Source organism: Ideonella paludis, assembly GCF_018069865.1.
Lineage (GTDB): Bacteria > Pseudomonadota > Gammaproteobacteria > Burkholderiales > Burkholderiaceae_C > Ideonella > Ideonella paludis.
In genome coordinates this window covers 564879-678427 of sequence record NZ_JAGQDG010000001.1, presented here as the reverse complement: position 1 = coordinate 678427, position 113549 = coordinate 564879, and the positions used below count along the sequence as shown (strand labels likewise).

Annotated in this window: 100 protein-coding genes and 1 riboswitch (2 of these 101 cut by a window edge); of the genes, 44 read left to right on the top strand and 56 right to left on the bottom strand. The window is 64.7% G+C overall.

What is annotated here, in order from left to right:
• Together KAK11_RS03040 and KAK11_RS03035 are read left to right on the top strand one after the other, a co-directional pair.
• A protein-coding gene (locus KAK11_RS03040; RefSeq protein WP_210805998.1) for a tripartite tricarboxylate transporter substrate binding protein crosses the window boundary here: on the top strand, nt 1-155 show its end. The gene continues 829 nt to the left of window position 1, outside the view; the window shows 155 of its 984 coding nt (coding positions 830-984); the start codon falls outside the window, past its left edge; it ends in the stop codon at nt 153-155.
• A gap of 15 nt (nt 156-170) precedes the next feature.
• Nucleotides 171-1358: a M20 aminoacylase family protein gene (locus KAK11_RS03035; RefSeq protein WP_210805996.1), complete on the top strand. Its 1188-nt coding sequence runs from the start codon at nt 171-173 to the stop codon at nt 1356-1358.
• Here KAK11_RS03035 and pobA read toward each other — a convergent pair.
• Nucleotides 1355-2527 carry a 4-hydroxybenzoate 3-monooxygenase gene (gene pobA, locus KAK11_RS03030; protein ID WP_210805994.1) on the bottom strand — a complete coding sequence of 391 codons (1173 nt, stop codon included), beginning with the start codon at nt 2525-2527 and terminating at the stop codon, nt 1355-1357. The genes KAK11_RS03035 and pobA overlap by 4 nt on opposite strands.
• Nucleotides 2528-2656: 129 nt before the next feature.
• On the opposite strand from pobA, the gene KAK11_RS03025 reads away from it, so the two are divergent.
• On the top strand, nt 2657-3517 hold the full coding sequence (locus tag KAK11_RS03025) for a helix-turn-helix domain-containing protein (protein WP_246498248.1): 861 nt from the start codon (nt 2657-2659) through the stop codon (nt 3515-3517).
• Between the two features lie 5 nt (nt 3518-3522).
• On the opposite strand, the gene KAK11_RS03020 is transcribed toward KAK11_RS03025, so the two are convergent.
• Nucleotides 3523-4320 (bottom strand): hypothetical protein, encoded by a 798-nt coding sequence (locus tag KAK11_RS03020; RefSeq protein ID WP_210805989.1) that lies wholly within the window; start codon nt 4318-4320, stop codon nt 3523-3525.
• 40 nt (nt 4321-4360) lie between these two features.
• Here KAK11_RS03020 and KAK11_RS03015 point away from each other — a divergent pair, with 40 nt between their 5' ends.
• On the top strand, nt 4361-5059 hold the full coding sequence (locus KAK11_RS03015; RefSeq protein WP_310737732.1) for an SOS response-associated peptidase: 699 nt from the start codon (nt 4361-4363) through the stop codon (nt 5057-5059).
• Between the two features lie 103 nt (nt 5060-5162).
• Here the strand turns inward: KAK11_RS03015 and KAK11_RS03010 are convergent, their stop codons facing one another.
• Genes KAK11_RS03010 through KAK11_RS02975 form a run of 8 tightly spaced genes read right to left on the bottom strand, consistent with a single transcriptional unit; the run spans nt 5163 to nt 12374 of the window.
• Entirely contained in the window at nt 5163-5630 is a 468-nt protein-coding gene (locus KAK11_RS03010) for a nuclear transport factor 2 family protein (RefSeq protein ID WP_210805987.1), read from the bottom strand.
• A 13-nt stretch (nt 5631-5643) separates the two neighbouring features.
• Nucleotides 5644-6429 (bottom strand): SDR family NAD(P)-dependent oxidoreductase, encoded by a 786-nt coding sequence (locus tag KAK11_RS03005; RefSeq protein ID WP_210805985.1) that lies wholly within the window; start codon nt 6427-6429, stop codon nt 5644-5646.
• Nucleotides 6430-6472: 43 nt separating this feature from the next.
• Nucleotides 6473-7033, bottom strand: a complete 561-nt coding sequence (locus tag KAK11_RS03000) for a DUF3833 domain-containing protein (protein ID WP_375140661.1) — start codon at nt 7031-7033, stop codon at nt 6473-6475.
• 5 nt (nt 7034-7038) lie between these two features.
• Entirely contained in the window at nt 7039-8361 is a 1323-nt protein-coding gene (locus KAK11_RS02995; RefSeq protein WP_210805981.1) for an MFS transporter, read from the bottom strand.
• Entirely contained in the window at nt 8358-8954 is a 597-nt protein-coding gene (locus tag KAK11_RS02990; protein WP_246498246.1) for a chalcone isomerase family protein, read from the bottom strand. The genes KAK11_RS02995 and KAK11_RS02990 overlap by 4 nt, the downstream gene beginning before the upstream one ends.
• The gene (locus KAK11_RS02985; protein WP_210805979.1) at nt 8954-10195 is read right to left on the bottom strand and encodes an SAM-dependent methyltransferase; all 1242 of its coding nucleotides are present in this window, start codon (nt 10193-10195) and stop codon (nt 8954-8956) included. Before KAK11_RS02985 ends, KAK11_RS02990 begins: the two co-directional genes overlap by 1 nt.
• Nucleotides 10192-11031: a DUF1365 domain-containing protein gene (locus tag KAK11_RS02980; RefSeq protein ID WP_210806646.1), complete on the bottom strand. Its 840-nt coding sequence runs from the start codon at nt 11029-11031 to the stop codon at nt 10192-10194. Before KAK11_RS02980 ends, KAK11_RS02985 begins: the two co-directional genes overlap by 4 nt.
• A gap of 5 nt (nt 11032-11036) precedes the next feature.
• Nucleotides 11037-12374, bottom strand: a complete 1338-nt coding sequence (locus KAK11_RS02975) for an NAD(P)/FAD-dependent oxidoreductase (protein ID WP_210805977.1) — start codon at nt 12372-12374, stop codon at nt 11037-11039.
• A gap of 430 nt (nt 12375-12804) precedes the next feature.
• On the opposite strand from KAK11_RS02975, the gene KAK11_RS02970 reads away from it, so the two are divergent.
• The gene (locus tag KAK11_RS02970; protein ID WP_210805975.1) at nt 12805-14004 is read left to right on the top strand and encodes a DUF418 domain-containing protein; all 1200 of its coding nucleotides are present in this window, start codon (nt 12805-12807) and stop codon (nt 14002-14004) included.
• Here the strand turns inward: KAK11_RS02970 and KAK11_RS02965 are convergent.
• Entirely contained in the window at nt 13976-14653 is a 678-nt protein-coding gene (locus KAK11_RS02965) for a glutathione S-transferase family protein (RefSeq protein WP_210805973.1), read from the bottom strand. The genes KAK11_RS02970 and KAK11_RS02965 overlap by 29 nt on opposite strands.
• Before the next feature lie 164 nt (nt 14654-14817).
• On the opposite strand from KAK11_RS02965, the gene KAK11_RS02960 reads away from it, so the two are divergent.
• On the top strand, nt 14818-15237 hold the full coding sequence (locus KAK11_RS02960) for an MAPEG family protein (protein WP_210805971.1): 420 nt from the start codon (nt 14818-14820) through the stop codon (nt 15235-15237).
• A gap of 36 nt (nt 15238-15273) precedes the next feature.
• Here the strand turns inward: KAK11_RS02960 and KAK11_RS02955 are convergent, their stop codons facing one another.
• The 5 genes from KAK11_RS02955 to rrtA form a co-directional block, all read right to left on the bottom strand.
• Nucleotides 15274-15852, bottom strand: coding sequence for a cysteine hydrolase family protein (locus tag KAK11_RS02955; RefSeq protein WP_210805969.1), 579 nt, complete (start codon nt 15850-15852; stop codon nt 15274-15276).
• Nucleotides 15853-15944: 92 nt separating this feature from the next.
• On the bottom strand, nt 15945-16325 hold the full coding sequence (locus KAK11_RS02950) for a nuclear transport factor 2 family protein (protein WP_210805967.1): 381 nt from the start codon (nt 16323-16325) through the stop codon (nt 15945-15947).
• A 31-nt stretch (nt 16326-16356) separates the two neighbouring features.
• Nucleotides 16357-16731, bottom strand: a complete 375-nt coding sequence (locus KAK11_RS02945) for a hypothetical protein (RefSeq protein WP_210805965.1) — start codon at nt 16729-16731, stop codon at nt 16357-16359.
• A 7-nt stretch (nt 16732-16738) separates the two neighbouring features.
• Nucleotides 16739-17656: a DMT family transporter gene (locus tag KAK11_RS02940; RefSeq protein WP_210805963.1), complete on the bottom strand. Its 918-nt coding sequence runs from the start codon at nt 17654-17656 to the stop codon at nt 16739-16741.
• Complete coding sequence (gene rrtA / locus KAK11_RS02935; RefSeq protein ID WP_210805961.1) at nt 17631-18248, bottom strand: rhombosortase; 618 nt, start codon at nt 18246-18248, stop codon at nt 17631-17633. The genes KAK11_RS02940 and rrtA overlap by 26 nt, the downstream gene beginning before the upstream one ends.
• Before the next feature lie 117 nt (nt 18249-18365).
• On the opposite strand from rrtA, the gene KAK11_RS02930 reads away from it, so the two are divergent.
• Nucleotides 18366-18902: a hypothetical protein gene (locus KAK11_RS02930; protein WP_210805959.1), complete on the top strand. Its 537-nt coding sequence runs from the start codon at nt 18366-18368 to the stop codon at nt 18900-18902.
• Nucleotides 18903-18951: 49 nt separating this feature from the next.
• On the opposite strand, the gene glnE is transcribed toward KAK11_RS02930, so the two are convergent.
• Nucleotides 18952-21684 carry a bifunctional [glutamate--ammonia ligase]-adenylyl-L-tyrosine phosphorylase/[glutamate--ammonia-ligase] adenylyltransferase gene (gene glnE / locus KAK11_RS02925; protein ID WP_210805957.1) on the bottom strand — a complete coding sequence of 911 codons (2733 nt, stop codon included), beginning with the start codon at nt 21682-21684 and terminating at the stop codon, nt 18952-18954.
• A 161-nt stretch (nt 21685-21845) separates the two neighbouring features.
• Here glnE and KAK11_RS02920 point away from each other — a divergent pair, with 161 nt between their 5' ends.
• On the top strand, nt 21846-25967 hold the full coding sequence (locus KAK11_RS02920; protein WP_445666942.1) for a YhdP family protein: 4122 nt from the start codon (nt 21846-21848) through the stop codon (nt 25965-25967).
• Between the two features lie 18 nt (nt 25968-25985).
• A complete protein-coding gene (locus KAK11_RS02915; protein ID WP_210805953.1) occupies nt 25986-26786 on the top strand; it encodes a carbon-nitrogen hydrolase family protein in 801 nt (266 codons plus the stop codon).
• Nucleotides 26787-29117: 2331 nt separating this feature from the next.
• Here KAK11_RS02915 and KAK11_RS02910 read toward each other — a convergent pair.
• The 15 genes from KAK11_RS02910 to KAK11_RS02840 form a co-directional block, all read right to left on the bottom strand.
• Nucleotides 29118-30659 carry a carotenoid oxygenase family protein gene (locus tag KAK11_RS02910; RefSeq protein WP_210805951.1) on the bottom strand — a complete coding sequence of 514 codons (1542 nt, stop codon included), beginning with the start codon at nt 30657-30659 and terminating at the stop codon, nt 29118-29120.
• Between the two features lie 15 nt (nt 30660-30674).
• On the bottom strand, nt 30675-31118 hold the full coding sequence (locus KAK11_RS02905) for a DUF2141 domain-containing protein (protein ID WP_210805949.1): 444 nt from the start codon (nt 31116-31118) through the stop codon (nt 30675-30677).
• A 125-nt stretch (nt 31119-31243) separates the two neighbouring features.
• On the bottom strand, nt 31244-31699 hold the full coding sequence (locus tag KAK11_RS02900; protein ID WP_210805947.1) for a GFA family protein: 456 nt from the start codon (nt 31697-31699) through the stop codon (nt 31244-31246).
• Nucleotides 31696-32028 (bottom strand): DMT family transporter, encoded by a 333-nt coding sequence (locus KAK11_RS02895; protein ID WP_210806644.1) that lies wholly within the window; start codon nt 32026-32028, stop codon nt 31696-31698. Before KAK11_RS02895 ends, KAK11_RS02900 begins: the two co-directional genes overlap by 4 nt.
• Nucleotides 32029-32107: 79 nt before the next feature.
• Nucleotides 32108-32455: a low molecular weight protein tyrosine phosphatase family protein gene (locus KAK11_RS02890; RefSeq protein ID WP_210805945.1), complete on the bottom strand. Its 348-nt coding sequence runs from the start codon at nt 32453-32455 to the stop codon at nt 32108-32110.
• A 10-nt stretch (nt 32456-32465) separates the two neighbouring features.
• Nucleotides 32466-33824 (bottom strand): glycerate kinase type-2 family protein, encoded by a 1359-nt coding sequence (locus KAK11_RS02885; protein ID WP_210805943.1) that lies wholly within the window; start codon nt 33822-33824, stop codon nt 32466-32468.
• A gap of 84 nt (nt 33825-33908) precedes the next feature.
• Complete coding sequence (locus KAK11_RS02880; RefSeq protein ID WP_210805941.1) at nt 33909-34859, bottom strand: D-2-hydroxyacid dehydrogenase; 951 nt, start codon at nt 34857-34859, stop codon at nt 33909-33911.
• Between the two features lie 10 nt (nt 34860-34869).
• Complete coding sequence (locus KAK11_RS02875) at nt 34870-35844, bottom strand: Bug family tripartite tricarboxylate transporter substrate binding protein (protein ID WP_210805939.1); 975 nt, start codon at nt 35842-35844, stop codon at nt 34870-34872.
• Between the two features lie 43 nt (nt 35845-35887).
• Nucleotides 35888-36280: a VOC family protein gene (locus tag KAK11_RS02870; protein WP_210805937.1), complete on the bottom strand. Its 393-nt coding sequence runs from the start codon at nt 36278-36280 to the stop codon at nt 35888-35890.
• Nucleotides 36277-37215: a hydroxymethylglutaryl-CoA lyase gene (locus KAK11_RS02865; protein ID WP_210805935.1), complete on the bottom strand. Its 939-nt coding sequence runs from the start codon at nt 37213-37215 to the stop codon at nt 36277-36279. Before KAK11_RS02865 ends, KAK11_RS02870 begins: the two co-directional genes overlap by 4 nt.
• A 10-nt stretch (nt 37216-37225) precedes the next feature.
• Entirely contained in the window at nt 37226-38467 is a 1242-nt protein-coding gene (locus KAK11_RS02860) for a CaiB/BaiF CoA transferase family protein (RefSeq protein WP_210805933.1), read from the bottom strand.
• Nucleotides 38468-38500: 33 nt separating this feature from the next.
• A complete protein-coding gene (locus KAK11_RS02855) occupies nt 38501-39439 on the bottom strand; it encodes a LysR family transcriptional regulator (RefSeq protein WP_210805931.1) in 939 nt (312 codons plus the stop codon).
• Nucleotides 39440-39486: 47 nt separating this feature from the next.
• Nucleotides 39487-40947 (bottom strand): alpha/beta hydrolase family protein, encoded by a 1461-nt coding sequence (locus KAK11_RS02850; RefSeq protein WP_210805929.1) that lies wholly within the window; start codon nt 40945-40947, stop codon nt 39487-39489.
• 106 nt (nt 40948-41053) lie between these two features.
• Nucleotides 41054-42004 (bottom strand): class A beta-lactamase, encoded by a 951-nt coding sequence (bla, locus tag KAK11_RS02845; protein ID WP_210805927.1) that lies wholly within the window; start codon nt 42002-42004, stop codon nt 41054-41056.
• Nucleotides 42001-42675, bottom strand: coding sequence for a glutathione S-transferase N-terminal domain-containing protein (locus tag KAK11_RS02840; protein ID WP_210805925.1), 675 nt, complete (start codon nt 42673-42675; stop codon nt 42001-42003). The genes bla and KAK11_RS02840 overlap by 4 nt, the downstream gene beginning before the upstream one ends.
• Nucleotides 42676-42717: 42 nt before the next feature.
• Between KAK11_RS02840 and KAK11_RS02835 the strand changes: the two genes are divergently transcribed.
• The 4 genes from KAK11_RS02835 (at nt 42718) to KAK11_RS02820 (ending at nt 49972) form a co-directional block, all read left to right on the top strand.
• Nucleotides 42718-43035 carry a DUF2322 family protein gene (locus tag KAK11_RS02835; protein WP_210805923.1) on the top strand — a complete coding sequence of 106 codons (318 nt, stop codon included), beginning with the start codon at nt 42718-42720 and terminating at the stop codon, nt 43033-43035.
• A gap of 80 nt (nt 43036-43115) precedes the next feature.
• A complete protein-coding gene (locus KAK11_RS02830) occupies nt 43116-44174 on the top strand; it encodes a PLP-dependent cysteine synthase family protein (protein ID WP_210805921.1) in 1059 nt (352 codons plus the stop codon).
• 93 nt (nt 44175-44267) lie between these two features.
• The gene (locus tag KAK11_RS02825; protein ID WP_210805919.1) at nt 44268-46229 is read left to right on the top strand and encodes a reprolysin-like metallopeptidase; all 1962 of its coding nucleotides are present in this window, start codon (nt 44268-44270) and stop codon (nt 46227-46229) included.
• Nucleotides 46230-46411: 182 nt separating this feature from the next.
• Nucleotides 46412-49972 carry an alpha-1,6-glucosidase domain-containing protein gene (locus KAK11_RS02820; RefSeq protein ID WP_246498244.1) on the top strand — a complete coding sequence of 1187 codons (3561 nt, stop codon included), beginning with the start codon at nt 46412-46414 and terminating at the stop codon, nt 49970-49972.
• A 31-nt stretch (nt 49973-50003) separates the two neighbouring features.
• Here the strand turns inward: KAK11_RS02820 and KAK11_RS02815 are convergent, their stop codons facing one another.
• Nucleotides 50004-50459, bottom strand: coding sequence for a hypothetical protein (locus KAK11_RS02815; RefSeq protein ID WP_210805917.1), 456 nt, complete (start codon nt 50457-50459; stop codon nt 50004-50006).
• A 165-nt stretch (nt 50460-50624) separates the two neighbouring features.
• On the opposite strand from KAK11_RS02815, the gene KAK11_RS02810 reads away from it, so the two are divergent.
• Nucleotides 50625-51341 (top strand): haloacid dehalogenase type II, encoded by a 717-nt coding sequence (locus KAK11_RS02810; protein ID WP_210805915.1) that lies wholly within the window; start codon nt 50625-50627, stop codon nt 51339-51341.
• Nucleotides 51342-51372: 31 nt separating this feature from the next.
• Here KAK11_RS02810 and KAK11_RS02805 read toward each other — a convergent pair whose 3' ends face one another.
• Nucleotides 51373-51771 (bottom strand): VOC family protein, encoded by a 399-nt coding sequence (locus tag KAK11_RS02805; protein ID WP_210805913.1) that lies wholly within the window; start codon nt 51769-51771, stop codon nt 51373-51375.
• Between the two features lie 110 nt (nt 51772-51881).
• Nucleotides 51882-52039, top strand: a riboswitch (FMN riboswitch).
• 83 nt (nt 52040-52122) lie between these two features.
• On the opposite strand from KAK11_RS02805, the gene KAK11_RS02800 reads away from it, so the two are divergent.
• Complete coding sequence (locus KAK11_RS02800) at nt 52123-52626, top strand: 6,7-dimethyl-8-ribityllumazine synthase (protein ID WP_210805911.1); 504 nt, start codon at nt 52123-52125, stop codon at nt 52624-52626.
• A 20-nt stretch (nt 52627-52646) separates the two neighbouring features.
• On the opposite strand, the gene KAK11_RS02795 is transcribed toward KAK11_RS02800, so the two are convergent.
• Together KAK11_RS02795 and gntR are read right to left on the bottom strand one after the other, a co-directional pair.
• Complete coding sequence (locus KAK11_RS02795) at nt 52647-54227, bottom strand: methyl-accepting chemotaxis protein (RefSeq protein ID WP_246498235.1); 1581 nt, start codon at nt 54225-54227, stop codon at nt 52647-52649.
• 119 nt (nt 54228-54346) lie between these two features.
• Nucleotides 54347-55426, bottom strand: a complete 1080-nt coding sequence (gntR, locus tag KAK11_RS02790) for an HTH-type transcriptional regulator GntR (protein WP_210805909.1) — start codon at nt 55424-55426, stop codon at nt 54347-54349.
• Nucleotides 55427-55618: 192 nt separating this feature from the next.
• Between gntR and KAK11_RS02785 the strand changes: the two genes are divergently transcribed.
• From KAK11_RS02785 to KAK11_RS02770, 4 genes are read left to right on the top strand one after another with little or no spacing between them, the layout of a single operon-like run.
• The gene (locus tag KAK11_RS02785) at nt 55619-56104 is read left to right on the top strand and encodes a gluconokinase (protein ID WP_210806638.1); all 486 of its coding nucleotides are present in this window, start codon (nt 55619-55621) and stop codon (nt 56102-56104) included.
• Nucleotides 56097-56600, top strand: coding sequence for a TRAP transporter small permease subunit (locus KAK11_RS02780; RefSeq protein WP_210805907.1), 504 nt, complete (start codon nt 56097-56099; stop codon nt 56598-56600). Before KAK11_RS02785 ends, KAK11_RS02780 begins: the two co-directional genes overlap by 8 nt.
• Complete coding sequence (locus KAK11_RS02775; RefSeq protein ID WP_210805905.1) at nt 56600-57916, top strand: TRAP transporter large permease; 1317 nt, start codon at nt 56600-56602, stop codon at nt 57914-57916. The genes KAK11_RS02780 and KAK11_RS02775 overlap by 1 nt, the downstream gene beginning before the upstream one ends.
• A gap of 48 nt (nt 57917-57964) precedes the next feature.
• Nucleotides 57965-58984, top strand: a complete 1020-nt coding sequence (locus KAK11_RS02770; RefSeq protein ID WP_210805903.1) for a TRAP transporter substrate-binding protein — start codon at nt 57965-57967, stop codon at nt 58982-58984.
• A gap of 116 nt (nt 58985-59100) precedes the next feature.
• Here KAK11_RS02770 and KAK11_RS02765 read toward each other — a convergent pair whose 3' ends face one another.
• From KAK11_RS02765 to KAK11_RS02750, 4 genes are all read right to left on the bottom strand, one after another.
• A complete protein-coding gene (locus KAK11_RS02765) occupies nt 59101-59421 on the bottom strand; it encodes a hypothetical protein (protein WP_210805901.1) in 321 nt (106 codons plus the stop codon).
• A 67-nt stretch (nt 59422-59488) separates the two neighbouring features.
• Nucleotides 59489-59881 (bottom strand): hypothetical protein, encoded by a 393-nt coding sequence (locus KAK11_RS02760; protein ID WP_210805899.1) that lies wholly within the window; start codon nt 59879-59881, stop codon nt 59489-59491.
• Between the two features lie 508 nt (nt 59882-60389).
• A complete protein-coding gene (locus KAK11_RS02755; RefSeq protein WP_210805897.1) occupies nt 60390-62267 on the bottom strand; it encodes a M66 family metalloprotease in 1878 nt (625 codons plus the stop codon).
• A 137-nt stretch (nt 62268-62404) separates the two neighbouring features.
• A complete protein-coding gene (locus KAK11_RS02750) occupies nt 62405-63283 on the bottom strand; it encodes a LysR family transcriptional regulator (protein ID WP_210805895.1) in 879 nt (292 codons plus the stop codon).
• A gap of 105 nt (nt 63284-63388) precedes the next feature.
• Here KAK11_RS02750 and KAK11_RS02745 point away from each other — a divergent pair, with 105 nt between their 5' ends.
• From KAK11_RS02745 to KAK11_RS02690, 12 genes are all read left to right on the top strand, one after another.
• Nucleotides 63389-64084 (top strand): Bax inhibitor-1/YccA family protein, encoded by a 696-nt coding sequence (locus KAK11_RS02745; protein ID WP_210805893.1) that lies wholly within the window; start codon nt 63389-63391, stop codon nt 64082-64084.
• Nucleotides 64085-64086: 2 nt separating this feature from the next.
• Nucleotides 64087-64245, top strand: a complete 159-nt coding sequence (locus tag KAK11_RS02740; RefSeq protein ID WP_210805891.1) for a hypothetical protein — start codon at nt 64087-64089, stop codon at nt 64243-64245.
• A gap of 88 nt (nt 64246-64333) precedes the next feature.
• On the top strand, nt 64334-65293 hold the full coding sequence (locus KAK11_RS02735; RefSeq protein ID WP_210805889.1) for a sodium-dependent bicarbonate transport family permease: 960 nt from the start codon (nt 64334-64336) through the stop codon (nt 65291-65293).
• 150 nt (nt 65294-65443) lie between these two features.
• Nucleotides 65444-65953, top strand: a complete 510-nt coding sequence (locus KAK11_RS02730) for a TRAP transporter small permease subunit (protein WP_210805887.1) — start codon at nt 65444-65446, stop codon at nt 65951-65953.
• A gap of 9 nt (nt 65954-65962) precedes the next feature.
• The gene (locus KAK11_RS02725; RefSeq protein WP_210805885.1) at nt 65963-67273 is read left to right on the top strand and encodes a TRAP transporter large permease; all 1311 of its coding nucleotides are present in this window, start codon (nt 65963-65965) and stop codon (nt 67271-67273) included.
• Between the two features lie 139 nt (nt 67274-67412).
• Nucleotides 67413-67700, top strand: a complete 288-nt coding sequence (bufA2, locus tag KAK11_RS02720) for a BufA2 family periplasmic bufferin-type metallophore (protein WP_210805883.1) — start codon at nt 67413-67415, stop codon at nt 67698-67700.
• 67 nt (nt 67701-67767) lie between these two features.
• The gene (gene bufB, locus KAK11_RS22135) at nt 67768-69483 is read left to right on the top strand and encodes an MNIO family bufferin maturase (protein ID WP_210805881.1); all 1716 of its coding nucleotides are present in this window, start codon (nt 67768-67770) and stop codon (nt 69481-69483) included.
• Between the two features lie 83 nt (nt 69484-69566).
• On the top strand, nt 69567-71231 hold the full coding sequence (locus KAK11_RS02710; protein WP_210805879.1) for a T6SS phospholipase effector Tle1-like catalytic domain-containing protein: 1665 nt from the start codon (nt 69567-69569) through the stop codon (nt 71229-71231).
• Nucleotides 71232-71280: 49 nt separating this feature from the next.
• Complete coding sequence (locus KAK11_RS02705) at nt 71281-72081, top strand: formate/nitrite transporter family protein (RefSeq protein ID WP_210805877.1); 801 nt, start codon at nt 71281-71283, stop codon at nt 72079-72081.
• Between the two features lie 76 nt (nt 72082-72157).
• Entirely contained in the window at nt 72158-72937 is a 780-nt protein-coding gene (locus KAK11_RS02700; RefSeq protein WP_210805875.1) for a M15 family metallopeptidase, read from the top strand.
• A 27-nt stretch (nt 72938-72964) separates the two neighbouring features.
• Nucleotides 72965-73807, top strand: coding sequence for a PA4780 family RIO1-like protein kinase (locus KAK11_RS02695; RefSeq protein ID WP_210806636.1), 843 nt, complete (start codon nt 72965-72967; stop codon nt 73805-73807).
• 38 nt (nt 73808-73845) lie between these two features.
• Entirely contained in the window at nt 73846-74454 is a 609-nt protein-coding gene (locus KAK11_RS02690; RefSeq protein WP_210805873.1) for a DUF938 domain-containing protein, read from the top strand.
• Nucleotides 74455-74481: 27 nt separating this feature from the next.
• Here the strand turns inward: KAK11_RS02690 and KAK11_RS02685 are convergent, their stop codons facing one another.
• The 5 genes from KAK11_RS02685 to KAK11_RS02665 form a co-directional block, all read right to left on the bottom strand.
• A complete protein-coding gene (locus tag KAK11_RS02685) occupies nt 74482-76578 on the bottom strand; it encodes a S9 family peptidase (protein WP_210805871.1) in 2097 nt (698 codons plus the stop codon).
• 73 nt (nt 76579-76651) lie between these two features.
• Entirely contained in the window at nt 76652-78550 is a 1899-nt protein-coding gene (locus tag KAK11_RS02680; protein WP_210805869.1) for a M3 family oligoendopeptidase, read from the bottom strand.
• Between the two features lie 109 nt (nt 78551-78659).
• Nucleotides 78660-79160, bottom strand: a complete 501-nt coding sequence (locus tag KAK11_RS02675; protein WP_210805867.1) for a DUF2059 domain-containing protein — start codon at nt 79158-79160, stop codon at nt 78660-78662.
• A gap of 19 nt (nt 79161-79179) precedes the next feature.
• Nucleotides 79180-79815 carry a 7-carboxy-7-deazaguanine synthase gene (gene queE / locus KAK11_RS02670; protein ID WP_210805865.1) on the bottom strand — a complete coding sequence of 212 codons (636 nt, stop codon included), beginning with the start codon at nt 79813-79815 and terminating at the stop codon, nt 79180-79182.
• A 33-nt stretch (nt 79816-79848) separates the two neighbouring features.
• Nucleotides 79849-80967 (bottom strand): 6-pyruvoyl trahydropterin synthase family protein, encoded by a 1119-nt coding sequence (locus tag KAK11_RS02665; protein WP_210805862.1) that lies wholly within the window; start codon nt 80965-80967, stop codon nt 79849-79851.
• 195 nt (nt 80968-81162) lie between these two features.
• On the opposite strand from KAK11_RS02665, the gene KAK11_RS02660 reads away from it, so the two are divergent.
• Nucleotides 81163-83376, top strand: a complete 2214-nt coding sequence (locus tag KAK11_RS02660; protein WP_210805860.1) for a hypothetical protein — start codon at nt 81163-81165, stop codon at nt 83374-83376.
• A gap of 212 nt (nt 83377-83588) precedes the next feature.
• Here the strand turns inward: KAK11_RS02660 and KAK11_RS02655 are convergent, their stop codons facing one another.
• Nucleotides 83589-84071, bottom strand: a complete 483-nt coding sequence (locus KAK11_RS02655; RefSeq protein ID WP_210805858.1) for a GNAT family N-acetyltransferase — start codon at nt 84069-84071, stop codon at nt 83589-83591.
• Nucleotides 84072-84185: 114 nt separating this feature from the next.
• Nucleotides 84186-84956, bottom strand: coding sequence for a helix-turn-helix transcriptional regulator (locus tag KAK11_RS02650; protein ID WP_210805856.1), 771 nt, complete (start codon nt 84954-84956; stop codon nt 84186-84188).
• A 31-nt stretch (nt 84957-84987) separates the two neighbouring features.
• Between KAK11_RS02650 and KAK11_RS02645 the strand changes: the two genes are divergently transcribed.
• Nucleotides 84988-85404, top strand: coding sequence for a phosphopantetheine adenylyltransferase (locus KAK11_RS02645; protein ID WP_210805854.1), 417 nt, complete (start codon nt 84988-84990; stop codon nt 85402-85404).
• A gap of 12 nt (nt 85405-85416) precedes the next feature.
• Here the strand turns inward: KAK11_RS02645 and KAK11_RS02640 are convergent, their stop codons facing one another.
• From KAK11_RS02640 to KAK11_RS02620, 5 genes are all read right to left on the bottom strand, one after another.
• On the bottom strand, nt 85417-86538 hold the full coding sequence (locus KAK11_RS02640; protein ID WP_210805852.1) for an IgaA/UmoB family intracellular growth attenuator: 1122 nt from the start codon (nt 86536-86538) through the stop codon (nt 85417-85419).
• A 120-nt stretch (nt 86539-86658) separates the two neighbouring features.
• Nucleotides 86659-87612, bottom strand: a complete 954-nt coding sequence (locus KAK11_RS02635) for a hypothetical protein (protein WP_210805850.1) — start codon at nt 87610-87612, stop codon at nt 86659-86661.
• Nucleotides 87613-87761: 149 nt separating this feature from the next.
• Complete coding sequence (locus KAK11_RS02630; protein ID WP_210805848.1) at nt 87762-88694, bottom strand: transglutaminase family protein; 933 nt, start codon at nt 88692-88694, stop codon at nt 87762-87764.
• Complete coding sequence (locus KAK11_RS02625) at nt 88691-91327, bottom strand: circularly permuted type 2 ATP-grasp protein (RefSeq protein ID WP_210805846.1); 2637 nt, start codon at nt 91325-91327, stop codon at nt 88691-88693. Before KAK11_RS02625 ends, KAK11_RS02630 begins: the two co-directional genes overlap by 4 nt.
• Before the next feature lie 51 nt (nt 91328-91378).
• Nucleotides 91379-94852: a transglutaminase family protein gene (locus tag KAK11_RS02620; RefSeq protein ID WP_210805844.1), complete on the bottom strand. Its 3474-nt coding sequence runs from the start codon at nt 94850-94852 to the stop codon at nt 91379-91381.
• A gap of 294 nt (nt 94853-95146) precedes the next feature.
• Between KAK11_RS02620 and KAK11_RS02615 the strand changes: the two genes are divergently transcribed.
• From KAK11_RS02615 to KAK11_RS02590, 6 genes are all read left to right on the top strand, one after another.
• Nucleotides 95147-96709 carry a class I SAM-dependent DNA methyltransferase gene (locus KAK11_RS02615; protein WP_210805842.1) on the top strand — a complete coding sequence of 521 codons (1563 nt, stop codon included), beginning with the start codon at nt 95147-95149 and terminating at the stop codon, nt 96707-96709.
• Nucleotides 96699-97991 (top strand): restriction endonuclease subunit S, encoded by a 1293-nt coding sequence (locus KAK11_RS02610; protein ID WP_246498234.1) that lies wholly within the window; start codon nt 96699-96701, stop codon nt 97989-97991. Before KAK11_RS02615 ends, KAK11_RS02610 begins: the two co-directional genes overlap by 11 nt.
• Nucleotides 97984-99015 (top strand): DUF4917 family protein, encoded by a 1032-nt coding sequence (locus KAK11_RS02605; RefSeq protein WP_210805840.1) that lies wholly within the window; start codon nt 97984-97986, stop codon nt 99013-99015. The genes KAK11_RS02610 and KAK11_RS02605 overlap by 8 nt, the downstream gene beginning before the upstream one ends.
• A 74-nt stretch (nt 99016-99089) precedes the next feature.
• Complete coding sequence (locus KAK11_RS02600; protein WP_210805838.1) at nt 99090-99233, top strand: hypothetical protein; 144 nt, start codon at nt 99090-99092, stop codon at nt 99231-99233.
• Nucleotides 99233-100720 (top strand): DUF8451 domain-containing protein, encoded by a 1488-nt coding sequence (locus tag KAK11_RS02595; RefSeq protein WP_210805836.1) that lies wholly within the window; start codon nt 99233-99235, stop codon nt 100718-100720. Before KAK11_RS02600 ends, KAK11_RS02595 begins: the two co-directional genes overlap by 1 nt.
• Nucleotides 100717-103953 carry a type I restriction endonuclease subunit R gene (locus tag KAK11_RS02590; RefSeq protein WP_210805834.1) on the top strand — a complete coding sequence of 1079 codons (3237 nt, stop codon included), beginning with the start codon at nt 100717-100719 and terminating at the stop codon, nt 103951-103953. The genes KAK11_RS02595 and KAK11_RS02590 overlap by 4 nt, the downstream gene beginning before the upstream one ends.
• Nucleotides 103954-103974: 21 nt before the next feature.
• On the opposite strand, the gene KAK11_RS02585 is transcribed toward KAK11_RS02590, so the two are convergent.
• From KAK11_RS02585 to dnaA, 4 genes are all read right to left on the bottom strand, one after another.
• Nucleotides 103975-104289, bottom strand: a complete 315-nt coding sequence (locus KAK11_RS02585; protein WP_210805832.1) for a nucleotidyltransferase family protein — start codon at nt 104287-104289, stop codon at nt 103975-103977.
• Between the two features lie 32 nt (nt 104290-104321).
• Nucleotides 104322-106922 carry a DNA topoisomerase (ATP-hydrolyzing) subunit B gene (gene gyrB, locus KAK11_RS02580; RefSeq protein ID WP_210805830.1) on the bottom strand — a complete coding sequence of 867 codons (2601 nt, stop codon included), beginning with the start codon at nt 106920-106922 and terminating at the stop codon, nt 104322-104324.
• Between the two features lie 108 nt (nt 106923-107030).
• Nucleotides 107031-108149, bottom strand: a complete 1119-nt coding sequence (gene dnaN, locus KAK11_RS02575; RefSeq protein ID WP_210805828.1) for a DNA polymerase III subunit beta — start codon at nt 108147-108149, stop codon at nt 107031-107033.
• Nucleotides 108150-108257: 108 nt separating this feature from the next.
• Nucleotides 108258-109739 carry a chromosomal replication initiator protein DnaA gene (gene dnaA / locus KAK11_RS02570; protein ID WP_210805826.1) on the bottom strand — a complete coding sequence of 494 codons (1482 nt, stop codon included), beginning with the start codon at nt 109737-109739 and terminating at the stop codon, nt 108258-108260.
• Nucleotides 109740-110118: 379 nt separating this feature from the next.
• Here dnaA and rpmH point away from each other — a divergent pair, with 379 nt between their 5' ends.
• The 5 genes from rpmH to KAK11_RS02545 form a co-directional block, all read left to right on the top strand.
• On the top strand, nt 110119-110256 hold the full coding sequence (rpmH, locus tag KAK11_RS02565; protein ID WP_210805824.1) for a 50S ribosomal protein L34: 138 nt from the start codon (nt 110119-110121) through the stop codon (nt 110254-110256).
• Nucleotides 110257-110425: 169 nt separating this feature from the next.
• Complete coding sequence (locus tag KAK11_RS02560) at nt 110426-110824, top strand: ribonuclease P protein component (RefSeq protein WP_375140660.1); 399 nt, start codon at nt 110426-110428, stop codon at nt 110822-110824.
• A gap of 25 nt (nt 110825-110849) precedes the next feature.
• Entirely contained in the window at nt 110850-111173 is a 324-nt protein-coding gene (yidD, locus tag KAK11_RS02555) for a membrane protein insertion efficiency factor YidD (RefSeq protein WP_210806633.1), read from the top strand.
• Nucleotides 111170-112837 (top strand): membrane protein insertase YidC, encoded by a 1668-nt coding sequence (yidC, locus tag KAK11_RS02550; RefSeq protein ID WP_210805819.1) that lies wholly within the window; start codon nt 111170-111172, stop codon nt 112835-112837. The genes yidD and yidC overlap by 4 nt, the downstream gene beginning before the upstream one ends.
• 381 nt (nt 112838-113218) lie before the next feature.
• Nucleotides 113219-113549, top strand: partial view of a DUF945 family protein gene (locus KAK11_RS02545; RefSeq protein WP_210805817.1) — the start only. 1685 nt of this gene lie beyond the right edge of the window; the window shows 331 of its 2016 coding nt (coding positions 1-331); the start codon lies at nt 113219-113221; the stop codon falls past the right edge of the window.

The window sequence follows — 113549 nt, the reverse complement described above, 5'->3', positions numbered from 1 at the left end:
AAACCCTGCAAGACCCCACGGTGCGCAGCCAGTTGGCAGCCCAAACACAACTGCCCTCGGCGGCCATGAGCCTGGCCGAGTCCACCAAGTTTTTTGAGGCCGAGACCGTGCGTTATCGCGCCATCGCCAAGCAGATCAACCTTCAAGCCCAGTGAACGCGAGGCCCTGCGGTGAACTATCTGCGTGATGCCCTCTCGGCCCGGGTGGGGGCCTTCATCCAACTTCGGCGCGACATCCACCAGCACCCCGAACTGGCCTTTGAAGAACACCGCACGGCCGCGCTGGTGGCCGACAAGCTCAGCAGCTGGGGCTACACCGTGGAGTGCGGTGTGGGTGGCACGGGCGTGGTGGGCACCTTGGTGCGCGGGCAAGGGCCGCGGCGTCTGGGCCTGCGCGCGGACATGGACGCCCTGCCCATCCAAGAGGCCAGCGGTGTGGCGTGGGCCAGCCAGCACCCTGGCTTGATGCACGCCTGCGGCCATGACGGCCACACCGCCATGCTGTTGGCGGCCGCCCAGGCCTTGGCCACCGATGCCGACTTTGACGGCACGCTGCACCTGATCTTCCAGCCGGCCGAAGAAGGCGGCGGCGGCGCGCTGCGCATGATGGCCGACGGCTTGTTTGATCGTTATCCCTGCGACGCCATTTTTGCCATGCACAACATGCCCGGCGTTCCCCAGGGCCATATGGTGCTGCGCGAAGGCGCTGCGATGGCTTCGTCTGACTACGCCACCATCACCTTGACTGGCATCGGCGGCCATGGCGCCCTGCCCCAGCACACCGCGGACCCGCTGGTGGCTGCAGCCAGTTTGGTGATGGCGCTGCAAACCGTGGTCTCCCGAAATGTGGACCCGCTGCAAGCCGCGGTGGTGACGGTGGGCGCACTGAACGCAGGCAAAGCCAACAACGTCATCCCCGCCACGGCCACCCTGGAGCTGAGCGTGCGCGCCCTGGACCGCGATGTGCGCGCCTTGCTGGAGCGCCGCATCAAAGCCCTGGCCGCATCACAAGCCCACAGCTTTGGTGTGCACGCCGAAGTGGCCTGGCGCAGTGGATACGCGGTCTTGGTCAACGACGCCGCGCAAACCGCCTTTGCGCGTGAAGTGGCGTTGGAGTTGTTGGGGCCTGACAAGGTCACCCTCCAAGGCCCCCCGCTGACCGGCAGCGAAGACTTTGCCTTCATGTTGGAGCAGGTACCCGGCAGCTATGTGCTGATTGGCAACGGCGACGCCCGAGACCAGCGTTTGGGTGGCGGCGGCTGCATGGTCCACCACCCCGGCTACGACTTCAACGACGACAACATTGCCGTGGGCCGCGCTTTTTGGGTCAGGCTGGCGCAGCGCTTCTTGGCAGGCTAAAACGGCAACCCCACATAGTTCTCCGCCAGCGTGCCCAACGCCCGCTCGGACGAGAACAGATAGGCCAGTTCGGTGGCTTGCAGCTTTTGGTCGTAGCCGCCGTTGTCGGGGAAGGTGTGCAGCATGGTGGTCATCCACCACGAGAAGCGCTGGGCCTTCCAGACGCGGGCCAGGGCTTTGTCGGAGTAGCGGTCCAGGCCGCTGTCGTCCCCTTGCTGGTAGTGCGCCACCAGGGCGTGATAGAGGTAATAGATGTCCGAGGCCGCGCTGTTCAGGCCGCGCGCACCCGTGGGTGGCACGATGTGGGCGGCGTCGCCGGCCAGGAACAGATTGCCGTAACGCATGGGTTCAGCGACGAAGGAGCGCAGCGGGGCAATGGACTTTTCAATCGACGGGCCGGTGATCAAGCGCTCGGCCACCTCCGTGGGCAGGCGGCGTTTGAGCTCCGCCCAGAAGGCCTCGTCGGACCAGTCCTCGACCTTGTCGCTCAAGGGCACTTGCAGGTAGTAGCGGCTCAAGACCTGAGAGCGCAGCGAGCACAGCGCAAAGCCGCGCTCGTGCTTGGCATAGATCAGCTCGGGTGACACCGGCTTGGTGCGCGAGAGCACGCCCAGCCAGCCGAAGGGATAGACCTTCTCATACTCTCGCAGCACCCCCTTGGGAATGGACTTGCGGCTGACGCCATGAAAGCCGTCGGCGCCAATCACGTAGTCGCAATCGATGCGGATGATGTCGTCACCTTGGCGGTAGGTCACATAGGGTTGTGCGCTTGTCAGGTCGTGCGGCTGTACGTCTTCGGCGTTGTGGATGACCACGCCCTTCATGCGGTCGCGCGCTTCGTACAGATCCCGCGTCAACTCGGTTTGGCCATAGACCACCACCGAGCTGCCGCCGCTGTGTTGGTGCAGGTCCAACCGGTCCATGCGGCCGTCATGGGCGATGAAAAATCCGTCGTGGATTTCGCCCTCGCGGTCCATGCGCTCGCCGCATTGGGCCTCGCGCATCAGCTTGGCAAAGCCATGCTCCAACACGCCAGCGCGGATGCGGCTGAGCACATACTCGCGGCTCTGGCGCTCCAGCACGATGGTGTCAATGCCCTTGAGGTGCAGCAGCTGAGAGAGCATCAAGCCTGAGGGGCCGCCGCCAATGATGCAAACGCTGGTCTTCATGGTGTCTCGCTCCGGTGGAGTGTTCGGTCTGGGGACGCTCGACGTGGCGCCCCTCTGAGCTGCGCATCGTAAGGAGCGGTGGGCCTGGCCGGAATGGCTGAATCCGGCTCAAACCGGTACGATTCGAACATGAGCCGCCTGACCGATGCGGTGCGCCACTACGGCCTGTATGGCGAGGTGGATGCCGCCCCCGACGTGATGCACTGCGAGACCATTGCCGAGCGCTCGGTGCTGCACGCCTGGGAGCTGGCGCCGCACCGCCACGCCCGCTTGCACCAAGTGCTCTTGCTCAGCCAAGGCGGTGGCATGGCCCGGCTGGACGATGCGGAGCAGGCGCTGGCCCCAGGCACGGTGGTCAACGTGCCGGTGGGCGTGGTGCACGCCTTCACCTTTGAGCCCGGCTCGGACGGCTGGGTGGTGACCTTGGCCGACACCACGGTGGACGAGCTGCTCAAGGGCGAGCCCGAGGTGCGCCGCGCCCTGGCTACCCCGTGGGCCGGCGTGGCCGACACGCCCTTGCGGCTCACTTTTGAACAACTGGCGGCGGAGTTCAGCAGCACCCACGCGGCGCGTGCCCTGGTGCTGCGGGGCCAGTGCGCCACGCTCTTGGGCCAAGCTTCACGGGCCGTGGCCGCAACAGCTGGCCACAGTACAAACCCGAGCGAATCGAACCTGCTGCAGCGCTTTGAGGCGCTGCTGGAAGCCCACTTCAAAGAACACTGGCGGGTCAACGACTATGCCCACGCCCTGGCCGTCAGCCCCACCCACCTCAGCCGCGTGGTGCGCGCCGCCACGGGTGCGCCAGCCTCCCACTTGATCGACGCGCGCATCGTGCGTGAGGCTCGCCGCCAACTGGCTTTTACCCACCTGCAGGTCGCGTCCATTGCCTACACCCTGGGCTATCAAGACCCTTCGCTGTTCAGCCGCGTCTTTGCCCGCGTCACTGGCCGCTCACCGCGCGAGTATCGGCGGCAGGTGGCGGGGCAGTGAAGGGCTTATGGGATCAAGCGCGCGTCATTCGGGCAATGTTGGCGCGCCGAGATCTGGCTCAGCGTGTCGGCCGCTGCAGAACGCAACAGCGCCTGATCCTCGGCGGAGACGCCGAAGTTCAAGTTGGGCAGCGCTCGCGGTGATCCACCCGTGATGCCTGCATACAGCATCAAGGCGCTCAAATAGGCTCCGGCCGTGTTGGCGTGGTTGCCATCAGCGTCATGCAAGCGCAGTTGCGGGTGGCGCTGCAATGCCAGGTCCCAGGCCTGGCCGATGGGCGGCACGCACGCGGGCTGCCTTTGGGCAATGCCCACATGGAGGGCGTAAATGCGCTGTGCTTCGTCCACGCCTAAACGGGGCCACTCCGGAAACATCACGGGCAATGCGGACTGGGCTCGGCTGGCTTGCACCAGGCGCTCGGCACCATCGGTGGGGTAGTCCACCAAGCCTGAGCTGCTGTACTTTTGCGCCTGTAGCACCACGGCAGTCCAGCGTTGGCTTTGCAACAGCGTCAAGCTGGGCGCATCGACGGCGCGTTCATCCAGGAACATCCATCCCGGCGCCACGACGATGGCCACCTTCTTGCCCGGTAAGCCGGCCTGCAGCAGCGCAGAGAGCTGCTCTGGCAGCGCGCCCAGGCTGGTGTGGCTGTTGCCCATCATCAAGACACTGACGTCCGCCGTGGCGGCATCACCCGTCGAGCCACTGGTGGCGCTTTGGCCGCCACCACAGGCCGCAAGCCCTGCAGCCAGGCCCAGCACCAGGCCTGCCAAACAGCGGCGAAGAGAACCAAGCAGCAGCATGGTGGAGTCCTTGTAGTCGAGGTGGCGAAGGACTTGGATAATGCATGAACTTTGGAATCTGTCCATGTGCAACCGCTATGTCTCCCCCGCCGCTGCCGAGATTGAACGCACCTGGCACCTGAAGTCCGGCGGTCAGCCTTGGGCGGGTGGAGAGGTCTATCCGCGCTCGCTGGGGCCGTTTGTGCGGCAGACCGCCGACGGCCAAGATGCCGAGCTGGTGGTCGGGCAATGGGGCCTGATCCCTTGGTTTGCCAAAACGGCCAAGCTGGCTTACTCCACCAATAACGCCCGGTTTGAGGAGCTGGCTCAGAAGGCCAGCTACAAACAGCCTTGGGCGCGCGGGCAGCGATGCATCATCCCGGCCTGGAGCTTTGACGAACCCTGCTGGGAGACGGGGCGCAATGTCTGGTGGCGCTTTGCGCGGGCCGATGGGCAGCCTTGGGGCTTGGCGGGCTTGTGGTCGCGTTGGACGGACCCGCAGAGCGGCGAGCTGATCGACAGCTACACCCTGCTCACCCTCAATGCCGATGCCCACCCCTTGATGAGCCGCATGCACAAGCCCGACCCCAAGCTGCCTGCGGACCAGCAAGACAAGCGCTCGGTGGTGGTGCTGGAGCCCGAGACCTGGGCGCCTTGGCTGCAAGCCACAGTGCCAGTGGCCAGCAGCCTGGTGGGCTTGGCGCCTGTGGAGGTGTTTGAAGCACGGCCGCTGGCCAGCGGGCCGAGCTTATTCGATTGAACTTCCGTCACGCGTGACACCGTTCGGGCAGAGCTTGTCGAAGCCCTGTCCTTCGCCAAGCTCAGGACGAACGGATTCACAAAAGTCTCGCAGTCCGGAGGGCTCAATGCGCGCCTGCTTGCCGCTTGAGCCAGCGCATCAGCGGGCCTACCACCGGCAGCTTTTCATAGAGCTCTTCGGCAGCGTCCCAGTAGTCGCGGTGTAGGCTGATGCGGCCATCAGTGCCAAAGCGCAGGTGGCTGGCACCGTGGATCAACCACAGCTTGCCGTCGCGGCCGAAGTGGAAGTCCCAGGTGAGCATGCATTGATCGCCCTCGGCCATCACGTCCAGCATCACGAAGCGCGGTGCTTGCAGCACCTCGAACATATGACCAAAGATGTGGCGGATGGCGGGGATGCCTTGCACCTCGTTGAACGGGTCTTTGAAGCGGGCTTGTTCCTCGTAGATGCGGTCCAGCGTGGCCAGGTCGCTGGGCTGCAGGTTTTCATAGAACTGCAGCACGCGCTCGACCCGAGGGTCGGCGTGCGGCCGGGTGCTCAGCACCGTGCGGGGGCTTGAGGAAGTGGGCATAGGTGCGATGGCTTCAGTGCCCGGTCGCGCGGCGGACCAGGCTTTCATAGAGGGCTTGGGGGACCATGCGCAGGGCCTTGAGCAGCAGGGTGAAGCGGCGCGGAAAGTGCACCTCAAAGTCGCCCCGAGCCCAGCCTTTGAGCATCTCGCTGGCGGCTTCTTCGGGGGTGATCAGGGCCGGCATGCGAAAGCCGTTTTGCGCGGTCAGCGGCGTGTCCACAAAGCCGGGGTTGATGACAGAAATGCCCAAACCCAAGGGGCTCAACTCCAGGTGTAGAGATTCGGCCATGTGGATCAAGGCGGCTTTGGTCGGACCGTAGGCCAAGGCATTGGGCAAGGCGCGGTAGCCCGCCACGCTGGCCACCAGGCTGAGGTGGCCGCCGCGGCCTTGGGCGGCCTGGGCTAGCAGCGTGGGGAGCACGGCGCCCAAGACATGCCAAGCCCCGCCCACGTTCACGGCTTCGTGGCGCAGGGCCACGTCCAGGTTCAACTGCCGCGCCGACATGGGGGTGTAGGTGCCGGCGCAAAACAGCACCAGGTCCAGCCCGCCATGGTCGTGCACCACGCGCTCAGCCGCGGCTTGGGTCGCGGCGCGGTCGGTCACATCCAACACCAAGCCGTGGCTGCCCGGGTGGGCGGCTTCAAAGGCTTGCAGCGCGGCCGCTTGGCGGGCCGAAACGATCACCGTGGCCCCTTGCGCATGCAGGCTGCTGGCCACCGCCCGGCCAATGCCGGTGGAGGCGCCCACCAGCCAGACCACGCGGCCTCGCCAATCGGACATTTTGGGGTTCATGGGCATGATGCGCGCCAGGTGAAGATCGGTGATGGGCAGCGGGTGCTGATCAGGGCTTGGTGAAGCTGAGGGTGACTTCCCCCAGCGTGATGCCGAACTTGCTCATGCGGGCTCGGTTGAGCATGACTTTCTGGTCCACGAGGAACATCCAGTCATCAAATTGAACCTCCCAGACCTTGCCGTCCACCGGCAGGGCCAGGGTGTAGCGCCAGTTCAGCGCATTGCCGGCGGCTTGGCCTTGGGCCACGCCCACCACATCGTCGGCGCGGCCTTCCCAGCGGCCCCCGCCCAGGTCGGTCAGGCGCCAAACGCGGCGTTGGGTTTGGCCATCGCTGTAGACGAAGTCTTCTTCCAGCACGCCTTGCGGGCCATTCCAGGTGCCTTTGAGCGCCACGGTGAAGCGCTTGACGACTTGGCCCGAGCGGTCGGTGAAGATGCCGTGGGCCGTGAGCGGGCCATCGAAGTAGCGCCGCAGGTCCAGGGTGGGGGTTTGGCTGGCGTAGTCTGCCGGTGTGGGTGAGGCGCAGCCGGCCAGCAGCAGCGGCAGGCTCAGCAGCCCCAGGCTGAGGCGGCGGCGGCGGGTGGAGGAGGAGAGCGATGGTGTCGTCATGATCGTCATTCCTTGCGGATCCAAAGCAGGTAGAGCAGGCCCGCAGCGCAGGCCTTGAGCAGGCAGGGCAACAGCCCATACATCAAGGCCAGCGCGGTGGCGCCCTGGGCGCTGACCACACCGGGTTGATAGCCCCACCACTGCAGCAGCGGCAAGGCCAGGCCGGCGGCCAGCGCAAGGTTGAGCTTGGTGACCAGGTTCCACCAGCCAAAGCGCAAGCCGGCGTCTTCGGCCTCGGTGGTGGCGTCGCCCTTCAGGCGGGCCAGCAGCGCGGGGGCGGCGGTGATGTCGGCTCCCAGGGCCAGGCCGCTGGCCACGCAGATCGCCCCAAACCAGGCCACATCGCCGGGGCCCAAGACCGAGGCGCCGATGAAGGCGACGATGGCCAAGCCCATGCCCAGCAGCCAGCCCTGGGCCAAGCCCATGCGGCTGACCAGCTTGACCCACACGGGCAAGGACAGCGCCGCCGCACAGAAGTACAGCGCCAGGCTCATGGCTTGAGCCTCGGGCGCTTGCAGCCTGTCCCGCAAATAGAACAGCAGCAAGGTGGCAGGAATCGCGCTGGCCACGCCATTGACCAGATAGATGCCCAGCAGGCGCCGAAAGCGCCCATCACGCCAGGGCGCCCACAGCGCGCGTGCTTGCTTCAGCAGGGGCACGGTTTGCGGGCGCGGCGCCCACCACAGGCCAGCCAGGGCCAACAGCAGCAGCACCGCCACCACCGGCCCCAAAGCGCTCACGCCCCACACGCTGGGCAAGACGCTGGCCACCACGACACCCACCAGTGCGGCACCTTCGCGCCACGCCACCACCCGCGCCTGCGCCGGCTCAGAGGCCCCGAGGCCCGTGCCCCAGGCCTGGTGCAGCACGGTCAAAAAGCTATAGGCCAGATAAGCCACCAAGAGCAAGCCCGCGGCCCAGGCCAGCAGGCCGGTCGCATCGCCCTGGGCGCTGGCGGCCAGCAGCGCTGCGGGCGGGCTGAACAAGCCCCACAGACTGAAGGCCAGCAGGGCCGCAGCCAGCAGCAACACCAGGCTCAAGCGCAGCGGCTGCGCTTGGCGCAGCAGCTGGTCAGCCCAACGGCCCAGCCAGGGGTCGGAGATGGCGTCGGTGGCGCGCACGGCCAGCAGCAGCGCGCCCACGGTGGCCAAGGGCACACCCAACTCGCGCGCATAGTGCTCGGGCAGGTGGACGGTCAGAGGCAGGGCCACAAAGGCCAAGGGCAGGCCCAGTGCGCCGTAGGCCAAGCCCTGCACGCCGTGCAATGGGCGTGCCGCGTCAGCGGTTTGGAGGCCGCCTTTCAGCGCGGCCGCACTGGGGTTGCTCATGGCGCACCCAGCAGTTGCTCGCGCATCTGGGGCTCGGAGCTGTGCGGAGCCAGCCAGATGCCGAAAAAAGCCTGGGCGAAACGGGCATCGCGCACCTCACCCAACGGCCGCCCGTTGTGCAAAAACGCAGCCGCTTGGCCCGGTTGAAAAACACCAGTGATGCGGTCGCCCCCTTTGACATTGGGGAAGAGGCGCTTCATCTCGGCCAGCCAGCGTGCCGACGTGGCCTCGTCGATGGGGCCGCCACGCTGCATCTCCGTCAGCGAGCGCTCGGCGATCTTCAAGCCGTCCAGGTTGCGGGCGTAGGCGATCTCCAAGGCCAGCGGCTGCTGGGCCCAGGCGCCGCCGCGCAAGGGCTCTTGCAACCACAGCCGGATGTCATAAATGTGCAGGCCAATAAAGCGCAGCCGCGCCTGCCCTTGCAGGTGCGGTGTGGGCCAGAGCTGGCGCACCTCGGCGGGGGCCGCAGGTGCCTTGTCCTGTGCCCGCGCGCTGAGGGGCGACAGCAGCAGGCCCCCCAGCATCACACTCAACATCAGGCCCAGCATCAGGCCGGCGCTGACCCATCGGCGATGGCGCAGGGCGGAGGACATCAGGCGGCCTCGCGGCTCAAGGTGAACTGCATCACGCTGGTGGAGCCGGCATCAAAGGCGGCTTCGCAATAGGCCAGATAGAACTCCCACAGGCGCTGGAAGCGGGCGTCGTAGCCCATTTGCAGCAGCGGTGCTTCTTGGGCCAAAAAGTCATGCCGCCAGCGGCGCAGGGTCTCGGCATAGTCGGGGCCGAAGGACAGCTCGTTGACCACCTTCAGGCCGGCCTTTTGGGCCGCTTCACGGAAGGCCTTGGGGCAAGGCAGCAGGCCGCCGGGGAAGATGTATTGCTGGATGAAGTCGGTGCCGCGCACATAGCGCTCGAACAGGTCGTCGCGGATGGTGATGGTCTGGATGCAGGCCTTGCCGCCGACCTTGAGCTTGCTGCGCACGGTCTCGAAGAACTGCGGCCAGTACTCGCGACCCACGGCTTCAAACATCTCGATGGAGACCACCGCGTCGAAGTCTTTTTCAGTGATGTCGCGGTAGTCTTGCAGGCGCAAATCGGCGCGCTCGCCGTGGCCGGTGGCGGCCAAGCGGGCTTGGGCAAAGGCCAGTTGTTCGGTGGACAGCGTCACGCCCGTCAACTTGACACCCGCGCTTTGGGTGGCCAGCTCGGCCACGGCACCCCAGCCGCAGCCGATCTCCAGCACCTGCTGGCCAGGCTGCAGGCGGCATTCGTCCAAGGCGCGTTGCATCTTGGCGCGTTGGGCGTCGGCCAGTGGCCGGGTGTGGTCGCCCTGGAACCAGGCTGACGAGTAGTTCATGGTCTCGTCCAGCCACAGGCGATAAAACGGGTTGCCCAGGTCGTAATGGGCGTGGATGTTGCGGCGGCTGCCGGCCTTGGAGTTGCGGCGCAGCAGGTGGCGCACCCGATGCAAGAGCGAGCCCCACCAACTGCCGTAGAGCGCCTCTTCCAGGGCCTCGCGGTTGGCCAAGAACAGGCGCAGCAGGGCGGCCAGGTCGGGCGTGCTCCATTGGCCTTCGATATAGGCCTCGCCAAAGCCCACATCGCCGGACTTCATCACGGCGCTGCACACGCTCCAGTCGGCCAGGCGCAGGGCGGCGCGGGGCTGGTCTTCGGCGCCGCTGCCAAAGTGCCATTGCTCGCCGTCCGGGCCTTGCAGGTCCAGCGTGCCGATGGAGAGGCGCTGCAGCAGGCGCAAGACCTGCTTGGCAGCGGGCGGAATGCGGGTGGGCACGGCGCCACCGGAAAGGGCGCTGGAGTGGGTGGCAGTGTTCATGGCGATGTCACTGAAGGGTGTGTGGGGGAGAGGCCCGCAGGCTGCATGTGCGTGACGGCAACCGTGGGCGGTGCGGGCTTGGTGAAGAAGGGCACGCGCTTGAGCCACAGGCGCAAGGCTTGCCAATGGATGCGGGCGGTGATGCCCAGGCTGAGCATGGGCATGGCCCAGACGGCTTGGCGCAGGGCGGCCGCCGTCAGGGGCTGAAGCTGGCCACTCATGCTGGTGACCACCAGCGGGCCTTGGGCGTCGTCGTGGGTGATGCGAACCACGCAGCGGGCCTCGGGCCGGTGGCTTGGGCGCACATCCGTGCGCATGAAGGCAAAGCGATAGCCGCCCTCGACCTGGCAAAACGGCGAGACATGAAAGACCTTGCGGGCCGTCATCTCTCGGCCAAAGCCCAGGTTGTCGCCATGCAGCAGATAGCTGTGACGCTCACCAAAGGTGTTATGCACCTCGGCGACGATGGCACGCAGATCACCGCCGGCAGCGTGGCAGTACCAAAAGCTCACCGGCTTGAAGGCATAGCCCAGCACGCGCGGAAAGCACTGCAGCCAGACTTCGCCGTCAGCATCGTGAACCCCTTCGCGCGCCAACAATTGCTCCAACCACGCCAGGCTGTCGGGGCCGCCGTCGCCATGGTCGGCATCATGAAAGCTGACCCAGGCGGCCCGGTTGCGCGCCAGTGCGGTGAGCGCTGAACCCTGCGCACGCCAGGCGCGCATGGGCAGCATCAGAAAGAAGGTGGGGTAACGAAAGGCATGCCGCACCGGCCGCAGGCGGGTGTGCAACACCTCGCCCCAGCCCAACAGGGCTTTCACCGGCTTGGCGCTCATCGTGCTCATGCGCTGGCCCTGGGGGCGGCTTGCTCAGACCATTGCTTGAGCAAGCCCTCGGCCACCAACTGGGCTGCACGCAAACCGTCTTCATGGAAGCCGTAGCGCGTCCAAGCGCCGCTGAACCAGACATGGGACTGGCCTTGCAGGCGGGGCACTTGGGCCTGGGCGGCAATGGCAGCCAGGTCGAACACGGGATGGGCCACGTCGAACTCGGCCAGCACGGTCTCGCGGGCGGGCTCGCGCACCGGGTTCAAGCTGACCACCACGGGCTGCTGCCAGGGCAGGGGCTGTAGCTTGTTGATCAGGTAGTGCAGGCAGACTTGGCGGCCTTCTTGGTCCGGCGTCTGGCCGCGCTCGTAGTTCCAGGCGGCCCAGGCGAGCTGGCGCTGTGGCAGCAGTCGGGTGTCGGTGTGCAGCACGGCGCGGTTGGGCTGGGTCCGCAAGGCTCCGAGCACCTCGCGCTCGCGGGCGGTGGCGTCGGTCAACAAGGCCAGGGCTTGGGGCGCATGGCAGGCCAGCACCACGTCGTCAAACACCTCGGTGCCGCGTGCACTGCTCACCGCCACGCCGGCTTGGCCTTGGCCTGGCGGCAAGCGGCGCACGGCATGCACGGGGCAGTTCAAGCGGGCATCGGGCACGGCCGCAATGATGCGGCGCACATACTCCCGCGAGCCCCCGGCCACGGTGAACCACTGCGGCCGGTTCTGCACCTGCAGCAGGCCGTGGTTGTGGCAGAAGCGGATCAAGGTCCCCACCGGGAAGCGCAGCATTTGCTCCGTTGGGCAGGACCAGATGCAGGCAATCATGGGCAGCAGATAGCCCTGCTGAAAGGCTTGGCCAAAGCGGTGGCGCTGCAAAAAGGCCTCGATGGGCTCGGCCATGGCTTCATCCTGGCCCGCCTCGGCCAGGGCCGTGGTGAGCTTGTTGAAGCGCAGGATGTCGCGCAGCATGTGCCAAAAACGCGGCTTGAACAAATTGCTGCGTTGCGCAAACACGCTGTTCAAGTTTGAGCCACTCCACTCCAGGCCACCGGCCGGCGCCTGCACCGAGAAGGACATGTCCGACGCAGCCGTCGGCACGCCCAGGTCGGCGAAGAGTTGGATCAGGCGGGGGTAGGTGCGCTCGTTGAACACCAAGAAGCCGACATCGACCCCATGCGTCACCGGCCCTTGGGGGCCAGGCAGGGTCACGTCTACCGTGTGGGCGTGACCGCCAAAGTGAGTGCCTGCTTCAAACAGCACGACCTCGGTGTTGGGGGCTCGCTGACGCAGGGCCCAGGCCACACCCAGGCCCGAGATGCCCGAGCCCACGATGGCGACACGGCGGCGAGCGTCAAGCATGGCAGCCTCCGGTCATGAAGGCTGCGCAAGCTTGGCGCGGAATAGAAAGGAACTGCGTGGCCCCCGGGGCGCAAAGAGGAGGGAGGGAGGAGGAGAGTCGCTCCCGGAGTGCCAGATCACCTGGCTCGCCACGCAGTTCAAGGAAGACAGTTTCGGCAGTCGCACTACCGAAACTGGGGCCAGCGCCGGAACGCTGAAACCCAACCCACAAGGGATTGACCGCGTTTCTACCCTGAAGTTCCATCACCAGCTTCTCCAAAATGTGACAAGTTGCACGCTGCTCATCGAGAAAATTTGATCCCGTCGTCTGCAAGTGAACTGATAAGTTCAAATGTAGAACCAAACGGTTCATTTTGTCTAGTGTCCGTACAAATATTTCCTTTCCCAGTCATGCGAGCATGTGCACGATGTGCATAGCCTTGAGCTTGTCATGAAGGACTCCTCCCCTTCTGCCTCACCCACCACCCCCTCGCGCCAGTGGGGGCTGGATGCCTTGCGAGGCTTGGCCCTGGGTGGCATCTTGGTCGTCAACATCCAGTGGTTCTCATCCGCCTACCAATGGCGGGGTCTGCCCGAGCCCAGCTTTGTGGGGGACTGGGATGTGGCCTGCCGCTGGCTCATCAGCCTGTTCTTTGAGGGCAAGTTCTACCCCTTGTTCTCTTTCTTGTTTGGTTACAGCTTGGTGCTGCAGTTGGGGGTGAATGCAACACCTGTGGCGGTATCCAAGGCTCGGCGGCGCCAGTGGGCCTTGCTGGCGCTGGGGCTGTTGCATGGCACGCTGCTGTTTCCAGGTGATGTGCTGCTGACCTATGGGGTGCTGGGCGCCGTGCTGCTGCGATGGCGTGATTGGCCGGTGACGCGGCGCATCAAGGTGGCCATTGGCCTGTGGCTGATGCTGGCCGTGGTCTATGGCGCCATCGCGGTCGCCGTCAGCGCCATGGGCGAGCTGGCTGCAGCGCCGAGCGCAAAGGAGTTTGAGCAAGCACTGGCCCAAGCCCACACGGCCCAACTGGCCCTGAGTGAAGGGGGTTGGCGCATGCATCAACAGAGGGTGGTGGACTGGGTCGATGCGCTGCCTAACTTGCTGCTGCTGCAGTTCCCCAGCACCTTGATGTGGATGCTGCTGGGCAGTGCCGTGGCCCTGTCGGGTGGGTTGCGCGCCAGCCTTGGCGCGTGGCCCTTGCGGCGAGGCCTGCTCTTGGGCAGTCTCGGTGTCCTGGGCGCCTGGCTCTATGCGCGCGGCATGGTGGCGACGGATGGCCTCACCCAACTCATCGGGGTTTGGGCCTTGGTGGCCTTGGGCCCGGCGCTCAGCGGCGCCTACATCTGGCTGATGGCCCGCGCCGAGCAGCAGCCCCAAGCCCCGGCCTTTTTGCGACCCCTGGCTCAGGCTGGCCGCATGAGTCTGACGCTGTACTTGAGCCAGTCCCTGATCTGCGCCCTGCTCTTCACCGGCTACGGTTTAGGCTGGGTTGGCCAGCTCACGCTGGCCCAGACCCTGGGTGCTGCCGGGCTGGTCTATGGGCTGCAGTTGGCGGGCGCACGGTGGTGGCTGGCACGCCACCCCACCGGCCCGCTGGAGGCCTTGATGCAGCGCTGGCTCAGCCGCCCGCTGCCGCCTTCGCCTTGATGGCTGCGATCTGCGCATCTTGCGCGGCCTTGCGGTCGGCCGCTACACGCTGCACGCTGGGCCGCTCGCCCAGGAGCTTGACGTAGCCCTTCCAGTCCACGCCGGCGTCCGCCAGCATGTCGCTGCCCAAGACCGTCTTGGTGGCCATGGCCACCAGCGGCAGGCTCACATAAGCCGCGCAATCGGCCAGGGTGAAGGTGTCGCCCGCCACATAAGGGCCGAACTTCGCCAGGCGCTGGAAGGCCGGAATGTTCTTCTCCAACTGGCGCTTGACGCGGGCCTGCGTGCCTTCGCTGACCGTGCCGCCAAAAAAGGCCTGGGCATACAGCTCGCGCACCACCAGCTCCAGGTGCAGGTCCACAAAGGTGCACAGCTCGCGCACCTTGCCGCGCTGCAGCGCGGAGCCGGGCAGCAAGCTGGGCTGCGGCTGCAGCTCCTCCAGGTACTCAGCAATCACGCTGCTCTCGCACAGCGTGCCTTCAGGGGTCCGAATGAAAGGAATTTTGCCCAGCGGCGAAGCCGCCAGCACCGCCTCATCTTTGCTGTTGGTCATCACCACTTCTTCGGTGAAGGGAATGCCCTTTTCCAGCAAGACCAGCTTGATCTTGTTGTAGTAGTTGGACACCGCAAATCCACACAGCGTGATCATGGCAACACTCCTGACGCGACACAAAGAGCGGTCAGTGTCCCACAGGGCTCACACTTGGGCTGTCGCCAAGGTGAAGCCCTCAGGGCCGCACCGAATGGCACTCGGAGGGGACTGCGGCTATGCTCCGGCGCCACCGTTCGGCACGCCTTGACGTCGACCTCCCCATGACCAACGCCCAACACCTGATGCTGAGCTGCCTCGTCCTTGTCGGCTTGGCTTTCGCCGTAGGCAGCCGCATGTTGTTCTGCAGGGTAAGGGAAATGCGCAGCAAGCGCGTCCACCCCCAGGCGGCTGCCACGCGGGCACAAATGAGTGAGCGCTTGCAAGACACCCAGGCGGCTGACAACTTCCAAAACTTGTTTGAAACGCCCGTCCTGTTTTACGCCCTCTGCGCCATGGCGATGGCCCAGCAACGCATGCCTGACTGGCTGGTGGCCGGGGCTTGGGCCTATGTGAGCCTGCGCGTCGTCCACACCCTCATCCATTGCACCTACAACCGCGTGATGCACCGCTTGGCGGCCTTTCTGGCCAGCTTTGTGTTGCTGGTGATCCTGTGGGCGGCCTGGGTGATCAGCGGCCTTTAAGCGGGCCTAACGCGCTGTCTGACGCATCTGAGCAGATCACTGGTTCAGCGCTGCGTCAAAGTCCAAGGCCTCCGCCTTCATCACGCGGTTGCGCCGCCCCGGGTAGCTTAGCCACTGCATGACGATGTTCAATTCGCGCACGATGCTCTCAGCGGCGATCTCTTGGCCCTCGCCCAAGGGCATGCTCTGCGTGGTGTGGGCGTCTTGCACCAGGGTCAGGTCGTAGCCTCGCTCCAGCGCAGCATAGGCGGTGGCGCGGATGCACCAGTTGCTGGACGCACCAGCCAAGAACAGGTGCGTGGCCCCACATTGCGCCAAGGCCTGCTCCAGATCCGTCTGCTCAAATGCCGAGTTGAAAGCCTTGTGGATCAAGACCTCGCCTGCTGCGGGCCCCAAGCCTTCCACCCATTGCCAGGGCACTGAGCCTTGCGGCATCTCGGCGTCGCCGTGCTGCACCCACAGCACGGGCACCTGGGCGGCGCGGGCGCGCGCCACGGCTGTCTTCACCTGGGCGATGACCCGCTCGGCCTGCCAAGCCTCGGCCATCACGCCGACCTGCACATCCACGATCAACAACACGGGGCGATGCCCCAAACGCACAGTGGCCATGTCCATCAACTCCTCATTCCATCTCTAAATGTCGTTGTTGCTTCGCCCCGCCGTGCCGCAGCACGGTCTTCCTAGACACGAATGATGTGGAAATGAAATCATGACCTGGGCGCCGAAATGGCCGTGGCCTGTGACCACACGGCCTGCCATTGGCCGCCCTGCAGCGCATAGCTGTCGGTGTGCCAGCAGTGCACCACCTTGCCCGACGGAAAGTGTAGGCGCGCCTGATAGCGCAGCAAGGCCATCTCTGCCGTGGCCTGCACGCGCATGTCTTCGCCCATCTCCCAGGCGGTATAGAACGGCCCTTCTGCAATCGCCGCCAGATAGCGCTCGCGGCTGAACACCGCACCAGCCGGAGTGATCAACTCGTAGCTGGGCGCGTGCAAGCTCTCCACCACCGCCAAGTCACCCGCCACCAGCGCTTGGGTGCGGCGGCGTTCCAGCGCTATGAAGAATGCTGAAGAGGGGATGCCGACCATCTCAACGCTGCTCCGTCGTTCACTGGCGGTCTCACCAGTACTTCACCGGCACGTCCAGCGCCTTGGAGATGCGCGCTGCGATCAAGCTAGCGTCCAAGTCGTCTTCGCAGGCGCCGAGGTCGATGTTCACCAACGGCCCCCTGTGCAGCCGAACGGACCAGAAGATGCCGTACTCTCCACGCCGGATTTTGCACAGCACAATGAACTTGATCTCCTCGAACTTGGCGATCACCTCGCCGCGCCGAGAGATCACCCGGCGGTGACTGTCCACCACCAAATCGCCCCGGCTGCTGGCGATCTCCAAGCGTCTTGGGTCGTCTACCGTCAGACGCATCCAACTGATGGGCAGCATCAAATGGAAAAACGACGTAGCGGCAGAGCCGAGTGCGCGGAAAAATCTCTCCATGGCGGTGCTAGGAAGCTCTTCTGGGCCAACTCACCAAACCAATCCCGCCCGCCACCGCCACCAGGGCCAGCAGCAGGCGGTCGGTCAGGGGGTCGTTCAGCAGCCAGACGCCAAACAGCAGGCCGAAGACCGGGGTCAGCAGGGTGAAGGCGGAGATGGTGGCGGCGGCATAGTGGCGCACCAGCCAGAACCACAGCAGGTAGCTGGCAAAGGTGACGACCACAATTTGAAAGGCGAGGGAGCCCCAGGCCAGGGCGCTGATCTGTGCGGGCCACAGCTCGCCGCTGAGCCAGCCGGCCCCGGCCAGTGCCACGCCGGAGACGACTAACTGATACATCAGGGTCTGCTCGGGCAGGGCGGTGGCCAGGCGGCTGCCGCGGATGCTCAGCGTGGTGCCGGCCCACAGCACGGCGGCCAAGGCACCCAGGGCGTCGCCCAGCCATTGCTTGTCGCCCACCGTGGGGGTGTGGAAGCCTTCAGAAAAGGCCCATACCAAGCCCGCGAAGGCACCCAATAGGCCCAGCACCTGGCGGGCATGCAGCTTTTCTTGGGGCGCCACCAAGGGCATGGCCGCAGCCACCACCAAGGGCGAGAAATAGACAAACACCACCATGCGTGACGCGGTGGTGTACTGCAGGCCAATGAAGATGCAGGCGAACTCAGCCGCAAACAAACTGCCGGTCAACAGCCCGCCGCGCCAGGTGTAGGCCCAGTGGCCTTCGCCGGGGGCCAGATCCAGCTTCTTGTAGATGATCCAGCCGGCCAGCAGCACCGCCGCGCACAGTGAGCGCACGCCCGCTTGCAGCAGTGGCGGGATCTCGGCCAGCGCCACCTTGGTGGCGGTTTGGTTCAAGCCCCAGAGTGCGGCGCAGCCCACCAAGCAGACCATGGCAAAGAGATCAAGATGGGCGCGTCGGTCGGTCATGAGCGGGGGCAGACGGGTCAGAAGAAGAGGATGAAGAAGAAAGAGAAGCGACGGCCGCAGGCAGATTCAGCAGCAAGAGCATCAGACCAGCACTCAGCACACCGCTGCTGTGGGCCAACGGGGCCAGCGCAAAGTCAAAGCCTTCGACGCGCTGCAAGGCACCCTGCCAGGGCGTTTCACTCAGGCATTTGAGCACCAAACCGGCGCCCAGCAGCCGCCCCACCCAGCGCTGGCGTGCATCGGCCTGCCGGCTGAGCCGCCAAGCGGCAATCGCCGCGCCGCCATGCAGCACGCCGGAGAGCCCGCCATAGTGCAGCAGCTCGGGCTGCAACATCAGGCCCCAGTGCGTCAGCGGCCAGCTCAGCAGCCAGGCTAGGCTGTCGCGCAGCGTCACCCCGCTGCGCCAGCCCAACAGGCCCACCAGCGCCGCGCCCATCAGGTTCAGCCCCAAATGTTGCGGGCTCCAATGCACCAACGCGCCGGTGACACTGCGCCAGGGCTGTTGCAGGGCCAGGGCGGGTTGCCAGTCCCAGGTGCTGGGGGCCTGGGTGGAGGTGAAAAAAGAAGCAGCGCAAAGCGTCAGAACAGACACTAACCAAAGCACCCTACCCCGCCGAAAGGATTGGAAATCTTCCATCCGATCTATTATGATGGATGCGACATTTAATTTGCAATATCACTCGCCGGCCCATAGTTTCTGGAGACAAGAATGAAACTAATTTCATGGCTCCTCTTATTGGCTTTCTGCGCGTGCGGCCATCAATTGATGGCGTCGGAAGTTGGTTTTAATGCGGGCGCACAGGGCGGCGATGTTCAGCAGGCCCCGGCGGAAGATGTTAAATCTGCCTCGCAACAGAAAACTCAACACACTGGGGATCCGTCAGGCATTAGCATTGAAGAGTATCTCAAACATCCATTCTCTCCTCCCTATGAGGTCAATATTGTCGTCAGGGATAGTCAACTGACCGTTACCTGGAAAGATGGATCTCCAAGTATTTCTCATTTCCGTCTCTACAAATTAGAGCTGAATGGCTTGAAAACCTTAATCAAGACGATACCGTATGATGTCAGTCGAAAAAAGGGCCAGGAAATTTTGAAACATCGATTGGTGGTGCCCTTGGCCTCGCCCGCCGCAGCCTCTGATTTTTATCTATCACAGGTTTCTAATATGGGCAAAGAAAGTAACTTGATCGGTGTGGACGGCAAGAGTCTGCCCGGTGCAGTACGGCTGTACCCGGTGGATTGAATCCAGCTGAAGTTCTCTCAGCGGCGTACTGGGTTGCCCCCTGCGCCACTCACCCAAACACCGCCCGCCACACCGCCCGAATGGCCTCGCGCTCGGTGGCCATGAAGTCGGGGTCAAACACGGTGGCTTGCTCGTCCAGGCGGGCGCGGTGTTGGGCGCGGCGCATTTCGCGGTAGGCGTTGGCGGCGGCGTGGCCCGTGCCTTCGGGCAGCAGGCCGGCGGCATCAGCGCGCTGCAGCAGGGCGATGTTGCCGGCGTTGTCTTGCAGCGTGGGGTGGCTAGCGCTGTGGGTCAGCACCAGATATTGCACGGCAAATTCGGCGTCCATCATGCCGCCGTCGCTGTGCTTCACATCAAAGCGGCCTTCGCGGGTGGGGTGGGCTTGGCGCACTTTGTCGCGCATGGCGCTGATCTCTTGGCGCAGCGCGTCGGCGTCGCGCGGGGCGGCCATCACGGCGCGGCGGGTGGCCTCAAAGCGCTCGGCCAGGGCGGCAGGCCCGGCGCAGCAGCGGGCCCGGGTGATGGCTTGGTGCTCCCAGGTCCAGGCGGTGTTGCTGCCGCGTCCGCGCTGGTAGTTCTCAAACGAGGTGATGGAGGTCACCAGCAGGCCAGAGTTGCCGTTGGGGCGCAGGGCGGTGTCGATGTCGAACAGCTCGCCGGCCGAGGTGCGCAGGGTCAGCCAGTTGACCAGCTTGCGCACAAAAGCCGCATAGACCTCTTGGGCGCGGTCGGGGTCGGGCTCGTCGGCGTCGTCGTACAAGAACACGACGTCAAGGTCTGAGCCATAGCCCAGCTCCAGCCCGCCCAGCTTGCCGTAGGCAATGACGGCGAACTGAGGCTCCTCGCGGTGGCGCTGCTTGAGGTGGCCCCAGGCCCATTGCAAGCCGGTTTGCAGCACCGCGTCGGCCAAGGCCGAGAGGTCGTCGGCCACTTGCTCGACGGTGATGCGTTGCTCCACATCCCGCACCAGGGTGCGGAAGACCTCGGCATGGTGGGCGCGGCGCAGGGTGTCCAGCAGCGCGCCTTCATCGGCCTCGCCCGAGCGCACCCAGGCGGCGTGGCGGTCTTGCAGGTCGGCCACAAAGGCGGCGCGGTCAAAGCGGTCGGCCATTTGGCGCTCGTCGGCCAGCTCATCGATCACGCCGGGGTGCAGCATCAGGTAGCGCATGGGCCAGCGGGCCAGGCCCAGCAGGCGCAGCAGGCGGCGCAGCACTTCGGGGCGCTCCACCAGCAGGGCGATATAGCTTTCGCGGCGCAGCAGGGGCTCCAGCCAGTCGATGAAACGCTGGGTTGCGGTGACGGTGCAGTGGCCCTCTTCGGCGCATTGGGCCGCCCGCAGCACCAGCTTGCCCAGGCGCAGCCGGGCCTCGTCCCGCAGGTGTTGGACACGCGGGTGCTGGGCAAAGGGGCGCACGCGCTCGGCCAGCGCCTCGGGCAGCCTGTCCAGCAGGGCTTCGTTGTCCAGGGCCAAGGGCGGGGCACCGCAGCTCTTGCAGCCGCCGGCGGGCGTGGCGGCCGGGGCGCGGCCGTCGTGCAGCAGGGCGTCAAACTCGGTGGCCACCAGCTCGCGCACCTCGCAGAGCTTGTCCATCAGCTGGCAGGTCTCGGCATTGCACACCATGGCGAGGCTGGCCGCCATCCAGGCCAAGTCGGCGTCGGCCGTGGGCAGCAGGTGGGTTTGCTGGTCGTCCAGGTACTGAATGCGGTGCTCCACCTGGCGCAAGAAGGCATAGGCCTCGCTCAGGCGCAGCGCGGTGTCGGCCCGCATCAGGCCCCCGGCGGCCAGCTTGGCCAGGGCTTTTTGGGTGGAGCGGGTGCGGATCTCGGGGAACTGGCCGCCGCGCGCCACCTGCAGCAACTGCACGATGAACTCGATCTCGCGGATGCCGCCGCGCGAGAGCTTCACATCATTGGCCCGCTCAGGCCGGCCAGCGGCACGGCGCTGGGCTTCGTCGCGGATCTTCTGGTGCAGCTGGCGCAGGCCCTCAAACACCCCGTAATCGAGGTATTTGCGGTAGACAAACGGGGTGACCAGCGAGCGCAGCTGCAGTGCCCGGCCGCTGGTGACGCCCGCGCGCGGTGCCACCACCCGGCTCTTGAGCCAGGCAAAGCGCTCCCACTCACGGCCCTGCACCAAAAAGTATTCTTCGAGCATGGCCAGGCTGACCACCGGCGGGCCGGAGTTGCCATTGGGGCGCAGCGCCAAATCGACCCGGAAGACAAAGCCGTCTTCGGTGACATCGCCTATCAGCGCATACAGCTTTTTGGCCACCAGGCTGAAGTACTCATGGGCGCTGACGGGCTGGGGGCCGTGGGTCTGGCCCTGCTCTTCATACACATAGATCAGGTCGATGTCGGACGAGACATTCAGCTCCCGGGCACCCAGCTTGCCCATGCCCACGATCCAAAAATCAATGGGCTGGCCGTCGTCAGTCTGCGGCGCGCCATGGCGCTCGTCGGCCTCGGCCCGGGCTTGGGCCAGGGCCAACTCCAGCGTGGCCTCGGCCAAAAACGTCATGGTGTGGGTGATGTCGGTCAGCGGGGCCTGCTGCTCCACATCCAGCACCACCAGGCGCTCCATCACCAATTGGCGCGCCACCCGCAGCGCGGCGGGCAGGGCGCGGCCATCGGCTTGCAGGCGCTGCACCAGGGCGGTGATGGCGGCCGCGTCGGGCACGTCCGGGGGCAACAGGCTCAGCTCGGGGCCATAGCGGCGGCGAACGCGCTGCACAAAGCGGCTGTGCTCGGCCAGGGCGTGTGCTGGATGCGGCAGGCTGGACATGGCTTACTCAAACGCACACAAGAAAGCACGAGAGGCTGTGCTAGATTGACCGGGCTTGGCCGGGGCGCACTGCCCCGCACGGGCGACGCACTGGTGGCCTGCCCCCCCACAAGGGCTGGTGAGCCGTATTGCCAAACTCATAGTCTTGTTCCCTGCCGCCTGTGCCGCTGATCCGCCGTCTTGCCACTTTGCGCTTTGTGCGTACCGCCTTGCGCACCTTGATTGTGCTTGTGCTGGGCGCCTGGGGTGTGCTGCTGCTCGGGTGGCTGACATTGCACTGGGGGATTCTGCCGCAGGCCGACCAATGGCGGCCTGAGATCGAGGCCCGTGCCAGCCAGGCTTTGGGCGTCCAAGTTCGCATTGGCCACCTGGAGGCGGCGTCCAGCAGCTGGGTGCCAGCTTTGCGGCTGACCGACGTGGTGCTCAGCGATGCCCAAGGCCGTGAAACCCTGCGCCTGCCGCGGGTGGACGCTGCGCTCTCGCCCAAGAGCCTGTTGGCCTTCAAGCTGATCTTTGCGCAGCTGCACCTGTCGGGGGCGCAGTTGGAGGTCCGCCGTGACGCCTTGGGCCGTCTTCACGTGGGCGGCCTGCAGATGGACACGGCGTCCCAAGCCGCCGTGCCCGAGCACACCGCGGCCGACTGGTTTTTTCAGCAGCGCGAGTTTGTGATCCGCGATGCCACGGTGCGCTGGGTCGATGAAAAGCGCATGGCGCCCCCGCTGGAGCTGACCCAGGCCGACTTGGTGGTGCGCAACGGCCTGCGCGAGCATGAAATTCGCCTTGATGGCACGCCGCCGGCCGAGTGGGGCCAGCGCTTCAGCCTGCGCGGCCGCTTCACCCAGCCGCTGTTCAGCCGCGCGGGGGATTGGCGCCGCTGGTCCGGCACGGCCTATGCCGACCTGCCCTTGGCCGATGTGGCCAGCCTGCGCCGTTATGTCAACCTGCCCTTCGACCTGCGCGAGGGCAATGGTGCGCTGCGCCTGTGGCTGGACATGAGCCGGGGCCGCTGGCGCCAACTGGCCCTGGACGTGGCCTTGGACGAGGTCGAGATGCGCCTCTCCCCCGCCCTGGCCCCCTTGGGCCTGAGCGAGGTGATGGGCCGTCTGACCGCCGCTCGCGCCGACAGGGGCGTGGAGGCCGCCGCCGAGCGCCTGCGCTTCACCACCGCCGAGGGCGAGCATTGGCCCGATGGACGAGTGGCGCTCTTCTTAGACCAAGCCCAACCCGAGGCGGATGATTGGCTGTCCGACCAGCCCGTGACCGGCGGCCGCCTGGAAGCTGACCGGCTGGATGTGGCCCTGCTGGCCCGCTTGGCCGCACGCCTGCCCCTGCCCGCAGACGTGCGCCAAGGCCTGGAAGAAACCCAGCCCGAGGGCCGCATCGAGGGCCTGCGCCTGAGCTGGCAAGGCGCGGCAGAAGCGCCGGCCCATTACCGCCTGCAGGCCAAGGGGGCGGGCTTGTCCATTGCCGCTCAGCCGGCACCTGGCGGCGGCAGCGTGGGCCGCCCCGGCTGGCGCTTGGCCGATGTGGAGCTGGACGCCAATGAGTCGGGCGGCGAAGCCAAGCTGACCATGCGCAATGGGCAGTTGATCTTCCCCGGTGTGTTTGAAGAGCCGGTGGTGCCGCTGCAGCGCTTCTCCACCCGCTTGGTCTGGGCCATCAAACCAGCCGCCCCTGTGGCGGGGCAGCCGCCTGCACCCGCAGCGGTAGAGCTGCGCGTGCAAGACGCCCAATTCGCCAACGCCGACGCCCAAGGCGAGCTGCACGCCCGCTGGCACACCGGCCCTGGGGTGGGTTTTGGCACCGGCCAGCGCCTGCCGGGGGTGATCGAGCTGCAAGGCCGCATCCACCAAGGCCAGGCCACCCGTGTGGCGCGCTACTTGCCGCTGGGCATTCCGCAGCACACCCGCGAGTATGTGGCGCAAGCCGTGCGCTCGGGCACGGTGCATGGGGTGGACTTCAAGGTCAAGGGCGACCTCTGGGAGTTCCCCTATCCCCGCTCGGGCGAAGGCGATTTCCGCATTGCTGGCCAAGTCAGAGGCGTGGATTTTGTCTATGTGCCGCCCGAGCCCGGCCAAGCGCAGTCGGCCTGGCCCGCCTTGAGCCAAGTCAGCGGCGAGCTGGTGTTCGACCGCACCTCCATGGCCATCAAGGGCGCACGGGGCCGGCTCTGGGGCCTGAGCCTGGGCGGGGTGGATGGCCGCATTGCCGACCTGGTCCACACCCCGGTGCTGGAGATTGGCGGCCAGATCAGCGGCCCCTTGAACGAAGCGCTGCGCTTTGTGCGCGAATCCCCTGTCAATGGCTGGACGCAAAAAGCCCTGAACGACACCACTGCCACCGGGGACGCCACCCTGCAGCTCGCGCTGCGCGTGCCGCTGGATGTGCCCGAGAACACCACCGTCAAGGGCGGCTTGGCCCTCACGGGGCATGAGCTCAGCCTCAGGCCCGACCTGCCGCTCCTTTCGCAGGCCAAAGGCCATGTTGCCTTCACTGAGCAGCAGCTCACCGTCAGCCAGGCCACGGTGCAGGTGGCGGGTGGCCCCGCCACGGTGGAGGGCGGCACCACGCCGCAAGGCCCGTTGCGCTTCAATGTGCAGGGCAGGTTCAGCGCTGAAGGCTTGGCCCAAACCCCGCAGCTCAGCCTGCCCGCCAAGCTGGCCGCCGTGATGCGCGGCGATGCACCTTACAGCCTGGTGCTGGAGCTGGGCCCCGAGGCCACTAGCTTTGAGCTGAACAGCCCGCTGACCGGGCTGGCGCTGGGTTTGCCCGAGCCGCTGCGAAAGACAGCCGCCCAGAGCTGGCCGCTCAAGGTCAACAGCCGCACCGTGCCCGTCAGCGGCAGCACACCAGCGCGAGAAGTATTAACGGTTGATTTGAGTGAAAAGCTGCGTGGCCAGGTGCAGCGGGAATGGGCCAACGGCCCGGCCAAAGTCTTGCGCGGCGCCTGGGCCGTGGGCGCTGCGGCATCGGCCCCGCTCAAGCTGCCCGACAGCGGCGTGAGCGCCGATGTCCAAGTGCCCCAAGCCCATCTTGAAGCCTGGCAGCAGGCTTTGGTGCCCCTGCTGGCGGCCACCGAGCCTGCCAACCCGGCCACCGGCCAGCCTGCCGAAGACGAAGCCACCGCCTACCTGCCCAGCAGCGTGCAGTTGCGCATCCAGGACCTGCTGGCCGCCCAGCGGCACTGGACGGGTGTGGACATGCAACTGCAGCGCCAGTTGCGGGCCGACGGCCAAGTGTGGCGGGGCCAGGTGCGCAGCGATCAGTCACGCGGCCAGCTTGAATGGCATTTGGCCCGCAGTGGTGAAGTCACCAAAGTGGCCGCCAAACTCGCCCACCTCAACCTCCCTGCGGCCGACCCCCAAGCCGCACCCACCGCCGGGGCCGACGCCCTGCCTGCCCATGTGCCGGCCCTGGACCTGCGCGTGGAGCAGTTTGAGATGCGCGGCAAGAAGCTGGGCCGCTTGGAGATTGAAGCCCGCGAGCGCAGCAGCGGCGGGGAATGGCGCCTGCAGCGCCTGGCGTTGACCCAGCCCGAAGCCACCTTGATGGGCAGCGGCGTGTGGACCGGCGGCCCCCAAGCTCATATGGCGCTGGACCTCAAGGCCGAGCTGCTGGATGCCGGCGCCCTGCTGGAGCGCCTGGGGGCCGGCAAAGTGGTGCGGGGCGGCAAAGGCCAAGTCCAAGGCAGCCTGCGCTGGCCTGGCTCGCCACTCGACATGCCTTGGGAGCACCTGAGCGGCCAGTTCCAGCTCGAAGTAGGCGCCGGCCAGTTCTTGCAGGCCGAGCCCGGCGCCGCGCGCCTGCTGGGCATCTTGAGCCTGCAGTCCCTGCCCCGGCGCTTAACGCTGGACTTCCGCGACGTCTTCGACCAAGGCTTCAGCTTTGACACCGTGAACGCCGAAGTCAAGGTCGCTAATGGCATTGCCCGCACGGGCAACCTGCGCATCCAAGGCGTGCAAGCCCAGGTCTTGGTGGAGGGCACCAGCCATCTCAAGCAAGAGACGCTGAAAGCCCGCATGTTCGTGGTGCCCGACATCAACGCGGGTGGCGCTTCCTTGGCCTATGCCACCGTCAACCCCGTCATCGGCCTGGGCACCTTTGTGGCGCAATACCTCTTCCGCAAGCCGCTGCGCGAAGCCGGCACCCGCGAGTTCGCCATCGGCGGCACCTGGAGCGACCCCACCGTAGACGCCGTCGAGCGCAAGCCCGGCGAAGGCCTGCCGGCTTGGCTGGACGGCCCGGCGTCGGCGCCGCAGGGGGCGGCTTCCGGCGCACGCTGACTTGGTATGCTGGCAGCCATGAAAATCGCTGCCCTGCAAATGGTCTCCACCCCCGATGTGGACCGCAACCTCGCCGACGCCGTTCAACTCATCGCCCAGGCCGCTGCAGCCGGGGCCCAACTGGTGGCGCTGCCTGAATACTTTTGCCTCATGGGGCGGCGCGATGAGGACAAGCTGACCCATGCTGAAGCTGAAGTCCAAGGCCCGCTGCAAGACGCCTTAGCCCAAGCCGCGCGCGAGCACGGCGTGTGGCTGATCGGCGGCACCTTGCCGCTGCGGGCGGAGGCCCCCAACAAAGTGCGCAACACCACCCTGGTGTGGAACCCACAGGGCCAGCCCGTAGCCCGCTACGACAAGATCCACCTCTTCGCCTTTGACAACGGGCGCGAGAGCTATGACGAAGGCCGGGTGTTGGAGGCGGGCACCCAAGCCGTGGCCTTTGAGGCCGAGGGCTTCCGCCTGGGCCTGTCGATTTGCTACGACCTGCGCTTCCCCGAGCACTTCCGCAGCCTGATGAGCCCGCCCTGCGACGTGCTGGTGGTGCCCGCCGCCTTCACCTACACGACGGGCCAAGCCCATTGGGAGCTGCTGCTGCGCGCCCGCGCCGTGGAAAACCAATGCTATGTGCTGGCCATCGGCCAAGGCGGCCAACACGAGAACGGCCGCCGCACCTGGGGCCAAAGCATGGTCATCGACCCCTGGGGCCAGATCCTGGCCCAGCAGGCCGAAGGCGCGGGCGTGGTCATGGCGGAGATCAGCCATGAGCGCATTGCGGAGGTGCGGACGCAACTGCCGGCGCTGAAACACAGGCGGTGTTGAGCCAATCAGGTGGGCTGGAAGGTTGCCCAAGTTCGGTCAAACAAGCAGCGTACTAGATTCAAGCATGCCCCACTCGGATGAGACGTTGGCAACGTCACGACACAACCCCTAATGCCGAATTTGGTTGTGTTCCGCTGGCCCCTGGCCCGCAGCTTACGGTTGCGGTAGAGATATGCAGCCTACTTCTACGAAGCCATCTGCCCTAACTGGCAGAGCAACACCTGCGTCCCACGTCAATGCGCAATCCCGACCACATCTCAGCGCGATTGCGTAGTGCTTTCATAAGGTATGCACCTCGCCTCGCTCAAGCGCTTGTTAGCGTGTCAACCTTGGCAGCACAAGCACGCCTATTCAAAAGGCCGCCATTGCGAGTGCTTGTGGACAACACGATTCTCTTTCACTCCATCACCCACGAGACAGCTTGGGTTCCGACAGGCATGGCCAAGTGGGGTCCACATGATGTCGACACTGGATATGCCGCGAGAATTCCTGTTCGTGGAACTGAGGACGAATCACGCGAATACCGCAACGTAAGGTACCTGCCAGGCATCGCATATCTGGCCAGGATCGGGAAACTAACCCTCATGAGCTCGGGCGAGCTGTGGACTGAGCGCTTCTATCAGCCTAGTGGCCGGTTCAATGGATACGGCTACTTCGATCTGGATCTGTTCAAGGACGTCGAGATGCCGTTGGTTGACAGCATCCCGGACATGCGGATAGGCCCATCTTGGCTAGGCCTACCAAGTGTAGAAAGTGCGCGTGACCAACGACTCGCGAGCTCAACCGACCCACTCTTCCGTTCGTTGGTATCTCAGCTTGGACCGAGCAATTCGCAAGATGCGTGGCACATCCGAACTGCCGAAGTGAACGAAATGTTTTGCTTCCTGACTATGGACTTCAAGCTGTTGAAGACACTGCGCGCGCGCAGCAACACTGAACCTGTTAAGTCTCTGCGAACAAGGATCATCACACCCGAAGAGCTAGGCAGATACCTATGGCTTGCTCCTATGGATCCGGTCTTTCTAAGCTTTGAAAATGCGAACTCGCCAGTTCGCCCAGACCTGCACTGGCCCGATTCAAAGCGTCAAAAGCCAAAGAGACGAAGTACCGCTGAACGCTCATGAGTACAAGTCCGCTCAGGTAAGGGTTACGGAGCTTCTGCCTACCCCTGCGTTGTACTCAGGGGAGGTCGACTACCAACCACTCCATCGGACAGGACTTCACGAATCGTCGATAACGGGTCTTTTTTGCAGTTGCTGCAGGGGGCAGATTCGTTGTTCCCATAGCAGACCCAGCAACACTTCAAGGACTTCCCAGAGTCTGAGGATGCCAAGTCCTCCACCCGAGCCCAGCTTGGGATCAACAGACCTCGACGCTGGTCATAACGGACAGCATCAACGGATAGCCAAGGAGACAATCTCCTAGTACCAACCGAGGCGTGAGCTGCTTGTGCACCACATGGTTCCGTCCAGTTTGCGTTTGTCTGCCGTGATCGCGACTGTGCAAGCTCCAGCCTGGGTTGCACGGGAGATGATATCCACTCGTTGTTAGGCCCCAATCAGCCCCCATATCGCCATGCTATCGATCGTGATCGAGACATTTCGAAACCCGGGTGAACCATCCTCGGAGCCGGTACGTGTACGACCATATCCCGGTCAGTTCGCAAGGGACCACCGGGTTTGGTGCTCAACAAGCCAGCGTGCGGCAGCACCAATCGGCTCATTGTTTCTCGTTCAAGTTACGTGGGTCACACAAGACGGGCGAGATCCTTATCTTCGAGTCGGTTTGAAAGATCGCTGGGAGCGCCTATCCACCGCCCAGGCGGACGCAGTCGTTGCGCAGCTGCAAGGCCGAAGGCTTCGAGCGCCGGAGTAGCAGCCATGTACACGCCCTGGTTCCTCACGCTCAAGGCCGACCCTGTGCGAGTCGGCACATACGAAACTTGCTCTGATCCCAAAGACGGCAGAGATACAACTCGGTGCTACTGGAATGGAGAGACTTGGTTCGCATCAGCGAACCTCGCAGAGAGACTCAATCCGGTCTATTGGCGAGGACTCGCCAAAGACCCTGATTTCCCAAAGCAGAGGATGAGCACAAAGCCTTCGCCTCTGCGAGGAAGTGCATCTTTCCGGGGCGAAGCAAGCAAGCACTCGAAGAATGCCTGGATCTATGAGGATGAGGCATGAACTTTCTGACATGACACTTCTGATTGTCAATGCAGGGTCTTTGCACCAGTCGGATCATTCAAGCAGTGAGACGAAGCTGAGCTGCCTTCAAGCCACGCTCACTCCCCGCTGACGCCCCAAGCCCAGCCCAGCTGCGCCGCGCTCGTCACCCCGCCTGAAAACTCCCATGAAACCCCAGCGGCAGCCAATACGGCAGTGAGGCCACCGCCAGCGGCCCGTCGGCCAGGCTGCGGGCGTCAAACACGCTCAGCTTGGTGACTTTGGCGCGGCTGTCGAAGTGCGTGCCCAGCAGCCAGGCGTCGCGCTCGTCGGTGCTGCCGGGTTTGGCGATCCACAGGTGTTCTTCGACGATGGCGTGTTCGCCAAAGTCATAGCGCTCGGTGCGGCCGCTGTCTTGGTCGGTCAGGGCCAGGCCGTGGAAGAAGCTGTGGTCTACGCCGCTGCGGGGGCGCCAGCTGCTGGCGGTGAGCTGCCAGCGGTGGCGCTGGCCATTCAGGCGCGGGTGGATGCGGGGAAACTCAGATGAATCGTTACCCGCCACGCGGCTGGCACGGCCCGTGCGCAGGTTCAGGCGCACCACCACAGAGGCGGCACCGACGGCGGCGGTGGGCCGGGCTTCGCCGCGCATCATCGCGGGGATGTTGCGTGTCAGCACGTCGGCATTCGCATTGGCCACATAGCTCAGCACAATCTCTTCGCCCACTTCATAGGCATTGCCGACATGGAAGATGAATTCAGCGGGCAGCTCAAACACGCGGGCCTGCTGGATGTCGTCTTTGGGGGCAACCCAAATGCGCAGCGGCTCTTGGCCGCGCCAGCTGAAGGCCTGCTCCAGCGGCACGCCTTGGCTGACCGCGGCAATGTCCATGCGCAGCGGCGGCAGCGGCACCACAAAGAAGCGTGGCGTGATGGCCATGTCATGCACCATGCCCATGGCCCACGGCAGGGTGGCCACTTGGCCGCGCTGCAATTGGCCGTTGGGGGCGATCTGATAGGTGGCGATCTTGTCGGCCCAGGTGCCGATGTTCCACAGGGTACCTTGCGCGTCGAGCTTGGGGTGGGCCGAGAAGGGCACGCCAGCCCAGTCGGGCTGCCAGGCCAGAGGGCCGCGGGTGCTGAGGTCGGCCACGTTCATCTCGTAGGCCGATCCGCCCTCCCACAGGGCCAGCAGCTTGCCGCCGTGCTCGATGACGCTGGTGTTGGCCGCGTTCACGCTGTCGGGCCCGGTGACCGGCACTTCCAGCTTGATGGGCGTGCCAAAGGCAGCCGTCACAAAGCGGCCCGCCGCGCGCTCGGCCTGCAGCTTGCGGGTGTTGACAAAGCGCCCCTGGTGGCTGATCTGGCGGCCGTTCAGGCTGAACTGCTGCACCATGCCGTCGCCGTCAAACCAATGGTGATAGCGCTGCCCATTGCGTTCGAACAGCGCCGGGCCATTGCGGTGAAAGCGCCCGCGCAAGGCCTCGGGCCAGCGGCCCTCGATGCTCAGTGCGTCGCAGCGCAGGGTGTCGGGGCCGTGTTCGGACATGCCTCGCAGCGGCGTCAGGGTGGGGTGCTGCTCAATCTGCTGGGCAAAGCGTGCTGCAGCGGTGTCTTGGGCAGAGCGGGCCCAAGGAGAGGCCAGGCCCGTGGCCGCCGTGGCGCCCAGCAGGCGCAGCCAATCACGGCGTTGGAGGTGTGCGTGCGTCATGGTTGCGGCCTCCGCTCAGTTGAGGGTGACGCTGATGCTGCGGCCGTCGGCCCGCACCTTGGCCTTGGCCCAGCTCGGAGGGCCAAAGCTGGGCTCGCCCGAGGCGCCATAGGGCTCATTGGGAATGCCCATGAAGTTGGTGCCCAGCTTGCCGTTGCGGTCCAGGTCTTGGTAGATCATCACCGCCACTTCTTCGCTGCTCAGGGTGCACAGCGGCAGGCTCACGCGCTCGCCCTTGGCCTGCACGGCCACGGCCAGCGCCATCTCCTTCATGAACTGGGCTTCGCTTTCATACACCGCCACCATCACCGGGCCGGAGCCAGCGGTCACTCGCTTGATCTCCAACTGCAGGCCGCAGCCTTCGGGCAGGCTGCCTTGGGCCAGGGCGGCGCCTGTGCCCAGCGCGGCGAGGGCCAGGCTGGCCAGGAGGTGTCGAATCAGGGGTTTGGATGGGGTCATGTCAGTCTCCGTACATAGGTGAGTGAGGAGACTGTGAACCGATGCGCCTGCGGGCGCAGCCGCCGTGCGACGAGCGGGGGTGTGGTGGCGCGAGTGGTGGTGGGTGGGCGCGAGCGGTGGCCGGTTCAGCCCTGGACCGTGGGCGTCCACAGCGCGGCCCAGCGCTGCTGTTTCTCTGCTGCGCTCAGGGTTTGGGGCGAGGCTGTCTGTGCAGGCCCCAAAGCAGCATGTTCTGCCAAGCAGCGGGCATTGACGGCCCCCAAGACCTGCTCGCCGTGTTCGAACACCACGCCCATCAACACACCACAGTGCTGGCACAGCACGAAATTGGCCAGCCCAGAGCCTTGGGTGTAGTGGTGCAGCGCTGCGGCCTCAGCCACCTCAAGGCGCAAGCGGCCTTGCGGGTCAGAGATGTAGGCCGCACCATGCTTGGTGCAGAACGAGCAATCGCAAGCCCTGGGGCGGATGCCGCCAGGCTCTAACGTGGTGTCAAACCGCAGCTGCAAACGCCCGCAGTGGCAGGCGCCGTGCAGTGTGGTGGAAGTCGTCACCTGGGGTGGGTTCCCTGAAGGGGTTGTCATGAGCTTGAGGTCTCCGCCCCCAGCAACTTCAAGCCCAACACCCCCACCACGATCAGCCCGATGCAGGCGACGCGTGCGAGGGTGAACTGCTCGCCAAAGAAAACCATGCCCAGCACAGCCGCACCCACGGTGCCAATGCCCACCCACACGGCATAGGCGGTGCCCAGGGGCAACTGGCGCATGGCCAAACCCAGCAGCCAAAAGCTGAGCCAAGCGGCCACCAGGGTGACGGCGGTCATGATCGGCTTGGAGAAGCCCTCAGAGGCCTTCATGCTGACCGACCAAACGACTTCCAGCAGCCCGGCCACCAACAGGAGCAGCCAAGCCAGGTGAGGGGTGATTTGAAACGTCATGGTGAGTCGTCGCTTCTGAGAAAAGGTTGCGGGCTCCAGCGGGTGCTGGGATCCTTCACTCTAGCCCGAGAAGGGCGGGCACGGACTGCTCCAGCATCTCCACGAGTTCCGGGTCCATGTACTGGTACTCATCGGGGATGTCGAGCACATGAAGAGGCTTGTCGCGCAGCGCTTCAGAGAAGTCAGCCATCAGCCTTTGCTTGTGCTTGGGCTCCATGACCATCACCACATCCGCCCAGGCCATGTCGTTCTCGTTCACCGCATGCTTGGCTTTGGGGCTGGTGCCGCCCGAGCGTGCGTTGAGATCTGGGTGCCTGCGGAAGATCTGCTCTGCCGTGGGGCTGCGCCATTGGTTGCGGCTGCAGACGAACAGCACATTGCGCTTTGCAAGGGGCTTAGACAAGGGGGCTCCGTCACAGCACCAGCAGGGCTCTGAAGTCATTCACGTTGGTGTGCGTCGGCCCCGTCACCACCAAGTCCCCCAAAGCTGCGAAGTAGCCATAGGCGTCGTTGCGGGCGAGGTGGTCGGTGAGGCGCAGGCCTTGGGCTTGGGCGCGCGCCAGCGTGTCGGGGTGGACGAGTGCGCCGGCGTTGTCCTCCACGCCGTCAATGCCGTCGGTGTCTGCCGCCAAGGCCCAGATGCGCGGGTGGCCTTGCAGGGCTTGGGCTAGGCCGAGGCAGAACTCTCCGGCGCGGCCGCCGCGGCCTTTGGCTTGGCCCGGCTCGCGCTGGCGCAAGGTGACGGTGGTCTCACCGCCGCTCAAGATGACGCAGGGCGGCTCGAAGGCATTGCGCCCCGCCGCGGCACTGCGGGCCAGGGCGGCGTGGACCTTGCCCACCTCGCGCGACTCGCCTTCGATCTCGTCCGACAAGATATAGGCCCGCAGGCCCATGGCCCGCGCCGCCTCGGCTGCGGCCTCCAGGCTTTGCTGTGGTGTGGCGATCAGGTGCACGGGGCTGGTCTGCCCGGCATGCTGCAGGCGCGCATCGCCGGGCTTGGGTGTTTCCAACTGGCCGCTTTGTAGGGCGGCGCGCACGGCCTCAGGGATGTCGATCTTGTGCTGCTGCAAGATGCGCAGTGCGTCGGCGCAGGTGCTGGCATCGGCCACGGTGGGGCCGCTGGCGATGACGCTGGGCTCGTCTCCGGGAACGTCGCTGATGGCCAGGGTCACCACCCGCGCGGGGTGGCAGGCGGCGGCCAAGCGCCCGCCCTTGATGGCCGAGAGGTGCTTGCGCACGGTGTTCATCTGGGTGATGTCGGCGCCGCTGGCCAGCAGCTGCCGGTTGATGCGCTGCTTGTCTTCCAGACTGAGGCCCTCACAGGGTAGGGTCAGCAGCGCGGAGCCGCCGCCGGAGATCAGGCACAGCACCACATCGTGCTCGCTCAAACCCGTCGTTAAACCCAAGATGCGCTGCGCGGCAGCCAGCCCGGCCGCATCCGGCAAGGGGTGGGCGGCTTCCACCACCTCTATCGCTTGAGCGACGCCGGAGGGGCGCGGCGGCGTGTGGCCATAGCGGGTGACCACCAGGCCCGAGAGCAGCGCCCCTGGCACGCCGTGGCGGCGGCAGTGCTCCGGCCACAGCGCCTCCACCGCCTGCGCCATCGCGCCCGCCGCTTTGCCGGCGCCCAGCACCAGGGTGCGGCCCACGCCCGGTGCGGGGGGCACAGGCAGCCAGGCGGCTGTGTTGTGAGCGGGCAAGGCCCGCTGCACGGCCACGTCATAGAGCTGGCGCAGCAGGGTGGGAGGCGAGTGGTGTGCGGGAAGAGTCATGGTGTTGGGCAGACCAGCGTGTGGGGGGGTTAATCGCACTTGGTGTCCCGAACTCTACCGCTCAAGCCCCAGCCACAGCCTGGTTCACACCACATTCACCGGCGCACCGCGTTGAAAGGCCTCGATGTTGTCGATCAACTGATCGGCCAGCGCTTGGGTGGCCTCCTGGCTGGCCCATGCCACATGAGGGGTGAGGATGAAGTTAGGTCGATCTAGCAAGGCCATGAAGGGGTGGTCGGCGGGTGGCGGCTCTTGCTCAGTCACATCGAAGGCAGCCCCGGCGATCTGCCCGGCGTCCAAAGCTGGTCCGACGGCTGATTCATCCACCAAACCGCCTCGCGCCGTGTTGATCAGCAGGGGTGAGCGGGCCATCTGTGCAAACTCGGGTGCGCCAATCATGTGGCGGGTTTGCGGGGTCAGAGGGCAGTGCAGGGTCAGCACATCAGACCGCGCCAGCACCTCTTCGAATGGGGTGTAGAGCGTGCCCTGGCCCTGGCGACCTTTGTGGCCGGACATCAGCACCCGCATGCCCAGCGCCTCACCCAGGCGCGCCACGGCCTGGCCCAGCACACCATCTCCAATCACCCCCAGCGTAGAGCCCGCCAAGTCGCGGATGGGGTGATCGAAAAAGCAGAACTGCCCGGCGGCTTGCCAGCGCCCGGCGCGCACGGCGTCGCGATAGGCGCACACGCTGCGGCGCAACGCAAACAGCAGGGCCAGCGTGTGCTCGGGCACCGTGTGGGCGGCGTAGTTGCGGATATTGCTCACCACAATGCCTCTGCGGCGGCAGGCCTCAAGGTCAATGTGGTTGGTGCCGGTGGCTGCTACGGCAATCAGGCGCAGGTGTGGTGCTGCACTCAGTGATTGGGCATCCAGTCGAACCTTGTTGACCACCAGCACGTCTGCATCGACAACGCGTTTGGTCACCTCTTCGGGCAGTGTCTTCCCGTGCTGAACCCATTGGTGGGCAAACGCTGGTGGGCGCAGCCGGGTGTGCGCGGGCAGGGTGTCGCCGTCGAGAAAAACGATGTTCATCGGCGCGGGCTTACTCGGTAGTGATCTTGGCTGTCTTGATGACCTTGCCCCAATAGGCCAGTTCCTTTTGCGTGAACTCGCCCAGTTGAGCCGGTGTCATGGTGTCGACCGTGACGCCCGCATCCTCAGCGCGGCGGCGAATGTCGGGCTGAGCCAGGATCTTTCCGATCTCGGTGTTCAAAGTTTGAATGACTTCGGGCGGTGTGCCGGCGGGTGCATAGAGCGCAAACCAGGAGTCGAGATTGAAACCCTTGAGCCCTGCTTCAACGGCGGTGGGCACCTGTGGCAGCGCACTGAGGCGATGGTCGCTGGTGACGGCCAAGGCCTTCAGCTTGCCCCCCTTGATCTGGCTGACCACCGACGCTGGGGTGGTGATGAACAGGTCCATCTGGCCGCCCATCAGATCCTGCACGGCGGGGCCGGCGCCACGGTAGGGAATGTGCGTGATGAAGGTGCCCGTCAATTGTTTGAACAACTCGCCCGCGATGTGTTGAATAGAGCCATTGCCCGAAGACGCATAGTTGAGCTTGCCGGGGTTGGCTTTGGCATAGGCCACCAACTCGGCCAGGGTATTGGCAGGCAGGTTGGCGCGGGTCGTCACCACCTGAGGAGCCCGGCTGAGCATGGCCACCGGCGCAAAGTCTTTGATCGGGTCCCAACCTGCTTTGGCAAAGAGGTGCGGATTGCCCACTTGATAGCCGCTGTAGGCCACGAGCAGGGTGTAGCCATCGGCCTTGGCGCGGGCCACGGCTTGGTTGCCAATATTGCCGGCACCGCCGGCCTTGTTGTCCACAATGACGGGCTGCCCCAGGGCCTTGCTCAGCGCGTCACTGATCAGCCTGGCGGTGAAGTCCGTAGTGCCGCCCGGTGCGCTGGGTACCACCAAGGTGATGGGCTTGTCCGGATAGCGAGCCTGTGCCAGCGCCTGGGTGCTGAAGGCAGTAGCGATGAGGCCAAGGGTGGTGACCAGATGACGACGATTCATGGGGTTCTCCTGCAGGCGCGCGGGCTTGAGCCGGCGCATGGTGTCAAACAAGTTCGGAAATCTCAATCAAGTTGAAGTCCGGGTCGCGCACATAGACGGACCGGATCTTCTGTGTGGCACCGGTGCGTAACACCGGGCCTTCCACAATCGGCCACTCGGCCTGCTGTAAGCGCTCGATCACGGCCTGCAGAGGCATGGACGCGATGAAGCACAGGTCCAATGCGCCGGGCACCGGCAGGTGGGCCTTGGGTTCGAACTCCGAACCCTGGACATGGATGTTGATCTTTTGGTGGCCAAACTTCAGGGCCTGACGTTCCACCGGCGGTGTGCCGCCGATGAATGACTCCAGCTGCATGCCCAAAACACGTGTGTAGAAGTCAATGCAGGCCTGGGGTCGGGAGGTGGTGAGAACCAGGTGGTCAAGGTGGTCAATCATGAGCGCTCCGATCTGAGTTCTTCAACGTAGGCGGGGGTGGGGTGGAGGTCTTGTGTGCGTCCGGCCTTGGCCACTTGGCTGGGCACTTCATGCCCCACCAGATCTGGCAATTGCCGAGCCAAGGTCAACAGCCGAGGCAGATCAATGCCTGTATCCAGGCCCATGGCTTGGAGCATGTGGATGGCGTCTTCGCTGCAAATGTTGCCGCTGGCACCAGGGGCGTAAGGACAACCGCCCAAGCCACCCAAGGAGCCGTCGAATCGCACAATGCCTTCATCCACCGAGGCCAGCACATTGGCCAGCCCCATGCCTCGGGTGTTGTGAAAGTGAAAGGTGATTTGCAAGTCCGCAAAGCGGCTTCTCAGGGCCTGTGCCATGGCCGCTGCTTGGCGAGGGTGGGCCATGCCGGTGGTGTCGCATATCGTTAGTCCGCGCACGCCCAGCGTGGCAAAGCGGTCGGCCCAGCGCAGCACCTCTGCGGCGGGAACCTCGCCCTCCATGGGGCAGCCAAAGCAAGTCGAGAGCGATACATTCACCGCCGCATGCCCGCGGGCTTGAGCCACCACATCCCGCAGGCCTGCAAAGCTTTGCTCGCGCCCCATGCGCAGATTGGCCAGGTTGTGCGTTTCGGACGTGGACATGACCAAGTTCCATTCGTCAGCACGGCACTCTCGTGCACGCTCAGCGCCGCGCACATTGGGCACCAGCACCGTGTACTCCACACCGGGGGCGCGCTGAATCTGGCCCATCACGGCCTCGGCATCCTTGAGCATGGGAATGGCCTTGGCCGAGGTGAACGAGGTCACCTCGATCTTGGCAAAGCCACACTGGCTTAGGCCGTCGATCAGGGCCACTTTGTCTGCGGTAGGGACGAAGTGGGCCTCGTTTTGAAACCCATCGCGGGTCACCACTTCATTGAAGTAAAGGCGGGTCATGGTTGGGGTCTCACTGGATCACACCACGGGTGCGAAGGTCTTGAATCTGCGCCGGGCTCAGGCCCATCTCGTGCAGGATGAGGTCAGTGTCCTGGCCCAAGCTGGGGGCCAGTTGGCGATGTTGGCCCGGTGTGCGCGACAGCTTGGGCACGATGCCAGGCACCTGCACGGCGCTGCCGTCAGTCAGCGTCAAGGTGTCCAGCATGCCCCGTGCTTGGTAATGCGGGTCGGCCGCAATGTCGGCCACGGTGTAGATGCGACCAGCGGGCACGGAAGCCTTGTCGAGCTGAGCCAAGACGTCCGCCACACTGTGTTGGGCTGTCCAGGCACCAATGGCGGCGTCTAGCTCCTGGACTCGGCTGACGCGCCCTGCGTTGTCGGCCAATGCGGGGTCTTGAGCAAGGTCCTCGCGCCCGATGAGCTGCATCAGGCGCCGGAATATGCTGTCGCCATTGCCCGCCACCAGCGCGTAGCCACCGTCTTTGCACAGGTAGGCATTGGTGGGTGCAATGCCTGGCAGGGCGCTGCCCGCAGCCTGCCGCACCGCACCGAAGGCGCTGTACTCGGGCAGCAGGCTTTCCATGCAGTTGAAGACCGCCTCATACAAGGCAATGTCAATGATCTGCCCCTGGCCGCTGGCATGGCGGTGCTGCAGGGCCAGCAAAATGCCGATCACGCCATGCAAAGCGGCCAGGGTGTCCCCCAGGCTCACACCGACCCGCACGGGCACGCGGCCGGGCTCCGCGGTCAGGTGCCTGAGCCCACCCATGGCCTCTGCAATCACCCCGAAGCCCGGCTTGTTGCGATAGGGGCCGGTCTGGCCATAGCCACTGATGCGCAAGACGATCAAGCGGGGGTTGGCAGCCAGCAAGTCTGTGGGGTCCAGCCCCCAGCCTTCCAGCGCGCCGGGCCGGAAGTTCTCGATCAGCACATCGGCTTCCAACGCCAGTTGGCGAACCAGCGCTTGCCCGTCAGGGTGGCGAAGGTCGAGTGCCACCGAGCGCTTGTTGCGCGACTGCACTTGCCACCAGATCGAGGTGCCGTCTTTGAGCATGCGCCACTTGCGCAGCGGGTCGCCAGCGCCTGGGGCTTCGACCTTGATGACCTCGGCTCCAAAGTCGGCCAAAGTCTTAGCGGCAAAAGGGCCGGCGATCAGTTGGCCCAACTCCAGCACCTTGAGGCCTGCCAAGGCGGCCATGGAAGAGGGGGTGCTGGCCTCAGGCGGTGGAGAAGTGGTGGCGGCTTGTGACATGCGGCCAGTGTCCGAGGCCGCTGCGTGTGCCGTCTATTTCAATCTCGTTGGGCGAGACTTCGCATTTTGCGAAGACGACTGCAGGAAATCCCGTAACTCCTTCACGGCGGCGTCGGCATCCGAGCGCACGCACAGCTGCACCTGCCGCTGCGCCCAGGCATCACTGAGGGCCCGCCATTGCAAGGCTTTGGCGCGCACCAGGGGCAGTGCTACGCCCTTGGGCACCAGGGCAATGCCCAGCCCAGCAGCCACCATATGCCCCACCGCATCAAAGCTGCGCACTTGCATGCGCAGCTTCAGCATCCGCCCTGCCGCCATGGCAGCTTGTTGCTGGGCTTGCAGCACGGCCGCGCCGGCATGCAGGGTGACCCAGGGTTCATCCAGGGCTTGCACGAACTCCAAAGCACCTTTGCCCGCGAGCCGGTGTCCCGGCGGCAACAGCAGCACCAATTCGTCCTCGCGGAACTTGCACACCTCCAGGCCATGGACCTCGGGCCCACCGACGAAGACGCCCACATCGGCCCGCCCTTCGCGCACCGAGGCCACGACTTGCTCGGAGACTTGCTCTTCCAATTCGACCTGAATCTCGGGTCGCAGCGCGGCGTAGTCGGCCAACAGCGGTGGCAGGAATTGGATGATGGCGGCCGTGCCCGAGCAAACATGCAAATGACGCGCTACGCCCTGGCGGGCGTCATGCAGCTCGGCCATCAGGTTGTCGAGCTCTTGCAAGATAGCGAGCCCCCGCTTCATAAAGGCCCGGCCCAAGTCGGTGGGGGTGAGCCCTCGCGAATGACGCTCGAAAAGCGGCCCCCCCAAGCTGCGCTCCAAGTCCCTGAGGCGTCGGCTGGCAGCGGGTAGTACCAAGTGGCATTCGCGGGCAGCTTGGGTGAGGTTGCCTGTGCGAGCGCAAGCCACCGCCAGCCGGATGGAGACAAAGTCAAAACGGGCCAGGTTGTAGGGTATTGGGCTCATGTCATTGAGCCCTTAACGCAGGCGTGCCACGGGTATGTGCATCCTCGTCACGGCTGATGGTTGAGGGGCAGAACTTGCCACAGAAGCTGCGCCGTTTCTGGCCGATAGATGTCACTGTGGGCACCGCCACCGGTGCCAAAGGATTGGTATTTGATCAGCTCGCTGGCGTTCACATACAGCATGCGGGTTTGGGAGGACAGGTCGCAGCCCTTCACCAACTGGCCATCCGCTTGGGCCGTGCATAGCGTCATGCGGCTGCCGTCGTCCAAGCGCATGCCCTCGCGCTGTAGCTTTTCCCAAGACTTCATGGAGCCTGCCCACAGCGGGCCGGGGAGCTTGGCGGCGGCTTCAGCGGCGGAGTCATGCCGCGAGGCGGTGAAGACCAAGCGAGTCGCTGCAGGGCAGCCTGGCGCGTAGGCCAGCTCGGAAGGGCCCGCACCGCTGGCGCGCAGGCGGTTCAAGGAGTACGCCCCTTGCAGGTTGATGAGGGCATCCACTGCGCCCTGGGCCAGTGGTGGGCCCGTGGGGCCGCCCTCTTCAGGCGGGAGCACGGTGCCCCGGCACACCGCATGCGACATGGCGCGGGCCCCAAAACTGTGGCCAATGGCTACCAGCTTGGGGCGCTGCCCCTGCTTTGCGTGCTCGGCCAGGGCAGGCAGCACGGCATAGCGCAGGCTGGCGCCCAGCCAGCCTGCCGCAAACTCATCGGCGTCATTGGCCTTGTTCAACAGGCTGCTGGGCCGCACCAGGACGGATCCCAAAAAGGTGTTGTCCCATTGGCTGGGCCAGGTGAAGCCGATCACATAGGGCCTGAAGTTGGCTTTATCCGGCGCGGTGGCCTGCAAGGTCCGGATGATCGACGCGAAGTTTTGCATCGCCTCGATCTGGACGGTGTTCCAGCCCATCGCGATCATGAACACATGGGTGTATTGCCCCCGCGCCAAATCGGTGGTGATCTGCGCGCGGGCGGCCTTGATGCCGCGCCAGCTGTCGGCATAGGCGTTGGCGCGCGCCACGGGCTGGCGCTTGCAGTCCAGCCAAGGCACTGTTCTCAGCGACGGGTCGAGCCGGCTCTCGTTGGCCTGGGCAGGGCTGCGATAGGCGTCAAACACCAGCGTGCCGTCGTGGCCGTCGAAGGCGGCCACATGGGAGATGAACACGGCCTTGCTGCCGCCTTGCATCACATCCTTCAGCCAACGTGTGGTGCGGTCGTTCACGGCGATGCCATCGGGGGCCGGCTTCAGGCTCACGGCTTGCGCACCCCTGCGGACTGGGTCGGTGCCGGATTTCTCAGCCCCGATCACCAGGCCCGGCACTCGCATGGCGTACTCGTTGGGGTAGTACACCAGTGCGTGATAGGGCTGGCTGTCGCCAGACTCGGTGCCGAGACGACACTCCTCGTCGTAGATCATGGATTTGCCAGGCACGGTCTGGGCCGAGGCCGATCCACCCATGAGCGCCAGCGTGGCCAGGACGGCAAAAACTTGAGCGGATCGAAAAGAACACATGTGGACAACTCCTCCAAAAGAGAGCCCCACTGTGGCCACAGTCCTCGGGTGGCGCCATATGGGCTTTCTCCAATAGCCGCTCGCAGCGGGAGGCTGAAGTTCTGCGTCAGAGCGTTCCGGCGCGTTGGATCAAGAGCCGGCCTACCTCCGACAGGACCGCTTCGTCTTGCTCACGAATACCCTGCTCATGGGCCTGGGCGGTGTCGTAATAGGCGGTGACGATGAGGGGTGCGCGGCCGGTGTGGGCGGGGGGCCAGAAGATGGCCACGTCGTTGTACTTATCGACCATGCCCGGCGCCATGGCCGTGCCGGTTTTGTCGCCCGCACGCCAGCCAGCGGGCGCGTGGGCGCGCAAGCGCTTGAGGCCCGTTTGGGTCGCCACCATCCAGTCGGCCAAGCGCTGGCGCGAGGCGGGGCTGAGGGCGGTGCCGGTGAGCAGCAAGGCGGTAATGCGAGCCATGGCGGCGGGCGTGGTGGTGTCGCGCTGCTCGCTCGATGGCACCAGGTTCATCGCGGGCTCCAGCCGGTCTAGCCGGGTGATGGGGTCGCCCAGGCCACGCAGGTGCTGAGTGAACCCCGCCGGGCCGCCCATCAGGCCCAGCAGCAGGTTGGCGGCAGTGTTGTCGCTGGTGGTTTGGGTGGCCTCGGCCAAGGCCAGCACCGTCATGCCGCCGTGGGCCTGGTGTTGCTTGGCCACGGGGGCGTAGCTTTGCAGGTCGGCTGGGGTGATGGGCACCCACTGCTCGGCCCGCAATCGGCCTTGGTCGATCAGGCGCAGCACCACCGCAGCCAGCAGCAGCTTGAAGGTGGAGCACAGGCCAAAGCGTTCGTCCACGCGGTGGCCACTCAGCGCGCCGGTGCCGGTGTCCAGCATGGCCACACCCAAGCGGCCGCCTGCGCGCTGCTCCAGGGCTGCCAGGGCCTGGGCCAGATCGGCAGCCTGCGGGCCGCCGGTGGCCGCTGCAGCGGCGTTCAGCCAGGTGGGGGCGGCGCTGGCCAGGGTCAGGGTCAGGGTCAACAGGGCGTGGCGCCGGGTCAGGCGGGGCGGGTGCGTCATGGGGCGGCAAAGGCGGGGCTGAGCAGGGGTGGGAAAGCCACCCGCTGATTGCTGGGTAGTTTGGTCATGCAAGCCGCAAACAGCGGGCTGCTTACGCCGCGCTGTAGCCAGGCTTGCAGCGCGGGCAGGGCTTGTGCCGCAAACCAAGCCGGGTCCACCGCCGCGAACTGCCGCACAAAGGGCCACAGCGCCAGGTCGGTGGCGCAGGGGGTGTCACCGGCCAAGTAGGGCTGATGTTGCAAGCGGGCTTCCAGCGGCAGCAGGCAAACCGCCACGGCCGCGTCCCGCGCGTGCTCGCGTGGTGCGGGCTGGGCCTGGCGCTCGGGGTATTTGTAGGCGTCGAGCCCGCGCTTGAACTCGCCATCATTGCGCTCAAGCAGGGCCAGCATGTCCGGCGCTTGGGCGCGCTGCCAGGCGCTTTGCACGGGGCTGTCTTGCAGGGCCCAGGCCATGATGTCCCAGCTTTGTTCCAGCACGCCTCCGTCTGCCAATTGCAGCACCGGCACCGTGGCTTTGGGTGAGATGGCCAGCAGCGCGGCGGGTTTGTCGCGCAGCTCAATTTCAAAGCCCGCAAACGGCCGCTGCGCCCAGAGCAAGGCCATGCGGGCGCGCATGGCATAGGGGCAGCGGCGGTAGGTGTAGAGCAGGGGCAGGTCGGTCACGGTGCGCAAGCGTACTCGAACTCGAGGGCGGGGTTGATACCATCGCGCCCCATGAAATTTGCGGATCGACTCCAACAACTCCCAAAAGCGAGCCACCTCGCCGCGCTGCAGCTTTTGGATGCCCAGGGCCAGGTGCTGGCCACCCTGGAAAACAAGCCCGGCCAAGCCGGCTCGCTGGCGCTGTATGCCGCGCTGGCGGCCCTCTATGGCGGCCAGATCACCCCCGCCGCCGCCACGTTGGGGCTGGAGTGGTACGCCGAGCACACGGCCGACGCGCAGCAGTTCCCGGGCAAGCACCCCAACATCGACCGGCTGATGGCTTGGGCACAGGGCAGCGAGGCCTATGCCGTGAAGCTGGTCGCAGCTTGAGGCACATGGCGGGCTGCCGCTGACGCCACAATCGGCCCATCCTTTATTGAGGGCCGATCACCGTCGGCCATGCCTTCATCATGTCCTCATCCTGGACCCACCACGCCATCTCCCTCATCGAGGCGGACTACTGCCGCAGCGCAGACACCCACCTCATCGCCCTGCCCTTACCCACCTGGGCGGCTCAGGGCATTGACTTCTACCTCAAGGACGAGTCCACCCACCCCACCGGCAGCTTGAAGCACCGGCTGGCGCGCTCGCTGTTTTTGTATGCGCTGTGCAATGGCTGGCTGCGCGAGGGCATGACGGTGGTGGAGTCCTCCAGCGGCTCCACGGCCGTCAGCGAAGCTTATTTCGCCCGTTTGCTGGGCCTGCCCTTTGTGGCGGTGATGCCGCGCAGCACCTCGCTCGAGAAGGTCGCCCTGATCCGCTTTCAAGGCGGCGACTGCCACTTTGTAGACCATGCCAGCGAGGTCTATGCGGCGGCCCAAACCCTGGCGCGCGAGCGCGGTGGGCACTATATGGACCAGTTCACCTATGCCGAGCGGGCCACTGACTGGCGGGGTAACAACAATATCGCGCAAAGCATGTTCGAGCAGATGGGCTGCGAGCGCCACCCCGTGCCACGCTGGATCGTGGTGGGCGCAGGCACGGGCGGCACCAGCGCCACCATCGGCCGCTTTCTGCGCTACAAGCGCCACCCCACGCAGCTCTGCGTGGCCGACCCGGAGGGCTCTGTGTTTGCGGCCTATCACGCCAGCGGCGACGCCAGCCTCACCGCGCCGGGCTCGCGCATCGAGGGCATTGGCCGCCCCCGTGTGGAGCCCAGCTTCATCCCCAGCTTGGTGGATCGCATGAGCGTGGTGGCCAATGCCGACTCGGTGGGCGCGATGCTGGCGCTCTCCGACTTGCTGGGTCGCCCCGTGGGGCCGTCGACCGGCACCAACCTGGTGGCCATGCTGGCCTTGGCCGACGAGATGCGCCAGCGCGGCGAGAGCGGCTCGGTGTTGTCATTGCTGTGCGACAGCGGCGAGCGGTATCGCGGCACCTATTTCTGCGCGGAGTGGGCTCAAGCGCATTGCGGCGAGGTCGAGGCTGCGCAGCAACGCATGGCGCAGCGGCTCACCGCCATCTCCTGACTTAGGGGGAGTTGATGAGCTAGGGGCTTCAAGGGCTGCATCGGCCTGGGCACACTGCGCGGCTGATTCAAGCTACATCCCGGAGACACCTTCATGCCCACTCGCCCCTTCACTCGTCATGTCTTGGCCCTGGCGGCCTGTGCTTCGCTGTGGGGCGGCTCGGCCCTGGCAGCAGCGCCCCTGTGGCAAGACGCTGCACCCGCACGCTTGGAAGACGCCCGCCAGGTGCAGGCGCGGCAAGCGCGCTGGGTGGAGGTGGATGTGGCCGCACTGGGGGCCTTGGTGCGCCAGTTGCCTGCCGCCTCGTCACGCCTGGCCCAGCGGCCCACCTTGGCTCTGCCCCTGCCCGATGGCAGCAGCTTGACGCTGCATTTGCACGAAACGGCTGTGATGGCACCGGCTTTGGCCGCCCGTTATCCGCAGATCCGCACCTTTGCCGGCACGGTGCCGGGGCGCCCGGAGATCAGTGCGCGCCTGGACCTGAGCCCGCGCGGTCTGCGGGCGCAGATCTTCACGCCGCAGGGCCGGGTGTTCATCGACCCCGCCCTGGGCGACAACACCCGCTTGCACCAAGTCAGCTACGGCCAAGACCAAAGCCCCCGCAGCCGCACGGCCGACCGGGTGCTGAAGGTGCCCGGCGCTGCGCCGGCGGCCCTGCGGGCGGCTGCGCCGGCCATTGGCGACAAGCTGCTGACTTACCGCGTGGCCATTGCCACCACGGGGGAGTACGCGCGCTTCCATGACCCCGCGGCCTCGCCGAGCAACAAGGTCAATGTGTTGGCGGAGCTGGTGACCCTGACCAACCGCGTCACCGGGGTGTACGAGCGAGAGGTGGGGATTCAATTGCAACTGGTGGAAGGCACCGATGAGGTGATTTACACCGACCCCGCGACCGACCCCTACACCAATGACGATGGCGGCAAGATGCTGAGCCAGAACATTTGGACACTCAAGTCGGTGTTAGGCAATGGCAGCTTTGACATCGGCCATGTGGTCAGCACCGGTGGCGGCGGCGTGGCCTACTTGGGCGTGGTGTGCGACAAGCGCTTCAAGGCGGGCGGCGTGACGGGCCTGGGCGCTCCGGTCAACGATGCCTTCTACATTGACTATGTCGCGCACGAGATGGGCCACCAGTTTGGCGCCAACCACACCTTCAACAGCCAAAGCGGTGCCTGCGCGGGCAACCGCGAGCCCAGCGTGGCCTATGAGCCGGGCAGCGGCTCGACCATCATGGCCTATGCCGGCATCTGCGATGCCGATGACTTGCAGCCGCACAGCGACCCGCAATTCCACAGCGCCAGTTTTGATGAAATTGTGCGTTACACGCGCACGGGCGGTGGGGCCGCTTGTGCGGTGGTCACACCCACCGGCAACCGCGCGCCCAGCGTCAGCGTGCCCGCAGGCGGCTTCACCATTCCGGCCCAGACGCCCTTCGAGCTGACGGGCCAAGCCAGTGACCCTGACGGCGACACGCTGAGCTACCAGTGGGAGCAGCGCGACCTCGGCGCTGCGGGCAGCCCCAACCAGCCTGACGCCAGCGCGCCGCTGTTCCGCAGCTTCCCGCCCACGGCCAGTGCCACGCGCAGCTTTCCGCAACTCAGCGACCTGCTGGGCAACACCCAGACCTTGGGCGAGATCCTGCCCCGTGTGAGCCGCGATTTGAACTTCCGCCTGACCGTGCGGGACGACCAAGCCGCGCCGTCTGCAGGCGGCGTCGCCAGTGCCGACCTGAGCTTCAAGGTCAGCGCGGCGGCCGGCCCCTTCAAGCTCACCAGCCCCAACACGGGGGGCAGCTACCGCCCGGGCAGCAGCCTGCGGGTGACCTGGGATGTGGCCAACACGGCGGCGGCGCCGGTGTCTTGCGCGGCGGTGGACGTGTGGTTCTCGGCCGATGGTGGCCAGACCTTCAGCAAGCGGCTCAAAAAATCGGCGCCCAACAACGGCAGCACCACTGTCAAGCTGCCTGCCCAGGCAGCAGCCGCGGCGCGTCTGAAGGTGAAGTGCAGCAACAACATCTTCTTTGACGTCTCGGACACCAGCTTCAAGGTGGAGTGAGCGCGCGCAAACTTCAAGCGAGGCCACCATGAGGGGGCCTCGCTGGCGGATGATGTAGATAAATTACGCGAGATCACTACGCCCCAAGAAGAGTTGCAATCGATATCTAAGGGATGCCCTGGATATTGCATGTAGTTTTACTTCAATAGCATCGCGCCCATTCCAAGCAAAAGGAGTGAGCGATGCACGCATCGGATGTGGCGGCGCGCCGTGGCGCGCGCGGGTGGTGGCGTTGGGCGCTGATGGCCCTGATGTGCCTGAACCTCTGGGCTTGCGGCGGTGGCAGCGAGCCCGCCGCCACCGAGCCGCCGGTGCAGGCGGCCAACACCGATGCCACGCTGGCGCTGGCGGCGTCAGAGTCGCACCAAACCGTGTTGAACGCGGTGCCGCGTGCCAAGCCTGCTGCGGCCGTCAGCACCACCTTGCGGGTGCACTACCGCCGCACGGCGGGCGACTATGAGGGCTGGCAAATGCACACCTGGGGTGCTGCCAAAGACCCGGGCTGGAACCAAGGCTGGAATGCCAGCGGCAGCGACAGCTTTGGCGCCTATTACGACATTCCGCTCAATGCGGACAGCGGCACGGTGGGCTACCTCTTTCACAAAGGGGATTGGAAGGACCACAACGGGGCGGATCAGGCCTATGCCTTGAAGCCGGGTGCCAACGAAATCTGGCGCCTTCAGGACGACCCGACCACCTACGCCAGCAACCCCTTGCAGGCGCCCACGCCGGACATCCACACCGTGCGGGTGCATTACCAGCGCTTTGGGGGCGACTATGCCAACTGGGGCCTGCACCTCTGGAATGGCAGCGGCTTAGACACCAGCCGCATGCCTGCCGGCGTGACGATTGACCGCTGGAACGCGCCCGTGGCCTTCTCGGCCATGCCGGGCTACACCGCCGCACCCAGCGAGGTGGTGTTCGACATCCCCGTGCTCAACCCGCAGGCGGATGCCAACCGCAAGGCCTTGGAGTTCATCATCCACGGCATGCCGCCTAATGAAAACGACAAGGACGGCCGCGACAACAACATCCGCGTGGACTACGCCGCGCTGAGCATCAAGAACCAGGTCGGCGAGATCTGGCTGGTGGAGCGCGACGCCACGGTCTACACGGCTGCACCCGACCTGCGCTCGGTCAGCAGCACCGACGCCCGCGCCTTCTGGCTGAACGCGCAGCTCATCAAATGGCCCCGCGTGGCTGCGGGCCAAACCGTCAAACTCTACTGGTCTCGCAACGGCCAGATCGTGGTCAGCAAAGACCAGGTGGTCAGCGGGGCTGATGGCGCACTGACCCTGGACGCCTACACCGGCAGCGTGCCGCCTGCCGCTGCCGAGCGCTTCAAGTGGGTGGCCTCAGGTGGGCTGTTCAGCGTGCGCGAGGCGGACCTGCCCCAGCTCAAGCTGCTGCACAAGGCGCAGGTGGTGCTGGTGCAAGAGAACGCGCAAGGCTTGGTGCAAAACGCCACCACGGCTCAGGCCGCGGGTGCACTCGATGCGCTGTATGCCTCGGCCGAGCAGGTCACCGACCTGGGCGTGAGCGTGGCCGATGGCCGCACTCGCTTCAAGCTCTGGGCGCCCACCGCGCGCAGCGTGGCGCTGTATCTGTATGAGCCGGGCGGCGGCTCGGCGACGGCGGCCGTCGACATGCAATGGGATGCGAGCACCGGCGTCTGGACGCATGAAGCTGCCGGGGACTTGAGCGGCCAGACTTACCGCTTCGCCGTGCGTGTGTTTGTGCGCGGCGTGGGCGTGGTGCGCAATATGGTGACCGACCCTTACGCCATCTCACTGACGGCGGACTCCAAGCGGGCCTATATCGGCAACTTGGCCGCTGCGGCACTCAAGCCCAGTGGCTGGGATGCCACCGTCATTCCGCCCACGGTGGCGGCGGCACCCGACATGAGCATTTACGAGCTGCATGTGCGTGACTTCTCGGCCAGTGACACCACCGTGCCCGAGAAGCAACGCGGCACCTACCTGGCCTTTGCGCGCGCCAACTCGGCCGGTATGCAGCACCTCAAGGCGCTGGCCCAAGCCGGCCTGACGGACGTGCACCTGCTGCCCAGCTATGACATCACCAGCGTGCCCGAGCGCGGCTGCACCAGCCCAAGTGTGCCGGCGGCTGCGCCCGACAGCACGGCCCAGCAAGCGGCGGTGATGGCCACGGCCGGCAGCGACTGCTTCAACTGGGGTTACGACCCTTGGCACTACACCGTGCCGGAAGGCAGCTATGCCAGCGCTGTGAGTGACCCGGCCCGCCGCGTGGTGGAGTTCCGCACCATGGTGCAGGCCTTGCACAAAGCCGGGCTGCGCGTGGGCATGGATGTGGTCTACAACCACACCGCGGCCTCGGGCCAAAACGAACGCTCGGTGCTGGACCGCATCGTGCCCGGCTACTACCACCGCTACAACGCTGCGGGTGACATCGAGCGCAGCACCTGCTGCGAAAACACCGCCACCGAGAACCTGATGATGGGCAAGCTGATGATCGACTCGGTCATCACCTGGGCGCGCGACTACAAGATCAGCTCCTTCCGCTTCGACCTGATGGGCCACCAGCCCCGCGCCGTGATGGAGAAGCTGCAGGCCGCGGTCAATGCCGCCACCGGCCGCCACATCAACCTCTTGGGTGAAGGCTGGAACTTTGGGGAAGTGGTCAACGGCACCCGCTTTGTGCAGGCTGAGATGCTGAGCATGAACGGCACCGGCATCGGCACCTTCAACCCCATGCTGCGCGATGCCGTGCGCGGCGGCAGCAGCTTTGACAACGGCGACTTCCTCATCAGCAACCAAGGCTATGTCAACGGCTTGTGGACCGACCCGAACGCGCTGACCGGCAACCGGCCCAAGAGCGACCTGATGTGGCTGGGTGATGTGATCAAGGCGGGCCTCGCGGGCTCTATCCGCAGCTACAGCATGACCACGCACTGGGACCAGACCCTGAGCCTGCAAGACCTGAATGTGGGCGGCTTGCCCGGCGGCTATGTGCTGCAGCCCTCAGAGGTCATCAACTACTTCGAGAACCACGACAACCAGACCTTCTTCGACAACAACGTCTACAAGCTGCCCCTGGGCACCAGCCGTGAAGACCGAGCCCGCGTGCAACTGCTGGGTGCGGCCATCAACACCTTCGCCCAGGGCGTGCCCTACTTCCATGCCGGGGTGGACACGCTGCGCAGCAAGTCGATGGACCGCAACTCCTACGACTCGGGCGACTGGTTCAATCGCATCGACTGGAGCTATCAAGGCAACAACTTTGGCGTGGGCCTGCCGCCCGAGCGCGACAACGGCAACAACTGGACCGTGATGCGGCCCTTCCTGGCCAATAGCGGCATCGCGCCGCAGCCGGGTGACATCACCTGGATGCGCGACGCCTTCCGCGACCTGCTGCGCATCCGCGCCAGTTCTACCTTGCTGCGCCTGCGCACGGCAGACGACATCAAGGCCCGCTTGCGCTTCCACAACACCGGCTCGGGCCAAGACCCGGCGGTCTTGATCGGCCAAGTCGATGGTGCGGGCTATACGGGCGCTAACTTTGGCGAACTGGTCTACGTGATCAATGTGGACAAGCAAGCCAAGGCCTTGAGCGTGCCGGCGCTGGCGGGCAAAGCGCTGCAGCTCCACCCGGTGCACCAAGGCCCGAATGCGGCGGACAAGCGCGCCGCCCAGGCCAGCTTTGACGCGGCCAGCGGCACCATCAATGTGCCTGCGCGCACCGCAGTGGTGTTTGTGAGGGGATGAGGCGCAGCCGGCGGCGGAGTGGGGCGTTGCCCTACTCCGCCTTGCCCTGCGCCGCCCGCTCGTTCATCACGCGGTAGTAGTCCTGCATCTTGTAGCGCAGCGTGCCACAGCGCTGGTTGGTGGCGGTAGCAACCTGGTTGTAGCTCGCTTGCTCTTGCCGCAACTGCGCGCCACGCTGGTTCAGCGACTGAACCTCGGTGCTCAACTGCTGCACCCGTGCGTTGTAGTCCCGCAGCGCTTGGGCATTGCCGGCCTCCAGCCCTTGCCGCGCCTGGTCTTGCTCGGCCATCTGCTTGCGCACCTCGTCCTGGCGTTGTTCGTGGGCGTCGATGCGGCGCATCACGTCAGCCCGCTGCTCGCGCAACTCATCTTGGCGGTTGAGGCAAGCGTGGATCTGCTCGGGTGAGGCCAGCGGGGTCTGTGCCGCACCGCCAGCCAAGGGCATCAGCAAGGCCAGCGTGGCCAGTGCCAGTTTTTTATCAGTCATGGGTACTGCTCAATTCCCAACGTTATCTTTGGGAGGCATGCTAGGCCTGGCATTCGGCCAGGCATTGAGCAAGACCGCTGATTTCGTGACATGCTGTGCAGCTGGAGCGGCCGTTTTTCGGCGGCTGTCGGCAACCCCCCACGCTATCGACACAAGCACTTACGAATGACACAAGCTCACGCCCTCATCTTTGATGTATTCGGCACCTTGGTCGATTGGCACGGCAGCATCCGCCGGGAGCTGCAGGCCACCTTGGTCGAGGGCTTGGGCCTGCCGCTGGATGCGGCAAGCCTGGCCACCGCCTGGCGAGCCCAGTACCAACCTGCCATGCAAGAGGTCCGCAGCGGCCAGCGTGCGTTCTGTGATTTGGACGTGCTGCATCGACGCAATCTGGACGTGGTGTTGAACGATGCGGGGGTGGGCACTGCGGTGGACGAAGCGGCCCGACAACATCTGGTGCGCGCCTGGCACCGCCTGCAGGCCTGGCCCGAGGTGGGCGAAGCGCTGGCGCTGCTGCGCCAGCGCTTTCTCTTAGCGCCCTGCTCCAACGGGCACATCGCCTTGATGGTGGCGCTGGCGCGGCATAACGCCTGGCATTGGGACGCCGTCTTGGGCGCGGAGCTGGCCCGTGACTACAAGCCTCAGCCCATCGTCTACACCACCGCCTGCCGCGCCTTGGGACTGGCCCCCGCGCAAGTGATGATGGTCGCCTGCCACTCCAGCGACTTGGCCGCGGCGGCCGCGGCGGGCCTGCAATGCGGCTTCATCGCCCGGCCTGAAGAAGGCGGGCCCGGGGTGGGTGAGACGGCACCCGCCTGCCCTGTGCAGGCGCAAGCCGCCGACTTGCGCCAACTGGCCCAGCGCTTGCTAGCCCAGGCCTGAGTGCCTGTCGGCAACCCGGCCCGTCTGTGGCTCAGAGCCGCTGCTTGAACTGCACCACATTGCCCTCCGGGTCCCAGCCGTCCAGCACCGCAGCACCGCGGATCTGCCAGGTCTTGCTGTCGGGGTTCAGTCCACCGCCAGTGGCCTCTGCGGCCACACGCACTGCGGCCAAATCAGCCACCCAGAAGGCAGGCTTGATGGGCGTGTCTTCCCGCAATTGCGGCGGCTGAGCGATCTCGATCTCGGCGGCATAAGCCGGGGGGATGGCATGGATCACCAGTTCCAGCCCGGCGCCGGCCAAGAGGTGATGGCTCGATTCTGCTTCGATCAGGGCGAGGCCCAGCGTCTGTTGATAGAAGGCGGAGACGGTGCTTGGGCTCTTGGCAAAGATCACCAAGCCAAAGTGGGCGGCAGTAGCGGGGGTGCTCATGGGGTGTCGCCGGCGGGATAGCCGGGGGTGGTGATCGCCCTAGAATTGTGAGGCCAACCCTGGGCCTGTTCGCACCCCTTGACGTGGTGTTAACAAGCCCTTGCGTTGGCACGCGTTCTCAGGGCGGGGTGAAAGTCCCCACCGGCGGTATCTGTGCGCAAGTGCAGGAGCCCGCGAGCGCCCATGGCAGCCCTTGTTGCGGTGGGGTCAGCAGATCTGGTGCGATGCCAGAGCCGACGGTCACAGTCCGGATGAAAGAGAAACGCGCAGGCATGGCGCTTGAGTCGAGAGGCTCAGGCGCCGCGCCTGCGTTCGCCCTGATTCTTGGCCTATTTCACCGTGAGGTGTTCCATGAATCAGACCCTGTCGTCTCCCCGCTCCACATCGTCGGCCGCTGCAGCACCCGCAGTGCGCCCTTGGCGTGTGGCCATCGTCGCCGCCTCCTGGCACCGCGACATCGTTCAGCAAGCCATTGATGCGGCTTTGGCGGAGTTCCGCCAGAGCACTTCTCCGCCCGAGCTAGCGGTGCACGATGTGCCCGGTGCTTTTGAGATCCCGCTCTATGCCCAGCGCTTGGCCAAGGCCGGCCTGTGTGATGCCGTCATCGCCTGCGGCTTGGTGGTTGATGGTGGCATCTATCGCCACGACTTTGTCGCCAGCGCAGTCATCGACGGCTTGATGCGGGTGCAGCTCGATACCGGGGTGCCGGTGTTCTCGGCTGTGCTCACGCCACTGCGCTTTCACGAGATCCCCGAGCACCAGCAGTTCTTTGCTGAGCACTTTGTGAAGAAGGGGCAGGAGGTGGCACGGGCCTGCTTGCAGACCTTGTCCGCGTCTGCGCACTTCGGCCCCTGAGGCCCGGCCCTTGGGCGGCCTTAGCGCCGCCCAAAGATGTTGATGGCTTCCACCAGGTAGTTGGCTTGCCGCTTTAGCTCGTCAGTGGCGCTGACGCCTTGCTCCACCAATGTCGCGTTTTGCTGGGTGGTTTGCTCCAGCAAGTGGATGGCGTCGTTCACATTTCGCACGCCTTCGCTTTGCTCTTGGCTGCCTTGAGCAATGCGTTTGATGATGTCGGCCAACTCGCCAATGCTGTGGGCGATGTCGTTCATGGCTGCACCGGCTTGGCGGGCCACGTCGCGGCCTTGCTCCACATGGTCGCCATTGCTGGCGATGACGTGCTTGATGTCTTTGGCGGCAGCGGCACAGCGCCCTGCCAGGCTGCGCACTTCCGCCGCGACCACCGCAAAGCCGCGTCCGGATTCTCCTGCGCGTGCGGCTTCAACGGCGGCATTGAGGGCCAGGATATTGGTCTGAAACGCGATGCCGTCGATCAGCGCAGTGATCTCTGAGATCTTGGTGCTGGCCTCGCTGACGCGGTCCATGGTGGCTATCATCTGATGGACCACTTGCCGGCCTTGGTGGGCCACGCTGCTGGCGGCTTGGGCTTGCTGATCGCCGGCTTGGGCGCTCTCAGAGTTCATCTCAACGGTGAACTTGAACTCCAGCATCGACGTGGCGGACTTCTCCAGTGCACCGCTCTGGCTGGCGGTGCGCTCAGCCAAGTGGTGGTTGCCATCGGCGATCTCGCGGCTTTGCTGTTCGACCACGGCGGCGCGGCGCGCCACATCGGCCACCAAGGACTTGAGGTTCAGCCCGCCTTGGTTGACGGCCCGCATGAGCATGCCGATCTCGTCTACCCGGTCCATGGCCGGGGCGGCTTCAGCCTGGCCGCTGGCAATGCGCTGGGCGTGCGCCAAGATCTTGTCCAGCGGGCGCGCTACCTGCCACTCCAAGAACCAGGTCAAGACGCCCGCCACCACCAGGCCGCTCAGGGCCAGCCAAACCATCTCCATCGGGGTGCTGACAAACAACTCGCTGAACAAGGTGATCAGCGCCACGCCCAGGCCCATGGCGGTGCGCAGGCGTGCCCGCAAGGACATGCGCTGGAACACCGAGGCCACGCCGCTGGCGCCGGTGCGCACCAGCAGCCCTTTGAAGAGCATCAACCCTTGCGCGCGGCCTTCACGAAAGCGCCGGTAGAGGTCTTCGGCGGCCCGCACTTCATCCGCGGTGGGCTTGGTGCGCACCGAGATGTAGCCGACGATGCTGCTGTCTTGGATGATGGGCGCCACATTGGCCCGCACCCAGTAATGGTCGCCGTTCTTGCAGCGGTTCTTGACCAGGCCTGTCCAAGGCGAGCCGCTTTTGAGGGTGCGCCACATGTCGGCAAAGGCCTCGGGCGGCATGTCGGGGTGGCGCACCAGGTTGTGCGGCTGCCCCAGCAATTCGTCCACCGTGTAGCCACTGACCTCCACAAAGGCCTCGTTGGCATAGGTGATGTGGCTGTGCGCATCGGTCACCGACATCAGGGTCGCTGACGCGGGGAAATCGACAGGCTGTTGGGTGACGGGCTGGTTGAGGCGCATGGCGATCGGAGGCGCAAAAGTGCGTCTCATCGCAGCTTACGACGCAGGGGCCAGGGGCAGTCTCGATAACAAGCGGGCACTTGAGCCCGGTGTTCGCCGCTTTGGCCGGCGCGGATGGGGGGCTGGCAGCGGCCCCGCCGCCCGAGCGCCTAGCTGCTGGCTCGGTGCACCACCTCGAAGCCCAAGTCCACGCGGGCGGACGCGGGCGTTTCACCGCGCATCAGCTGCAGCAGCATGCGCGCGGCGGCCTCGCCAATCTGGCTGCGGGGTGTGCGCACGGTGGTCAGGGGCGGGCTCATTTGGTCAGAGCCGGTCAGGTCGTTGAAGCCGGCAATGGCCACGCGCTCGGGCACGGCCAGCCCCAAGCGCAGGGCGGCCAGCAGCGCGCCTTGGGCCAAGTCGTCGTTGCAAAAGAAGATGGCATCGACGGGCGGCATCTGGCCCATGATCTGCTCCAACATCTGGCCACCCAAGGCCAGGGACGAGGGCGCGGGGTTGAGCCACTCCAGCGTCGGGCTGTGCAGGCCCGCCTGTTGCAGCTCGGCCCGCCAGCCCTCCAAGCGCTGTAGGGTGCGCGGGTCCAGCTGCGCGCCGGCAAAGGCGATGCGGCGGCGGCCTTGGGCCAGCAGGTGGCGGGTCAGGGCCGCACCGGCCTCGCGCTGTGAGAAGCCCACGCAGTGCAAGGGGGCGGCCAAAGGGGCGGTGGGCAGGTCCATCAGGTGCACACAGGGCACGCGGCTTTGAGCCATGAGTTGGCGCGTGCCGGGGCTGTGGTCCAGGCCGGTGACGATCAGCCCGGCCGGGCGGTGCATCAGTTGCTCGCGCAGCAGTTGCTCTTCTTCGCCCTCGTCATAGTGGGTCACCCCGATCAAGGTTTGGAAGCCCGCCGGCCGCAGCGTGCGCTGCACTGCCTCCAGCACGTCGACAAACAGGGCATTGGAGAGCATGGGGATCAGCACCGCCACATGGCTGCTGCGCTGCGAGGCCAGTGCGCGGGCGGCGGGGTCCGGCACATAGCCGAGCTTGGCAACGGCGGCTTGCACCCGCTCGACCAAGCCTGGGTCCACCGCCCGCTCGCCGCGCAGCGCGCGCGACACCGTGATGGGGCTGACGCCGGCCGCCTGCGCCACATCGCTGAGCGTGACGCGCCCCGTGGCGCGGCGCCGGCTGGCCAGGGCGGGGGTGGGCACCGAGGTGGGAGCAGTGGCAGACGGCTTGGCGCGGGGCATGCGGGTTTTCTCGGAGTCTGGCGGAAAGTCAGGTGGGCTAGGATAGCGCTATCCGGCGTCGGACGGCAAGCGCTCATTCTCAAAGAATTTACTCTTGCCGATCACGCCGATTTGTTTGGATGCGCTGGATAGCGCTATCCAAAATTCAGATTTTCAGCGGTGTTGAAGCAGGTGCAAAGCAACCTTGTGATCATGGGTGTGGCCGGTTGCGGCAAGTCCAGCCTGGGGGCGGCAGTGGCCGTGGCCGCAGGCGCCACCCTGATTGAGGGCGACGACCATCACCCCCACAGCAACCGCCTGAAGATGCAGCAAGGCATGGCCCTGACCGATGCCGACCGCGCCGGATGGCTCGACACCTTGGGTGCTTTGCTCGCAGCCCAGCCGCAGGGCCAAGTCCTGACCTGCAGCGCCCTGAAGCGGGCCTATCGCCAGCGCCTGCGCGCGGCCAGCCCTGGCTTGCGCTTTGTGTTTCTCGACCTGAGCCGCGACGAGGCGCAGCGCCGCGTGGCGGCGCGCGCCCAACACTTTTTCTCGAGCAGCTTGGTCCACAGCCAGTTCGACACCCTCGAGCGCCCCGAGGGCGAGCCCGGTGTGCTGACTTTGGACGCCACCTGGCCTCTCATGGCCCTGACCGACCTGGTGCATGCCTGGTGGTTGAAGGAGACCTCCGATGTCTGATCTGTCCACGCCGGGCCGCCCCGCCTGGCCCTATCGCCTGGCCTATGGCGCGATGGCGGCCTGCTTGGGCGTGATGGCCCTGGCCGTGTTTGTGAACGTGGTGCTGCGCTACGGCTTTGGCAGCGGCATTGCGGCCAGTGAGGAGCTGTCTCGCCTGCTCTTTGTGTGGATGGTGTTCATTGGCGCAGCCGCCGCTTACCCGGCGGGCGAGCACATGGCCTTCACCAGCCTGGTGGCGCGCTTGGGCGCGGGTGGCCTGCGCGTGATGACGGTCGTGATCCGCCTGATGGTGGTGCTGGCCTGCGTGCTCTTGGGCTGGGGCGCTTGGCAGCAGGTGGTGGTGGGTCTGGACAGCCACTCGGTGGTGCTGGGCTATCCCACGGCCCTGTTGCCGCTGCCTGCCTTGCTGTGTGCCGTGGTGATCGGCGGCTGCGCCACCTGGGAGCTGCTGGCGCGCCGGCCGCTGGACCTGGGCCACGCCGCGGAGGTGGAGTGATGGACGCGCTCACCGCCTTGGGCCTGAGCTTGGAAGGCCAAGCCTTCATCGTCTTTTGTGCCGGCATGCTGCTGCTGATGGGCATGGGCATGAACATGGCCTTGGCCTTGGTGCTCACCGGAGCCGGCATGGCCTATGTGCTGGGGTTTTGGGACACGCAACTGCTGGCGCAAAACCTGGTGGCGGGCGTCGACAGCTTCCCACTGCTGGCCGTGCCTTTCTTCATCTTGGCCGGTGAGCTGATGAATTCCGGCGGCATCAGCCGCCGCATCATCGACATGGCTCAAGCCTGGGTTGGGCATATCCGTGGCGGCTTGGGCTATGTGGCGATTGGCGCGGCGGTGCTGATGGCCAGCATGAGTGGCTCGGCCCTGGCCGACACGGCCGCTTTGGCCACCATCTTGCTGCCCATGATGCGCGACCAGGGCTACCCCCTGCGCACCTCGGCCGGGCTGATCGCCTCGGGCGGCATCATCGCGCCCATCATTCCGCCGTCCATGCCTTTTGTGATCTACGGCGTGACGACCAACACCTCAATCTCGGCGTTGTTTGTGTCGGGCATCGTGCCCGGTCTGATCATGGGCGTAGGCTTGATCATCGCCTGGAAGTGGGTGCTGCGCCGCATCGACTTGCCCGAAGGCCAGCCCCAGCCCATGGCCCAGCGGCTGCGCGCGACCGCGCATGCGGTGTGGGCCTTGCTGATGCCCGTCATCATCATCGGCGGCATGAAGAGCGGCGTGTTCACGCCCACCGAAGCCGCTGTGGTGGCGGCCTTTTATGCGCTGATGGTGGCGGTGTTGATCCACCGCGAGATGACGCTCACTGCGCTGGGCCCGGTGCTGGTGCGGGCCGCCAAGACCACAGCGGTGGTGATGTTCTTGTGCGCCGGCGCCCAAGTGGCCAGCTACATGATCACCTTGGCTGACCTGCCCGGTGTGCTGACGGGCTGGCTCGGCCCCCTGATCGAGCACCCCAAGCTGCTGATGGCCGTGATGATGCTGGTGCTGGTGCTGATCGGCACTGCGCTGGACCTGACTCCCACCATCTTGATCTTTGCGCCGGTGATGCTGCCCATTGCCGTCAAGGCGGGGATCGATCCGGTCTACTTTGGCCTGATGTTTGTGCTCAACGGCGCCATCGGCCTGATCACCCCGCCAGTGGGCACGGTGCTGAATGTGGTGGCCGGCGTGGGCCGTCTGCCGCTGGCTCAAGTCATCCGCGGCGTGAATCCATTTTTGCTGACTTACGTCGTTATCTTGGCCACGTTTGTGGTCTTCCCGCAGATCGTGACCGCGCCCGTGGCTTGGTTGCGCTGAAGCATGCTTGGTTTCTTCCCTGACCCCTCACTCCACAAGGACTCCGCCATGAACATCCTCCGTCGCTCCTTGGTCGCCGTGGCGGCCACCGCCGCCTTCGCGGCCCCGCTGCTGGCCAGCGCCCAGGACATCAAGCCGCGCTTGATCCGCTTTGGCTACGGCCTGAACGAGCAAAGCAACCAAGGCCGGGCGGTCAAGTTCTTTGCCGAACAGGTGGAAAAAGCCTCGGGCGGCAAGATGAAGGTGCGCGCCATTGGCGCTGCGGCTTTGGGGCCGGACACCCAAATGCAGCAGGCCTTGATTGGTGGTGCGCAAGAGATGATGGTGGGCTCCACCGCCACCTTGGTGGGCATCACCAAAGAGATGGCGCTGTGGGACACGCCCTTCCTTTTCAACAACGTGAAAGAGGCCGATGCCTTGCTGGACGGCCCGGTCGGCCAAAAGGTGATGGCCAAGCTGCCGGAGAAAGGCTTGGTGGGCCTGACCTACTGGGAAAACGGCTTCCGCAACCTGACGAATTCCAAGCGCCCGGTCACCAAGCTCGAAGACCTGGAGGGCGTGAAGCTGCGCGTGATGCAGAACAATGTCTTCCTGGAAAGCTTCAAGAGCCTGGGCGCCAATGCCGTGCCGCTGCCGTTCTCGGAGCTGTTCAGCGCCCTGGAAACCAAGACCGTGGACGGCCAGGAGAACCCCTACAACACCATCCTCTCCAGCAAGTTCTATGAGGTGCAAAAGTACCTCAGCGTGACCAACCACGTCTACAGCCCGTGGATCGTCACCGTCAGCAAGAAGTGGTGGGATGGGCTCTCGAAAGACGAGCAAAAGATCTTGCAAGACGCGGCCAACGCCAGCCGCGCCTTTGAGCGCCAAGACACCCGCGCTGAAGCCGCCAAGGCCTTGGGCGACTTGAAGGCCAAGGGCATGCAGATCAATGAGCTGAGCCCCACCGAGGCTGCCCGCATGCGCGACAAGCTGACCCGCGTGAACGCCAGCATTGCCGCCAATGTGGGCATGGAGTTGTGGCAAGAAACCCAGGCTGAGCTGGCCAAACTGCGCGCCAAGAAGTAAGCCTTCTTCAGACGTGAGAAAGCCGCGCCCGGCTCACCCAAGGGTGAGCGGCGCGGCCGCCTGCCAGCCGACGTCCAGGTGGCGTGCAGAACTCTCGTGGCGGGCGCAGGGGCTCCTCAGGCCGACAGCGACAGCAAGGTGCCAGAGACGGTGTCCCCGGCCCGCGCCTGCCGCATTTGCTCTTCATAGCGAGCGAGCGACTGACGCTGGTTGCTGATCGCCTGGGCCTGTTCGGCCATGCGCCGCTCGGCCTCGCGCAAGGTGCTGTCTGCCATCTGCTGCATTGCAGCTTGGGCAGCCACCGCACTGTGCGCGTCACTGGGCCGACGAGAGTCCTCCGCCACCCTGGCCGTCGCCGCATGGGCGCTGGCACTCAAGCGCGCCTGGCTGACAGCCAGGCCCACGGAGGCCACAGGGGGAAGCGTACCGAGACTCATGCATCGAACATCGGCCGGATTCCAGCGCTGTTTAGCGCTTCAGTTACAAAAAACTATGCGCCGAGTCTCAAGTTGAGACCGAGCCCGGCACAGGGGCTGCGGACACCGCCGCCGTCATCTGTTGGTGCAAGGCCTTGCGCCCCGCACTGTTGGTGGCCCGCCAAGCCTGGAGCGCGAGGGCCAGAAAGGCCTTTTCGGCGGGGCTGGGCGCGGCGGGCTCATGGGGCTCGTCCAGCCAGCCCGGTGTCTGCCGGGCATGCACCTCGATCTGGCGGGCCAGCTTGTCGCCGATCGGGCGGCTGGATTTGATCTGGCTCCACAGGCTGGGCGAGATCTGCACCGAGGCCGCGAAGGCTTGCTCTAGCCCCTTGGGCGCTTGACCTTGGGCCAGGGCCTGTTCGGCAAAGGCATGGAACAAGGCCAAGGCGTTTTGGCGGCGCAGCTGGGGCAGGGCAGACATGATGCAGCTTGAAAAACAACAGCGTGATTGTGCGACGGGCTTGACAGGGGAGTAAAGAGTCTTTACAGTTCACCCTATCGCATCACGGCAGCACTGCCGAATGCAGCGGCAAAGGGCCGCCCTCTGAGCCCTTTTGCTGACCTTGCTGAAGATGGCTGCTTGAGCGCTGTGGCGCCGCAGACCACCAAGCAGGTCTTCTCAACCTCCACAGATTCACACCGGTTGTGCCCCTGCACACCGCGCAAGCCACCGCTGGGTGCGGGCCTGCGTGGGATGTGCGTGGCTCAGAGCCTGTTTGCAGCGCAAACAGCCCTTTGACTCCCGTGCAGCGCATCACCCGCTCGCTTTGCCGAGCCGCGCGCAGCCCCACACCCCGGTGTGAATCGCCCCCACCCTCTGCGTTGAGCTCACGCTTCGCAGATCAAACCGGCCGCAACGATTGGGCGGCTCCGGAACCCGTCACCGGATCCTTTTCTCGGCACTCCCTTGCGCCCTACTGAGGGGCAGCTCAAAAGCTGCGGCTCAGCAGCACCGTGGGCTGCGCGGGCCAGCCCTGCCAGGCCATGGGGGTCTCCAACAGCTCGACGCGCTGCAGCGCCTTGTCGCCGGGCACATTCACGACCCAGGTCTTGAAGCTGTTGCCACTGCTGGCCTCCAAGGTGCTGGCATCGGGCTCGATCGTGGGCTTGAACCAGGCCCGAAATCCCCCTTGCAACAGCACATGCCTCACACTTTGGTCGGCATAGGTCAGCCGCAGCGTGAAGTCGCAGCCGCTGCCCATGCAGTACCAGTAGTGCGTGCCGGTGTTGATCACCACGCTGGCGCGCTCGGCGTCCGACGTGGGGTCAATCAGGCGCCTCAGCTGACCCGTGAACGACAGCGGTGGGTAGATGTGAGAGGCGCCAGGCGTCCCGGCCCTGCTGTAGGTGATGGCCAGCGCATGAACGGGCACCTGCTTGGCAACAGGCAGCCCCTTATCCAAGCCCCAGAGCCCGTCATCGGTGGTCTCGGCGCTGACCGGAATGCGCCGCGCATCCACGCTGTCCCAGCGGCTGTAGCCGGTCGGGCTGGCCGCATCCACGTGCACAGCCCCCTGGCTGTACTGATGGGTGCCATCGGCCGCCACGCTGGTTTTGCCCTGGAGGAAAAAGGTTTGGATGCGACCGACATTGGCGTCGGCGTGCATCTGGTAGCGAAAGCCCGCCGGCTGGTCTCCCGCCCCGCTTTGCATATTGTCTTGCTTGAAGCAGCGACCTTGAGCGTCCTTCTGGCGTGTGCTGCTGGACAAGCAGCTCGCGAAATTGGGGTTGCTGGCATCCAGCCATGGCGCCACCAACTGCTGGCGCACCGCGTCATAGCCCCAGGCGCTGCCGTTCAAGCTGCCATTCGGATACGGAAAGCGCTTGGCGTTGTAGTCATCATTCGCATGGCCCAGGCCAAGCGAGTGCCCCGCCTCATGGATGAAGATGCCGCTGTAGCTGTGGTCGCCCGTGCCGGTGCCCCCACCCACGGTGCCTAAGCCGCCATAAGGGTTGGCATAACGGCCGGCACTGTCCAGCATCAGCAATGGGGCGTAATAGAGCGTGTTGGTGCCACTGTCCCCATTGGCACTGCGCAGCCCGCCGATCAAGCCCAGTACGGTGTTCATGATGTCGAAGCCGTCGCGCTGCTCGCTGCTGTTGCGCAGCACCTTGGCGGCTTGCCCATTGCGCGGGCCTACCACCAAGGTAGGCCAAGCCACTTGGCTCGCGGGATGGTTGCTGGCCTGCAGGCTGGCGATGGGCCAGACGGAAAAGATCTCGTCACTCACGGCGGGGCTCGGCGCGCCCGTGCTGCTCAGGGCAAAGGTATTGGCTTCGGTGGCCCCGAAGAGATAGAAAGGCAAGGTGTGCAAGGCGAGCCGGCTGTCCATGCCGACCGTGACGGCAGTCCAAGCGCTGGGGCTGTGCTGGCCGGACCCAAACCGCAGACGCAGGCCAGGCTGGGCCCATGTGGCGGGCAGCGTCGCGCTGTGCAGCTGGGTGTCGTAGGTGGCCGCTTGGCCGGCAGACTTGGGCAACTGGCTGGGAGGGTTCAGCGGCAGCGTGCCCAACAAGGTGTCGCCCACCCAGCCCTCGACCCACGGTGCACTTGGTGCGGTGCTGCCCAGGTCTACCATCAGCAAGGCGGCACGCTGCCCCACCAGCGTCAATCGATATTCGGCGCCTTCCAGGCTCCAATGGCGGCCTTCAGCGGGGATGACATGCGTCTGGGCCAACTGGAGGCGCGAGATGCTCAGCGCCGGCGCTTCGGGTGCTGTAGGCGCTGTTGCGGCCTCCTCACCACCACCGCCACCACAGGCGGTCAACACGGCAGAGACAAGCGCCCCTGCGACCCAAGAACTCACTGACTTGAACTGCATACTGCTGACCCAAACTTCGGGGCTCGCATCATGCTTCAGCGCAGGGTTGGTCGTGTCTCCAAAACCCCCAAAACGTAAGCAACTGCACCGGCGTTGCAGGGTGAACCGGTCAGGGCGCCTTGCTAGCGCGGCAGCAGTTTCAACACCAGCGGGTGCATGACCTTTTTCTCGGTGCCGATGGCCCAGAAGTGCTCCGTCACGCCCTCGCAAATGCCCAGGCGTTGCACGGGGTAGCGGGCCAACAGGTCGTCTTCCACACTCAAGGCTGCCGGAAAGGCGCCCATGCCGCTGGCCCCAAAGGCCTTGAGCAGGGCGTTGTCTTCAAACTCGCCGACCACCTCCGGGTGCAGGCCGTGTCGCTCTATCCAGTGGTCCAGCGGGGCGCGCACAGCCGCGTGGGCGGTGGGCAGCAGCACGGGCACCTCGTCCAAGCTGTGCGGAAAGCCTTTTCGCAGCTTCGGGGCCCAGGCCTTGGGGGCATACCAGGCCACTTCCGACTTGCCCAAGGCATGGCTGTAGAGCCGCAGATTCGGGTTGGGCGGCGCGGCACGGTCGGCCAGCACCACGTCCAGCTTGTGCAGGGCCAAGTCGGCCAGCAGGCGTTCAAACTCATCCACCAACAGGGTCAGGCGCAGTGTGGGCTCGGTCATCACCGGCTGCATCAGATCGTGGATCACCAGCTTGGGCAGGTTGTCGGAGACGCCGACGGCCAACTTGACCACCGGCCGCCCAGCGGCATTGCGCACCAAGGCCGGCAAGGCCTCGCCCAGCTGAAAGATCTGCTCGGCCTGCCGCAGCGCCACTTCGCCAGCCTCCGTCAAGGCCAGGCCCCGGCCCGCGGGCTTGAGCAGCGTATGGCCCAGGCTTTTTTCCAGCTCACGCACTTGCGCGCTGATGGTTTGTACGGCCATGTCCAAGCGCTCGGCTGCCCGGGCCATGCCGCCCTCCCGGGCAACGACCCAGAAGTAATAGAGGTGTCGGTAATTCAGGTCTTGGCTCATGTTCAGTATTTTACGAAGTAAAAGTCAGTGGGGGTCTTCTTTTTCGAGAGCCTCGAGCAACCGATGATGTTCAGCATTGAATGGCTCTTTTCAAGGAGGTGTGCCATGAGTGACCTGTCCTCGTCTTCCACCGCCACCCATGCGGGTGGTTTGGTCCTGGCGGATCGCCCGGATCATGCGGCATCAGTCAAGCGGGTGCTGCGCAATACCTATGCCCTGCTGTCCATGACCCTGCTGTTCAGCGCCGGTGTCGCGGGGCTGAGTGTGGCGCAGGGCTGGCCTGCGCCGGGCTTGCTGCTGTCCTTGGGCGGCATGTTCGGCCTGCTGTTCGCGGTGCACAAGCTCAAAGACAGCGGCTGGGGCCTGGTGGCCACCTTCGGCTTGACGGGCTTCATGGGCTACACCCTGGGCCCGGTGCTCAGCCACACCTTGGCGCTGCCCGGTGGCGCACAAACGGTTGTGATGGCCTTGGGCGTGACAGGCATCACCACCTTGGCCTTGTCGGCCTATGTGCTGACCACGCGCCGCGACTTCAGCGCGATGGGCGGCTTCTTGTTCGTGGGCATGATTGTGGCCTTGCTCTTAGGTCTCGCCGCCGCCTTCATGAACATCCCGGCTTTGGGCCTGGCGGTCTCGGGCATGGTGGCCTTGTTGTCGGTGGGCTTGATCCTGTTTGAGACCAGCCGCATCGTCAACGGTGGTGAAACCAACTATGTCTTGGCGACCATCGGCCTGTATGTGTCCATCTTCAACCTCTTCACCAGCCTGCTGGCCTTGTTCGGCATGGGTGGAGACGACTGAGCATGGGCTTCGACCTCTGGTGGGCAGGGCTTGCGGTGGCGGCGGCTGTGTTGACCGCCGCCGTCATCGAGTGGCGCCGCGGCGATCGGCGCGACGCTACCCTGCTGCTGGCCTTGGGCTCGGGTGGCGGCACCGCCAGCCTGTTCGGATGGCTGGCCTGAGCCTTGAACTGAACCCACGCAGCCTGCGGGCTGCAACTCTTGTGTCTTTTTCTCGGGGCTGCCCTCCAAAGGCAGCCCCTTTTCGCGCATGAACGCTTTGCTCGACCCCGCCATCCTGTTCTTTGTCTTTGGCATCGTGGCGGGCTTGCTGCGGTCTAACTTAGAGATCCCGGCGCCCATCGCCCGCTTTTTGTCGCTCTATTTGCTGATGGCGCTGGGCCTGAAGGGCGGCTTTGCCCTGGCCAAATCGGGCTTGACCGTCGATGTCGCCATGACCTTGGGCGCGGCCCTGTTGTTGGCCGTGCTGGTGCCGGCCATGGGCTATGTGCTGCTGCGCCGGTTCTTGAACAACTTTGACGCCGCCGCCGTGGCCGCGACCTATGGCTCGGTCAGTGCGGTGACCTTCATCACCGCCGTTCAAATGCTGGATGCGCAAGGCTTGCCTTACGGCGGGCACATGGCCGCTGCCATGGCCTTGATGGAGTCGCCGGCCATCGTGATGGCGGTGTTGCTGGCCAACAAGGCTCGGCGTGCCTCAGGGGGTGAGGGGCCACAGACCGGGGTGGGCAGCTTGCTGAGAGAGTCCTTGACGGATGGCGCCCAACTCTTGCTGATCGGTGCCATGGTGGTGGGCGTGCTGAGCGGTGAGGCGGGTCAACAGGCGATGCAGCCCTTCTCCGGCGATTTGTTCAAGGGCATGTTGGCCTTCTTCCTGCTGGACATGGGCTTGCAGGCGGCCCGCCACATGGGCTCACTCAAAGGCCAGCATCCGGGGGCCATGGCCTATGCCCTGCTGGCGCCTTTGGTTCATGCCAGCTTGGCTTTGGGCCTGGCATGGCTGATGGGCTTGCCCGTGGGCGATGGCGTCTTGCTGATGGCCTTGGCTGCCAGCGCCTCTTATATTGCCGTTCCTGCCGTCGTGCGCCATGCCATCCCTGAGGCCAACCCGGCCCTTTATTTCGGCATGTCGCTGGGCATGACCTTCCCCTTCAACATCCTGTTGGGTCTGCCGCTCTACATGACGGCCGCCAAAGCCGTGCTGGGCTGAGGCGGGTCTGGGCCCATGAGCTGGTGGGCGTCAAGCTGGGCAAAGATCACACCTGAGAGGCGGCGAAGCCACCCTTTCTCTCGTGAAGTCGTCAGGCAATGCATAAAAGCTGAAGTTGACGGGGCTCAAGCCTCGTAAACTGAGCGCTACATGCGACGTTTGCTTGATTTCCTCTATGAGGCGTCGGCTTGGTTGGCTGCACTGTGCATGGTGGGTACGCTTGCCATGGTGTTGGCCGGCTTGCTGAACCGGTTTAGGCCTCTGCCCTTTGGTGGGTTTGACGCCATGGCGGGCTATTTCGTGGCAGCAGCGGGCTTCCTGGCCTTGGCGCACACCTTGAAGCGCGGCGACCATGTGCGCGTCACCGTGCTGCTGCACTCGGTGGGTCCGCTGCAGCGCCGCATCCTCGAGGTGCTGTGCCTGACGGTGGCCCTGGGCCTGAGTGCTGTGTTGGCCGGGTATGCCATTGAGATGGCCTGGACCTCCTGGGTCAGCGGACGCGTTTCGCTGCAGCCCGACCGCACCGCGCTTTGGCTGCCCCAATCAGCCATGGCCTTGGGTGTAGGGGTGTTTTGCGTCGCCCTGTTCGATGAATGGTGCCGTGCCATTGACGCGCGCCCCGTTGAAGTGGTGTCCCACTTCGATTTGGATGAAGCCTGAAAGCACGCCATGAATGAGATTCTGGCCAGTGCCATGTTGATTCTTGTCCTGCTGACTTTGCTGGTCGGTGGCGTCTGGATCGGCTTGGCGCTGTCCGGCGTGGCTTGGCTGGGCCTGCAGCTCTTCACCGACCGGCCGGCGGGTGAGGTCATGACCTTGGCCATCTGGGGCTCGGCATCCTCCTGGACCTTGACGGCCCTGCCCTTGTTCATCTGGATGGGCGAGATTCTGGTGCGCACCAGCCTGCCGCGCGACACTTTGCGTGGCGTCGCGCCCTGGCTGGACCTGTTGCCCGGCCGGCTGCTGCACGTCAATGTGGTGGGCGCCACCTTGTTTGCCGCCCTGTCCAGCTCCAGCGCGGCCACCAGCACCTCGATTGGCAAGCGCACCTTGCCCGAGTTGGCCAAGCGCGGCTACCCCGACGCGGCCGCCGCCAACTCCTTGGCCGGTGCCGGCACCTTGGGCTTGTTGATTCCGCCGTCGCTGATCATGGTGGTCTATGCCCTGGCGGCCGATGTCCCCGTCGACCAGCTTTTCGCCGCTGGCTTGCTGCCCGGCCTGCTGGTGGCGGGCCTGACCATGGCCTATTTGGTGATCTGGTCGGTCCTGAATGCCGACCTGATGCCACGGTTTGACGCCCGCTCCAGCTTGGCTGACAAGCTGGCTTCCTTGTTGGACCTCTTTCCCGTGCTCTTGCTCATTGCCATCGTATTGGGCTCGCTCTACACCGGCTGGGCCCGGCCGGCGGAGGCCGCTGCGATGGGCGTGGTGGGCGCACTCATCGTCTCTGCCGCCTTGGGCTCCCTGACCTGGGTGAACTTCCGCGACGCGCTGATGAGCGCCACACGGCTTTACTGCATGCTGGCACTGCTGGTGGCCGGTGCCGCCTTCTTGGCCATGGCGCTGGCCGAGGTCGGCGTGCCGCAATTGCTGGTGCAGTGGGTCAGTGGCCTGCACCTGCACAGCTTTGTGCTGCTGTTGGTGTTGATGCTGTTTTACTTGGCCTTGGGCAGCGTGCTCGATGGGGTCTCTGCCGTGCTGCTCACCATGGGCTTGGTCATGCCAGTGGTCCGCGCAGCTGGCATCGACCCAGTGTGGTTCGGCGTGTTTCTGATCTTGGTGGTCGAGATGGCCCAGATCACGCCGCCGGCCGGTTTCAACCTTTTCATGTTGCAGGCGCTCACGGGCCGACCCATGAGCTGGGTGGTGCGCACCACCGGCCCCATGCTCTTCTTGCTGGTGCTGGTGGCGGGCTTGCTCTATGCCTTCCCTGCCATCGTCACATGGCTGCCTCAGCAGATGATGGCGGCTCGAACCTGAGCCTGGCGGGCCTCCGCTCAACGCCCCTTAAAAAATTTTGAGCGGGTGGTGTAAGGACCGGGCTGCAAGCCCGACAGACAGTGGTCCGCAGCACACTTTGGCTGCAGATCAACCACTGACAACCTTGGAGATCCTCACCATGAACGCAACGTCCATCAAGTCCGCATCCTCTTTCCTGCTGGCCGCCAGCGCCCTGGCGTTGGCCACGGCTGCTGGCGCCGCTGACGCCCCCAAGGGCTCGGCCGGCAAGGCTGTGGCGGCTAACGACAAAGTGCACTGCTACAACGTGCACGACTGCAAAGGCAACAGCGACTGCAAGACCGCTGAGCACAGCTGCAAGGGCCAGAACGCCTGCAAGGGCCACGGCTTCAAGGGCATGACCGCCAAGGCCTGCCTGGACAAGAACGGCACCATTGGCGACCTGTAATCAGCGAAGGCCCGCGCCACACGGCCCGGGCCTTGCGTGACGCCCCGTCCACTGCGCGCTGCCTGCCATGTTTGAATCTCTCGCTACCCTGGCCGCGTCAGCGCGCCGCTCACCCGGCTTTGGCCTGGGCTTACGGACCCCGCACTATGCGGACTTCCAGGCGGGTCGCCAAGCGGTCGACTGGCTGGAGGTCATCACTGACAATTTTTTGGTCGATGGCGGCAAGCCGCTGGTGATGCTGGAGCGCTTTCGCCGCGACTATCCCATCGCCCTGCATGGCGTGGCCATGTCCATCGGTTCTGCCAAAGGCTTGAGTTCGCGTTATCTCAAGCGCGTCAAGGCCCTGGCCGACCGCATCGAGCCGCTTTGGGTGTCAGACCATCTGTGCTGGACAGGCCCCAGCGGCCAGCCCTTGCACGACCTCTATCCCCTGCCTTACACCGAAGAGTGCGCTCGCTTGTTGGTCTCGCACATCCGCCAAGCGCAAGACGTGCTGGAGCGCCGCTTGGTGGTCGAGAACGTGTCGAGCTATTTGCGCTACAGCGCTTCGGGCGTCACCGAGTGGGACTTCCTGGCCCATGTGGCCCAAGAGGCGGATTGCGAGCTGCTGGTCGATGTCAACAACATCTACGTCAGCAGCGTCAACCACGGCTTTGACCCGCTGACTTATCTGCGCGCCATGCCGGTGGACCGCGTGCGCCAGATCCACCTGGCCGGCCACTCGATGAATGGCGACTTCATCATCGACACCCACGACCACCCGGTCTGCCCCGAAGTCTGGGCGCTCTATGCCCAAGCCTGCGAGATCTTTGGCCCCACCGCCACCATGATCGAACGCGATGACGACATCCCGCCCTTGCCTGAGCTGCTGGCCGAGCTGGGGCAAGCGCGTGAGGTGGCTGAGCGCCACGGCGCCGCACCACGCCCTGCTGCCGCGGCCGTCAGGCCGGCCAGCACCACCGTGGTGACGGCACCCCATGTGCCGCCTCTGCGCTGGCCCGCGGCACCTGAGTCTGAGCTGCCTTTGGACGGCACCCAACACCTGGTCGCCGGCATCGTCTTGCAAGGCGTGCCGGAGCAAGCCCCCGCAGCCGTCGATGCCCCCGGGCCGCTGCCGGCGCGGCGCGGCCTGGAGATCTATCACCATGCCTACCGCGCCCGCTTGCAAGAGGTGCTGGCCGACAGCTTTGCCAAGACCCGGCTGTATGTGGGCAGCGACTACTTTGACGAGCTGACCCTGGCCTACGTCGAGCAGCACCCACCCAGCGGGGCTCATTTAGGGCGTTACGGGCATCGCTTTGCCCACCATCTGCAGCAGCGCCATCCGGACCACCCCGTGTTGCGCGAGCTGGCCGAGTTGGAATGGGCTTTGCGCTCCGTCTTCGATGCCGCCGACCACGCTGCGTGGGACTTGCCGCGCGTGCAGCAACACGGTGCAGAGGCTTGCTTGAACCAATGGCCGGTGCTGCACCCCACGGTGCAGTTCTTGAGCCAGCAGACCAATGCCTTGGCCCTCTGGAAGGCCATTGAGGCGGACGAGGATGTGCCTGAGGTCGTGACCCGTGAGGCCCCCGCCAGCGTGCTGGTGTGGCGGCGCGGGCTGCAGCCGCACTTCAGCACGGTGAGCCTGGAGGAGGCCGGTTTTTTGTGGGACCTGACGCAGCCCGGCCACAGCATTGCGGCAGTGGCCGAGCAGCACCTGCAGGCCGAGCGTTTGAGTGACCCTTCGGCATTGGGCACTTGGTTGCATCAATGGTGGGAAAACGAGCTGCTCCGCATCTGAAGGGGGCGCGGCCCCCACAACAAGGGATGCGGCTGCAGCCCTGATGCAGTACAAAGCGCGCAGACTTTTGCAAGGTGTGCCTCATGTCTGCCTCCCACCCGCGCCAACTCATTGTGCTGTGCGATGGCACCAACAACAACCTGACGGGCGGCCGTGAAGACACCCACGTGGTGCGCCTGGCGGAGCTGCTGCATGCCCACCCGGACCCCGCGCGCTTGGTGTTCTACGACCCAGGCGTTGGCAACCCTGGCGAGCTGCCCGGTGCGACCTGGTGGGATGGTGCCAAGCACTTTGCTGAGCGCGTGGCGGGCTTGGCCTTCGGCCGCGGCGTCTATGAAAACATTGCCGAGTGCTACAGCTTCTTGATGCAGCACTGGCAGCCGGGCGACCAGCTCTTCATCTTTGGCTTTTCACGCGGGGCCTTCACCGCGCGCAGCGTGGCCGGCTTGATCAACCAGTTTGGCCTGCTCGATTCCCACATGGGCTCCATGGTGCCCACCCTGGTGCACCTCTACTTTGCGGACCGGGGCGCGATGGATGCTCAGCGCCAAGCCATCTCCGAGCAAGCTCGCCGCTTGTTCACCAGCGCCGACAGCCGCTCGGTGGACATCCAGTTTGTGGGTGTGTGGGATACCGTGGCCAGTGTGGGCTTTGGGCCTTTCTCGGCCCAGTTCACCGCCGCACCCACCGTGGCGGACAAGGCCTTTATCCATGTCCGCCAGGCCTTGGCGCTGGACGAGCAACGCGCCCAATTCTTGCCGCGCCCCTATGCGGCGCCGAATGGGCCCCACCTCAGCCGCAGTGGCCGCGAGGGCAGCCTGGTGCAGCTTTGGTTCCGGGGGGATCACAGCGATGTGGGTGGCGGTCATCGGCGCGACGAGGCCGGGCTGGCCCGCTGGCCCTTGGCTTGGGTCACCAGCGAAGCCGTGCAATGCGGCCTGCGTTTGAGGGGCCCTGAAGGCTTGATGCTGAGTGAGGCCCAGGTGCTGCAAGCGGCTGCGGCCTTGCCGGGGGCCGTGCCCGACACCGCCTCTGGCCTGGTGCACAGCCGCACCCGCAGCACGCCTTGGTGGGCACTGAGTGGCCTGGCCGTGCGCGACCCGGCTCGCGTGGTGCTGGAAGGCGCCCCCGACCCACGCATCCAAGCCCAGGCTCACCCCAGCGTTGCGGCCTTGGGTGCACAGTGGCCGCAGGCCAGTGTCTGGGGCCAGCGCTCGGCTTGGTCCTGGCCTCTGCCCGTGGCAGGCCTGCTCATGATGCTCATTCCCTGGGCCATGGCCGCGGTGCTGGCACCTGGAGCGCCCGTGCTCTGGGCCGGCTTGGGCCAAGTGGCCGCTTTGGCGGCGTGGCAGTTGCAAGCGTGGATGGGCGCCGCCTTGCCCGCAGGCATCAGCCCCAGCGCGGTGCAAAAGGCTTTGGCGCTGGACCTGCTGTTCATCGCCGCCTACGCAACGGTGCTGGCGGCCTGGGCCGTGGCCGCCTTTGCGCGCGTCGCACGTCTGCGCCAGGTGGGGCAGCGGCCTTCGCCCCTGCTGCAAAAGCTGGGCTGGGCTTTGCCTGTGGCGGTGGCGGCGGACTTGGCTGAAGATGCGGTGACCCTGGCCTGGCTGTGCTGGCCCACCGAGGGCTTGGCCGCCGTGAAGCTGCTGTTGGCAGTGGCCATGGCCTTGTGCGCGGCGCTCAAGTGCTTGGGGCTGACGGGGGTGCTGGCCTTGCTGGTCTGGGGCCGGGTGGCCAGGGCCCACTGAGCCGTGTTGGGCTTACAGTGAGTGCTTTCACGCCCAGCGCCCTCCAACCATGACCAACCCCTTTGGCTTTGACGCCTACGCCCCCAAAGACATTGCCGCGCGCGTGAGCGATGTGGGCGTGACCAAGGCGCGTCTGCCCTTGTTGACCCAGGCGCTGCTGGGTGTCCTCGCCGGCGCTTTCATTGGCCTGGGCGCCCTGATGTTCAGCCTGGTGGCCAGCGATGCGATGCAGGGATTTGCGGCCTCCCGCCTTTTGGCAGGTTTGGCGTTTTCGCTGGGGCTGATCTTGGTCAGCGTGGCGGGGGCCGAGCTCTTCACCGGCAACAACTTGCTGGCCATGGCTTGGGCGGGGCGGCGCATCAGCACGGGTGAGCTGCTGCGCAACTGGGCGGTGGTGGGCTTGGCCAATGCGGTGGGTGCAGCGGGCTTGGCCCTGCTGGTGTGGCTGTCGGGCCATGGGGGGCTGAACCAAGGCGCGGTGGGCGAGACGGTGCAGCGCATCGCCCAGGCCAAGGCCGATCTGCCCTGGGACGTGGCCTTCTTTCGGGGCGTGTTGTGCAATGTGCTGGTGTGCATGGCGGTTTGGATGGCCATGGCCGGGCACAGCGTGGTCGACAAGGTGGTGGCCATCGTTTTCCCCGTCACGGCCTTTGTGGCGGCGGGCTTTGAACACTCGATTGCCAATCTGTACTTCTTCCCCTTGGCCTGGCTGCTGGGTGCACCCTTGAGCTTGGGCGACATGCTGGGCAATCTCGTGCCGGTCATCGCCGGTAACCTGGTGGGTGGTAGCGTGTTGGTGGCCGGGGTGTATTGGTGCATCTACTTGCGCGGGGTTGATGCTGGGGGGTAGCGCCCACCATATGGGGGATGCGGCCGGCGCGGCCAGTGGCTAGAGTCAAGCCCAACCAAGCACGCAGGGGGTCACCATGTTGCCTTTACTCAAGCTAGGCTCCACCGGCCCATTGGTGGTGCAGTGGCAAGTGTTTTTGCGCGGCCAAGGCTGGTTGGTGAACGACACCGGCCACTTCGATGCGGCTACTCGGGACGCGACGCTGGGCTTTCAAAAGCGCCACAAGCTGGACGCCGACGGCCTGGTGGGCAACCAGACCTACGGCAAAGCGGCCCTGCTGGGCTTTGAGCTGACCGACTACAGCCAACATGAGCCTGTCTTCCCCGCCTTGCCAGACTTCTCGCCCTTGGCCAGCAACAGCGAGCGTCAGGCCGTCTTCGGCCCGCTGGCGTTTGTGCCCGCCCCCACCGCCAGCAACCCCGAGGCCATTCGCATCACCAACGATTGGGAGGCGAGCCAGCTCACCACCGTGGTGATTCCCCAGCTCATGGGCATCACCGGCGGGCCCAGCAGCGGCAAGGTGCGCCTGCACCGCAAGGTGGCGGGCCAGGTGCAGGCGCTGTGGCAGGCTTGGGAAGACCGTGGCTTGCTCCACCATGTCCTCAGCTATGGCGGGGCTTGGAACGCGCGCTTCATTCGCGGCGGGGCGGACCGGCAGATCCTCTCCAACCATGCCTTTGCCACCGCCTTTGACATCAATGTGGCGTGGAACCCCTTGGGTGCCCAGCCCGCGACCGGGGGCCAGAAGGGCTGCGTCTATGCCCTGGTGCCGGTGGCCCATGAGTTTGGCCTCTACTGGGGTGGCCACTTCACCCGGCGCGATGGCATGCATTTCGAGGTCGCCAAGATCTTGTGAAGGCGCAGGCGGCGTACCATGCCGCCGATGAAAGCACCCAAGCGACTGCAAGCGCTGATCGAAGAAGGCCTCATCGACAGCGTGGTCCGCCAGCTGATGAGCGGCAAAGAAGCCCAGGTCTTTGTGGTGCGCCAAGGCGAGGACACCTTCTGCGCCAAGATCTACAAAGAAGCCACCCACCGCAGCTTCCGGCAAGCGGTGGACTACACCGAGAACCGCAAGGTCAAGAACAGCCGCCAGGCCCGCGCCATGGCCAAGGGCACGCGCTTTGGCCGCCAAGCCCAAGAAGAGGCCTGGCAAAGCGCCGAGGTCGATGCGCTCTACCGCCTGGCCGCGGCTGGGGTGCGGGTGCCCAAGCCGCTGAACTTTTATGAAGGCGTGCTGCTGATGGAGCTGGTGGCTGACGAGGCGGGCGACGCCGCCCCGCGCCTGAACGATGTGGTCTTCAGCGCCGACCAGGCCCGCCAACACCACGCCACACTGCTGGCCGAGGTGGTGCGCATGCTGTGCGCGGGCGTGGTGCACGGCGACTTGAGCGAGTTCAACATCCTGCTTGCTGCCGATGGCCCCGTCATCATCGACCTGCCGCAGGCGGTGGACGCTGCTGGCAACAACCACGCCGCTCGCATGCTGCTGCGCGATGTCGACAATCTGCGCAGCTTTTTTGGCCGCTTCTGCCCCGCCCTGCTGCCCACGGCTTATGGGCCAGAGATCTGGCATCTCTACACCAAAGGCATGCTCAGCCAAGACACGCCCCTGACCGGCCGCTTTGTGCCCGATGCCCACAGCGTGGACCTGCAAGCCGTGCTGCGTGAAATTGAAGACACGCGGCTGGAGGAGCAGGACCGCCGCCTGCGCATGGGCCTGTGATGCCGCTTCACAATCATCCGGGTCTTTACATCATCGCCATGAACCAACCTGCCGACCTGCCCTTCAGCCCCGCCGCGGACCGCAACAAACAGCCCATCTTGGAGCGGCTGCAGGCCCTGCTGTCGGCCCAAGCCCAGGTGCTGGAAGTGGCCAGCGGCACCGGCCAGCACGCGGCTCACTTTGCGGCGGCCCAGCCGGGCTGGCAGTGGCAGCCCACCGACTATTCCCCCGAGTCCCTGCCGGCCATCGCCGCACGCTGCGCCCCATGGCCCCAAGTGCGCCCGCCCATGCGCTTGGATGTGTTGCAGCAGCCCTGGCCTTTTGAACCGCAGACCTTCGACGCGCTCTACTGCGCCAATATGCTGCACATCTCACCCTGGGCCACCTGCGCGGGCCTGATGCAGGGCGCTGCGGCCCATCTGCGTGAACAGGGCCTGCTGCTGATCTATGGGCCTTATGTGGTGGAGGGTGAGCCCACCGCGCCGGGCAATGTGGCCTTTGATGCCGAGCTGCGCGCGCGCAACCCGCAGTGGGGCTTGCGCACACTGGCGGCGGTGTGCGCTGAAGCCCGGGCCGTGGGCCTGCACCTGCAAGCCCGCCAGGCCATGCCGGCCAACAACCTCTTGCTCGTGTTTCAACGGACCTGAGTGAGGTTTGGCGGCCGCCGCCGAGCTTTACTTCAAGTGCTTGGCCAAAAAGGCTTCGAGCCGCTGCGCCCAGTCCACTCGGTTCTCCAGCTTGCGCAAGCCATGGCCTTCGCCGTCGTAAACCACCCACTCCGGTTCAAGCCCAGCCTTGCGCATTTCACTGCGCAGCCGATGACCATGCGTGAGGGGCACCCGGAGGTCTTCGGCACCCCACACCAACTGCAAGGGCGCTTTGAGCCGATCGGCGTGTGTCACCGGCGACTGGGCCACGAGCATGGCTTGGTCCTTCTCTGGGTCCCCCACACGTTCAGGCAGCAGATGTTGACGCCCGATATCGGAGACATCATCGGTCACCCACCAACTGCCTTTGACAAACAGCATCAGGTCCGTCACCGCAAACCATGCTGAGGCGCACCGGAAAAGCTCCGGCGTTTTGATCAGCCCCATCAAGCTGCTGTAGCCACCGTAGCTCCCACCGGCAATGCAGGCTTTGTCATTGGCGATGCCTTGTTGACGCGCCCACAGCAGCGCATCACTCACATCGTCCTGCATGGCTTGGCCCCATTGCCGGTTGCCCGCCTCGAGGTGCTCCTGGCCGTAACCTGCGCTGCCGCGAAACTCCGGCTCGATGACAAGGTAGCCCCTGGAGGCCAAAAACTGAGCCATGGCTTGCCACTTCAGTGCACCTTGACGGACCCAGGGGCCGCCATGCACCAGCACCACAGCGGGCAAGGCTTGCTGGGGTGTGGTGTTCGCAGGTCGGGTCAGCCAGACGGGGATTTGACGGCCATCCCGCGCCTTGATGCGTTCGAACTCCACCGTCGCCATGCGCGCGGGGTCGATACCGGGCTGCTGATTGGCCACCAGGGTCTGCCACCGCTTTTGACCCGAGTTGGTGTCGGAGGTACGCAGCAGCCATTGGCCGGGGTGGGTGTCAGACCATGACTTCACCAACACCACCGCATCGGGCGCTGTGCAACGTCGGCATTGGATGCGGTTGATACGGCCAGGCAACGCGCGGTCAACCTCCGCTTGCAGAGTCTTGTAGGCTGGGTCTTGCCACACGGTGGTTTCACCGTCCGCGTTGACCCTCACCCCCAGGCTTCTTTGGCCGTCTTCACTGATGATCAACTGGCCCTCGAAGTCAAAGCCTGGCACCGTCACCAGCGGCGCAGCGGGGCGGCCCGCTGCAAAGTCGTAAGGCGACACCACCTGCTCACCGGACTCGGCCGAGGTGTGAGCCACAAACAGCGTGTCACCGGTGCCCACCCAAATGGGCTTGAAGGGCAAGGCATGAGTAGGTGCTTCGCTCAGTTTGACCCAGCGGCCTTCGTGGCCGTCTCGGGGTTCGTGGAACCAGTGCAGCGTGTCGCGCCCCCCTTTGCGGCTCAGCGCCATCTTGGCCACGTTGTTGGGTGCAAACCACCAGCGGATCACCCGCTCCGAAAGCCCCGCCACCTTCAGCGCCCGCGTTCGACGCGTGTGGGTGTTGACCCAGAGGGGTTGCAGGTCCACCAAGTCATTGCCCTCAAACGTCATCTCACCGACGATGACCTCGGGTGCGCCGGCCTCGCCGCCTGTGGACGAGCCCGGCAGCGGCACGTGCAACAGCATGTGGTTCCAGGTCAGGCTAAGCAGTGGGCGGCCGTCCGTGATCGAAGGGCGCCAGCGGCGCTCCACCAGCTTGCGATCGTCGCGTCCATCAAACTGTGCCGAAAACAGCCCCGGTGCATCACGTCGGTCCGCTCCGCTGCCAGATTGAAGGTCGTAGACGTCGTAGATCAGGCGGCTGCTGGTGACCCACTGAAAATTCCGGATGTCAGCGTCCGCAAAGTGGGCGACCTTTTTGACATCATCGACGCTCTGGTTCAGATCGATGGTGAACAGGCCGACGCGCCCTCCGGCTTGGTGGGTAAAGGCCAAATAACGGCCATCGGGCGATAGGTCCGCCTTGTTGATGGCGGGTGGCCTGAAAAACGCCTCTGCAGGGATTGGCTGGGCTGCCAGGGCCACCACCGGTAAGCTGAGCATGCAGCCTGCCATGGCCCAACGAACCACGGACAGCGTGGCTCTCGCCCACCAGCGCGCGCGCAACAGCTCGCTCTGAGTCCTGTGCTGAATCATGTGTCCTCCTCTGACCTCTGGACTGTGTGGTTCAGTGAGCGCCTGGGCTGTGCGGGTGGCCCAGTGCGCGGGCTCAGCGCGTCGCCAGTAGCCGCTCCATCTCATCCATGGTGGCGCTCATGCGCGCCAGCAGGGCTTGATAGGGTGCGGGGCTGGCCAGGTCTACGCCGGCGTCGCGCAACAGCTCATAAGGCGGTTTGGCGCCGCCCGCGCGCAGCACGCCCAGGTACTTGTCACGCAGGCCGGGCTGGCCCTTGAGCAGTTCTTGCCCAAAGTAGGACGAGGCCGTCATGGAGGTGGCGTACTGGTAGACGTAGAAGGGGTTGAAGAAGTGCGGGATGTAGGCCCACTCGGTGCAGTAGGCGGGGTCGATCTGCATCACGCCTTGGTCGGCACCGTGGTACTTGCGCAGCAGGCTGCAGTAGAGGGCCGTCAGCTTCTTGCCGCCCAGGGCTTCGCCGCGCTCCAGCGCGTCGTGGGCGGCGAGTTCAAACTCGGCAAACATGGTCTGCCGAAAGAAGGTGCCGCGCATCTCTTCGAGCGCATGGCCCAGGTAGAACAGCTTCTCTTCACGCGTCTTGGCCTGGGCCTTGACCATCTCGGAGAGCAGCACCTCATTGGTGATGGAGGCCACCTCGGCGGTGAACAACGAGTAGCCCGCGGTCTCTGGGGGCTGGGCTTCATCCGCCAACATGCTGTGCACGCCGTGGCCCCATTCGTGGGCCAAGGTGCTGGCGCTGTTGAAGGTGTTGTGGTGGTTCAAAAAGACGTAGGGCGTCATGCGATAGACGCCGGTCTTGTAGGCGCCAGAGGATTTGCCTGGTGCTGGGAATACATGCATGCTGCGCGCGCTCAAACCCGCCTTCAAGTGGCGTTGATAGTCGGGGCCTAGCACTTGCGTGGCTTCGGTGGTGAGGCGGGCGGACTCTTCCGGGCTGAAGCGTTTGTCCAGCTTCACCAGGTCCGGGTAGATGTCGTGGTAATGCAGGTCGGGCAGGCCCAGCATGCGCTGGCGCAGCTTGAAGTAGCGGTGCAGCACCGGCAAGCCGGCATTGGCCTGGGCCACCAAGGTGCGCACCACGGCCTCAGGGATCTGGTGGGTCGAGAGATTGGCGCTGATGGCGTTCTTGTGCTGGCGCAGCTTGGCCTCGATGGTGCCGGCCTGCATGCGGCTGCTCAGCAGTTGGCCCAAGCTGCCTTCAAACTGGCCCAACTGGCCATAAAAGGCTTTGAAGACCTGCTCGCGCACGGCACGGTCGGGGTGCTCGCGCAGCGGGCCGTAGCTGGTGGGGTTGACCTCTTGGGGCTTGCCGTCAATGGTGACGCTGGGCCAGCGGATGTCTGAGGTCATCAACAAAGTGCGGGCCTGCACGGCGGCGCGGGAGACGGGGCTCATCGCGCCCAGTGCGGCTTCTGTCTCGGCGCTCAGGGTGTGGCGGGCTTGGCGCAAGGTGTTGCGCAGGTTGACCGCATGCGGGGCCAGCCGAGGCTCGGTCGCCAGCATGGCCTCAACCTTGGCGGCGCCCAGGGCCTGAATCTCCGGCGCCAGCCACGCGCCGGCGGCGGCGGCCTGGCCAAAGACGGCGCGGATCAAATTGCCACGCTCCTGATATTGAGCGTTACGATTGTCGGTGCTCTGCTGGGTTGAGGCATAGACGCCCAGGCGGCTCAAGCGCAGCCGCAAGGCTGATTGCGCCTGCAAGGCCGTGAGCAAAGCCGCCGCATCACCCGTTGCCACCGTACCCTTGAGCGCCTGCATTTTGGGCAACTCGGCCACCACCGCTTGCCGCTCGGCCTCCCACGCTGCCGGTGTGGCAAACAGCGGCGTCAAGTCCCAGACATAGCGTTCATCGGCGGGCGCTGCGGCGGCGCTCTGGGTGGCTTGGGCCTGCGCCAGCGGGCTGGCCAGGGCGGCCAGCGCGGCGACGGCCAAGAGGGTGGGGGTGCAAAAGCGTGTCAGCGGGGTGGGCATGGCGGCGATCCTTGTGAGCCTTGTGAGCAAGGCGTGAAGGATAGCTGCCCCCAGATGCGCCGCAAGGCCTTGGGGCCTATCGAAATCCCGCTGATAGACCCGCGTGCGGTTACTTCGCGGCCTTGGCCTCTTCGATGGCCTGCATCATGGTCGCCCTCATTTTGGGCAGGATGGCTTGCAGCATGGATTGCGACAACTGCATCGACTTCTGCATCACCACGGGCATCTTGTTGATCAAGGCTTGGCCACCCCGGCTCTTGTAGAACACGAGCAGGTCATCCACGTCTTCCTGCTCCAAGGACTCCATGTAGATCTTGATCATCTGGGGCTTCATCGTGGCCCACGAATACTCTTGCCGGAACAAGGCTACCAACTTAGCCGGCAAGGCCTCCATCACGCGCTGTTGCTCGGCGGTCAGTTTCTCGCCTTGCGTCGCCTGCCGCATGGACTGGGCGATCATTTGGTCGAGATTGGCGTAGACCGAATCGATCATGCTCTCGGACTTGGTGACGACCAGCAGTTCCTCGACGGAGGCTTGGCTGGCTGGCGCGGCATGGCAGTTGAGGGCCAGCATCAAGCTGGTGAGGGCAAGGCTCAGTGTCTTCTTCATGGGTTCTCCCTTGGGTTTGTCATTCGATGCCCACCACCTTATGCATCTGCACCCCCAACCGCCATTGCGGGTGGGCCATGCAGTAGGCCACGGTGTCCTGCGTGTGCTGGCGCTTAAGCACCGAGTCCATGGGCTGCAGGAAAAAGTGTTGGAAGTTGAGGTGGGCAAAGCGCTCGGGGGGGGCCAGCGGTTGGGGGTAAACCAGCTTGAGCTCGTGGCCGCTGGTCAGCACCAGCTCGGCGTCGGCCTTGGGGCTGACGCAGATCCAGTCCAGCCCAGGCGGAGCAGGCTGCGTGCCGTTGGTCTCTACGGCCACCTCAAAGCCCCGCGCGTGCAGGGCCTCAATCGCGGCGTCGTCCAGTTGCAGCAAGGGTTCGCCGCCGGTGCACACCACATAGCGCTGGCCCCCGGTGGCGCCCGGCCACAGCGCGGCCACGGCGTCGGCCAGGGCCTCCGCCGTGTTGAACTTGCCGCCGCCTTGGCCGTTGGTGCCCACAAAGTCGGTGTCGCAAAAGCTGCAGGTGGCCTGGGCGCGGTCTTCTTCGCGGCCGCTCCAGAGGTTGCAGCCGGCAAAGCGGCAGAACACGGCCGCTCGCCCGGCTTGGGCGCCTTCGCCTTGCAGCGTGTAGAACATTTCTTTGACCGAGTAGGTCATCTCATATCCTCATTGATTCCGTTGCTTCTAGGGTTACACCGGCACCAGCTCGGTCTCATCTTGGGCACTGACGATGGCCCCGCAGCCGCGTGTTTCATACAGGTCCACCCGGTCCAGCTCGTGCAGCACAGCGCGGCCCTTGGCCAGCACCCAGTGGGCCAGGCTCATGGCGTCGCCATCGGGCAAGTCGGCAATCTCGTAGAGCGGGCGGTGGTCAATGGCCTTGAAGATCGGGTCGAACTGGGTCTTCACATCGCCAAAGTCCACGGTCCAGCCCATCACCGCATCCAGCGGCGCCGAGAGGTGCAGGCGCAAGGTGTAGGTGTGGCCATGGATGGCCGACAGCGGGCTGCCTTCAGGCGCATGGCGCAGGCGAATGGCGCTGTCCAAGGTCAGCTCTTTCCAGATGCGGTAGTGCGTGCCGTCAAAGTTGGCACCACAAGAGCCCGTCTCGTAGACCGTGACCCAGCTCAGCTCGGGCAGCACCGGCTTGAGCTGCCGCCACAGCCAGGCCGAGATGACTTCGCTGGTGGGGTTCTCTAGGCCGGGGATCTCGTTGAGGCAGTGGTAGTTCAGCGCAAAGTGCAGCGGTGCCCACAGCTCGTCCAAGTGGTCGTAATCAATGCCGATGTCGCGCCCGCCCACATCTTGGTTGGCATGCAAGATGACCTCAAAGCCGTGGCCATGCATGCGCCCGCACTTGTGACCGGCCGGCACATGGGGCAGGCGGTGCGCGGCTTGAAAGCGATAGCGCCGCCAGACATGGGCGTGGCCTGCGGCATCCAAATCTACGCCGCAATGCGGGGTGCTTTGCACACCCACTTGGTGGATGCCGGGCACGTCAAACTCGTCTTGCAGCCGCGCCCGGATCCAGCGCGCCAGGTTTTCATCGGTGGGCTGCGGCAGGGTGTCGTTGAGCAGGGCGTAGTCCAGCGGCGCGGTGCAGGCCTCGATGCGGCGCTGCAACTCGGCCACCTCGCCGCCCGCAAACGGCGCCCAGCCCGCAGGCAAGGCCGCCCGCACGGTGGCAAAAAAGCTGTGCCCATGCAAGCGCCGCGAGCGGTGCCCTTCAGGCAGCATGCCGACCTGCAGCGCGGCTTCAAAGCCGGCCGAGGCCGAGTGGAGGAGGTGGGTGGGGGTGAGGCTGTGCATGGCGGCAATGGTGGGCGCGGCAAATGGCGGCGCCAGGGTGCAAGTATCTCAGCCTGCCTTGTGCGACCAGACTTGTGGGCGCAATGGCCAAGAACGCCGTGTTGCCAGTGCCGAGGTATGGCGTCAAGGCTAAAGATCTAAGGCGGGAAGTCATGCCCCCTTAAACTACGACTGATTCAAGGAAAGTCGACCCAAATGAATGGCGACTACAAGAGGAGGATTGTGGTGAAAGTATTCCGTAATGTGGCCGTGCCACTGATGCTGTGTATGTCGCTTTGGGGCTGCGGGGGCGGTGGAGGAAACACTGAAGAGGCGCCGCCAGTTTCATTGGCGGAGTTAAGGCAAAAGCCTTTGGCTTTGACCACCGAAACAGTACCTGCGGTGACGGCCCTTTCACTTTCCAGTGCGACGCTCACCGTCAGCTTGGGGGACTGGGCGGTAGCCATGATCAAGGAGTCTGCCCGGAAGCTGCCAGATGGCAGCACAAAGGCCTGCGCCAACAGCCGCTCGAGCCCATCGACCTCTGTCATGCGTTGGGACGATGACAACAAAGACGGCAAATTGAGTGAAGGCGACAAGCTCTCGGTCGTGTTTGAGCAATGCTGGATACCGGAGTTGACCTCTTACGTGGTCGGCCGCGTTGAGGTTCGCATCACCCAGCTTCAGGATGGCCGTCGAGGCTCTGCGGCAGGGGAGATCAGCTTCCCCCAGCCATTGCTCTTTCCTGATACCAGCACGGGCCTTGTCTCGGCGCGGCTGGCGGGCTCACTCAGGTTCAGCAATATCGTTGAGGACTTCCAAGTCCGGACGGATATCTCACCGAGTGCGCTAGACGACTTGCGCATACCCATCAATGTGACTGACCCCAAAACCGGGCAGGTGACATCGATTAACGAGTACATCAAACTACCTAATCTCACCCGATTGATTCAACATGATTTGGCACGGACCACCATGTCCGGATCACTTCAGGTTCAGAGTGAGGCACTTAGGGGACGTTTCGATTTTCGCTTTGGTAATGGCTTATCTGCATATCTACTTCAATTTCCCAATGAGGGTGGTGCTGAAGTGATAGGAGACAGAGGCAAGATCATTCTTACGCCAGGCAATAAAGGTGCGGAGCGATCCTTTAGTGTGAAGATGGATAGTGCTGGTGACGGGGTCTATGAGTATTCATCAAGCGCCGACTGGCTGAGTTATGGCGCTGGACGCCTTTGGACCGATGGATACTCTACTCTGACGAACTTGGGAGAGCTTCAGGAAGTTGGGGGTCAGTTCGACATCCTTGCCGATGGAGAGTCAGTCGCTTGGGAGAACAAAAAGTCCTTGGTGGTGCAGTTCAGGCAGGAGCTTGCCCCTGGGCAATCACTCCGATTTAGATTAAGGCAAGTGATCGATGCTGAGGCATGGTATATGCCCAAGACCTATATTGATATCCCAGCGGAAATCACCACGAAAGGTGCCCGGACCATCATCCGACCGCTCGTCAATATTGAATATGGCGGAAAGTTCGAGTTGGCATTGAGCTCCAGCGGTTTGTTTGATCTCGGCCAGCCCGTTGAAATACCTTTGCGGACAGGTCAGGTTTCATATTTTTCCAATGGCAATTGGGATGTCTACACGTCGGGTGATATTGGTTTGTCAACCTGGCCAAATACCCCACCTAACCCCAGCTTGCTGGAAGGCGGTGCCGGCTTTCGCGTCAGCTTGACGCCAGGCGTTGCCGAGTTGATTCGCACGGTTCAGTGGACTCAGATTTCTGGCCCTAAGGTCACTTTTGAGAGCCCGAATTCCTTGGTCACCAAGATTCGGTTGACCGAAACAGTGCCTGGGGGCAAAGCACCGGTGGTTGCAGAGGTCAAAGCCACGGCCATTGATGGCCGAGAGTCGATCAAGCGAGTGACCCTGACGGCTTACGGTGACGCCGCCTTGAAATCAGGTTTAGTTCATTATTTGGAAAGCCAGGAGGGTGGCTTGGTCGGACAGGGGCAAGCGCAATTGATCGTTCCTAGACCCAATGTGACCTCGGCCTATGTCTCCGACAACTTGGTTGGGGTTGGGGCCGAATATGTCAGTATCGCTAACGATGACACCACCACAAGCACCGTGGGCATGGACAGCAGTATCGCGTTTTGGTTGAACTCAGGGCGGCCTCTAGAAACACGCCTCTACAGCACCGATGAGGTGGACGAAGAGACCCAGAGCGTACCTAGTGTTGACGTTAACGACAGAGGGGCCAACTGCAACAGCGGATTTCTACAAGGCACGTTTCGAGTCCTTGAAATTATTCCCGTCGTAGGCCGAGAACCCGCTAGATTTGCAGTTGACTATGACCTCCGGTGTTCGGCGAACGGATCGACCTTGCGGGGCTCGGTGAGGTTCAACAGCAGTATTCCCCTGCGACGATAAGGGGGGCTGAGTTTGCGGCTGAGTCGTCAGGTCAGCATGCCACAGCGCGCTGGTGGGTACTGCCCTCCGGCCAGGCTCAGCCGAGGCGAGGCCATCATGTCTTGGGGCTGGAAGGCGAGATGTGGGCTGATTGTGGCGTGCGTCCTGTCCCTGGCGTGGCGCGTCATTCGCTATTCGCGAGTAGTGAATAAAGTGCGTTTGATTCCTTGGAATCAATGGCTTGCAGACATTCTTAACAAGTCTTCCCCCGTCACCCTGCACACCCGCCAATCCGGCATCACCGTCGCGCCCATCCCTTCGTAGAAGCGGATGGCATTGGCGTTCCAGTCCAGCACGCTCCATTCAAAGCGGCCATAGCCGCGTGCTACGGCCAACTGTGCCAAATGCGTCAGCAGCGCGCGGCCCAGGCCGTGCTGGCGGTGGGCGGGCTTTACGTAGAGGTCTTCCAAGTACAGCCCCGGTTGCGCCAAGAACGTCGAGAAGTTGGTGAAGAACAGCGCAAAGCCCACCACCTCGCCCGCCACCTCGGCCACCACGGCTTCGGCCACGGGCCGCTCGCCAAATAAATGCGGGTGCAGTTTCTCGGGCGTGGTTTGCACCATGTGGCTGAGGTGCTCAAACTCGGCCAGCTCGCGGATCAGTGCGACGATGGATGGAATGTCTTGCGGCGTGGCGGGGCGGAGGGTGTGGGGCATGATGAGGGGGAAGGCTGAGCGGTTGCGCATCTCACGCAGGGTGACAGCACTATAGTTCTCGCTGCGGGCCAGCAATCAGTCTCGCGCGAGCCTGGATCACTGTCGCCTGCGCGCCTAGCCCACGAAGCCGGCCGGGTCCGCTGACAAGTCGATCTCCACCCCCAAGGCCGCGAGGGCGCTGGGGGCCAAGCCAAACATTTGTTTGAAGCTGCTGCTCAGGTGCGAGGCGCTGGCAAAGCCGGCCGCCATGGCGGCGGTCGTCAGATTGTGGCCTGCTGCCAGCTCGCGCATGACCACGGCCATGCGTCGCCAGAGCCGGTAGCGCCGGAAGGGCAGACCCACCTCTTTGGCAAACCGCGCTCTGAAGCGAGACCCGGAAAGCCCAGCCATCGCCGCCGCTTCGCGAAGGTGATTGAATTGGTCAGGCTGGCGATCAAGCGCCCGAGCCACACTGGCGATGCGCCGGTCCTGTGGCCCCTGGGCTTGCAAGCCCATGGCTGCAAAGGCGTTGTCAAGGTCCAAGGGCTGAGGCAGTGCCAGCAGCCTGGCGCGGCCCTGGCTCAAGGCACTTGGGCTGGGGTTGGGCAATACATCCGCTAGCGGGTCCAGATACAGAAAGACCATGGGGCCAGCAGCACGCAGGTGGTGTAGCGTTTGTGCGGGAATGCAGGCCGCCTGCAGCGTCTGCCACTCAGACCACTTTTTCTCGCGCCCCCACAGCCGCAAGCCAAAGGAGCCTTGCAGTGCCAGGGCTACCGTCACCGTTGCGTTCACATGGGGCGAGAGGTTCAGCCCAGGCTCTACGTACAGGGCTCTGGCAGCGCCCACCGCAATGCGGGGCAACACAGGCACTTCTTGAAAGCGGGCGAGCCCCGGAGTGGTCATGATGTGGGTGTCGTGCAGGTCTGTGGGCCGGATGCGCACGCAACACCAACGTAAGGGACGCCTGATGACCTACCTCTCGCTGGCCGCCTTGCTCATCGCGGGCTTGATTCATCTCTTGCCCGTCGCGGGCGTCTTGGGGGTCACCAGCCTTCAGCGCTTGTACGGTGCCACGGTGGCCGACCCCAACATCGCCATTTTGTTGCAGCATCGCGCGGTTCTTTTCGGCTTGCTGGCCGCTTTGATGCTCGGTGCTTTGATCATGCCCGCGTGGCGAGTGCTGGCCTTGGCCCTGGGCTTGGTCAGCACCTCCAGCTTTGTGCTCATTGCGCTGTGGGTCGGCAGCTACAACACCGAGATCGGGCGTGTGGTGGCGGTGGACGTCGTGGTCTCTGTCGTCTTGGCGGCAGGCTTGTTGGCAGCCATGGTTTCTGGGCGCAGTGGGGCCTGATCAACCCATGACCTAGCGCCCAAAAATGCGGCAGGCCGCCAAGAGCCCGTGCACCACCGCCAGCACCACTGCCAACAAGGTAGAGAACACCGCAATGCGGCTGCCGCCTGCGTTGGAGGGCAAGGCCCGGGTGTCGATGTGCAGGGCCACGGTGGTGCCTGCGGCGCGCTCGACCCGAGTGACTTGCCCAAAGAACCCAACCTCGTGCGGCGCTTGTGGGGGTAGCTCGATGCCAGGCCAGCGTGGGCCTAGGCGCTCGTTGCTGCGTGCCTCTAGCTTGGGCTCGACGGGCTCGCTCAGGTGCAACGTGACCGCTTGGGCTGAGTCACCCCAGAGGCGTTGCTTGCAGTCCAGCGTGCGCCAGATCACCGCGTTGTCAGGGACGCTGTCATGCTGTTCCGCACAGCGCACCTGTGCCTTGATCCGCACCATCTCACCCACCGCAGGCGGTTGGCGCAGCACTTGCTCCAGCGTGGGTGTGGCGATCGCCGTGACGGGCTGTACCGAGGCCAGCGCATGGTGCCAATGGGCCAGCCAGCCGCTCAGCGGCATCACCAAATACAGCGCCACCAAGCCGTGGGTCAGTGCCAGCGCGCGCTGGGCACGCCAGCGGCCGATCAAGCGCCAGCGCCATTCCTGGTCAATGGCCAAGCCACGGCCCAGCCGCAGCACCATGCGCTCGCTGGGGCAGACCTCGGCGTCCATGTCCATGGGCGAGGCCTGCACCCTGCGGCCCACCCAATGCGCGGGCAGGCTCACCAAGGCGCCACTGCTGGTGTAGAGCGTATCGGGCAGGGCCAGCGCGACGGGCACATCGGGCACAGCCTTTCGCTGCAGGCGTAGCTTCATGTGGTGCACATCCACCGCGTTGGCATCCACCACCGGGTTCCACACCAGCCAACTGGCCCAGGCCAGCAAGCTTAAGCCCGGCAGCAGCCACAGCAGCATCCAAAAGCCACGCTCGGCCAAGTAAGCCCACCACATCAGCAGCCAGCCTCCGCCCGCCACGACCGCCACACCCCAGCCCGCTTGGTTGACGAGCCGAAAGCGCCGTTCATTGGCTGTCTCGAGGCGCTGGCTCAGCACCTGTTGCGCTTGGGCCTTGAGCTGGCGGCGGGGATTGGCCTTAGCCATCGAGCTGCCCCAGGTGGTGTTGCGGCGTCAGGCAGGGCAGGTGGCTCGGAGCGCAGCAGTACAGAAACATGAGGGAGCAAAAAACATATCGAGCCGGTCAGTGTAGAACCTCGTGAGTGCTCAACGGCTTTGACGGTACCTCACCCACGCCATGACCCCATAGACCAGAACTGCGACTGCCATGAACCCCGCCACCAAGCTGCGTATCCGACGCGCTGTGGTGAACCATGGAAACACGCGGGTGTCGAGGCTGAGCATGGGGTGTCCCCATAGAGATTGGTCCACGTCTTGGATCAGGGCAAAAAAGCTGACCGTCGCTGAGTGGCTCGACGGGCTGGCGTCGGGCGTGGCCACTGCTGTTTCCAAAGAAGGCAGAGGCTGGTCGAGCAGCAGCCACCAAGGGCTGGTTTGCAATGCAGACTGCAGGCGCAGGCAGGCGCTGCCGGGTGCGGCGGGCTCCTTCAGCACGGTGGCCAAGCGGGCTTCCGTGTCGCAGGTCAGGGTGTCCTGGATGCGCAAGACCTCGCCCGCCTTTGGGGGTCGAAAGGCCAAGTCCGACATCGTGGTGGTGGGCCAAGTGCTTGTGGGGGCCACCAGCAGCCGGTAACTGACGTTGAACTCTTGCCAATTCAAGGCCAGCATCGCCAAAAGGGTCAGCAAATAGGCCAGGGCACACTGACCGTAGTGCTGGGCTGCGTGCATCCACTGCCAGCGTGGCTCCTCGGCAATGGCCAAGCGGCCCAAGCGCATCAACGTGGCGTTGGCCTCGCAGACCTCGGCCGGCATAAAGGACGGACCGCGCGGGATGGTCTGCCCGACCCAGTGGGCCGGCACTTCGACCCACTGGCCATCCATGGTTTGAAGCGAGCTGGGCAACGCCAGCAGCAACTCGCTGCCCATCAGCCCTTTGCGTCGCAGGTCCAGCAACACGGGCACGACCCTGCCGGGTAACGGCGCCCCCCGCTTGTACGCGATCCACAACGGGGTCAGCAGCAACAGGCCCAAGCCCCAGATGACCATGATCCCCAGCAGGACACCCGTGTCTTGCGGGCGTATCAGCAAAAGAGGAAACATGCCGAGCAACAGTCCCAGGACCATCGGAAAAAGGCTCTCGAGGCCGTCCAGCGATAGCCGGAACTGCACTTCCAAGGGCGTCTCCTGCCGCGCCACAAGCCGTGGCTTTGCCGCACCGGCGGCCAACTCGTTCACCGCGCTGCCCAGCCTCACCCCTCAATCTCCTGCGGCGACACCGTCACGCTCACCGTCATCTGCGCGCCTGCGCTGCCGCGGATGACGCCGCGCAGCGGGGCCACGTCGGCGAAGTCGCGGCCCAGCGCGAGTTGCACGTGGTCGTCGGCGGGCAGGCAGCGGTTGGTGGGGTCGAAGGCGAGCCAGCCGTGTGGGGGGCACCAGACTTCGACCCAGGCATGGCTGGCATCTGCGCCAATCAGGCGTGGCCGGCCGGGGGGCGGCTGGGTCAGCAGGTAGCCGCTGACATAGCGCGCGGGCAGGCCCAGGGCGCGGCAGGCGGCAATCATCAGGTGGGCAAAGTCTTGGCAGACCCCGGCGCGAAGGCGCAGCACATCGGGGGCGCGGGTGTTCACATCGGTGCTGTGCGGGCGGTAGGCAAACTCATCGTGGATGTGGCAGCACAGCGCCCAGGCGGCCAGGGCCGCGCTGTGTTGGGGCGCGCACTGGGCGTGCGCAAAGGCGCGCAGCTCAGGGGTGAGCGGCGTGTAGCGAGACGGCACGCTGCACAGCACCAGATCCGGCGCTTGGGGGCCAGCGTGGTAACGCAGTTCATCGGCTACTTGCGGCCAAGGGGGGCCAGCGGCCAGGTCGGGCGGCGGCGCGGGGGCCAGCGCCACGCTGAAGTCCGAGCGCACTTCCAGCACGTTGTGTGGGCGGCTGTGGGCAAACACCAAGCGCTGGTTGCCCAGGCGGTCCAGGCTCAAGGCTTGGGGTGGCGGCGGGCCGTCCTCGGCCCAGTGGTCGGGCGTGGGGCTGATGCGCAGGCGCTGGCTCAGCAGGGTTTGCTGCGTGCGGGTGCGCGGCAGCAGATAAGCGACATGCTGGGCCAGGTCCACCACCTGGCTGTGGCGGTAGGTGGTGACATGGCGCACGTGCAAAACGCGTGGCGCGGTGTTGCTGCTCATTGCCACACCACCTGCTGGCTGCCGTGCACATGGGCAAACAAGCCACGCTCGACCTCCACGCACAGCTGCCGCGCCTGGGCGCTGGCTTCATTCAGCTGGGCCAGCAGGGCGGCGGTGTCGTCGGCTGCTGCGCCCGGTGCAAACCAGGTGGCCATGGGCCAGGTGTCGGGCTGGGGCAGGTGGCCGGCCACCTCGGCGGCCCACGCGGGCAGGTGGCGCGCCAGTTTGACAAAGCGCTCGCGCATGGTGCGGGCCACCCAGGCCAAGGAGCGCGGGTTGTCGGTGTCGCGCACCAGCAGGTGCAGCAGGGCCAGCACCTCGCGCCGCGACTGAAACTGGGCCCGATAAGTGATGGTGCTGTCGAACAAGGCCAGCACCAAGGCAAAGCCGTCCTCGTCGTGCACGGCGCCGGTCTCAAAGGCTTGAGCCAGCACCTGGCAATGAAAGTCCAGGCGCTCGATCTGGCGGCCCACGCTGAGCAGGCGCCAAGCGTCGTCCCGCGTCATGCGGTCGGTCTGCATGCCAGTCACAGCGGCCAGGTCGGTGGCGGTGCGGGCCAAGGCGGCCAGGGTGTCGGCGCCGTGCGACGGCGTGGGCTGCTCGCTGGCCGCCGTGGGGCTGTGGGCGGGCGGCAGGGCTTGGGCCAGGCGGTGCTGCAGCTCGTGCATCAGTTGCACCTGCTCGGTCGAGAGCCGGTCTCGCAAGGCTTGGGCGCAATGCTGCATGGCTTGCAGGTTATAGGCCAGGCTGTAGAGGCCCGGCCCACCGCGCGCGCCTTGCAACAGCGCTTGGCTCACAGCCTGGGGGTCTTGGGCAGCGGCGGGGGTGTCCCAGGGCAACAGGCTGAGCTGGCGGCACAGGGTGTCCACCATGGTCAGCACGGCCGGGGCCAAGCGGCCCCGCTGCTGCGCGCCCAGGGTGTCCAGCGCGCAGCGGATCAGGCGCAGCGCGTTCTCGGCGCGCTCGCTGTAGCGGCCCAGCCAAAACAGGTTCTCGGCCGAGCGGCTGGCCACCGGGCGGCGTGCGCCTAGCAGGTCGGCGTCGGTCAGGGCTTGGGGCAGCAGGCTGGTGGTGTCCACTTGGCCGTCGGTCAGCACCCAGGTGTCGGCGCTGGCGCTGCCTTGCTGCATGCTCAGCCAGCCGCCAGTGCCTTGGTCGCCCGGGCGGCCTATGCGGGTCAGGCCGCCGGGCAGCACCTGCCAGCCGCCTTGGCCGTCGCTCAGCGCATAGACGCGCAGCACCGCGCCGCGCGGCTGCAACTGCCCGGCCGTCCATACCGGTGTTTGTGAGGCTTGGACCGGCGCCAGCACGGTGTAGGCCGCCGGGTCTTGCTGCATCTGGCCGAGCAAGGTTTGGGTTTGTTCTGGGCTGAGCTGGTCCAAGGTCACCGGCCCAGCGCCCAGCAGGCCTCCACCGCCCGGGAAGGTGGGCGCCACCACCAGCTCGCCCAGCCGGGGCTGCATGCGTTGCCACACCGCCGCCTCGCCGCACCACCAGCTCTCGCTGCTGGGCAGGTGCAGCGGCTCGTTCAACAAGGCCTTGGCCACGCCGGGCCAAAACGCTTGCAGGCCGGGGCTTTCCAGCCAGCCCACACCGGGCACATTGGCCAGCACCACGCCGCCGCTGCGCAGCGCCTGCAGCAGCCCCGGCACTCCCAAGGTGGACTCCGCGCGCAGCTCCAGCGGGTCTAAAAAATCGTCGTCCACGCGGCGCAGCAGCACGTCAATGCGCTCCAGGCCATGCAGGGTTTTGAGGAAGAGCTGGTCGTCGCGCACGGTCAGGTCCGGCCCCTCCACCAGGGTGATGCCCAGGTAGCGTGCCAAAAAGCTGTGCTCGAAATAGGTTTCATTCAAGGGCCCAGGCGTCAGCAGCGCCACCCGCGCCCGCTCGCCCTGCGGCGAGAGCCGCATCAGCCCCTGCAAGAGGCTGCGAAAGCTGCCCGCCAGCCGCTGCACGGCCATGGCCTTGAAGGCCTCGGGGAACTGCGGCGCAATCACCAGCCGGTTCTCCAGCAGGTAGCCCAGACCCGAGGGCGCTTGGGTGCGCTGGGCCACCACACACCAGTGGCCGTCGGGCTGTTTGATCAGGTCAAAAGCCAGCAGGTGCAGCCACACCTCGCCCGCCGGCTTCAGGCCATGTACTGCTTGCAGATATTGCGGATGGCGCAGCACCAATTGCGGCGGCAGCAGGCCTTGGGCCAGCAGCGCACCGGGGCCATAGACATCGGCCAAGCAGGCATTCAGCAGCTTGGCGCGTTGCTGCACACCGCGCTCGATGCGCTGCCATTCTTGCGGCCCGATGAGCATGGGAAGCAGCTCCAGCGGCCAGGCGCGCTGGGGCTGGCCGCCGTCGTCGTAGACGTTGTAGGTGGCGCCGTCTTCACGCACGCGGTGGCGCACGCGCTCGTGCTTGTGGGCGCAGTCCAGCCAGCCGCTGGTGCCCGTGGCCTCCAAAAAGGCCTGCCACAGCGGGGCTAAGCCCGGTGCGGCGGCGGGCGCTTGGCTGCTGCCGCGCAGCTCGTCAAAGTGGCCGGGGCGGGCAGGCAAGGCGGCTTGCAAGGCCAGGCGCATGGCCTCCTCGGTGGCGGTGTGGGCGGGGGTGGCGAGTGGGGCCTGGGACTGCGGGGCGCTCATGCGCACATCATGGCATCACCTGCGTGCACTGAGAGCCAGCCCTGCCTCACATCACCGCCCAGCGCGCCGCAAATCCAGCGTCAGCGGGAATTCCAGGCTGCGTTGCGGCTCGGCCGCCACCAGCGTGCCCGGTGTGTGGCCCATGCCAAAGAAGCGCGCCAGGCGGCGGCTCTCGGCCTCGTAGGCATTGACCGGGAAGGTCTGGTAGTTGCGCCCGCCCGGGTGGGCCACGTGGTACTGGCAACCGCCCAAGGAGCGGCCGCTCCAGGTGTCCACCAGGTCAAAGGTCAGCGGTGCATCCACCCCCAGCGTGGGGTGCAAGGCCGAGGGCGGCAGCCAGGCGCGATAGCGCACACCGGCCACATATTCACCCTCGCGGCCCGTGGTGTGCAGGGGCACCGTCACGCCGTTGACGGTGAGGCGGTGGCGCGGGTCGATCAGCCCGCTGAGCTTGACCTCCAGCCGCTCCAGCGATGAATCCACAAAGCGCACGGTGCCGCCCGCGCTGCCCTCCTCGCCCATCACATGCCAGGGCTCCAGCGCATGGCGCAGGCTCAGGTGCACGCCGCGCAAAGCCCGCTCGCCGATCTTCGGAAAGCGGAACTCCAGGTGCGGCGCAAACCAGGCTTTGTCGAAGCCGTGGCCAAAGGCCTGCATCTCGGCCAGCACATCGTCCAGGTCCATCTCGATGAAGGTGGGCAGCATGAAGCGGTCATGCAGGCTGGTGCCCCAACGCACCAGCGGTGCGCGGTAGGGCTCGTGCCAGAAGCGGGCCACCAGCGCCCGCAGCAGCAACTGCTGCACCACGCTCATGCGGGCATGGGGCGGCATCTCAAAGGCGCGCAGCTCTAGCAGGCCCAAGCGGCCTGTGGCCGAGTCGGGCGAATAGAGCTTGTCGATGCAAAACTCGCTGCGATGGGTGTTGCCGGTGACATCGACCAGCACATTGCGCAGCGTGCGGTCCACCAGCCAAGGGGCCATCTCGCCTTGACGGGTGTCATGCAGGCGCCAGATCTCGCCCAGCGCAATCTCCAGCTCCCGAACTTGGTCGTTACGCGCCTCGTCCACGCGCGGGGCCTGGCTGGTCGGGCCGATGAACAGGCCCGAGAACAAATAGCTCAGCGCCGGGTGGTTGTGCCAATAGGCCAGCAGCGAGGCCAGCACATCCGGCCGCCGCAAAAAGGGCGAGTCGGCCGGGGTGGCACCGCCCAGCACCAGGTGGTTGCCACCGCCGGTGCCGGTGTGGCGACCGTCCACCATGAACTTCTCGGCCGAGAGGCGCGACTGCCATGCCGCGTTGTAGAGGAACTCGGTGTGCGCCACCAGCTCGCCCCAGCTGTGGGCGGGGTGGATGTTGACCTCGATCACGCCGGGGTCAGGGGTGACTTGCAGCAGCTTGAGCCGTGGGTCGCGCGGCGGCGGGTAGCCTTCCAGCACCACCTTCACGCCCAGCTCGCTGGCGGTGGCTTCCACTGCACTGAGCAAGGCCAAGTAGTCCTCCAGCCGGGCCAGCGGCGGCATGAACACATACAAGACCTGGCTGGCCTGGCCTTGGGCCTCGGCGGCGGGGCCGTTGGCGCGGCGCGGGTCGCGCACCTCCACGCACAAGGCGGTGCGGGTCAACCAATGCGCGCTCTGAAAGCGCTCGGGCCGCTGTGCCAGGGGCACGCTGCTGTGCGCGGCCGCAGGGGCACTGTTGGCCCGCGCAGCCCCGGGGGCGCTGAGCGAGGCCGCATGCAGCCCCACCGTGCCGCCCTGGGCCAGCTCGCCGTGGGCGGTGTCGGCCCCGTGGCGCGGCTGGCTACGGCTTTGGTCAACGACAGGCGTGGTGCTGGGCAGCGGGGCGCGCGGCGCAAACGGGTCTTGGTCAATCAGATAAGGGTAGTCCTCGGGCCGCACCCAGGGCAAAGAATCCAGCGGCAGCCGCAAGCCCATGGGCGAATCCCCGGGCAGCAAGTACATGCGCTCATCGCGGAAGAACCACGGCCCCGTCACCCAGCCCGGTGTGGCGCTGTCTTCTTGCGGCCCCAGCGGCAGCACATAGCCCACGGGTTTGTCCAGCCCCTGGCCAAACACGCGGCGCAGGCGCGCGCGCTCTTGCTCGTCGTCCAGCCGCGCATCAAAAGGGTCCACATTGGTGGGCAGCTTGCGCTCGCGCCACAGGTAGTACCACGCGTCCTCGTAGCCGGTTTGGACGAACTCGTCCGTGACTCCCAAGTGGCGGGTGAGCGTGCGCACAAAGCGCTGAGCATCTTCGGGCGTGTAGGCATGGGCCTCGCGTTCGTCGGCCAGCAGGGCGGGGTTGTGCCAGCAGGGCTGGCCGTCGGCCCGCCAGCAGATGGACAGCGCCCAGCGCGGCAACTGCTCCCCTGGGTACCACTTGCCCTGGCCATAGTGCAAGAAGCCGCCTTGGCCATATTCATCGCGCAAGCGCTGCACCAGGTCTTGCGCCATCAGGCGCTTGGTGGGGCCCAGCGCGTCGGTGTTCCATTCGGCCGCGTCGCGGTTGTCCACCGCCACAAAAGTGGGCTCGCCGCCCATGGTCAGGCGTACGTCACCCGCTTGCAGCTCGGCGTCCACCTGCTCGCCCAGGCGCAGCACCTCGGCCCATTGCGCATCGGTGTAGGGCAGGGTCACGCGCGGGGATTCAAAAATGCGCGTCACGCCCATCTCGTGCTCAAAGCTCACCTCGCACTCGTCCACCGCGCCGCTGATGGGCGCCGCACTCGACGGCTGCGGCGTGCAGGCCAGCGGAATGTGGCCCTCCCCGGCCAGCAGGCCTGAGGTGGGGTCCAGGCCAATCCAGCCGGCACCGGGCAGGTAGACCTCGCACCAAGCGTGCAGGTCGGTGAAATCCACCTCGGTGCCGCTGGGGCCATCCAGGGCCTTTTGGTCAGGGGCGAGCTGGATCAAATAGCCCGACACAAAGCGCGCCGCCAGCCCCAGGTGCCGCAGCACCTGCACCAGCAGCCAGCCTGAGTCTCGGCACGAGCCCGAGGCCTTGGTCAGCGTCTCTTCCGGCGTTTGCACGCCAGGCTCCAGGCGGATCAGGTAGCTCACATCACGCTGTATTTTTTGGTTCAACGCCACCAGAAAATCCACCGTGGGCTGCGGCTCGCGCGAGATGCCGGCCAGGTAGGCCGCCAGCTTGGGGCCGGCCTTGTCGGCCACCAAATAAGGCGCCAGCTCTTGGCGCTGCGCCGCCTCGTAGTCAAACGGCGCCTTCTGCGCGTGCGGCTCCAAAAAGAAGTCAAACGGGTTGTAGACCGACATCTCGGCCACCAGGTCCACCGTCACGGTGAACTCTGTGGTCTTGTCCGGGAACACCAGCCGCGCCAGGTGGTTGGAGAACGGGTCCTGCTGCCAGTTGATGAAATGCAGCTCAGGCTCCACCCGCAGCGAGTAAGACACGATGTGCGTGCGGCAATGCGGCGCCGGGCGCAGCCGCACCACCTGTGGCGAAAGGCTCACCCGCCGGTCATAACGGTAACGGGTGACATGCTTGAGCGCGACATGGATGGACACAGCAACTTCCTTGGGGCATCAGGGGCGAGAAAAACCGGCCTGGCAGGGGCCAGCGTTGCAGATGCGCAAGCCAGCAGCCAGGGCCATCAGCCCAGCCAGCAAGATGCAGGCCAAGAAAGGTGCGCGGCGCGGTGCGTGCGCGCCCCAGCTTGGGGGCGGGTGCACAGCGGTGGGGCGTGGGGTGGGCGAGGGTGGTGCGGGTGGGCAGGCAAGCGCTGCCACCACGTAAGATGGCGCCACACCTGCGCTGTGACTTTACCTGCCTGCTGGCGCTCATAGAAAAATACAAACCCCATGCTCGACGACATCAAGAAAACCCTCTGGGCCACGGCCGACAAGCTGCGCGCCAATATGGACGCGGCCGAGTACAAGCACCTGGTGCTTGGGCTCATTTTTGTGAAGTACATCTCCGACACCTTTGCCGCCCGCCATGCCGAGCTGCACACCCGGCTGACTAGCCCGGAGGATGAGTACTACTACGGCGAGGCCAGCGCCGAGGACATTGCCGCCGAGCTGGAAGACCGCGATTACTACAAAGAGGTCAACGCCTTTTGGGTGCCCGAGCCCGCGCGCTGGGAGGCCATTCGCGCGGCCGCCAAGCAGCCCACCATCGGCAAACACATTGACGACGCGCTGGCTCTGATCGAAGCCGAGAACCCCAAGCTCAAAGGCATTTTGGACAAGCGCTATGCCCGCGCCCAACTGCCCGATGGCAAGCTGGGCGAGCTGGTGGACCTGATCTCCACCATCGGCTTTGGCAGCAAGGCTGAAGAGGCGCGCGACGTGCTGGGCCAGGTCTACGAATACTTTTTGGGCATGTTCGCCAGCGCCGAGGGCAAGCGGGGCGGCCAGTTCTACACACCCGCCAGCATCGTCAAAACCCTGGTGGCTGTGCTTAGCCCCCACCACGGCAAGGTCTATGACCCCTGCTGCGGCTCGGGCGGCATGTTTGTGCAGTCTGAGAAGTTCATCGAGGCTCATGGTGGCCGCCTGGGCGATGTGTCCATCTACGGCCAAGAGGCCAACCCCACCACCTGGCGCTTGGCGGCGATGAACCTGGCCATTCGCGGCATCGACTTCAACCTAGGCCGCGAGCCCGGCGACACCTTTACCCGCAACCAGCACCCCGACCTGCGGGCCGATTTCATCTTGGCCAACCCGCCCTTCAACATCAGCGACTGGTGGCACGGCAGCCTGGAGGGCGACCCCCGCTGGCACTATGGCGACCCGCCCCAAGGCAACGCCAACTATGCGTGGTTGCAGCACATGCTCTACCACCTCAAGCCCACCGGTCGTGCGGGCATTGTGCTGGCCAATGGCAGCATGAGCAGCAGCCAAAACAACGAAGGCGTGATCCGCGCCGCCATGGTCGATGCTGACGTGGTGGAGGTCATGGTGGCCCTGCCCGGCCAGTTGTTCTTCAACACCCAAATCCCCGCCTGCCTGTGGTTCTTGGCCAAGCAGAAACAACGCCAAGGTGAGGTGCTGTTCATCGACGCCCGCAAGCAGGGCCAGATGATCAGCCGTGTGCAAGCCGAGCTGGATGATGCGGCCATTGCCCGCATTGCCGAGACGGTGGCCGCCTGGCGCGGCGAGGTGCCAGCCGGGGCCAGCCTCACCACTTATACCGACGTGCCTGGCTTTTGCCGCAGCGTGCCCCTGGCCGAGATTGCCCAGCACGGCCATGTGCTGACCCCGGGCCGCTATGTGGGCGCCGAAGAAGTGGAAGACGACGACGAAGCCTTTGCCGAGAAGATGCAAAAGCTCACCGAGAAGCTGGGCGAGCAAATGGCCAAGGGCGCGGAGCTGGATGCGCTGATCCGCCAGAAGCTGGGGGGGCTGGGGTATGAGTTCTGAGGTTGGTGAGAACTTGGGGGACTACGTCAGCTTGGTTCGGGGCACAACCTACAAGGGGAATCTGGTGGGAAAGCCAGGGCCAGCGTTGTTGGGCCTAGGCTCGATTACGCCTGGCGGAGGTTTTCGCGAGGAAGACTTCAAGACGTATGGCGGAGATTGCCCCGAAAAGTTGATGTTGGTTCCAGGCGATTTGTTTGCGTCGCTAAAAGGGGCGACCAAAGATGGAAAGATGATCGGCTCTGTTGCCAGAGTGCCTACATCGGTTCCCCTAGGGCGCCTCACCCAAGACACCGTCAAGCTTTGCTTCAAACGAGGCAACCAGGAGGTTGAAAGGTACATCTACTGGCTGCTGCAAACGCCGGAATATCGGGCGTACTGTGCGGGCCGAGCAATGGGAAGTGCAGTTGTTGCTTTGAGCCGAGAGGACTTTTTGTCTTACCCGGTGCCAGAGCTATCGCATGCGAGGCGAGCAGTGGTCGATCTTTTGGAGACCATTGAATCCAGGATGAGGTTACTGCGTCAAACCAACACCACCCTCGAAGTCATCGCCCAATCGCTGTTCAAGTCGTGGTTCGTCGATTTCGACCCCGTGCGTGCCAAGATGGCAGGCCGCGCCCCCGAAGGCATGGACGAGGCCACGGCCGCGCTGTTTCCGGATGCGTTGGAAGAGTCGGCGTTGGGGCTGCTGCCGAAGGGGTGGGCTGTGCAGTCGCTGGACGATATTGCCAGCTATCTCAACGGTTTGGCTCTGCAGAAGTTTCCTCCGACCGGCGTTGATGACTTGCCAGTGATCAAGATTGCTCAACTCCGCAAGGGCGATACGGTCGGTGCCGATAAGGCAGCACGCAATATCAAGCCCGAATACATTGTTCGGAACGGCGATGTGTTGTTCTCTTGGTCTGGCAGTCTAGAAGTTGACATCTGGTGCGGTGGTGAAGGCGCGTTGAACCAACATCTGTTCAAGGTCACCTCGCAGCGATTTCCCAAGTGGTTCTACTACCTTTGGACCAAGCATCATTTAGAGCACTTCAGGCAAGTCGCTGCCAGCAAGGCAACGACCATGGGGCACATCCAGCGTTCACACCTGTCCGCTGCGAAGGCTTTCGTCCCATCCTCCGAAGTGCTGGGTTCCGCCGATCAACTTTTCAGTCCAATACTGGACAGCATTATTGCGAGTGCTATACAAGCTTCCGCACTGTCAGAGTTGCGCGATACCTTGCTCCCAAAGTTGATCTCTGGGCGGGTTCGCCTGCTTGAATTGACGGAGGCCAAAGTTGCCTGAGATCCAAAAGTGGGCCGATATCAAAGCCCCGTTTCTTGGTGGGGCACTCCTATTGGGGAATGGTGCGAGCATGGCTGTTCATTCTGGCTTTGGCTACGCATCACTCCGCTTGGCAGCAGAGCAGCATGGTCATCTGACCTCTGAAGTTGCAGAGATCTTTAAGTCCTTTGAAACAAGCGACTTCGAGTTGGTACTCAGGCGTCTTTGGGAGGCCACGCTTGTCAACAAGGCGCTTGGCGTAGAGCCAGGCAAAGTTGAAGAGGCCTACAGGCAGGTGAGGCGTGCCCTGATAGCGACAGTGCGACAGGTGCATATCAGCTATGAGGACGCGAAGCAGTACTTCGAGCCCATGTCCCAGTTCATGAAGGGCTTCAAAACGGTCTTTTGTCTGAACTACGACCTGCTGGTTTACTGGGCCATGATGGCCAGTCAGCATCCGTTGGGTAACTGGTTCAAGGATTGCTTTCTTGGTGGCGGTCAGTTCTGTGAGGACTGGGAAGTTCTGCGAAAACCATACCGTTCAGAGGGTTCGACGTTGATCTTTTATCCCCACGGTAGCCTTATTACCGCCCGAAGAGCCGCAGACCACACGGAGCGAAAAATCACCGTCGGAGACTTTAGTCGGGACTTGCTTGAGAACATTCTCGGTTACTGGGAAAAGGGTTGGTACGTGCCACTTTTTGTTAGCGAGGGAACCTCGGTACAAAAAAGGAATTCGATAGCAGGATCAAACTATCTGACCCGTGTCTACAGTGAGGTACTCCCGAGATCTGGTGACTCATTGGTCATCTATGGTTGGGCTGCAGCGGAGCAAGACAAGCATATCTGGACCCAGTTGTGCGGGTCGAACTCTCGACTGAGACGAGCAGCTGTATCAGTTTATGGTGGGAACCAATCGGGAGCCCAAGAGATGGAAGATGCCTTGAAAGCCGCAGGAGTGAGCGAGGTTTTTTTCTTCGATGCGGAAAGTCCTGGTTGTTGGATTCATCCCCTGCGCTCGAACACTCATGAGAGTTCGTCCTAGGGACCAAGGGGTCATATCGACTGGATTTCGTTAACCTGCTTTCCCCCAACCTATCAATCCAAAGCGTCAACCCTATGAAGGCTCCCCTCGGCAAACTCGAACGCATCTCCCTGCGCAAGGCCTGGGCCCATGAGGCCGGGGCGTTCACGCCCTGGTTGGCCCAGGCCGCCTTTCCGAGGCAGAAGGTGTTCCGGCCGCGGGTGAGGGAGTTGAGCTGATGTGGACGGAGTTGCACTCTCTGGACGACTTGCAGCGCCTGCGTGAGACCCAGGTGTTGGAGTGCAAGCTGGCCCATGGGCAGAGTGGGCACGGCGAGTTACCCAAGGATTTCTGGCCCACCTACTCCGCCATGGCCAACGCCCATGGCGGTGTGGTGCTGCTGGGCGTGCGGGAGAAGGAGGGAACCTTCAGCCTGGCTGGATTGCGCAACCCCGCAAAGGTGCGAGCCGACCTGTTCAACAACTTGAACAACCCGGGCAAGGTCAGCATCAACCTGCTGACCGATGCGGACGTTCAAGAGCTGCAGATCGATGGCAAGCTGATGCTGTGTATTCGCATCCCACAGGCCACGCGCAAGCAGCGCCCGGTTTATCTCAATGGCCAACCTTTCGGTCACACCTACAAGCGGCTGAACGATGGCGACCGGCAGTGTGATGACGAAACCGTCAAGCGTATGCTGGCTGAACAACTGGAGGACAGCCGAGACACGCGCATTCTCAACCGCTTTGGCCTGCAAGACCTTGAGCCGGAGAGCTTGCAGGCTTATCGCAATGCATTTGCGGTGAACCGGCCTGGACACCCATGGATTGCGTTGGACGACCAAGCCTTTTTGCAGATGCTGGGTGCTTGGCGGGAAGACCGTGCTGCTGGAGAGGCGGGGCTGACGGCGGCGGGCTTGTTGATGTTTGGCCGCTGGCCGGCCATCCCCGAGGCGTTTCCGCTGTACTTTGTCGATTACCAAGAGCGCAGCGCGGAGCCTGACTCTCCGACCCGTTGGTTGGACAGGGTGGTGCCGGATGGCACTTGGTCTGGCAATGTGTATGACTTTTTCCGACGAGTGATTCGCAAGCTGACGGCAGATTTGAAGGTGCCGTTCGTGCTGAAAGACGGTGTGCGTCTGGATGACACCCCTATTCACCAGGCTGTGCGGGAGGCACTGGTGAACTGCCTCATCCATGCCGACTATTCAGACAGGGCTTCGGTGCTGGTGATCAAGTCACCCGCAGGGTTCAGCTTCCGCAATCCGGGGCTGATGCGCGTGCCAGTGGCTCAGGCCTTGCATGGCGGTGCCAGCGATTGCCGAAACCGCACTTTGCACCAGATGTTCCTGCTGATCAATTTGGGAGAGCGGGCTGGTTCAGGTGTGCCTAAGATTCGCAGCGGCTGGGCTGAGGCCGGGCATGCGCTGGCATTGCAAGACAGCTTGGAGCCCTATGAGCACACGGTGCTGGACATGCGGTGGGGGCAGGGACGCAGCCTGAACACCGAAACTTCGGTAGAAACTTCGGTAGAAACTTCGGTAGAAACCTCTCAACGCATCTTGGCTTTGCTGAAGCAGTCTCCCGTCATGACAGCCCGGCAACTGGCCGAGCAGTTCGGTCTCAGCCAGCGGGCCATTGAACTGCGACTGGCCAAGCTCAAAGCAGACAACAAGCTGCGGCGGGTCGGCCCCAACAAAGGTGGGCAGTGGGAGGTCTTGCCATGACCGAAGACCAACTCGAACAAGAAGCGCTGGGCTGGCTGGTGGAGGAGGGCTACACCCACCTGAGCGGCTATGACATTGCGCCCGATGGCCCCGCCGCAGAGCGTGAGCACTTCCGCCAAGTGCTGCTGCCACACCGCCTGCGCGATGCGATCACCCGGCTGAACCCGCACATCCCGCTGCCAGCGCGTGAAGACGCCTTTAAGCAAGTGCAAGACTTGGGCGAGCCGGTGCTGCTGTCGGCCAACCGGCACTTTCATCGTCTGCTGGTGGGCGGCGTGCCGGTGCAGTATCAAAAGGATGGCGAAACCCGTGGTGACTTTGTGCGCCTGGTGGATTGGGCAGATGCTGGGGCCAATGAGTGGCTGGCGGTCAACCAGTTCACGCTGAAAGGGCCGCACCACACGCGGCGGCCGGACATCGTCTTGTTCTTGAACGGCTTGCCGGTGGTGCTGCTGGAGCTGAAGAACCCGGCCGATGAAAACGCCAATGTCTGGAAGGCCTATGACCAGCTTCAGACCTACAAGGCGCAGATCCCGGATGTCTTTCAGTACAACCAGGTGCTGGTGGTGTCGGATGGCTCCGAGGCGCTGATGGGCTCGCTCTCGGCAGATGCCGAGCGCTTCATGGGCTGGCGCACGATTGACGGCGCCACGCTGGACCCGCTGGGCGAGTTCAACGAGCTGGAAACGCTGGTGCGTGGGGCGCTGGCCCCCGCCGTGCTGCTGGACTATCTGCGCTTTTTTGTGCTGTTTGAGGACGACGGCGGCCTGGTCAAGAAGATTGCGGGCTACCACCAGTTTCATGCGGTGCGCGCTGCCATTGAGCAGGTGGTGCAGGCCTCGCGCCCAGGGGGCGCGCCCCATGTTCGCGGAAAGGGCGGTGTGGTCTGGCACACCCAAGGCAGCGGCAAGAGCATCACCATGACCTGCTTTGCGGCGCGGGTGATGCAAGAGCCTGCGATGGAGAACCCCACCATCGTGGTGATCACCGACCGCAATGACCTGGACGGTCAATTGTTTGGCGTGTTCAGCCTGGCCCAAGACCTGCTGCGCGAGCAGCCCGTGCAAGTGGCCACGCGCCAAGACCTGCGCGCCCGGCTGGCCAACCGGCCCTCGGGCGGCATTATGTTTGCCACCATCCAAAAGTTCATGCCGGGTGAGGATGAAGACGCCTTTCCGGTGCTCTCTGACCGCAGCAATATTGTGGTGATCGCCGATGAGGCGCACCGCACGCAATATGGCTTTGAAGCCAAGCTCAAGACGCTCAAGCGCAAGCCAGCCCGTGCGGAGGTGCAGCCCACGGTGCTGACCACGGACGGCGAGCCGAGCAAGGCCCAGCCCGCCAACTTTGCCCCAGCGGGGTATGCGGTGGAGCAAGCCGTGGCCGCCGAGGTGCACAAGTACCAAGCGGGCTATGCACAGCACCTGCGCGACGCGCTGCCCAACGCCACCTTTGTGGCGTTCACCGGCACGCCGGTGTCGGGCGAAGACCGGGACACCCGCGCAGTGTTTGGCGACTACATCCATGTCTATGACATGCAGCAGGCCAAGGAAGATGGCGCGACGGTGGCCATCTATTACGAAAGCCGCTTGGCCAAACTGAGCCTGAAGGAAGACGAGCTGCCGCACATCGACGATGAGGTGGATGAGCTGGCCGAGGACGAAGAAGAAAGCACGCAGGCCAAGCTGAAAAGCCGCTGGGCCGCGCTAGAGAAAGTGGTGGGTGCCACGCCGCGTGTGGCCAGCGTGGCCGCTGACTTGGTGCAGCACTTTGAAGCCCGCAACCAAGCCCAAACCGGCAAGGCCATGATGGTGGCCATGAGCCGCGACATCTGCGTGCACCTGTATGACGAGATCATCAAGCTGCGGCCCGACTGGCATGACCCGGACCCCGAGAAAGGCGCCGTCAAGATCATCATGACGGGCTCGGCCAGTGACAAAGCACTGCTGCGCCCGCACATCTACAGCAGCCAAGTCAAAAAGCGGTTGGAGAAGCGCTTCAAGAACCCCGCCGACCCGCTGCGCTTGGTGATCGTGCGGGACATGTGGCTGACCGGCTTTGACGCGCCTTGCGTACACACGCTGTATGTGGACAAGCCCATGAAGGGCCACAACTTGATGCAGGCCATTGCGCGGGTGAACCGCGTGTTCAAAGACAAGCAGGGCGGCCTGGTGGTGGACTACATCGGCATTGGCAATGAGCTGAAGGAGGCGATGAAGGAATACACCGCCAGCAAAGGCCGGGGCCGCCCGACGGTAGACGCCCACGAAGCCTATGCCCTGCTGGCCGAGAAGTTAGACGTGCTGCGAGCCATGCTGCATGGCTTTGACTACAGCGGCTTTCTCACGGGTGGCCACAAGGTGCTGGCCGGGGCCGCTAACCATGTGCTGGGCCTCAAGACGGAGGGCCAGCGCGACGGCAAAAAGCGCTTTGCCGACACCGCACTGGCCTTGAGCCGCGCCTTCAGCCTGTGCTGCACCTTGGATGAGGCCAAGGCGGTGCGCGAGGAAGTGGCCTTCATGCAGGCGGTGAAGGTGATCCTGACCAAAAAGGACATCACCCAGCAGAAGAAGACCAACGAGCAACGTGAGCTGGCCATTCGCCAGATCATCAGCTCGGCCGTAGTGTCAGACAGCGTGGTGGACATCTTCGACGCCGTGGGCCTGGACAAGCCCAACATCGGCCTGCTGGACGATGAGTTCTTGGCGCAGGTGAAGAACCTGCCCGAACGCAACCTGGCGGTGGAACTGCTGGAGCGCCTTTTGGAAGGCGAGATCAAGACGCGCTTTGCCAGCAATGTGGTGCAGGAGCGCAAGTTCTCAGAGCTGCTGAGCAACGTGATCAAGCGCTACCAGAACCGCTCCATCGAGACCGCGCAGGTGATGGAAGAGTTGGTGGAGATGGCCAAGAAGTTCCGCGAGGCGGCAGCACGCGGCGAGACCCTGGGCCTGAGCGACGACGAGGTGAAGTTCTACGACGCGCTGGCCACCAATGAATCCGCCGTGCGGGAGCTGAGCGACGAGACCCTGAAGAAGATCGCCCACGAACTGACGACCAGCCTGCGCCAAAACATCAGCGTGGATTGGTCTCAGCGCGAGAGCGTGCGGGCCAAGCTGCGCTTGATGGTCAAGCGCATCTTGCGCAAGTATAAGTACCCGCCCGATGCAGCGGACGCTGCGGTGGAGCTGGTGCTAGAGCAGGCCGAAACGATTGGGGATGAGTGGGTGAGCTAGGGCACGGTCCTGCCGGGCAGCTCAGGCACCATAGACCGTCACCCGCTCCGCATCGACCCGCTGGCGCAAATACGGGTTGCGCAGTGCGTGTTCGGTCAGCAAATCAACGGGGCGCTGGAACATGGTTTCCAACCCGTCTTTCAGGGTGAAGAAGGCGTCAGCGGCGCGCTCTATGGGCAACTCATCGAAGGTGACGATGAAATCCAGGTCGCTGCGCTCAGGCGAGAAATCAGCACGCGTGGCCGAGCCAAACAATTCGAGTCGGCGCGCGCCGTGGCGCTGGCACAGCAGTGCCAGCTCGGGTCGGCGGTCCGGAACGAATTGGGGTAAGGCCATGCCCTGGATTCAAGCTGCAGCCAGGGAATTCGTCAAGCGTCGATATTCGCCGCCCTCAACGCATTCGTCTCAATAAAGTCCCGACGCGGCTCCACCTCGTCGCCCATGAGCATGGTGAAGACTTTGTCGGCTTCGATGGCGTCTTCGATCTGCACGCGCAGCAGGCGGCGCACGGTGGGGTCCATGGTGGTTTCCCAGAGCTGGCTGGGGTTCATTTCGCCCAGGCCTTTGTAGCGCTGGCGGCCCACGGCGTTTTCGGCTTGGGTCATGAGCCAGGCCATGGCGGCGCGGAAGTCGTTGCCGCAGGCGCTTTCTTTTTGCTTGTCGCCTTCGCCGCGTTTGACCACGGCGTCGTTGCTCAGCAGGCCCTTGAAGGTGCGGCCTGCGGTGGCCAGCGCTTCATAGTCGCCGCCGTGCACAAAGTCGGGGGTGATGACGCTGCTCTTGATGTTGCCGTGGTGGCGGCGGCTGATGCGCAGCAGGTGCTTGTCGGTGCGCTCGTCAAACACGGCGTCCACGTCGGCGGTGCTGCCAATCTGCAGCAGGGCGGCCTTCAGCGCGCTGGCGCTGCTGGCGGCGGCCTCGGCGTTGTCGAGGTTCAGGGTCAGGCCGTCGGAGATGGCGCGCAGGGCTTCCACGTCCATCCAGTTGGAGAGGCGGTTGATGACGCTGGTGGCGGTGACGTAGGCGCGGGCCAGCTCGTTGAGCTGCTCGCCTTGCAGCACGGGGCGGCCTTCGCCCGGCTCAATGGCGGCGCCGTCCAGGGCCACGCGCATCAGGTAGGCGTCCAGCTCATTGCCGTCTTTCAGGTATTGCTCGTGCTTGCCTTGCTTGACCTTGTAGAGCGGCGGCTGGGCAATGTAGATATGGCCACGCTCGACCAAGTCGGGCATCTGGCGGTAGAAGAAGGTCAGCAGCAGGGTGCGGATGTGGGCGCCGTCCACGTCCGCGTCGGTCATGATGATGATGCGGTGGTAACGCAGTTTGTCGGGGTTGAAGTCGTCGCCCCCCATGCCCTTGCCAATGCCGGTGCCCAAGGCGGTGATCAGCGTGAGAATTTCGTTGCTGGTCAAGAGCTTTTCGTAGCGGGCTTTCTCGACGTTCAAGATCTTGCCGCGCAGGGGCAAGATGGCTTGGAACTTACGGTCGCGGCCTTGCTTGGCAGAGCCACCGGCGGAGTCACCCTCCACGATGTAGATTTCGCACAGCGCGGGGTCTTTTTCTTGGCAGTCGGCCAGCTTGCCGGGAAGGCCCATGCCGTCGAGCACGCCTTTGCGGCGGGTCATTTCACGAGCCTTGCGGGCGGCTTCGCGGGCGCGGGCGGCATCCACAATCTTGCTGCAGATGATCTTGGCGTCGTTGGGGTTCTCCAGCAGCCAGTCGGTCAGCAGGCGGCTGACGATGTCTTCCACCGGCGCGCGCACTTCAGAGCTGACCAGCTTGTCTTTGGTCTGGCTGCTGAACTTGGGCTCAGGCACCTTGACACTGACCACGCAGGCCAGGCCTTCGCGCATGTCGTCGCCGCTGACGTCGACCTTGGCCTTTTTGGCCAGCTCGTTGTCTTCGATGTACTTGTTGATGACGCGGGTCATCGCGGCGCGCAGGCCGGTCAGGTGGGTGCCGCCGTCACGCTGGGGGATGTTGTTGGTGAAACAGAGGACGTTCTCGCTGAAGGAGTCGTTCCACTGCATGGCGACTTCCACGCCCACATTGGTGCCTTGCTCGGAGACCTTGTCGCCCACGGCATGGAAGATGTTGGGGTGCAGTGTCTTCTTGCCCTTGTTCACAAACTCGACAAAGCCTTTGACGCCACCGGCATAGGCGAAGTTGTCTTCCTTCTGGTTGCGCTCGTCGATCAGGCGGATCTTGACGCCGTTGTTCAGGAAGGAGAGTTCACGCAGGCGCTTGGCCAGGATGTCGTAGTGGAACTCGTTGTTCTCTTTGAAGATCTCGGTGTCGGGCAAGAAGTGCACTTCGGTGCCGCGCTTCTCGGTGTCCCCGGTGATGCGCATGGGGCTGGTCATCACGCCGTCGCGCTCTTCCAGCACGCGGTCTTGCGGCACGCCTTGCTTGAAGTCGATTTGGTGGACTTTGCCGTCGCGCCGCACCACCAGGCGCAGCCACTTTGAGAGGCCGTTCACGCAGGACACGCCCACGCCGTGCAGGCCGCCCGAGACCTTGTAGCTGTTCTGGTTGAACTTGCCGCCGGCGTGCAGCTCGGTCAGGGCAATTTCAGCCGCACTGCGCTTGGGCTCGTGCTTGTCGTCCATCTTCACGCCGGTGGGGATGCCGCGGCCGTTGTCGGTGACGCTGATGGAGTTGTCGGTGTGGATGGTGACGACGATGTCGTCGCAGTGGCCGGCCAGGGCCTCGTCGATGGAGTTGTCCACCACTTCGAAGACGAGGTGGTGCAGGCCGGTGCCATCTGACGTGTCGCCGATGTACATGCCGGGGCGCTTGCGCACGGCCTCCAGGCCTTCCAGGATCTGGATGCTGCCTTCGCCGTAGGCGGCGCTGGCTTCGTTGCCGGTGGAGGCGGCCTGGCCTTCTGCAGAGGGCACCTCGCGGCGGGTCACGCCGTCATCGCCGGGCTGGCCAGCAGGGTTTTGCGAGGGGTTCTGGGAGTCACTCATGGGGTCTATCTCTGCGTTTGGGCGCTTTGGCGGATGCAAAAAGCGGCCCTTTTGAAACAGCGAAGCGGGCTCAAAGGGCCCGCTACGTTCAGATCAAGGGGATGGGCATCAAATGCGCATCGGCATCACCACATACTTGAAGCCGGATTGCTCGGGCACGGTGATCAGCGCGGCCGAGGCGCCGTCATGCAGCTCCAGCCGCACCATCTCTTGGCTGATGTTGGCAAGGGCGTCCATCAGGTAGGTGACGTTGAAGCCGATCTCGATGGCCGGGCCGTCGTAGTCGATCTCGATCTCTTCTTTGGCCTCTTCTTGCTCGGCGTTGCTGGAGGCAATGCGCAAGACGCCGGGGTCCACGTTGACGCGCACGCCCTTGAACTTTTCGCTCGTCAAGATGGCGGCGCGCTGCAGGCTGGACAGCAGGGTTTGGCGGCCCAGGGTGATGATGTTCTGGTGGTTCTTGGGGATGACGCGGTTGTAGTCGGGGTACTTGCCCTCGACCAGCTTGGTCACAAACTCCATGCCACTGAAGATGAACTTGGCCTGGTTGCCGGCAAAGCGCATTTCGATCTGGTCGTCCGCACCGCTCTTGCCGTCTTTGAGCAAGCGCATCAACTCCAGCACCGTCTTGCGCGGCAAGATCACCTCTTGCTTGGGGATGTCGGCTTCGAGTTCGGCTTGCGCCAGGGCCAGGCGGCTGCCGTCAGTGGCCACCAGGGTCAGGGTCTTGCCCTCAGCCACAAACAAGATGCCGTTGAGGTAGTAGCGAATGTCGTGCACCGCCATCGCGATGTGGACCTGGTCGATCAGGCTCTTCAGCGTTTTTTGCGGCACGCTGAAGGCGGGGCCAAAATCCACCGCCTCATTCACCAGGGGGTAGTCCTCAGGCGGCAGGGTTTGCAGCGTGAAGCGGCTCTTGCCGCCTTGCAGCGTGAGCTTGGAGGCATTGGCGCTGAGGCTGACGATTTGGTCGGCCGGCAGGGTCTTGAGGATGTCGATGAGCTTGCGCGCGCCCACCGTGGTGCTGAAGGTGCCGCTGTCGCCGCCCAAGGTGGCATTGGTGCGCACCTGGATCTCCAGGTCAGAGGTCGTGAGCTCGATGTTCTCGCCAGTCTTGCGCATCAGCACATTGGCGAGGATGGGCAGGGTATGGCGCCGCTCCACAATGCCGGCCACCGCTTGCAGGGCACCGAGCAGGTCTTGTTGCGGGGCTTTCAGAACAATCATGTCGTCCTCAATCGCTGGTTGTTGCGAAAAGACATTTTCGCTTGTTTTTTCAAGGATTTACGCCGACCTGACGCCAGCGCGTGCTGGGCCGGTCGGGCCAGGCCAGCACTAGCCTTTCAAAGTTTGTTCCAGCACATGCAACTGCTGGTTCAGCTCGGTGTTTTTCTGGCGCTCGCCACCGATCTTGCGCACGGCGTGCAGCACGGTGGTGTGGTCGCGGCCGCCAAAGAGCTCGCCAATTTCGGGCAGGCTTTTTTGGGTCAGCTCCTTGGCCAGATACATGGCAATTTGGCGCGGCCGGGCGATGCTGGCGGGGCGCTTTTTGCTGTACATGTCGGCGACTTTGATCTTGTAGAAGTCGGCCACCGTCTTTTGGATGTTCTCCACCGAGATCTGCCGGTTCTGGATGGACAGCAGGTCTTTGAGGGCCTCGCGGGCCAGGTGGATGGTGATCTCTTTGTGGCTGAACTTGGCGTAGGCCAGCACTTTGCGCAGTGCGCCTTCGAGCTCGCGCACATTGGCGCGCACGTTCTTGGCCACAAAAAACGCCACGTCTTCGGGCAGGGGTGTGCCCTCGGCCTTGGCCTTGGAGAGCAAGATCGCCACCCGCATTTCCAGCTCGGGCGGCTCAATGGCCACGGTCAGGCCGCTATCAAAGCGGCTGGTCAGGCGCTCATCAATGTCCACCAGCCCCTTGGGGTAGGTGTCGCTGGTCATGATGATGTGCGCCTTCTTGGCCAGCAGGGCTTCAAAGGCGTTGAAGAACTCTTCTTGGGTGCGCTCTTTGCCGGCAAAGAACTGCACATCGTCGATCAGCAGCAGGTCGAGCTGGTGGTACTTGGCCTTGAGCTCGTCAAAGGTTTTGCGCTGGTAGTTCTTGACGACGTCGGAGATGAATTGCTCGGCATGCAGGTAAAGCACGCGGGCATTGGGGTTGTCTTTGAGCAGTTGGTTGCCCACGGCATGCACCAAGTGGGTCTTGCCCAGGCCCACACCGCCGTAAATGAACAGCGGGTTGTACATGGCGCCGGGCGCACCGGCCACATGCAAGGCCGCAGTGCGGGCCATTTGGTTGGCACGGCCCGCCACCAGGGTGTCGAAGGTCAGCACCGGGTTGAGGCGGTGGCGGTTGGTCACCGGGGCTTGCGGCAAGGTGCCACTGCGGGCGGGCTCGGCAGCGTCCTCGGTCGGGGGCTCGCTGCCACCCTGACTGGCTTGGCTGGGCACCGGCACGGCTTGTTGGCTGGCCACGGCCATGGCATTGGCCAGCACGCGGGCGGCGCTGTGGGGGCGGCTGGGCAGCGGGCGCACGCCCGCGTTGGCCGGGGCCTCGCGCGGGGCGAGGGCCAGCTCGAGGCGCACCGGCTTGCCGGCGAGTTCACCCAGCACCGCCTCAATGCGGGGGCTGTACTGCGAGCGTATCCAGTCGAGCTTGAATCGATTGGGCACGCGCACGCAGGCCACCAAGCCCTCGGCGCCGGCATCAGAGATGTCGGCCGGGGGCAGTGGGCGGATCCAGGTGAGAAATTGCTGTTCAGGCAGTTCGGCTGCGAGTCGGTCGCAAGCACCCTGCCAGAGGTCTAGGCTCATTGTGGACAAGTTCTTTTAGAGCGGGCGGATTCTATGCGCGGTTTGCGCCTCCCAGGACGAGGTTATCCACAGTTTTTGGCCGCAGGTCAAGTCGGTTTAACAATGGTTGCCAAAGTAGCCCCCAGTTCACAGCTGTTTGACCGGCCGGCCAGAATTTGCTTTAATAGTGGGTTTCCCGGAGCGCGGGAGGGCTTAGCTTTGACGCTTGAGCCCTGGCAGGGGTTCGGCTTTGCAGGTGTGCTGGCCAAGGCTTTAGCTTTTAGGCTTTGGCTTTTGGCAGTGCGGGTGCAAGGACTAGGGTCTTCGTCGCTGTGCTCGGGTGGGGTGGGCCTGTTGTTGGCCACACCTGTTCCCTATTTTCTTTCAAGGTACTAGAACCATGAAGCGCACCTATCAGCCTTCCAAGGTCCGCCGCGCCCGTACGCACGGCTTCCTCGTCCGCATGAAGACCCGTGGTGGCCGTGCTGTGATCGCCGCGCGCCGCGCCAAGGGCCGCAAGAAGCTGTCGCAGGTCTGACCTTCGCGTCATGATCGGCCGCATCGTGCGTCCGGCCGATTTCGAACGGGTGCTGTCCGCACATCAGCGGTCAAAGAGCACTCACTTCGCTGTTCACTATTTGGCTGGCGTGCCCTCGCGGGCTGGCCCAGTGGCGGCGAAGGCGGCTGATTCACCGGTTTTCCCGCAGTTGTCCCCCGAGTTATCCACAGGCGAGCTGCCCGTCAGCACCCCTGCTGTGGATGATGCAGGTCAATGGTTGGGTTTGGTGGTGCCCAAGCGGCACGCCAAGCGTGCGGTCACTCGCACGCTGATCAAGCGTCAGGTGAGAGCCGCCATGGCTTTGCATGCCTCTGAACTACCTGCAGGTTTGTGGGTGGTTCGCTTGCGGGCGCCGTTTGATCGGCAACAGTTTCCCAGCGCTGCTTCGGCCGCGCTGCGCGCGCTTGCGCGTGAGGAATTGACCACCTTGTTCCACCGCGCTGCGCATTCGCCGCTGCCGCCCAGCTCGGGGCGCAAGCCTTGGGGTGGTCGTGGCAAAGCGAAAGCAGCCTCGGCGGGTGCACCGACCGATGTCGCCGCGTCCTGAGCCCAGCACATTGGCATGGCGTGACCTGCCGCGTCGGCTGGTCGCGCTGCCGGTGCGTGGCTATCGCTTTTTCCTCAGCCCCTGGCTGGGCAGCGCTTGCCGCTTCGAGCCCACCTGCTCTCGCTATGCCCTGCAGGCGTTGGAGCAGCACGGCGCCTTGGCGGGCAGCTACCTGACGGCCGCGCGTTTGCTGCGCTGTCACCCCTGGTGCAATGGCGGGCGCGACGATGTGCCCACCCAGCGCCCGCGTTTGTTCTCTCACCTGCTGGCCCATGCCAGCCGCCCTGTGGTGGCTGAGCCTGAGCCCAGCAACGATCTTCAGACTTCTTTTTCCAGGCCCAAGCCATGACCGATATGCGCCGCACCCTTTTGTGGGTGGTGTTCACGATGTCACTCATCATGTTGTGGGACGGGTGGAACCGCCACACCGGCCAGCCCACCCTTTTTGGTGCTCCGGTGGCCAAGGCGGCCAGCGGCGCAGCAGCCGCCGGCTCTGCTGCAGGCGTGGCCGCCGCAGGGGGTGCCACGGCCGCCGCTCAGCCTACGGCTCCTGCTGGCCAGCCAGCGGAGCAGATCGTCGTCAGCACCGATGTGCTGAAGGTCACCCTGGACGGTAAGGGCGGCGACATGCGTCGCGCCGAGCTGCTGGGCTACCCCGACAGCGTTGACCCCAAGCGCAACACCGTGCTGATGGACACCAGCGCTGAGCGCACCTACTTGGCACAGACCGGTCTGATCTCGGCCGTGGCCGGTGGCGCTGCGCTGCCGAACCACTTCACCGTGATGACGGCCCAGCCCGGCGAGCGCACGCTCAAGGACGGCGCCAACGAGGTGGTGGTGCGTTTTGAGTCGCCCGAAGTCGGCGGCGTGAAGCTGGTCAAGACCTACACCTTCAAGCGCGGCCAGTACACCGTGGGCGTCAAGCACGAGGTGGTGAACGTGGGTGCAGCGCCCGTGCAGCCGCGTTTGTATTTGCAGTTGCAGCGCGACGGCAATGCCCCGGCGGGTGAGTCGGCGTTCTATTTCACCTTCACGGGCCCGGCGGTCTATACCGACGAGAAGAAGTTCGAGAAGGTGGAGTTCAAGGACATCGAGAAGCGTGCTCCGAATGACAAGCCCGGCCACAACACCAGCTCCAACGATGGCTGGGTGGCGATGGTGCAGCACTACTTCACCTCGGCATGGTTGGTGGCCCCAGGCTCGCCGCGCGAGTTCGCCAGCCGCAAGCACCCCAGCGTGCCCAATTTGTATGAAGTGGCCATGTTGCAAGACCTGGGCGCCATTGCGCCGGGGGCGACCAAGGCCCATGAGTCCACGCTCTATGTCGGCCCACAAGAAGAAAAGAAGCTCGCCGCCCTGGCCCCTGGGCTGGAATTGGTGAAGGACTACGGCTGGTTCACCATCTTGGCCAAGCCGATGTTTGCCGTGTTGCACTGGCTGCACAGCGTGCTGGGCAACTGGGGCTGGTCGATTGTGGCCCTGGTGGTCTTGCTGAAGGCAGCCTTCTACTGGCTGAATGCCAATGCCTACAAGTCCATGGCCAAGATGAAGGCGGTCAACCCGCGCATCATGGAGCTGCGTGAGCGCCTGAAGGACAAGCCCCAGGAGATGCAGCAAGAAATGATGCGCATCTACCGCGAAGAAAAGGTCAACCCGATTGGCGGCTGCCTGCCTATCTTTGTGCAGATGCCTTTCTTCATCGCGCTCTACTGGGTGCTGCTGTCCACCGTGGAGATGCGTGGCGCGCCTTGGGTGGGCTGGATCACCGACCTGTCGGCCAAAGATCCGTACTTCATCCTGCCCATCTTGATGACGCTCTCCAGCTTGCTGCAGGTTTGGCTGCAGCCCGCTCCGGCAGACCCGCTGCAGGCCAAGATGATGTGGCTGATGCCCTTGATGTTCAGCTTCATGTTCTTCTTCTTCCCGGCCGGCTTGGTGCTGTACTGGCTGGTGAATAACCTGCTGTCCATTGCCCAGCAGTGGATGATCAACCGGCAGATGGGCGTGAGCTGATCGTCCCTCGGCCCCCCACCGCAAACCCCCGGCTGCCCCCAGGCACCGGGGGTTTTTGCTAGGGTCTAGGCGCTCAATTGGCCGGCCAGGCGGCCGACAAAGTGCTCAGGGCCCGCACAAGGCCCGCCGTTTCTATGCGGGGAATTGGTCGGCTCAACCCCTCCCACTGAGGTTGTTGGCCCGCCAGGAGGGTGCGCGGCCGTCAGGTGATGAAGCCACGCACCGCCACCCTCCCTCCGCGCCATTTGCCGCATGCCGCCTGCTCAAAATCCGGCCGCAGTGTCATTTTTTTCATATTTCGCACCGACACCCCTTATCTTTCCCGCCGGCCGGACGTAAGCAGATGCATCTGATTCGTTTGGCGATAGAAGGAGTGCTCGCATGGCAATGTCGAAATCTTTGGCCGCCTTGGGCGGCGTGGCGGTGGTCGCTGGGGCGGCTTGGGTCGGCAGTGGTGTGTGGGCCGGCATGAAGGCCGAAGATGCCTTGAAAGCACTGCACACGGCGCCACAGAAGCCGGGCACGGCCTGGAAGATCACCCAGCTCAAGCACGAGCGCGGGCTGCTCAGCTCCAAGGGCGAGGCCGAGGTCAGCTTCACACCGGGCTGTGCTGCCGACGTGGGTGAGGACGAAAAACTGGTCGTCAAGGTGGCCTACACCCTGGCGCATCTCCCTTTGCCGACCGGTGCGGCGCGATTTGACTGGCAGGCCA

Excerpts from the sequence above, each read along its gene's own strand:
- dnaA (WP_210805826.1), bottom strand. The coding sequence starts at position 109,739 with ATGAGCCTAGACCTCTGGCAGGGTGCTTGCGACCGACTCGCAGCCGAA.
- KAK11_RS02590 (WP_210805834.1), top strand. The coding sequence starts at position 100,717 with ATGACCGAAGACCAACTCGAACAAGAAGCGCTGGGCTGGCTGGTGGAG.
- KAK11_RS02690 (WP_210805873.1), top strand. The coding sequence starts at position 73,846 with ATGAACCAACCTGCCGACCTGCCCTTCAGCCCCGCCGCGGACCGCAAC.
- KAK11_RS02995 (WP_210805981.1), bottom strand. The coding sequence starts at position 8,361 with ATGAGCAACCCCAGTGCGGCCGCGCTGAAAGGCGGCCTCCAAACCGCT.
- KAK11_RS03010 (WP_210805987.1), bottom strand. The coding sequence starts at position 5,630 with ATGCCCACTTCCTCAAGCCCCCGCACGGTGCTGAGCACCCGGCCGCAC.
- KAK11_RS02600 (WP_210805838.1), top strand. The coding sequence starts at position 99,090 with ATGAAGGCTCCCCTCGGCAAACTCGAACGCATCTCCCTGCGCAAGGCC.
- KAK11_RS02775 (WP_210805905.1), top strand. The coding sequence starts at position 56,600 with ATGGACGCGCTCACCGCCTTGGGCCTGAGCTTGGAAGGCCAAGCCTTC.
- KAK11_RS02765 (WP_210805901.1), bottom strand. The coding sequence starts at position 59,421 with ATGAGTCTCGGTACGCTTCCCCCTGTGGCCTCCGTGGGCCTGGCTGTC.
- KAK11_RS03025 (WP_246498248.1), top strand. The coding sequence starts at position 2,657 with ATGAGCCGCCTGACCGATGCGGTGCGCCACTACGGCCTGTATGGCGAG.
- KAK11_RS02710 (WP_210805879.1), top strand. The coding sequence starts at position 69,567 with ATGTCTGCCTCCCACCCGCGCCAACTCATTGTGCTGTGCGATGGCACC.
- KAK11_RS02830 (WP_210805921.1), top strand. The coding sequence starts at position 43,116 with ATGTCCTCATCCTGGACCCACCACGCCATCTCCCTCATCGAGGCGGAC.
- KAK11_RS02975 (WP_210805977.1), bottom strand. The coding sequence starts at position 12,374 with ATGCTTGACGCTCGCCGCCGTGTCGCCATCGTGGGCTCGGGCATCTCG.
- KAK11_RS02760 (WP_210805899.1), bottom strand. The coding sequence starts at position 59,881 with ATGTCTGCCCTGCCCCAGCTGCGCCGCCAAAACGCCTTGGCCTTGTTC.
- KAK11_RS02795 (WP_246498235.1), bottom strand. The coding sequence starts at position 54,227 with ATGAGACGCACTTTTGCGCCTCCGATCGCCATGCGCCTCAACCAGCCC.
- KAK11_RS02915 (WP_210805953.1), top strand. The coding sequence starts at position 25,986 with ATGAAAATCGCTGCCCTGCAAATGGTCTCCACCCCCGATGTGGACCGC.
- KAK11_RS02685 (WP_210805871.1), bottom strand. The coding sequence starts at position 76,578 with ATGATTCAGCACAGGACTCAGAGCGAGCTGTTGCGCGCGCGCTGGTGG.
- KAK11_RS02825 (WP_210805919.1), top strand. The coding sequence starts at position 44,268 with ATGCCCACTCGCCCCTTCACTCGTCATGTCTTGGCCCTGGCGGCCTGT.
- yidC (WP_210805819.1), top strand. The coding sequence starts at position 111,170 with ATGACCGATATGCGCCGCACCCTTTTGTGGGTGGTGTTCACGATGTCA.
- KAK11_RS02770 (WP_210805903.1), top strand. The coding sequence starts at position 57,965 with ATGAACATCCTCCGTCGCTCCTTGGTCGCCGTGGCGGCCACCGCCGCC.
- KAK11_RS02955 (WP_210805969.1), bottom strand. The coding sequence starts at position 15,852 with ATGGACATGGCCACTGTGCGTTTGGGGCATCGCCCCGTGTTGTTGATC.
- KAK11_RS02970 (WP_210805975.1), top strand. The coding sequence starts at position 12,805 with ATGAAGGACTCCTCCCCTTCTGCCTCACCCACCACCCCCTCGCGCCAG.
- KAK11_RS02635 (WP_210805850.1), bottom strand. The coding sequence starts at position 87,612 with ATGTTTCCTCTTTTGCTGATACGCCCGCAAGACACGGGTGTCCTGCTG.
- KAK11_RS02740 (WP_210805891.1), top strand. The coding sequence starts at position 64,087 with ATGGGCTTCGACCTCTGGTGGGCAGGGCTTGCGGTGGCGGCGGCTGTG.
- KAK11_RS02950 (WP_210805967.1), bottom strand. The coding sequence starts at position 16,325 with ATGGTCGGCATCCCCTCTTCAGCATTCTTCATAGCGCTGGAACGCCGC.
- KAK11_RS02805 (WP_210805913.1), bottom strand. The coding sequence starts at position 51,771 with ATGAGCACCCCCGCTACTGCCGCCCACTTTGGCTTGGTGATCTTTGCC.
- KAK11_RS02815 (WP_210805917.1), bottom strand. The coding sequence starts at position 50,459 with ATGACTGATAAAAAACTGGCACTGGCCACGCTGGCCTTGCTGATGCCC.
- KAK11_RS02990 (WP_246498246.1), bottom strand. The coding sequence starts at position 8,954 with ATGTCCTCCGCCCTGCGCCATCGCCGATGGGTCAGCGCCGGCCTGATG.
- KAK11_RS02870 (WP_210805937.1), bottom strand. The coding sequence starts at position 36,280 with ATGATTGACCACCTTGACCACCTGGTTCTCACCACCTCCCGACCCCAG.
- KAK11_RS02675 (WP_210805867.1), bottom strand. The coding sequence starts at position 79,160 with ATGAAGAAGACACTGAGCCTTGCCCTCACCAGCTTGATGCTGGCCCTC.
- KAK11_RS02700 (WP_210805875.1), top strand. The coding sequence starts at position 72,158 with ATGTTGCCTTTACTCAAGCTAGGCTCCACCGGCCCATTGGTGGTGCAG.
- pobA (WP_210805994.1), bottom strand. The coding sequence starts at position 2,527 with ATGAAGACCAGCGTTTGCATCATTGGCGGCGGCCCCTCAGGCTTGATG.
- KAK11_RS02595 (WP_210805836.1), top strand. The coding sequence starts at position 99,233 with ATGTGGACGGAGTTGCACTCTCTGGACGACTTGCAGCGCCTGCGTGAG.
- KAK11_RS02930 (WP_210805959.1), top strand. The coding sequence starts at position 18,366 with ATGAAACTAATTTCATGGCTCCTCTTATTGGCTTTCTGCGCGTGCGGC.
- KAK11_RS02705 (WP_210805877.1), top strand. The coding sequence starts at position 71,281 with ATGACCAACCCCTTTGGCTTTGACGCCTACGCCCCCAAAGACATTGCC.
- rpmH (WP_210805824.1), top strand. The coding sequence starts at position 110,119 with ATGAAGCGCACCTATCAGCCTTCCAAGGTCCGCCGCGCCCGTACGCAC.
- KAK11_RS02625 (WP_210805846.1), bottom strand. The coding sequence starts at position 91,327 with ATGAGCGCCCCGCAGTCCCAGGCCCCACTCGCCACCCCCGCCCACACC.
- KAK11_RS02800 (WP_210805911.1), top strand. The coding sequence starts at position 52,123 with ATGAATCAGACCCTGTCGTCTCCCCGCTCCACATCGTCGGCCGCTGCA.
- KAK11_RS03005 (WP_210805985.1), bottom strand. The coding sequence starts at position 6,429 with ATGCCCATGAACCCCAAAATGTCCGATTGGCGAGGCCGCGTGGTCTGG.
- KAK11_RS02985 (WP_210805979.1), bottom strand. The coding sequence starts at position 10,195 with ATGAACACTGCCACCCACTCCAGCGCCCTTTCCGGTGGCGCCGTGCCC.
- KAK11_RS02630 (WP_210805848.1), bottom strand. The coding sequence starts at position 88,694 with ATGAGCAGCAACACCGCGCCACGCGTTTTGCACGTGCGCCATGTCACC.
- KAK11_RS02900 (WP_210805947.1), bottom strand. The coding sequence starts at position 31,699 with ATGACAACCCCTTCAGGGAACCCACCCCAGGTGACGACTTCCACCACA.
- KAK11_RS02945 (WP_210805965.1), bottom strand. The coding sequence starts at position 16,731 with ATGGAGAGATTTTTCCGCGCACTCGGCTCTGCCGCTACGTCGTTTTTC.
- KAK11_RS02735 (WP_210805889.1), top strand. The coding sequence starts at position 64,334 with ATGAACGCTTTGCTCGACCCCGCCATCCTGTTCTTTGTCTTTGGCATC.
- KAK11_RS02750 (WP_210805895.1), bottom strand. The coding sequence starts at position 63,283 with ATGAGCCAAGACCTGAATTACCGACACCTCTATTACTTCTGGGTCGTT.
- KAK11_RS02940 (WP_210805963.1), bottom strand. The coding sequence starts at position 17,656 with ATGACCGACCGACGCGCCCATCTTGATCTCTTTGCCATGGTCTGCTTG.
- KAK11_RS02880 (WP_210805941.1), bottom strand. The coding sequence starts at position 34,859 with ATGAACATCGTTTTTCTCGACGGCGACACCCTGCCCGCGCACACCCGG.
- KAK11_RS02610 (WP_246498234.1), top strand. The coding sequence starts at position 96,699 with ATGAGTTCTGAGGTTGGTGAGAACTTGGGGGACTACGTCAGCTTGGTT.
- KAK11_RS02745 (WP_210805893.1), top strand. The coding sequence starts at position 63,389 with ATGAGTGACCTGTCCTCGTCTTCCACCGCCACCCATGCGGGTGGTTTG.
- dnaN (WP_210805828.1), bottom strand. The coding sequence starts at position 108,149 with ATGATTGTTCTGAAAGCCCCGCAACAAGACCTGCTCGGTGCCCTGCAA.
- gyrB (WP_210805830.1), bottom strand. The coding sequence starts at position 106,922 with ATGAGTGACTCCCAGAACCCCTCGCAAAACCCTGCTGGCCAGCCCGGC.
- gntR (WP_210805909.1), bottom strand. The coding sequence starts at position 55,426 with ATGCCCCGCGCCAAGCCGTCTGCCACTGCTCCCACCTCGGTGCCCACC.
- KAK11_RS02860 (WP_210805933.1), bottom strand. The coding sequence starts at position 38,467 with ATGTCACAAGCCGCCACCACTTCTCCACCGCCTGAGGCCAGCACCCCC.
- bufA2 (WP_210805883.1), top strand. The coding sequence starts at position 67,413 with ATGAACGCAACGTCCATCAAGTCCGCATCCTCTTTCCTGCTGGCCGCC.
- KAK11_RS02665 (WP_210805862.1), bottom strand. The coding sequence starts at position 80,967 with ATGCACAGCCTCACCCCCACCCACCTCCTCCACTCGGCCTCGGCCGGC.
- KAK11_RS02810 (WP_210805915.1), top strand. The coding sequence starts at position 50,625 with ATGACACAAGCTCACGCCCTCATCTTTGATGTATTCGGCACCTTGGTC.
- KAK11_RS03020 (WP_210805989.1), bottom strand. The coding sequence starts at position 4,320 with ATGCTGCTGCTTGGTTCTCTTCGCCGCTGTTTGGCAGGCCTGGTGCTG.
- KAK11_RS02640 (WP_210805852.1), bottom strand. The coding sequence starts at position 86,538 with ATGGCTAAGGCCAATCCCCGCCGCCAGCTCAAGGCCCAAGCGCAACAG.
- KAK11_RS02695 (WP_210806636.1), top strand. The coding sequence starts at position 72,965 with ATGAAAGCACCCAAGCGACTGCAAGCGCTGATCGAAGAAGGCCTCATC.
- KAK11_RS03000 (WP_375140661.1), bottom strand. The coding sequence starts at position 7,033 with ATGACGACACCATCGCTCTCCTCCTCCACCCGCCGCCGCCGCCTCAGC.
- bla (WP_210805927.1), bottom strand. The coding sequence starts at position 42,004 with ATGACGCACCCGCCCCGCCTGACCCGGCGCCACGCCCTGTTGACCCTG.
- KAK11_RS02585 (WP_210805832.1), bottom strand. The coding sequence starts at position 104,289 with ATGGCCTTACCCCAATTCGTTCCGGACCGCCGACCCGAGCTGGCACTG.
- KAK11_RS02725 (WP_210805885.1), top strand. The coding sequence starts at position 65,963 with ATGAATGAGATTCTGGCCAGTGCCATGTTGATTCTTGTCCTGCTGACT.
- KAK11_RS02960 (WP_210805971.1), top strand. The coding sequence starts at position 14,818 with ATGACCAACGCCCAACACCTGATGCTGAGCTGCCTCGTCCTTGTCGGC.
- KAK11_RS02650 (WP_210805856.1), bottom strand. The coding sequence starts at position 84,956 with ATGACCACTCCGGGGCTCGCCCGCTTTCAAGAAGTGCCTGTGTTGCCC.
- KAK11_RS02780 (WP_210805907.1), top strand. The coding sequence starts at position 56,097 with ATGTCTGATCTGTCCACGCCGGGCCGCCCCGCCTGGCCCTATCGCCTG.
- KAK11_RS02965 (WP_210805973.1), bottom strand. The coding sequence starts at position 14,653 with ATGATCACGCTGTGTGGATTTGCGGTGTCCAACTACTACAACAAGATC.
- KAK11_RS02855 (WP_210805931.1), bottom strand. The coding sequence starts at position 39,439 with ATGAGCCCAATACCCTACAACCTGGCCCGTTTTGACTTTGTCTCCATC.
- KAK11_RS02980 (WP_210806646.1), bottom strand. The coding sequence starts at position 11,031 with ATGAGCGCCAAGCCGGTGAAAGCCCTGTTGGGCTGGGGCGAGGTGTTG.
- KAK11_RS03015 (WP_310737732.1), top strand. The coding sequence starts at position 4,361 with ATGCATGAACTTTGGAATCTGTCCATGTGCAACCGCTATGTCTCCCCC.
- glnE (WP_210805957.1), bottom strand. The coding sequence starts at position 21,684 with ATGTCCAGCCTGCCGCATCCAGCACACGCCCTGGCCGAGCACAGCCGC.
- KAK11_RS02680 (WP_210805869.1), bottom strand. The coding sequence starts at position 78,550 with ATGCCCACCCCGCTGACACGCTTTTGCACCCCCACCCTCTTGGCCGTC.
- KAK11_RS02785 (WP_210806638.1), top strand. The coding sequence starts at position 55,619 with ATGGGTGTGGCCGGTTGCGGCAAGTCCAGCCTGGGGGCGGCAGTGGCC.
- KAK11_RS02905 (WP_210805949.1), bottom strand. The coding sequence starts at position 31,118 with ATGACCCCATCCAAACCCCTGATTCGACACCTCCTGGCCAGCCTGGCC.
- KAK11_RS02645 (WP_210805854.1), top strand. The coding sequence starts at position 84,988 with ATGCGCACGCAACACCAACGTAAGGGACGCCTGATGACCTACCTCTCG.
- queE (WP_210805865.1), bottom strand. The coding sequence starts at position 79,815 with ATGACCTACTCGGTCAAAGAAATGTTCTACACGCTGCAAGGCGAAGGC.
- KAK11_RS02850 (WP_210805929.1), bottom strand. The coding sequence starts at position 40,947 with ATGTGTTCTTTTCGATCCGCTCAAGTTTTTGCCGTCCTGGCCACGCTG.
- bufB (WP_210805881.1), top strand. The coding sequence starts at position 67,768 with ATGTTTGAATCTCTCGCTACCCTGGCCGCGTCAGCGCGCCGCTCACCC.
- KAK11_RS02655 (WP_210805858.1), bottom strand. The coding sequence starts at position 84,071 with ATGCCCCACACCCTCCGCCCCGCCACGCCGCAAGACATTCCATCCATC.
- KAK11_RS02865 (WP_210805935.1), bottom strand. The coding sequence starts at position 37,215 with ATGACCCGCCTTTACTTCAATGAAGTGGTGACCCGCGATGGGTTTCAA.
- KAK11_RS02835 (WP_210805923.1), top strand. The coding sequence starts at position 42,718 with ATGAAATTTGCGGATCGACTCCAACAACTCCCAAAAGCGAGCCACCTC.
- KAK11_RS02885 (WP_210805943.1), bottom strand. The coding sequence starts at position 33,824 with ATGACTCTTCCCGCACACCACTCGCCTCCCACCCTGCTGCGCCAGCTC.
- KAK11_RS02820 (WP_246498244.1), top strand. The coding sequence starts at position 46,412 with ATGCACGCATCGGATGTGGCGGCGCGCCGTGGCGCGCGCGGGTGGTGG.
- KAK11_RS02615 (WP_210805842.1), top strand. The coding sequence starts at position 95,147 with ATGCTCGACGACATCAAGAAAACCCTCTGGGCCACGGCCGACAAGCTG.
- KAK11_RS02730 (WP_210805887.1), top strand. The coding sequence starts at position 65,444 with ATGCGACGTTTGCTTGATTTCCTCTATGAGGCGTCGGCTTGGTTGGCT.
- KAK11_RS02875 (WP_210805939.1), bottom strand. The coding sequence starts at position 35,844 with ATGAATCGTCGTCATCTGGTCACCACCCTTGGCCTCATCGCTACTGCC.
- KAK11_RS02910 (WP_210805951.1), bottom strand. The coding sequence starts at position 30,659 with ATGACGCACGCACACCTCCAACGCCGTGATTGGCTGCGCCTGCTGGGC.
- KAK11_RS02660 (WP_210805860.1), top strand. The coding sequence starts at position 81,163 with ATGAATGGCGACTACAAGAGGAGGATTGTGGTGAAAGTATTCCGTAAT.